The organism is Bradyrhizobium embrapense, from assembly GCF_001189235.2.
Lineage (GTDB): Bacteria > Pseudomonadota > Alphaproteobacteria > Rhizobiales > Xanthobacteraceae > Bradyrhizobium > Bradyrhizobium embrapense.
In genome coordinates, this window is record NZ_LFIP02000006.1 from 1 (window position 1) to 115,343 (window position 115,343).

Annotated in this window: 107 protein-coding genes and 4 pseudogenes (1 of these 111 running past the window's edge); 40 read left to right on the forward strand and 71 right to left on the reverse strand. The window is 58.4% G+C overall.

Going from position 1 to position 115,343, the window contains the following annotated elements:
- From AKN83_RS39875 to AKN83_RS25600, 3 genes are all read right to left on the reverse strand, one after another.
- On the reverse strand, positions 1-219 hold a 219-nt coding region (locus tag AKN83_RS39875; RefSeq protein ID WP_157113566.1), incomplete at its 3' end, for a transposase.
- 107 nt (positions 220-326) lie between these two features.
- Positions 327-758 (reverse strand): IS110 family transposase, encoded by a 432-nt coding sequence (locus tag AKN83_RS42065; protein WP_050403034.1) that lies wholly within the window; start codon positions 756-758, stop codon positions 327-329.
- Positions 759-884: 126 nt separating this feature from the next.
- Positions 885-1,091: a cold-shock protein gene (locus tag AKN83_RS25600; RefSeq protein WP_050403033.1), complete on the reverse strand. Its 207-nt coding sequence runs from the start codon at positions 1,089-1,091 to the stop codon at positions 885-887.
- On the opposite strand from AKN83_RS25600, the gene AKN83_RS40660 reads away from it, so the two are divergent.
- Positions 1,002-1,256 carry a hypothetical protein gene (locus tag AKN83_RS40660; protein WP_162240542.1) on the forward strand — a complete coding sequence of 85 codons (255 nt, stop codon included), beginning with the start codon at positions 1,002-1,004 and terminating at the stop codon, positions 1,254-1,256. The two genes, AKN83_RS25600 and AKN83_RS40660, sit on opposite strands and share 90 nt — an antisense overlap.
- A 783-nt stretch (positions 1,257-2,039) precedes the next feature.
- On the opposite strand, the gene AKN83_RS25605 is transcribed toward AKN83_RS40660, so the two are convergent.
- The 3 genes and pseudogenes from AKN83_RS25605 to AKN83_RS25615 form a co-directional block, all read right to left on the reverse strand.
- A complete protein-coding gene (locus AKN83_RS25605) occupies positions 2,040-2,423 on the reverse strand; it encodes a hypothetical protein (RefSeq protein ID WP_050403032.1) in 384 nt (127 codons plus the stop codon).
- A 222-nt stretch (positions 2,424-2,645) separates the two neighbouring features.
- On the reverse strand, positions 2,646-2,858 hold the full coding sequence (locus tag AKN83_RS25610) for a hypothetical protein (RefSeq protein ID WP_050403031.1): 213 nt from the start codon (positions 2,856-2,858) through the stop codon (positions 2,646-2,648).
- A 1,206-nt stretch (positions 2,859-4,064) separates the two neighbouring features.
- A pseudogene (locus tag AKN83_RS25615) lies at positions 4,065-4,277 on the reverse strand (IS3 family transposase); the annotation flags it as partial.
- Between the two features lie 1,188 nt (positions 4,278-5,465).
- On the opposite strand from AKN83_RS25615, the gene AKN83_RS38520 reads away from it, so the two are divergent.
- The 3 genes from AKN83_RS38520 to AKN83_RS25625 all read left to right on the forward strand — a co-directional run bounded on the left by AKN83_RS38520 (position 5,466) and on the right by AKN83_RS25625 (position 9,071).
- Complete coding sequence (locus AKN83_RS38520; RefSeq protein WP_083992225.1) at positions 5,466-6,224, forward strand: acetoacetate decarboxylase family protein; 759 nt, start codon at positions 5,466-5,468, stop codon at positions 6,222-6,224.
- Between the two features lie 295 nt (positions 6,225-6,519).
- On the forward strand, positions 6,520-7,281 hold the full coding sequence (locus tag AKN83_RS25620) for a glucose 1-dehydrogenase (RefSeq protein ID WP_050403065.1): 762 nt from the start codon (positions 6,520-6,522) through the stop codon (positions 7,279-7,281).
- 38 nt (positions 7,282-7,319) lie between these two features.
- Positions 7,320-9,071, forward strand: a complete 1,752-nt coding sequence (locus AKN83_RS25625; RefSeq protein ID WP_050403064.1) for an oleate hydratase — start codon at positions 7,320-7,322, stop codon at positions 9,069-9,071.
- Between the two features lie 226 nt (positions 9,072-9,297).
- Here AKN83_RS25625 and AKN83_RS25630 read toward each other — a convergent pair whose 3' ends face one another.
- The gene (locus AKN83_RS25630; RefSeq protein ID WP_063695539.1) at positions 9,298-10,059 is read right to left on the reverse strand and encodes an IS5 family transposase; all 762 of its coding nucleotides are present in this window, start codon (positions 10,057-10,059) and stop codon (positions 9,298-9,300) included.
- A gap of 323 nt (positions 10,060-10,382) precedes the next feature.
- On the opposite strand from AKN83_RS25630, the gene AKN83_RS25635 reads away from it, so the two are divergent.
- The 5 genes and pseudogenes from AKN83_RS25635 to AKN83_RS38530 all read left to right on the forward strand — a co-directional run.
- Positions 10,383-11,294 (forward strand): carotenoid biosynthesis protein, encoded by a 912-nt coding sequence (locus AKN83_RS25635; protein WP_050403030.1) that lies wholly within the window; start codon positions 10,383-10,385, stop codon positions 11,292-11,294.
- 2,521 nt (positions 11,295-13,815) lie between these two features.
- Positions 13,816-14,067: a transposase gene (locus tag AKN83_RS42070; protein ID WP_157860896.1), complete on the forward strand. Its 252-nt coding sequence runs from the start codon at positions 13,816-13,818 to the stop codon at positions 14,065-14,067.
- A gap of 174 nt (positions 14,068-14,241) precedes the next feature.
- Positions 14,242-14,388, forward strand: coding sequence for an IS66 family insertion sequence element accessory protein TnpB (tnpB, locus tag AKN83_RS42075; protein WP_157860898.1), 147 nt, complete (start codon positions 14,242-14,244; stop codon positions 14,386-14,388).
- Positions 14,389-14,580: 192 nt separating this feature from the next.
- A pseudogene (locus AKN83_RS25650) lies at positions 14,581-15,434 on the forward strand (IS66 family transposase); the annotation flags it as partial.
- A gap of 44 nt (positions 15,435-15,478) precedes the next feature.
- Positions 15,479-16,048: pseudogene (locus AKN83_RS38530) on the forward strand (IS110 family RNA-guided transposase); the annotation flags it as partial.
- On the opposite strand, the gene AKN83_RS25660 reads toward AKN83_RS38530, so the two are convergent.
- The 3 genes from AKN83_RS25660 to AKN83_RS25675 all read right to left on the reverse strand — a co-directional run bounded on the left by AKN83_RS25660 (position 16,034) and on the right by AKN83_RS25675 (position 20,793).
- Positions 16,034-16,615 carry a hypothetical protein gene (locus tag AKN83_RS25660; RefSeq protein WP_050403027.1) on the reverse strand — a complete coding sequence of 194 codons (582 nt, stop codon included), beginning with the start codon at positions 16,613-16,615 and terminating at the stop codon, positions 16,034-16,036. The pseudogene AKN83_RS38530 and the gene AKN83_RS25660 overlap by 15 nt on opposite strands.
- A 751-nt stretch (positions 16,616-17,366) precedes the next feature.
- Entirely contained in the window at positions 17,367-17,741 is a 375-nt protein-coding gene (locus AKN83_RS25665; protein ID WP_244486019.1) for a VirK family protein, read from the reverse strand.
- 2,890 nt (positions 17,742-20,631) lie between these two features.
- Positions 20,632-20,793 (reverse strand): hypothetical protein, encoded by a 162-nt coding sequence (locus AKN83_RS25675; RefSeq protein ID WP_157113567.1) that lies wholly within the window; start codon positions 20,791-20,793, stop codon positions 20,632-20,634.
- A gap of 165 nt (positions 20,794-20,958) precedes the next feature.
- Between AKN83_RS25675 and AKN83_RS25680 the strand changes: the two genes are divergently transcribed.
- Genes AKN83_RS25680 through AKN83_RS25690 form a run of 3 tightly spaced genes read left to right on the forward strand, consistent with a single transcriptional unit; the run spans position 20,959 to position 23,774 of the window.
- Positions 20,959-21,648 (forward strand): response regulator, encoded by a 690-nt coding sequence (locus AKN83_RS25680; protein WP_050403022.1) that lies wholly within the window; start codon positions 20,959-20,961, stop codon positions 21,646-21,648.
- Between the two features lie 26 nt (positions 21,649-21,674).
- Complete coding sequence (locus AKN83_RS25685) at positions 21,675-23,132, forward strand: type II and III secretion system protein family protein (protein ID WP_050403021.1); 1,458 nt, start codon at positions 21,675-21,677, stop codon at positions 23,130-23,132.
- Between the two features lie 9 nt (positions 23,133-23,141).
- The gene (locus AKN83_RS25690) at positions 23,142-23,774 is read left to right on the forward strand and encodes a CpaD family pilus assembly lipoprotein (protein WP_050403020.1); all 633 of its coding nucleotides are present in this window, start codon (positions 23,142-23,144) and stop codon (positions 23,772-23,774) included.
- Positions 23,775-23,957: 183 nt separating this feature from the next.
- On the opposite strand, the gene AKN83_RS25695 is transcribed toward AKN83_RS25690, so the two are convergent.
- The 11 genes from AKN83_RS25695 to AKN83_RS25745 all read right to left on the reverse strand — a co-directional run bounded on the left by AKN83_RS25695 (position 23,958) and on the right by AKN83_RS25745 (position 33,071).
- A complete protein-coding gene (locus tag AKN83_RS25695; protein ID WP_050403019.1) occupies positions 23,958-24,995 on the reverse strand; it encodes an EscU/YscU/HrcU family type III secretion system export apparatus switch protein in 1,038 nt (345 codons plus the stop codon).
- Complete coding sequence (gene sctT / locus AKN83_RS25700; protein ID WP_050403017.1) at positions 24,992-25,807, reverse strand: type III secretion system export apparatus subunit SctT; 816 nt, start codon at positions 25,805-25,807, stop codon at positions 24,992-24,994. The genes AKN83_RS25695 and sctT overlap by 4 nt, the downstream gene beginning before the upstream one ends.
- Positions 25,808-26,502: 695 nt before the next feature.
- Positions 26,503-26,778, reverse strand: coding sequence for an EscS/YscS/HrcS family type III secretion system export apparatus protein (locus tag AKN83_RS25705; protein ID WP_050403016.1), 276 nt, complete (start codon positions 26,776-26,778; stop codon positions 26,503-26,505).
- A 1-nt stretch (position 26,779) separates the two neighbouring features.
- Positions 26,780-27,445, reverse strand: a complete 666-nt coding sequence (sctR, locus tag AKN83_RS25710; RefSeq protein ID WP_050403015.1) for a type III secretion system export apparatus subunit SctR — start codon at positions 27,443-27,445, stop codon at positions 26,780-26,782.
- Entirely contained in the window at positions 27,438-28,493 is a 1,056-nt protein-coding gene (gene sctQ / locus AKN83_RS25715) for a type III secretion system cytoplasmic ring protein SctQ (RefSeq protein ID WP_050403013.1), read from the reverse strand. Before sctQ ends, sctR begins: the two co-directional genes overlap by 8 nt.
- 57 nt (positions 28,494-28,550) lie before the next feature.
- Complete coding sequence (locus AKN83_RS25720; RefSeq protein WP_050403012.1) at positions 28,551-29,087, reverse strand: hypothetical protein; 537 nt, start codon at positions 29,085-29,087, stop codon at positions 28,551-28,553.
- Complete coding sequence (gene sctN, locus AKN83_RS25725; RefSeq protein WP_050403011.1) at positions 29,063-30,418, reverse strand: type III secretion system ATPase SctN; 1,356 nt, start codon at positions 30,416-30,418, stop codon at positions 29,063-29,065. Before sctN ends, AKN83_RS25720 begins: the two co-directional genes overlap by 25 nt.
- Positions 30,415-31,038, reverse strand: a complete 624-nt coding sequence (gene sctL / locus AKN83_RS38540; protein ID WP_083992228.1) for a type III secretion system stator protein SctL — start codon at positions 31,036-31,038, stop codon at positions 30,415-30,417. The genes sctN and sctL overlap by 4 nt, the downstream gene beginning before the upstream one ends.
- On the reverse strand, positions 31,035-31,655 hold the full coding sequence (locus AKN83_RS25735; RefSeq protein ID WP_050403010.1) for a hypothetical protein: 621 nt from the start codon (positions 31,653-31,655) through the stop codon (positions 31,035-31,037). The genes sctL and AKN83_RS25735 overlap by 4 nt, the downstream gene beginning before the upstream one ends.
- 22 nt (positions 31,656-31,677) lie before the next feature.
- Complete coding sequence (gene sctJ, locus AKN83_RS25740; protein WP_172803623.1) at positions 31,678-32,454, reverse strand: type III secretion system inner membrane ring lipoprotein SctJ; 777 nt, start codon at positions 32,452-32,454, stop codon at positions 31,678-31,680.
- Positions 32,455-32,549: 95 nt separating this feature from the next.
- Positions 32,550-33,071: a nodulation protein NolB gene (locus tag AKN83_RS25745; RefSeq protein ID WP_244486031.1), complete on the reverse strand. Its 522-nt coding sequence runs from the start codon at positions 33,069-33,071 to the stop codon at positions 32,550-32,552.
- A 223-nt stretch (positions 33,072-33,294) separates the two neighbouring features.
- Between AKN83_RS25745 and AKN83_RS25750 the strand changes: the two genes are divergently transcribed.
- The 9 genes from AKN83_RS25750 (at position 33,295) to AKN83_RS25780 (ending at position 43,498) form a co-directional block, all read left to right on the forward strand.
- Positions 33,295-33,966 carry a secretin N-terminal domain-containing protein gene (locus tag AKN83_RS25750; RefSeq protein ID WP_050627256.1) on the forward strand — a complete coding sequence of 224 codons (672 nt, stop codon included), beginning with the start codon at positions 33,295-33,297 and terminating at the stop codon, positions 33,964-33,966.
- A 1,518-nt stretch (positions 33,967-35,484) separates the two neighbouring features.
- A complete protein-coding gene (locus AKN83_RS25755; protein ID WP_050403060.1) occupies positions 35,485-37,290 on the forward strand; it encodes an HrpF/NolX family T3SS translocon protein in 1,806 nt (601 codons plus the stop codon).
- A gap of 863 nt (positions 37,291-38,153) precedes the next feature.
- Positions 38,154-38,450: a hypothetical protein gene (locus AKN83_RS39880; RefSeq protein WP_128089486.1), complete on the forward strand. Its 297-nt coding sequence runs from the start codon at positions 38,154-38,156 to the stop codon at positions 38,448-38,450.
- 73 nt (positions 38,451-38,523) lie between these two features.
- Entirely contained in the window at positions 38,524-38,757 is a 234-nt protein-coding gene (locus AKN83_RS38545; RefSeq protein ID WP_050403006.1) for a hypothetical protein, read from the forward strand.
- Positions 38,758-38,872: 115 nt separating this feature from the next.
- Positions 38,873-39,760, forward strand: a complete 888-nt coding sequence (locus tag AKN83_RS25760) for a SctD/MshK family protein (RefSeq protein ID WP_050403005.1) — start codon at positions 38,873-38,875, stop codon at positions 39,758-39,760.
- A 33-nt stretch (positions 39,761-39,793) separates the two neighbouring features.
- Entirely contained in the window at positions 39,794-40,333 is a 540-nt protein-coding gene (locus AKN83_RS25765) for a hypothetical protein (RefSeq protein WP_050403004.1), read from the forward strand.
- Positions 40,334-40,335: 2 nt separating this feature from the next.
- On the forward strand, positions 40,336-40,764 hold the full coding sequence (sctY, locus tag AKN83_RS25770) for a type III secretion apparatus assembly chaperone SctY (RefSeq protein ID WP_050403003.1): 429 nt from the start codon (positions 40,336-40,338) through the stop codon (positions 40,762-40,764).
- 8 nt (positions 40,765-40,772) lie between these two features.
- Complete coding sequence (sctV, locus tag AKN83_RS25775) at positions 40,773-42,884, forward strand: type III secretion system export apparatus subunit SctV (protein WP_050403002.1); 2,112 nt, start codon at positions 40,773-40,775, stop codon at positions 42,882-42,884.
- Between the two features lie 17 nt (positions 42,885-42,901).
- A complete protein-coding gene (locus AKN83_RS25780) occupies positions 42,902-43,498 on the forward strand; it encodes a tetratricopeptide repeat protein (RefSeq protein ID WP_050403059.1) in 597 nt (198 codons plus the stop codon).
- Positions 43,499-43,831: 333 nt separating this feature from the next.
- Here the strand turns inward: AKN83_RS25780 and AKN83_RS41330 are convergent, their stop codons facing one another.
- Both AKN83_RS41330 and AKN83_RS40935 read right to left on the reverse strand, forming a co-directional pair.
- Complete coding sequence (locus AKN83_RS41330) at positions 43,832-44,017, reverse strand: hypothetical protein (protein ID WP_083992230.1); 186 nt, start codon at positions 44,015-44,017, stop codon at positions 43,832-43,834.
- Positions 44,018-44,959: 942 nt separating this feature from the next.
- Complete coding sequence (locus AKN83_RS40935) at positions 44,960-45,352, reverse strand: hypothetical protein (RefSeq protein WP_157113568.1); 393 nt, start codon at positions 45,350-45,352, stop codon at positions 44,960-44,962.
- Positions 45,353-46,237: 885 nt separating this feature from the next.
- Here AKN83_RS40935 and AKN83_RS25790 point away from each other — a divergent pair.
- On the forward strand, positions 46,238-46,987 hold the full coding sequence (locus tag AKN83_RS25790; RefSeq protein ID WP_050402998.1) for a P-loop NTPase family protein: 750 nt from the start codon (positions 46,238-46,240) through the stop codon (positions 46,985-46,987).
- A 60-nt stretch (positions 46,988-47,047) separates the two neighbouring features.
- Positions 47,048-47,767: a hypothetical protein gene (locus tag AKN83_RS25795; RefSeq protein ID WP_050402997.1), complete on the forward strand. Its 720-nt coding sequence runs from the start codon at positions 47,048-47,050 to the stop codon at positions 47,765-47,767.
- Positions 47,768-47,990: 223 nt separating this feature from the next.
- Here the strand turns inward: AKN83_RS25795 and AKN83_RS25800 are convergent, their stop codons facing one another.
- The 3 genes from AKN83_RS25800 to AKN83_RS25810 all read right to left on the reverse strand — a co-directional run bounded on the left by AKN83_RS25800 (position 47,991) and on the right by AKN83_RS25810 (position 52,650).
- Positions 47,991-49,811: an NEL-type E3 ubiquitin ligase domain-containing protein gene (locus AKN83_RS25800; RefSeq protein ID WP_050402996.1), complete on the reverse strand. Its 1,821-nt coding sequence runs from the start codon at positions 49,809-49,811 to the stop codon at positions 47,991-47,993.
- Between the two features lie 811 nt (positions 49,812-50,622).
- Positions 50,623-50,868 (reverse strand): hypothetical protein, encoded by a 246-nt coding sequence (locus tag AKN83_RS25805; protein WP_244486021.1) that lies wholly within the window; start codon positions 50,866-50,868, stop codon positions 50,623-50,625.
- 186 nt (positions 50,869-51,054) lie between these two features.
- Positions 51,055-52,650: a hypothetical protein gene (locus AKN83_RS25810; protein WP_050402995.1), complete on the reverse strand. Its 1,596-nt coding sequence runs from the start codon at positions 52,648-52,650 to the stop codon at positions 51,055-51,057.
- Positions 52,651-55,789: 3,139 nt separating this feature from the next.
- Between AKN83_RS25810 and AKN83_RS25820 the strand changes: the two genes are divergently transcribed.
- The 7 genes from AKN83_RS25820 to ahpD all read left to right on the forward strand — a co-directional run bounded on the left by AKN83_RS25820 (position 55,790) and on the right by ahpD (position 62,181).
- A complete protein-coding gene (locus AKN83_RS25820) occupies positions 55,790-56,860 on the forward strand; it encodes a cytochrome-c peroxidase (protein WP_083992231.1) in 1,071 nt (356 codons plus the stop codon).
- A gap of 450 nt (positions 56,861-57,310) precedes the next feature.
- A complete protein-coding gene (locus AKN83_RS41335; RefSeq protein WP_244522099.1) occupies positions 57,311-57,838 on the forward strand; it encodes a hypothetical protein in 528 nt (175 codons plus the stop codon).
- Positions 57,835-59,031: a molybdenum ABC transporter ATP-binding protein gene (gene modC / locus AKN83_RS25830; protein WP_172803613.1), complete on the forward strand. Its 1,197-nt coding sequence runs from the start codon at positions 57,835-57,837 to the stop codon at positions 59,029-59,031. Before AKN83_RS41335 ends, modC begins: the two co-directional genes overlap by 4 nt.
- Before the next feature lie 55 nt (positions 59,032-59,086).
- Positions 59,087-59,650 carry a DUF2478 domain-containing protein gene (locus tag AKN83_RS42080; RefSeq protein ID WP_083992232.1) on the forward strand — a complete coding sequence of 188 codons (564 nt, stop codon included), beginning with the start codon at positions 59,087-59,089 and terminating at the stop codon, positions 59,648-59,650.
- 1,135 nt (positions 59,651-60,785) lie between these two features.
- Entirely contained in the window at positions 60,786-61,064 is a 279-nt protein-coding gene (locus AKN83_RS39890) for a hypothetical protein (RefSeq protein ID WP_157113570.1), read from the forward strand.
- A 7-nt stretch (positions 61,065-61,071) separates the two neighbouring features.
- Complete coding sequence (locus AKN83_RS25835) at positions 61,072-61,626, forward strand: peroxiredoxin (protein ID WP_050402990.1); 555 nt, start codon at positions 61,072-61,074, stop codon at positions 61,624-61,626.
- Positions 61,627-61,632: 6 nt separating this feature from the next.
- On the forward strand, positions 61,633-62,181 hold the full coding sequence (gene ahpD / locus AKN83_RS25840) for an alkylhydroperoxidase, AhpD family (RefSeq protein ID WP_050402989.1): 549 nt from the start codon (positions 61,633-61,635) through the stop codon (positions 62,179-62,181).
- A 167-nt stretch (positions 62,182-62,348) separates the two neighbouring features.
- Here the strand turns inward: ahpD and AKN83_RS25845 are convergent, their stop codons facing one another.
- The 8 genes from AKN83_RS25845 to nifH all read right to left on the reverse strand — a co-directional run bounded on the left by AKN83_RS25845 (position 62,349) and on the right by nifH (position 70,210).
- Positions 62,349-62,645, reverse strand: a complete 297-nt coding sequence (locus AKN83_RS25845) for a ferredoxin family protein (RefSeq protein ID WP_050403054.1) — start codon at positions 62,643-62,645, stop codon at positions 62,349-62,351.
- A 39-nt stretch (positions 62,646-62,684) separates the two neighbouring features.
- Positions 62,685-63,992: an FAD-dependent oxidoreductase gene (locus AKN83_RS25850; RefSeq protein WP_050403053.1), complete on the reverse strand. Its 1,308-nt coding sequence runs from the start codon at positions 63,990-63,992 to the stop codon at positions 62,685-62,687.
- An 11-nt stretch (positions 63,993-64,003) separates the two neighbouring features.
- Complete coding sequence (locus AKN83_RS25855) at positions 64,004-65,113, reverse strand: electron transfer flavoprotein subunit alpha/FixB family protein (RefSeq protein WP_050402988.1); 1,110 nt, start codon at positions 65,111-65,113, stop codon at positions 64,004-64,006.
- A gap of 547 nt (positions 65,114-65,660) precedes the next feature.
- Positions 65,661-65,792 carry a hypothetical protein gene (locus tag AKN83_RS41775; protein WP_283806263.1) on the reverse strand — a complete coding sequence of 44 codons (132 nt, stop codon included), beginning with the start codon at positions 65,790-65,792 and terminating at the stop codon, positions 65,661-65,663.
- Between the two features lie 294 nt (positions 65,793-66,086).
- On the reverse strand, positions 66,087-66,428 hold the full coding sequence (gene nifW / locus AKN83_RS25860; RefSeq protein WP_050402987.1) for a nitrogenase stabilizing/protective protein NifW: 342 nt from the start codon (positions 66,426-66,428) through the stop codon (positions 66,087-66,089).
- Positions 66,429-66,922: 494 nt separating this feature from the next.
- On the reverse strand, positions 66,923-68,146 hold the full coding sequence (gene nifV / locus AKN83_RS25865; protein WP_083992233.1) for a homocitrate synthase: 1,224 nt from the start codon (positions 68,144-68,146) through the stop codon (positions 66,923-66,925).
- Positions 68,147-68,466: 320 nt separating this feature from the next.
- Entirely contained in the window at positions 68,467-69,177 is a 711-nt protein-coding gene (locus tag AKN83_RS25870) for a nitrogen fixation protein NifQ (RefSeq protein ID WP_083992234.1), read from the reverse strand.
- 148 nt (positions 69,178-69,325) lie between these two features.
- On the reverse strand, positions 69,326-70,210 hold the full coding sequence (nifH, locus tag AKN83_RS25875) for a nitrogenase iron protein (RefSeq protein WP_050403050.1): 885 nt from the start codon (positions 70,208-70,210) through the stop codon (positions 69,326-69,328).
- 561 nt (positions 70,211-70,771) lie between these two features.
- Between nifH and AKN83_RS25880 the strand changes: the two genes are divergently transcribed.
- Together AKN83_RS25880 and AKN83_RS25885 are read left to right on the forward strand one after the other, a co-directional pair.
- Positions 70,772-71,185, forward strand: coding sequence for an ArsC/Spx/MgsR family protein (locus AKN83_RS25880; RefSeq protein WP_050402985.1), 414 nt, complete (start codon positions 70,772-70,774; stop codon positions 71,183-71,185).
- Between the two features lie 450 nt (positions 71,186-71,635).
- Positions 71,636-72,379 carry an OmpW/AlkL family protein gene (locus AKN83_RS25885; protein WP_050402984.1) on the forward strand — a complete coding sequence of 248 codons (744 nt, stop codon included), beginning with the start codon at positions 71,636-71,638 and terminating at the stop codon, positions 72,377-72,379.
- 562 nt (positions 72,380-72,941) lie between these two features.
- On the opposite strand, the gene AKN83_RS25890 is transcribed toward AKN83_RS25885, so the two are convergent.
- From AKN83_RS25890 to AKN83_RS25955, 14 genes are all read right to left on the reverse strand, one after another.
- Positions 72,942-73,289, reverse strand: a complete 348-nt coding sequence (locus AKN83_RS25890) for a (2Fe-2S) ferredoxin domain-containing protein (RefSeq protein ID WP_050402983.1) — start codon at positions 73,287-73,289, stop codon at positions 72,942-72,944.
- 1,199 nt (positions 73,290-74,488) lie between these two features.
- Positions 74,489-74,962, reverse strand: a complete 474-nt coding sequence (locus AKN83_RS25895; RefSeq protein WP_244522101.1) for a Rieske (2Fe-2S) protein — start codon at positions 74,960-74,962, stop codon at positions 74,489-74,491.
- Positions 74,963-75,523: 561 nt separating this feature from the next.
- Positions 75,524-76,726 (reverse strand): DegT/DnrJ/EryC1/StrS family aminotransferase, encoded by a 1,203-nt coding sequence (locus AKN83_RS25900; RefSeq protein ID WP_050402980.1) that lies wholly within the window; start codon positions 76,724-76,726, stop codon positions 75,524-75,526.
- On the reverse strand, positions 76,723-76,992 hold the full coding sequence (locus tag AKN83_RS25905; RefSeq protein WP_050403049.1) for a DUF6129 family protein: 270 nt from the start codon (positions 76,990-76,992) through the stop codon (positions 76,723-76,725). The genes AKN83_RS25900 and AKN83_RS25905 overlap by 4 nt, the downstream gene beginning before the upstream one ends.
- A gap of 34 nt (positions 76,993-77,026) precedes the next feature.
- Positions 77,027-77,386 carry a DUF3024 domain-containing protein gene (locus AKN83_RS25910; protein ID WP_050402979.1) on the reverse strand — a complete coding sequence of 120 codons (360 nt, stop codon included), beginning with the start codon at positions 77,384-77,386 and terminating at the stop codon, positions 77,027-77,029.
- 15 nt (positions 77,387-77,401) lie between these two features.
- Positions 77,402-77,641: a nitrogen fixation protein NifZ gene (locus tag AKN83_RS25915; protein ID WP_050402976.1), complete on the reverse strand. Its 240-nt coding sequence runs from the start codon at positions 77,639-77,641 to the stop codon at positions 77,402-77,404.
- Positions 77,638-77,958: a nitrogen fixation protein NifZ gene (locus AKN83_RS25920; protein WP_050403048.1), complete on the reverse strand. Its 321-nt coding sequence runs from the start codon at positions 77,956-77,958 to the stop codon at positions 77,638-77,640. Before AKN83_RS25920 ends, AKN83_RS25915 begins: the two co-directional genes overlap by 4 nt.
- 1,352 nt (positions 77,959-79,310) lie before the next feature.
- A complete protein-coding gene (locus AKN83_RS38580; protein WP_083992236.1) occupies positions 79,311-79,535 on the reverse strand; it encodes a 4Fe-4S binding protein in 225 nt (74 codons plus the stop codon).
- A gap of 9 nt (positions 79,536-79,544) precedes the next feature.
- The gene (gene nifB, locus AKN83_RS25930; RefSeq protein WP_172803614.1) at positions 79,545-81,104 is read right to left on the reverse strand and encodes a nitrogenase cofactor biosynthesis protein NifB; all 1,560 of its coding nucleotides are present in this window, start codon (positions 81,102-81,104) and stop codon (positions 79,545-79,547) included.
- 341 nt (positions 81,105-81,445) lie between these two features.
- Positions 81,446-82,309 (reverse strand): SIR2 family NAD-dependent protein deacylase, encoded by an 864-nt coding sequence (locus AKN83_RS25935; protein WP_050402972.1) that lies wholly within the window; start codon positions 82,307-82,309, stop codon positions 81,446-81,448.
- A complete protein-coding gene (gene nifT / locus AKN83_RS25940) occupies positions 82,306-82,530 on the reverse strand; it encodes a putative nitrogen fixation protein NifT (protein ID WP_050402971.1) in 225 nt (74 codons plus the stop codon). The genes AKN83_RS25935 and nifT overlap by 4 nt, the downstream gene beginning before the upstream one ends.
- The gene (nifS, locus tag AKN83_RS25945) at positions 82,527-83,777 is read right to left on the reverse strand and encodes a cysteine desulfurase NifS (protein ID WP_050402970.1); all 1,251 of its coding nucleotides are present in this window, start codon (positions 83,775-83,777) and stop codon (positions 82,527-82,529) included. The genes nifT and nifS overlap by 4 nt, the downstream gene beginning before the upstream one ends.
- A complete protein-coding gene (locus tag AKN83_RS39895) occupies positions 83,729-84,001 on the reverse strand; it encodes a hypothetical protein (RefSeq protein WP_063695527.1) in 273 nt (90 codons plus the stop codon). The genes nifS and AKN83_RS39895 overlap by 49 nt, the downstream gene beginning before the upstream one ends.
- A gap of 20 nt (positions 84,002-84,021) precedes the next feature.
- On the reverse strand, positions 84,022-84,342 hold the full coding sequence (locus tag AKN83_RS25955; protein ID WP_050402968.1) for a HesB/IscA family protein: 321 nt from the start codon (positions 84,340-84,342) through the stop codon (positions 84,022-84,024).
- A 13-nt stretch (positions 84,343-84,355) separates the two neighbouring features.
- Between AKN83_RS25955 and AKN83_RS39900 the strand changes: the two genes are divergently transcribed.
- Both AKN83_RS39900 and AKN83_RS25960 read left to right on the forward strand, forming a co-directional pair.
- Positions 84,356-84,619, forward strand: coding sequence for a hypothetical protein (locus tag AKN83_RS39900; RefSeq protein WP_143278325.1), 264 nt, complete (start codon positions 84,356-84,358; stop codon positions 84,617-84,619).
- On the forward strand, positions 84,619-85,209 hold the full coding sequence (locus AKN83_RS25960) for a hypothetical protein (protein ID WP_050402967.1): 591 nt from the start codon (positions 84,619-84,621) through the stop codon (positions 85,207-85,209). Before AKN83_RS39900 ends, AKN83_RS25960 begins: the two co-directional genes overlap by 1 nt.
- 9 nt (positions 85,210-85,218) lie before the next feature.
- On the opposite strand, the gene AKN83_RS25965 is transcribed toward AKN83_RS25960, so the two are convergent.
- The 12 genes from AKN83_RS25965 to AKN83_RS26010 all read right to left on the reverse strand — a co-directional run bounded on the left by AKN83_RS25965 (position 85,219) and on the right by AKN83_RS26010 (position 96,468).
- Positions 85,219-85,554, reverse strand: coding sequence for a Rieske (2Fe-2S) protein (locus AKN83_RS25965; protein WP_050402966.1), 336 nt, complete (start codon positions 85,552-85,554; stop codon positions 85,219-85,221).
- Between the two features lie 739 nt (positions 85,555-86,293).
- Positions 86,294-86,749 carry a hypothetical protein gene (locus tag AKN83_RS41350; RefSeq protein WP_244522102.1) on the reverse strand — a complete coding sequence of 152 codons (456 nt, stop codon included), beginning with the start codon at positions 86,747-86,749 and terminating at the stop codon, positions 86,294-86,296.
- A gap of 2 nt (positions 86,750-86,751) precedes the next feature.
- Positions 86,752-87,075, reverse strand: coding sequence for a hypothetical protein (locus AKN83_RS41355; RefSeq protein ID WP_244522103.1), 324 nt, complete (start codon positions 87,073-87,075; stop codon positions 86,752-86,754).
- Between the two features lie 464 nt (positions 87,076-87,539).
- Positions 87,540-87,839 carry a ferredoxin III, nif-specific gene (gene fdxB, locus AKN83_RS25970; protein ID WP_050402964.1) on the reverse strand — a complete coding sequence of 100 codons (300 nt, stop codon included), beginning with the start codon at positions 87,837-87,839 and terminating at the stop codon, positions 87,540-87,542.
- Positions 87,840-87,842: 3 nt separating this feature from the next.
- On the reverse strand, positions 87,843-88,052 hold the full coding sequence (locus AKN83_RS25975; protein WP_050402963.1) for a CCE_0567 family metalloprotein: 210 nt from the start codon (positions 88,050-88,052) through the stop codon (positions 87,843-87,845).
- A gap of 8 nt (positions 88,053-88,060) precedes the next feature.
- Entirely contained in the window at positions 88,061-88,525 is a 465-nt protein-coding gene (locus AKN83_RS25980; protein WP_050402962.1) for a NifX-associated nitrogen fixation protein, read from the reverse strand.
- A 6-nt stretch (positions 88,526-88,531) separates the two neighbouring features.
- Positions 88,532-88,927 carry a nitrogen fixation protein NifX gene (gene nifX / locus AKN83_RS25985; protein ID WP_050402961.1) on the reverse strand — a complete coding sequence of 132 codons (396 nt, stop codon included), beginning with the start codon at positions 88,925-88,927 and terminating at the stop codon, positions 88,532-88,534.
- The gene (gene nifN, locus AKN83_RS25990; protein ID WP_050402959.1) at positions 88,924-90,330 is read right to left on the reverse strand and encodes a nitrogenase iron-molybdenum cofactor biosynthesis protein NifN; all 1,407 of its coding nucleotides are present in this window, start codon (positions 90,328-90,330) and stop codon (positions 88,924-88,926) included. Before nifN ends, nifX begins: the two co-directional genes overlap by 4 nt.
- A 9-nt stretch (positions 90,331-90,339) precedes the next feature.
- Positions 90,340-91,986, reverse strand: coding sequence for a nitrogenase iron-molybdenum cofactor biosynthesis protein NifE (nifE, locus tag AKN83_RS25995; RefSeq protein ID WP_050402958.1), 1,647 nt, complete (start codon positions 91,984-91,986; stop codon positions 90,340-90,342).
- 96 nt (positions 91,987-92,082) lie between these two features.
- Positions 92,083-93,639, reverse strand: a complete 1,557-nt coding sequence (gene nifK / locus AKN83_RS26000) for a nitrogenase molybdenum-iron protein subunit beta (RefSeq protein WP_050402957.1) — start codon at positions 93,637-93,639, stop codon at positions 92,083-92,085.
- Positions 93,640-93,705: 66 nt separating this feature from the next.
- Entirely contained in the window at positions 93,706-95,208 is a 1,503-nt protein-coding gene (nifD, locus tag AKN83_RS26005) for a nitrogenase molybdenum-iron protein alpha chain (protein ID WP_050402955.1), read from the reverse strand.
- A 378-nt stretch (positions 95,209-95,586) separates the two neighbouring features.
- Complete coding sequence (locus AKN83_RS26010) at positions 95,587-96,468, reverse strand: LysR substrate-binding domain-containing protein (RefSeq protein WP_050403047.1); 882 nt, start codon at positions 96,466-96,468, stop codon at positions 95,587-95,589.
- 137 nt (positions 96,469-96,605) lie between these two features.
- Between AKN83_RS26010 and AKN83_RS26015 the strand changes: the two genes are divergently transcribed.
- The 6 genes and pseudogenes from AKN83_RS26015 to AKN83_RS38590 form a co-directional block, all read left to right on the forward strand.
- Positions 96,606-97,355 (forward strand): SDR family NAD(P)-dependent oxidoreductase, encoded by a 750-nt coding sequence (locus AKN83_RS26015; RefSeq protein ID WP_050402954.1) that lies wholly within the window; start codon positions 96,606-96,608, stop codon positions 97,353-97,355.
- A 20-nt stretch (positions 97,356-97,375) separates the two neighbouring features.
- Positions 97,376-98,221 carry a transketolase gene (locus tag AKN83_RS26020; protein WP_050402953.1) on the forward strand — a complete coding sequence of 282 codons (846 nt, stop codon included), beginning with the start codon at positions 97,376-97,378 and terminating at the stop codon, positions 98,219-98,221.
- Entirely contained in the window at positions 98,218-99,228 is a 1,011-nt protein-coding gene (locus AKN83_RS26025; RefSeq protein ID WP_050402952.1) for a transketolase family protein, read from the forward strand. Before AKN83_RS26020 ends, AKN83_RS26025 begins: the two co-directional genes overlap by 4 nt.
- Positions 99,229-99,392: 164 nt before the next feature.
- Entirely contained in the window at positions 99,393-100,418 is a 1,026-nt protein-coding gene (locus tag AKN83_RS26030; protein ID WP_050403046.1) for a TRAP transporter substrate-binding protein, read from the forward strand.
- 3 nt (positions 100,419-100,421) lie between these two features.
- Positions 100,422-102,305, forward strand: coding sequence for a TRAP transporter large permease (locus tag AKN83_RS26035; RefSeq protein ID WP_050402951.1), 1,884 nt, complete (start codon positions 100,422-100,424; stop codon positions 102,303-102,305).
- A gap of 452 nt (positions 102,306-102,757) precedes the next feature.
- Positions 102,758-102,943, forward strand: a pseudogene (locus AKN83_RS38590) (transposase); the annotation flags it as partial.
- A 171-nt stretch (positions 102,944-103,114) separates the two neighbouring features.
- Here AKN83_RS38590 and AKN83_RS26040 read toward each other — a convergent pair.
- The 11 genes from AKN83_RS26040 to hypB all read right to left on the reverse strand — a co-directional run.
- Positions 103,115-104,362: a cysteine desulfurase gene (locus AKN83_RS26040; protein WP_157113571.1), complete on the reverse strand. Its 1,248-nt coding sequence runs from the start codon at positions 104,360-104,362 to the stop codon at positions 103,115-103,117.
- Positions 104,359-105,681, reverse strand: a complete 1,323-nt coding sequence (gene sufD, locus AKN83_RS26045) for a Fe-S cluster assembly protein SufD (RefSeq protein WP_050402949.1) — start codon at positions 105,679-105,681, stop codon at positions 104,359-104,361. Before sufD ends, AKN83_RS26040 begins: the two co-directional genes overlap by 4 nt.
- A gap of 19 nt (positions 105,682-105,700) precedes the next feature.
- The gene (gene sufC / locus AKN83_RS26050) at positions 105,701-106,453 is read right to left on the reverse strand and encodes a Fe-S cluster assembly ATPase SufC (protein ID WP_050402948.1); all 753 of its coding nucleotides are present in this window, start codon (positions 106,451-106,453) and stop codon (positions 105,701-105,703) included.
- A gap of 71 nt (positions 106,454-106,524) precedes the next feature.
- A complete protein-coding gene (gene sufB / locus AKN83_RS26055; RefSeq protein ID WP_050402947.1) occupies positions 106,525-108,021 on the reverse strand; it encodes a Fe-S cluster assembly protein SufB in 1,497 nt (498 codons plus the stop codon).
- 194 nt (positions 108,022-108,215) lie between these two features.
- Positions 108,216-108,410 carry a 4Fe-4S dicluster domain-containing protein gene (locus AKN83_RS38595; RefSeq protein ID WP_083992237.1) on the reverse strand — a complete coding sequence of 65 codons (195 nt, stop codon included), beginning with the start codon at positions 108,408-108,410 and terminating at the stop codon, positions 108,216-108,218.
- Between the two features lie 637 nt (positions 108,411-109,047).
- A complete protein-coding gene (ald, locus tag AKN83_RS26060; protein ID WP_050402946.1) occupies positions 109,048-110,160 on the reverse strand; it encodes an alanine dehydrogenase in 1,113 nt (370 codons plus the stop codon).
- A gap of 399 nt (positions 110,161-110,559) precedes the next feature.
- The gene (gene hypE / locus AKN83_RS26065) at positions 110,560-111,606 is read right to left on the reverse strand and encodes a hydrogenase expression/formation protein HypE (RefSeq protein WP_050402945.1); all 1,047 of its coding nucleotides are present in this window, start codon (positions 111,604-111,606) and stop codon (positions 110,560-110,562) included.
- The gene (gene hypD, locus AKN83_RS26070; RefSeq protein WP_050402944.1) at positions 111,603-112,745 is read right to left on the reverse strand and encodes a hydrogenase formation protein HypD; all 1,143 of its coding nucleotides are present in this window, start codon (positions 112,743-112,745) and stop codon (positions 111,603-111,605) included. The genes hypE and hypD overlap by 4 nt, the downstream gene beginning before the upstream one ends.
- Positions 112,742-112,978, reverse strand: a complete 237-nt coding sequence (locus AKN83_RS26075; protein ID WP_083992238.1) for a HypC/HybG/HupF family hydrogenase formation chaperone — start codon at positions 112,976-112,978, stop codon at positions 112,742-112,744. Before AKN83_RS26075 ends, hypD begins: the two co-directional genes overlap by 4 nt.
- 1 nt (position 112,979) lies before the next feature.
- Entirely contained in the window at positions 112,980-115,238 is a 2,259-nt protein-coding gene (gene hypF / locus AKN83_RS26080) for a carbamoyltransferase HypF (protein ID WP_050402942.1), read from the reverse strand.
- A protein-coding gene (hypB, locus tag AKN83_RS26085; RefSeq protein WP_050402941.1) for a hydrogenase nickel incorporation protein HypB crosses the window boundary here: on the reverse strand, positions 115,235-115,343 show its 3' end. 839 nt of this gene lie beyond the right edge of the window; 109 of the gene's 948 nt are visible here — the last part of the coding sequence; the start codon falls outside the window, past its right edge — the gene reads right to left on this strand; its stop codon occupies positions 115,235-115,237. Before hypB ends, hypF begins: the two co-directional genes overlap by 4 nt.

Consider the following 115,343-nt stretch of genomic DNA (forward strand, 5'->3'; position numbering starts at 1 on the left):
TTCGACCGGCACGAACGGAGCTATACTCGTCTCTCCCTGCTTGCAAAGCTCTTTGCGCCACCGGAACAGCTGGCTCACATGAAGGCCGGCCATGCGAGCCACCTCGGAAACAGTGGCTCCAGGCTCGAGCGATGCTGCAACTAGCCGTTCCTTCTCATCTCGCGACCACCGCCGCCGCCGCTCTACCGATGTGATCACCTCTGCCCGCGATATCGTCATAGCGCTTCTCCTAGGACTACCCCTAGGACCTGCAGCGCTCGCCTCCCTCAAACAAGGCGGCCGTCAGCGGAGGCGTACGGAATTACTCGATACGGAATTACAACACGTTATGACGGAAAGTGCAGGATGGCGCGCAGATCCTCGGCCGGGGCATGAGTGGCTGGCAACACCATGTTTACGTGCGCGAATCGTCGTGTACCGATGATCAGGAGGCGCCGTAGCGTGCGTTCGCCCATCTTGGATGTTCCGTCGAACTTTTGCTTGCCACCTGTCGATCTTTGACGAGGCGTGAAGCCGAGCCAAGCGGTGAAGTCACTGCCCCTGGCGATGGTCTCGTCCGGCGGTGCCAGAGCGGCGATCGCAGTGGCAGAGATTGGACCGATACCGGGAACGGTCATCAGCCTGCGCAATACCTCGTCCTCGAACGCGTCGCGCGATCTCCTTGTCGAGATCTGCGATTTTACCGTTGAGGCCGGCGAGCAGAATAGGGCGTAGGCCGATTCGGGAAGCGAGCTGGCGTCGATCAGGTCGGTAAGCATCGCTACATGCGATGGACCTTGCGGGCGAGCCTCGCGCGATCCGGCATGATTGTACTAAGAACCTGCGAGACTTCGTTGTTCAGCACGACCGAGATGCCGCTCTTATGATCGCTCATGAGTCACTCGTCACTCAGCGATCCGCACGTCGCGCGCTCGCATCCGGCCCGATCGCGGGTCGAGCTTGACCTCGAACGAGACGCGCGCACCCACCTCGGGCACCGTGCTCAGCGGCAGCGCAGATGCATGGAGGAATACGTCAGCACCGCCATCATCTGGCGCGATGAAGCCAAAGCCGCGATCGTCAATCCATTTCTTAATCGTACCCATTGCCATCGTCGTTCAGTTCCTGAGTTGAAGTGGCCGCGCGTGTTGCAGTTCATCCGCGCTGACATCATGACACCGCGCCCGAATCGCGAAATATTCGCCGCACGGCGCATGTCGCGTCATCAGCCACGATTGCTGTCTGCTGCGGCGGAAGCTCTCATTCCGCCGATTTGAAGTCGCTTCACGAGCTCGACGAGCGGCGGCACCATCATCTTGACATTGTTGCTAAACCAATAGCGCGCCCCAGTCGCATCAAGTGGCTCACGAAGCAGGTCGTCATGCAGCGAGCTTAGATACAGCACCTGAACAAACCACGGTCTGGCTGCGCGCCCCCGCCTCAATCCGACGATTGCTGCGATACGCCGTCTTCGGCGGCGCGGATTTTGCACGACAACCCTTGAGCTGCTGGTGTTTGTCAATCGCCACCGAACGGAGCTCGACCAAGGCGCAACCGCGAACGTACCATGACGCAAAAGCAGATCAACATAACGGCCATATTGGTAATGGCAGGCTGGACCGCATTCTGTCTCTATGTGGGCTGGTACTAACGTGAACTCCGTTATCATTCGCGATCCTAGAAGAGAATTCCGCTTCGCATGCCCGAGAGAGTGGCTGGTAACACCATGTTTACGTGTGCGACTCGTCTGATCTAGTCCCATATACGCCTTCAGGACCATCATGACTCCTTCTATTCTATCCGCCCCAACCCCTGAGTGCCCTGGGGTGTAAGCCTTGCACCAACCAGCTCTCTCGAAGACTTCCCCACTTTGATCCATTCGCTTTTGACCGGCCAAGTATCAAGCGTTTTGGGCAATTGGTTCGAGACGCACCGCTGCGGAATTCGGGTCGCACTCGGCCTCTTGTGGCTATAGCCAGTGGTCTGAAGGGCTCCAAGACGCTGGCGAATGGTCGTAAACCGGAAATCATCATGCGCGAAGGCTGGTAATGTTCATCGCTTCACCGTCCAAAGCTACCGACGTCGTAGCAGGCCCAAGCCCAAGCCGTCGTATTGGGAGCAATTTTGCTCGCAGCAGCAACTGCTGCCACTCCAGCAATCCTGCAGTCTGATAGCGTCGCCATGTGGCCCTCTAGGATCGTTACTCTGCCATCCTCTTTCTGCATGTAGGCAACGATGCCTAACGCGCCCGACAACCCTTGCTGGAGAGTAGTGTCGTGGCAGACATAGGCGGCAGAAAAGCCGGGCTTCAATGTCGCAGCCTTGATCGCTGACTCGCCCATCTTCCGGCACTCATCTATATTTTCTGAGGGCTGAGCAGTGATGTTGATCGTGGCTAAAACGCCAAGGTGCGTCGAAGCGATGATTACGACGAGCGGCGGCATGGCGGACCTCACCTCAGTCATTTCGGCACGTTGGCGCTGAGCGCATTAGGCCGTCGAAGACGGATGGGGGCGGCCATTGCGCAGGCTTTTCGCCTTGGTCGATGTCTTCGACCGATCTATTTGACCGCATGTACAGCCGCCATGCTCTGCAGACCACATGAACAACAGAGACAGCCGCCTCCGCGATGAGAATGGTGTAACTTCGAGAGGTTGGGTTGATGATCATGGCCGTTGCTTCTCATGTGCGGCGTCGGAGATGATCGTAAGCAGCCTAAAGAGCGTGAGCGGATGCTTGCGTATGAGTTCGGTGCTCGCCACCGTAAACTCGTCAGGGCCGCCGCGCTCGCGAATGGCCTCTCGAAGTACGGCCAGTTTGGCGGGATCGGCAGAGCGAATGGCGGCCTCGAAGGCGGGTATGAATTTGAGCCTGTCCATTTTCTGCAGACCTCCCTGAGTGATTGTCAGAGCCAACCGAGGGCGTCTGTTCTGGTGGCTCGCTTCTCGCCATAAGCTCCCCGATCGTGGCAAGCGCTACGCTCATTTCGGTTCGCCCCTCAGACCATTCTCGCAGCACCGCAACAGCGTTCTCGAAGGCCTGCTCATAGGTCATGGCATGATCTCCGCGAAGGGCGCATTCAGCCGCGCGGGCATGTAGTCCTGCGGGGGACGCACGGACGGCTTAAAAGGCTGTCCGTGCGAACTTACGCTGGGCTCGGCGTCCCATGGGATGCGCGAAAGAAGAGCAGCCAAGCCCACGGCTCCTCAGCAAGCGCCGTGCCATAAGGTTAGGTGCAGGTGCGCGGCCAACTACTCGCACTTTCAGAAAAGCGCACGGACGACGTGAGGGCCGCCCGTGCGTGAAGTTGCTGTCGAGACCTGGCCGTCTTGGCGAGGGCATCACTCAAGCAGCCAAGCCCACAGATGTCTCAGCAACCAGCGTGCCAAATCGAACTAGAATGCAATGAAGGAAAGCAAATAACGAGATTGCAAGACTTCTGACGCGGATATCGTTCAAGCCGGCGTGATTGCGTTGGTCTTCTGCTTTGAGGGCCGTCTAGGTAGCGAAATGGTCCTTTGAAGCTCTGCAAGTGTATCAAGCACGTCGGTCATCGAGATGTTCCCTTCGCACCATTCGTCGAGCGCCTTTTTGGCTTTCTTCAAGGCCTCTTTGCGGCTAATCACGGCAATTCCTCCGAGTTCGTACGGCTGAAGAAGATGCACGGGCGGCCGGGTCTAAAAACCGCCCGTGCGTGGCTGCGCTATGAAAGGCTTGGCTGTCCATGGGAGGTCAACGTATGAACATCCAGGCCCGTGCATGCCTCAGCAATCAGCGTGCCAAAGCCGTTGCAGGATGCATGCGGTAGGGATGGTGCACTTTCATCCCACGTCGGGCGCGGCTCACGGCCCATTCGTGACGGAATTCCGACATGGCCGTCATCAGTCGGACGCAACTGTATAAGATCGAACAACGAGACAGACAGAGAACTGTGCTCAGTGACGCCGAGGGCGCGGGATGATTGGATCAACCTCATCGCGGTTTAGAGCGATCAACTCACCAGGCTTTAAATCGAGCCGTTGCAACTGCCTCTCTTCGAGCGGGCAGTCTAGCATGGAGCTGCTGCCGGCTTCGTAGCCGCTCAGTTAAGCTAATCCCACCGTTCGCTCGAACTCAACCGGGCTGAGATTGCCGATCGCCGAGTGCCGTCGGGTGGCGTTGTAGAACCGCTCAATGTAGTCGAAGACATCGGCTCCGGCCTCATTCCTGGTTCGATAAGTTTTGCGTGCGGTGCGCTCCGTCTTGAGCGACGAGAAGAAGCTCTCCATCGCCGAGTTGTCCCAGACGTTGCCCGCTCGACCTCCTCGACCGAGCTTTCCCGCCTCCGGTAGCACTCGATAATCGCCGTTCTTGCAGGGCGACAACTAGAGTAGAAGCACTCTTTGTCGCGCCGACCAAGTCCCTCTTGGGAGTGCCAAGTCGCGCTGGCCCAGTCACCTGCTCAAGGACAGAACCGAATCGGCCCGTCGGATTCGGTGTGCGTGGCCGAAACTCATAAATGTTTGACCGCTCGAAGCAAGCCGGCAGATTTGCAGCGTGGTTAAAGTTAAAGCTAGTTCATGCGCCGGATCACTGCCTGGAATTTGATACCGTCGGTCCATATGGCATGAAGGATGACGGCCACTCTGCGAGCGAGAGCTTGGCCTTTTGGTACCGATGCGTTTGGCCAGCTTGCTGCCCCAGTGGTTCAACTAGCCATCTCTCCGTGCTTGCTGCGATATTGCCGTGATAGCGGCTCTCCCTGCACACTCGCTCCGAAGCATAACGCGATGGTTTTTGCGCTTACGTTGAACGTCACCACCTTCGGCCAGCTTAGCGCTATCTGCGCTGGCTTCAGTAACAGCAGTTCACCCCGCGCATCAGATCGCCCTCCAGGAGATGGTCGAGGCAGTTCGCTTCGAACGGGAGCGAGTCTAACATCTTGCGCAGAGTTGGTCGGCTGCCAGACTTCATGACGCAACAAGTCGGCCGGTAAGCGCCTCAATCGCGAGGCTGGCACGCAACTTGCTGCGCTACGCCATCACCGAATTCCGCTCAAACTACCACTCGCCCGGTGATGTAGGGCGAACTCGCGTCCGGCGAGTCCGCTTGTTCAAAGATGAATGCTGGTGTGTTCGCAATGAAACCACACGTTCGAGCTGCTGCGGCAGAAACCGCATTTGCGCACGGCCTCCGCCGGATATTATGAGCGTCTACGAGCATGAAACTCGTGGCTACAGTACGACGGGCGCCTCCGGACGCGGGATAGCGCGAACGTATTCGGCTACGATCCTTTTGTCGCATCGTTCTCCCAAAGGCGTGAAGCTCTAGCTTATCGACGAATCCATAGCTCGGTCTCGCAGAAGACGACCGCAAGGTCCGCGGTCGTGAACCAGGATCAGGATGGGGTCTCGCGAAGATCATAACGGATGACCACTATCGTGCGTCCTCCGCGATCTCGCGAACTCCACCAAGCGCCCGCGGGGCGCTCTACCGGAGGATAATTAATGACTGAAATCAGAGGTATTCCGTTCGACGCGCCCCTTTATCACGGCGATGAAGAGCATGACAGCGCGTTTCTTAACTGCCAAGCCGTTCAAGCCATCTTCACAATTGCAAGCGACGTGGAGCGGCTATTACCAAAGCAGTTAGTTCCTGCAGCGAATCCCCCACTGGGCGTCGTAGGTATAGCAAGTTACGGCTCAAGCATCGTCGGACCATATCTGGAGCAGTATTCTGGAATCGAGGTTCGTGATCCTGGTGGGCAGACCGGCTTCTATATTCCTTACATCTATGTGACCGCGAACGATGCTGCCCTCGCCTCCGGGCGAGAGGGGCTCGGAGCTCCCAAAAAGTTTGCACACATCGCATTGACTCGAGAGGGCGGCTTAATTCAAGGGACACTTGAGCGTCCGGCAGGCAAGCGTCTGCTGACCATAACTGCTCAGCCAGATTCGCGCCTGAGAACAGCAGCCCGACAGATGTGCTCGACACACACCAACTTCTATTCGATACGGCATTTGCCTCCAATAACGCCATCCGGAAAAGGAGCTGCAACACAGCTCGTCAAGTGGTGCACCGACCGAACATTCCGGCGAGATGAGTCGGGCGAAGAAGTACTATTCACGGGTCCTGTTTCTCTGACTTACGACTCTCCCTCCGTCATCGATCCCGTGCACAATTTGGCCGTTGGCCAGATCATGCTTGGCACTTACGAGGAGTATGATGCCAAGCTGCGATCTGTCGATCTCCTTTCGAACGCGTGAACCGCCCCCTCCCCTTCCGTTCAGAAGAAGCTCGCAAGATCTGGCGAACTGAGTTCCGCCCGAGCTGCCGCTCGCTTCTTGCCTCCGTCTCAACCAATGTCCGGCTGAGCCCATGATGTCGGAAGTGTAACACGACGGCCGAGTGGGTCGCTGCGATACGATCAATGTAGCGGCCCGATTCGTCTAACCAATCAGCCTGCTTTTGGCATGCGCATTGCTCTTGTTGATTTGTTGCACATCGTTGGCAGCGCCGTACCAAGCTAACTGATCGATGGCCCCGGGCGAGGACCCTATCATGGGACGTGTGAACGAGAAGGTCATTCTGGTGACTGGTGCGGCGCGAGGAATGGGAGCGGCCCATGCCCGTTTGTTGGTTTCAGAGGGCGCGCGAGTCGTAGTCACTGATATCCTTGATGAGGACGGAGAGGCTCTCGCTTCCGAACTGGGAAATGCCGCCATCTATGTGCACCAGGATGTTAGCGAGCCGAAATCGTGGGCAATGGCAGTTGCGGCCGCAGAGAGCAAATTTGGCGCCTTACAAGGGCTCGTCAACAATGCGGGTGTCGCCAGCATGGCTCCGATCGAACAATTTTCACTCGATCAATGGAATAGGACTCTGGCGGTTAATCTTACCGGCGTGTTCCTCGGCATCCGGGCCGCTCTACCAGCAATCCGGCGCGCGGGCGGAGGTTCTATCGTCAACGTCTCATCGATCGAGGGGCTACGAGGCAGCCCCGGCCTTCATGCTTATGTCGCCTCCAAGTTCGGCGTGCGTGGTGTCACCAAGTCTGCCGCGCTGGAGTGCGCGGCCTCCGGCGTGCGCGTTAACTCGGTTCATCCTGGGCTCGTCGCCACGACGATGACTGAGAGATTGGACCCGGCCCTTTTCCCCATTCCATTGGGACGAGCTGCCCAGCCGATCGAAGTGTCTCAGGCGATCGCATTCCTGCTTAGCGACGAGTCAAGCTATATGACTGGTGCTGAGATAGTCCTTGATGGTGGCTTGACAATCGGCGTCCCGCATCAACACGCGGCGCCGGAGCACATGTTTTCATGACCCCCATGGACGGGCTGACCAAGCGGAGGAAACAAGCTATGTATTGCAGCAGCGGAAACTACGAAGCCTTTGCCCGCCCTCGTAAGCCCGTTTCTGTGGACAAGAAGACTGCTTGGTTCATCGGTGCTGGTCTAGCGGCACTTGCCGGTGCGGCGTTCCTCATTCGCGATGGACATATGCCAGGCAACCGAATCACAATTCTCGAACGGCTGACGTTGCCGGGCGGTGCGCTCGACGGCGCCAAGCAGCGAGAGAGAGGATTCGTCATTCGGGGTGGTCGGGAGATGGAGGACCATTTCGAGTGTCTATGGGATCTGTTCAGGTCGATCCCATCGCTGGAACTGGAAGGCGCCAGCGTGCTCGATGAGTTCTATTGGCTGAACAAGGATGATCCGAACTACTCGTTACAACGAGCGACTGTGAATAGAGGGCAGGATGCCCATACAGATGGCCTCTTCAGCCTGACCGGCAACGCGCAAAAAGATTTGATCGCCATCTTTCTTGCGGACCCTCGGGACATGGAGAAGAAACGCATCGATGAAGTCTTTGGGCAGGATCTTCTGAACAGCAATTTCTGGCTTTACTGGCGCACAATGTTCGCCTTTGAAGAATGGCATTCCGCGCTGGAAATGAAGCTTTACCTCCATCGATTCATCCATCACATTGGCGGGCTCCCGGATTTCCGTACACTGAAGTTTACAAAGTATAATCAGTATGAATCCCTTGTCCTGCCACTGTGCAACTGGCTGGCCAAGCAGGGGGTCAACTTTCAATTCGGCGTCAAAGTCACCGACGTCGATTTCGCGATCCGGCCCGAATACAATCAGGCCACGCGCATCAACTACAAAAGAGACGGGGCCAGCAACGGAATCGATCTCTGCGCCGACGATCTCGTTTTTGTGACAATCGGGTCTTTGACGGAGAACTCCGATACCGGCGATCATCACACGCCCGCCACGCTCAATGAAGGTCCTGCTCCAGCATGGGACCTCTGGCGACGCATCTCGGAAAAAAGCACAGCGTTCGGGCGGCCTGACGTTTTCGGCGGCAACATCCATGCGACCAAGTGGGAGTCTGCGACCATCACGACCTTGGACACGCGCATCCCAGACTATATTCGTAAGATCGCCAAACGTGATCCATTCGGCGGCAAGGTCGTCACAGGCGGCATCGTTACGGTGAAGGATTCGAGTTGGCTGCTTAGTTGGACGGTGAACCGCCAGCCGCACTTCAAGCATCAGCCAAATGACCAAATCATCGTGTGGCTCTATTCTCTCTTTGTCAACAAGCTCGGTGATTTCGTGAAGAAGCCGATGCAAGACTGCACAGGCGCTGAAGTTACGCAGGAATGGCTATATCACCTTGGTGTGCCCATTGCCGAGATACCGCAACTCGCCGAGACCGGCGCAAAAACGGTTCCAGTCATGATGCCCTACATCACCTCCCTTTTTATGCCAAGGCGAGCGGGCGACCGGCCGGATGTCGTGCCAAAAGGAGCTGCCAATTTCGCGTTCATAGGACAATTTGCCGAGGCGGCCGAGCGAGATTGTGTATTCACAACCGAGTATTCGGTTCGCACCGCGATGGAGGCCGTCTACACCCTTCTCGACATCGAACGCGGGGTGCCACAGGTCTTCAACTCGACCTACGATGTTCGCACAATACTTGCCGCCATCGCTCGACTGCGTGACAGCAAGGAAATCCAAATTGAACCGGTGTCCTTCCGCAAGCTGTTGCAGGAGACGGTTGAGGCTCCCGTCCTGGGAGAATTGCTTAAGGGCATCAAGTGATCTCCAATTAGCGAGAGAAATAACGAAAGAAAAACAGTCGATTGTCTGGCTCAGGGCAGCGCTGCAGCTGGTAAAGCAAAGGTGAAGTTAGCCGCGGATCGAGCATCAGCTCGATGCGCCGGAGACAATCCGCCGCGGCAAGGACAGCGAACTCTGTCAGTGCCGTCATCCAAGACCTGCTTTTCGGTGAGTACCACGCCCCTATTCGGGTGGCGTCCATTGTCATCTAGGACGCGGACTCATTAAGGCGCAGCCATATCCTGATCGACGCGAGTTGAACGAAGGCAAGGTAGTTGGCGCCCAATCTGTCGTAGCGCGTCGCCACCCGGCGACATTGCTTGATCCTGTTGAAGAACCGCTCGACATGGTTGCGAGCGCGGTAGAGATACGGGCTGAAGCAGATCGGACCACTGCGGTTGCTTTTTGGTGGGATGTTGGCCCACGCACCCTTCTTCATGGCGAGCTCCCTGATCCAATCGGCGTCATAGCCACGGTCGGCAAGCAGCATTGACCCGGATTTCAGACGAGACAGCAGTTTTCCGGCAAGTCGGACGTCGTGGGCCTCGCCGGGACTCAACGCCGGCCGCACCGGGAGACCATTGCTATCGACGACCGCATGGATTTTGCTCGTCAAGCCGCCGCGTGACCTTCCCATCGATTGGCGCCGGTTCCTGGTGATGCAGGCTCCATGCTGATGCACGCGGACAATCGAAGTGTCGATCATCTGGATAGCGGAATCATGGGCAGCGGCAAGCGCGTCAATGATGCGGCCCCAGACACCGGCTCGCCGCCACCTAACGAAGCGGTTGTAGCAAGTGGTGTACGGACCAAACGCCTCGGGCAGATCACGCCAGGGAGCCCCGGATCGCAAGACCCAGAATATTCCATTGAGGACACGTCGGTCGTTTACCCAGGGAATGCCGCGCGGCTTGTTCGGAAGCATCGGCTTGATGGCAGTCCATTCATAGTCGGTGAGTTCGTAGCGCATGATTCGAGCCCCGAGTTTCGAAGCTTGAATCATGGGCGTCTGGCAAAACGCAAACGCTTCCAGCTCCCGCTCGATATGCCGGGCAGATCCACCATTTAGTCTTGGCGGCGTACTCACTGTCGAAAGTGGACAAGAGGATTGGATGGTGCCGCTCGTAGCGGTCCAGATCCCACGCGGATTGCAGTAGTTGAAAATGCATGATGCGTTGATGCCTGTTTTATCGACCAGATAATCTGATGGGACACGGCGGGCATCTATTTCAAACACTCAGGCCGTGTAGTAGCGTGGCCGTTCATTGCCCCGCTTAACCAACGGATCAACCAGTGACGCCGGATACAGCCACCCGCAGTCGGCTCAGCGCGCAGCAGGAAGCCATGCTTTGGCTGTCCATCGCGGCCATTCTTACAACCGCAATAGGTTTTTCCTGGAATCCAACTCCGTTCGCGCAAGCGCTCGCCGCAATATTTATCGCCTGTGCGGGGATCCACGCCGTCATCGCCTATGGCACACAACAGGCCTTGATCCTGTTCATTGCTTGCAGTGCCATAGCATTCGCGGTGGAGAACCTTGGTACCGCTACGGGCTTTCCGTTCGGCGTCTATCATTTTGAGGTCGGCGCGGACCTTCCGCATATCGGCCTCATTCCGGTCATCGTCGGGCCGCTGTGGTTTGGCGCGGGCTATTTTTCGTGGACGGTCGCGTCAGTACTACTTGATGGCGCCGATCGTCAGCTCAATCGCCCCTTCAACTTCGTTGCCCTGCCTGTGGTCGCGGCATTCGTGATGACCCAATGGGACCTTGTGATGGATGCCCCCAATGCGACTATCGCCAAGGTCTGGATATGGCACGACGGCGGCGGAATGTTCGGCGTTCCTCTCTCCAACTATCTTGGCTGGCTACTTACGTCTTGGCTGATTTTTCAAGCCTTCGCGCTCTGCCTGCGCCGCGGCGGCGTCCGGCCGGATTCAAGGATGAATCTCAAGCTGCCTGCGACCGGTATCGTTTTCTATGTGGGCGCTGGCCTCACTCACATAGTTCCTTGGATAATGGGACAGACAGGTAAGGCTGTTGACGCTAGGGGGTACGGCTGGCAGGTCCACGACATCCGCGAGGCCACTGTCGCGATCCTGCTATTTACAATGGTCTTCACGGCGTTGCTGGCAGCTCTGCGCCTCCTGCGCCAAGCGAGTTCGAATAACGGGCCAACTACATCAAGCCAGGACGAGACCGCCTGACGTGGGGAGTCGGATTCGGCGACCTCATCCCGGCCGCTGCGTTCGGGGTTATCCCACTTGTCCCATCGTCGGTAAATTGCTCTTCGCGACTTTTGCCGCGTCCGCACAAGAGTGTTCGACAACGAATCGGACCTAGTCGAGATTTTATGAGTACACACCCTAATCTCGCGGCTGGTCCAGCCCCCCTGACTTAGCGTCATTTCCCCCAGACGATCCAATCTCGTTGTTAACGTGATTCCGCGGTGCGCTCGCGATCTGGCTATCATCGCCTGTGGCAGGAGCAAGCGAGCCGTCTGCTCGGACGACCATCTTGCGAGAGAGAGGCACGTCACGCGGCGGAGCAACTGATCGCTCGACTTTCAGCGGGCAGCAGCGAGCAAACGCTGCGATCAGGCGTTGGCGCTGGCGAGCCTTCTCGACAGCCGCCTCTATAGCCGCCTCTTTGGCACGTAGCGCGGCCCGGTGTGCCCTTTGGCGCTTGCGATACCAGACCTGTACTTCGGTTATCGGCCAATGCGCATCGCCGTTCAAAGCCGTCGCACGGGGAAAATTCGGCATTTGCGCCCAACGGGCGATCGTCGCTGGCGTCCTCCTAAATTGCGCAGCGAGCTCGGTCGCTGTCATGTACCCCCCCTCCAGGTCAATTGGAGGCTGTGCAACGTTCGTAGTCTCGATCCCGTCGGTCATTATGTGGATGCCATCACGCTTAACACGATATAAGAAGATCCAAGCTTGCGACGGAATGCACCTGATCGAATGCCACTACAAAGCGAGAAATCATGCTTGCAAGCACCTGGCGTATTAATCCAGACGACGATGGGATCGCCGTGACGGCGCCAGGGCATGCGGTGCGTCTCCAGCGAAGCGATTGGCGGCGACGTCTCGCATCCGACGTCAGGCGCTTGCATTTGACAAGTTCCGTATGTTCCGGTTGATATCGTAACGAGCGTTAACGCCGCTGCTCATGCTGCCACTTCACCGCGCAACCAACGCAGACGGCCTCAAAAGCTTAAGTTGTAGCGATCCTTGAGGTAACTGCTTGTTCTGGTAGTAGGCAAGGCAGTCATCGCTTTGACCCGGCGCTTCGAACGTATGGTTGCGCGGTTGAGGGCTCAAGCAGCGATAGACGCGCCGAGTCTTACGGACATAGCGTCAGCCTTCACGACGCAACAGGGCGTGAACCCGCCGATCATCTTGAGCAGCCTAAGGAGCGTAAGCGTATTCTTGCGCACAAGATGCTCGCCACCGTAAATTTATCAGGACCCCGCGCTCGCGGATGGCCTCTCGAAGTTCGGCCAGCTTGGCGGGATCGGCAGATCGAATAGCGACCTCGAAAGCGGGTATAAATTTGAGCCTGTCCATTGGCTGCAGGCCTCCCTGAGTGATCGTCGGAGCCAACCGATGAAGAGAGCGTCCGTTCTGGACGCCCTTCTCGCCATAAGCTCCGCAATCGTGGTAAGTGCGATGTTCATTGCGGTCTGCCCTCAGACCATTCTCGGAGCACCGCAATGGCATTCTCGAAAGCGTGCTCACAGGTCATAGCATGATCTCCACGAAGGGGAGCTTTCGCCGTGCGGCTGACTACTCGCGCTTTCAGAAAAGCGCACGGACGATGGGGAGGTGCCGTCCGTGCGAAGTCTCCGGTAGTGACTTGGCCGCCTCGGCGACGACCTCACTCAGGAAGCCAAGCCACAGATGTCCCAGCAACCCACGTGCCATTCGAACTAGAATGCAATGGAGAAAGAGAACAGCGGCTACTAATCGCAGAACTTCCGACGTGGCTATCGTTAAGCCGGCGCGGTTGAGCTGGCTTTCTGTTTTCAAGACGGGCTAGGTAGCGATATGGTGCTTTGAAGCTCTGCAAGTTTGTCAAGCGCGTCGGTCATCAAGATGTGCCATTCGTCGAGCGTCTCTTTGGCTTTCGTAGAGGCTTCATTACGACTAATCACGGCAATTCCTCCGAGGACGTACCGCTGAAAAAATGCACGGGCGGCCGCGTCGAAGAACCGCCCGTGCGAGGCTGCTCACAGAAGAGCTTGGCTGTCTCATGGGAGGTCAACGTATGAGCATTTAAACAATGCATGCCTCAGCAATAATCATGCTAAGCCATTGCAGGATGCATGCGGTAGGATGGTGCACCCAATCTCGCGTCGGGCGCTGCTCACAGCCATTCTTTGGCGGCTCCGGACAGGCTGCCCGTCATCAGTCAGACGACTGAATGAGATCGCACGAAGGGATCGGCACTAAGCCGTCCCTCCTGGGCAGCCACGCAAGTTTGTCGAGGATGTTCTGCGGTGCTCCTTCTTTGATCTCTACGCCGTACCCGTAGACCAGCCCATCCTCGTTGGCGATCTCGTGTATAGTATACTCGATTTCATTTTGCTCATCGGGCTTGAGGTCGTAAGCGGCAAAGAGACCCCGTCGGGCGCAGGGGGTTGAGCAATCGGCTATCGGCTGCTGAGTTTGTGAGCCGATGAGCGCTTCTATGTTTACGCCTAGTTCTGGAACTAGAACCCTCCGTATGATCGAAGCGGTTGCCGACTGTCTTGAGGGAGCGCCGCGGCAGCTTCGCCGACGCTGGTCGTACGAGTTTAAGGCCCAAGTCGTGATTGAGGCGCTGGAGCCAAGCGCTAGCGTCTCGGCGATCGCCCGGCGGATCGGCATTCACCCGTGCAGCTGTTCGCCCGGCGTCGCGATGCTCGGCCCGAACGACATTATCGCTCGCGGCACTCGAGTTGCGAGGGTGTGGTGGTGTCTGCGACAGGCGCAGTGATCGAAATTGCTATTAGCGAGGTGATCGTGCGCGCCGGCGCGGACGTCGACGAGACGCAGTTGCATCGGGTGATCCGGGCGGCCCGTTCGGCATGATCCCCTCCGGCGTGAAGGTGTACCTGCCCAGCCATCCAGTCGCCTTCCGCAAGGGAATCGACGGCCTTGTTGCGCGCTGGTGCGCGATGCGGGCTCAGATCCGTTCGACGGTGCGCTTTATGTGTTCCGGGCCAAAAAAAGGGCCGACAGAATCAAGATCGTATGGTGGGATGGCTCTGGCGTGTGCCTCTATTTAAAACGGCTTGAGAAGGCGAGGTTCTGCTGACCGCGGATCGGACATCATCGGGTGCAGCTGAATGCTGCGCGGTTGATGGCACTGGTGGATGGGATGGACTGGAAGCGGGTCCGGACCGCGGCGTCGAGCCGCCGGAGATTGTTGGGTAAAAGCACTGCGGCGAAGTGACCAGCGGCCTGAAAGGGCAAGAGAAGCGGAGCAAGATGTGCTCTGGTCGGGTTAATGACGCCGCCCGATCTCAGCCTCCCGAATGACCTAGAGACGCGCTGAAGGCCATGGTACTTGCCATGGCCGAGAAAGCGGCCCACGCCGCTGCTCTGGAGAACGAAGTCGCCGATCTCAAGGCCCGCAATGCCGATGTCGATACGCGCGAGCGACTGATGCAGATCCTGAAGGCCTTCGACCGCGCCCGGTTCGGCCGACGATCGGAAAAGCTCGGCGGCCACCGACGACGATGAACAACAGGCCTTCGTCTTCGAGGAGATCGAGACCGGCATCGCTGCGATCAAGGCCCAGGTCAGCAAAGGCCGTGCGCAAGCGGATAGCAAGCGTGCACCGCGTTGGCGCAAGGGCTTTGCGCTCCATCAGGAGCGGATCGAAACTGTCATTGAGCCGCAAGAGCTGGCGGAGCATGCCGGCAAGCAGAAGGTGCTGATCCTCGAGGACGTGTCGGAGCGCCTGGATGTGGTGCCGGCGAAGTGCCGGGTGATCGTCACGCGCCGTCCCAGGTATGCCTTCAAGAACGCGGACGGTGTGATCCAGGCGCCGGCCCCGGCCCACATCATCGAAGGAGGCATTCCGACGGAAGCGGTTCTGGCCCAGATCGCGGTCGCCAAACATGCCGATGGCCTGCCGCTCTATCGGCAGGAGGCTATCTACGCCCGCGACAAGATCGAGCTCGACCGCTAGCTGATGGCGCAATGGATGGGCAAGCTCGGCTTCATGGCCGACTACATCTCCAGCGAGGTCAAGAAGGCCGAAAGGTCTCTGCCGACGAAACCACCTTGCCGACGCTCGCTCCGGATCGACCAAGACGGCCTACTTATGTGGGGTGGACGCCCCGCCGACGGCATCGATGTGCCAAAGTGGAGTTGTTGAGAACCACTTAAGGGAGGCGTCCGTGTCAAAGGTTATCACAATCGGTCTGGATATCGCCAAGCATGTTTTTCACGCTCACGGGGCGGATGGGCGGGGTTGCGCGATATTCAGCAAGCGGATCAGCCGGGGAAAGCTGCTGGATTTCTTCGCGGCGCAGCCGAGTTGCACGGTAGCGCTGGAGGCGTGTGGTGGAGCGCATCACTGGGCCCGTCAGCTTACCCAGCTTGGTCATAAAGTTCGGCCGATCCCACCCGCCTATGTAAAACCGTTCGTGAAGCGGCAAAAGAACGACGCGATCGATGCCGAGGCAATCTGCGAAGCTGCCCAGCGGCCGAGCATGCGGTTCGTGGCCGTTAAGAGCGAAGAGCAGCAGGCGGCCGGTCTCGTGTTTAGAACCCGAGACCTGTTGGTACGGCAGCGAACCCAGCTCATCAATGCGATCCGGGGGCATCTCACAGAACATGGCTGGATTGCGCCCAAAGGACCGTCGCATGTGGTGAAGCTTGCCGATTTGATCGAGGGGAAAGAGATGGCCAGTTCGCTTCCCGAAGCGGCCCTCGCCATGTTCCGATTGATGCTAGACCTGCTCGCGGGACTCATCTGCAAGGATTTTCACGGCTGCTTCTTTGGATCGCATCCACGCCGCTTCGGTGAACCTGCTCTCCGAGAAATACTCGAAACAGGTGCGAAACGTCAGAGCACGGCCGATGACCTTATGGTTTGGTAATCCCGTCTCACCGAGCCATCGGCGCAAATGGTCGCACCATTCCTTGTTGCTGAAGTCGAGAAGATTGCAACCTTCGAAAATCAAAAGCGCCGCCATGCCAGCGATTGCAGATTGTACGTCCTCATCTTGTTTTTCGAACCATTCGCGGATTGCTTGCAAGGGCGTCCTCGGCATCTCGGCCGCGCCGGCCCGTTTGAACGGGACGACGTTTTCCAGTGGGGGCATGCGCGGCCAAGGCTTCCCCTTTGCGTCCCATAAGACCCAACGCTCTGCGATCGCTTTTGCTTCTTCCGGTGATCTGGTCCGCCAAAGCTCCTTGAGCGCCTCGTCGACGTAGTATGAAACATCCGTCTTCAGGCCACGTGTACGCGCGATTGCTGCTAGGCGTCCGGCGTCAAGGAGCCGGGCCGCGAAGTTGTTCTCTGCGTTCATTTTCCGAGGTCTTTCGCGCCCTCTCCAGCGCGTCCCCTTCATTCTGCTCTAACCGTACAAGCCTGCTATTCACCCCGTTGAAAGTTAGCGGCGACGTGACAAGACGCCCGCCGGTATCGGCCGAGCAGACGCCGTCTGCCTTATGTTACGCACTGCTAACTTCAGTGGCCAGCCACGGCCGCAACTTGCGATAGTAGCCAGAAAGCCCCTAGGCATGGCTAGGGGTGTGCATTCTTCGTGCCAAGCAATAGTCGACAGTTTGGATGACGTTTGAGTTGGGTTTGTCTGCTTCCCGACATACTAACGTCTCGATGCTAGCAGTAGAGCTTGTCCGCAGCGGGCTCATCTTGATGCTGCCGTCTTTGCAACCACGCGAGCGACGTCGCTGGTGGATCAAAAAGCCTTCTGTTTTCGCTTTTGGCGCTTTAAATCGGCACCCCTGCAACAGCGCTGGGTTCCTCATGGTTAGTTTAGTCCGCCCAGTTCGTAAAAATTCCTGCTCCAAGCTGGTTGCGGTCACTCTTAGCCGGAACCGCCGATCTTCCGATAACCGAGGTTTAATGAGGATCGATGGCCGTCATACGATACCTTGAGACAGCAAGTTCGTGCATTCGATGCGCTTCAGGAAAAGACGGCCAGAAACAATCTGGCCGCCTCTCACGATCGAAACCATCCGCCATGACCTGCGAAGGTGTTTGCACGGTTAAAGGATCAAGTTTCGAAGCGCGTCCCCCTGCGCTGTTCTCTTCGTTTACCAGATGAACTTAGCGCCATCCGGCAGTTCGCAGATGAATTCGCCCTGGTTCACGAGTTCGGTGGTCCCGACGACAAGCTTCGAAGCCCGCACCGTGAGCCTGCCTTCGCGGCTCAGGCTATGGCGGATGTACTCGGTCACGGCATGCCCGGAGCTGTCCACCGTTTGGTGGGCGTTGGCGAAGCTAATGCCGTTCTGGGGGGTCACCCTGAAGGCATTGATGACCAGACCAGCCTGTGTTGCCGACGCAGCTTTGCCACCCTCCGCGGCTGTACAGTGGCTCATGTCCAGTACGAGCTTCACATTCTTGCCGGTCTGCAGGGCATGGAGCACCTCGGTGTATTTCGGCGAGGGCTCATCGGCTCTCGTCATCGTGCTCACGCCTACGGTCGAAAGCAAGGACAATACGATCGCCAGTCCTTTGCCACTACACTTCATACGCTCATCTCCCTCGATAAGTACCACAGATCGCACGCTGCAAGACGTCGTGTAAGCCGATTGGCGGATTTAAGACATCAAGCGTGCCTGCGACAAAGACAATTTGCCGCAACTAGGCGCAAGTGGTTGTAACGGCTATTCCGACGTCACAACCTCGTAGGTCAGGTTTGCTAAAGCGGCTCGCCCTCGTGCAAAATCGACTAGCTAGAACGATTCGATCGAGCGTCGGCCGCTTGGAAACTACAAAACGGTAACCGGTCGCGCTCGTCCATTGCAGGTCCGACGGCTCCGAGAGGATGCCGTTCTTGCTCTTTGTAAGCAAACGACTTGAAAAGAACACGGCGGCCCGTCGCATCCGCCAGCTTGTCCATGTGATAGCCGGGCAAGGACTGCTGCCCCAGAGGGCGTACCCGCAAAGAGGTGGTGGTGGAGCGAACCTGGCGCGGCGGTCCGAACGAGCTCAGTCAAGGGACACGATCTCGGCCCACTCGAAACAGCAACGACAGAGAGCACGAGACAGCGCCGACTTGTGATCCCTGGCTTTGCGCGTCTTCCTTCTGGCTGACGATCGCCTCACTGACCAAATCCATCCGGCTCCCCTCAAAGGCCAAGGCAAATGGCTTCCTTCCTGGTCCGTCAGCTTCTCGAAAGCTGCGCCTGCGATAGTTTGCGCCAATAGCCGGCACTCGAATGGAGACTGAAATGAATGTTGATCCCCGGAATGCCGCCGACACTCCATTCGGGGTTCACGACGTGCTGCAGCAGCCGAGCCGGATCGACAGGCAGGCTGGCATATGCGCGGCCAGACGACCACATCTGCCTTGGTATCGTTGGTCGAGGATCCGGAAACATTCGCCGTTTCGTGCGATACTTGGGCGAGAGCGATCGCCAACAATGCGGACGCGCTGCACACCTATACGGTACCGACGTCCGCGGTCTGAACGCCTGACGACGTGCTGAGCAGCATCGGTCTTGGAATGAATGCCGACGATCCGGACCACATCGACGGGGACGTCTATTTGATGTGCTCACTCGGCAGAACTCCAACCCGAGAGACTGAGCGCCTGTTCCTGGGCGGCAACTTGGAGAGCTACCGGGCCGCCAGCGAAGCAAATCCCTACAAGCGCGGGAGTAATGCATCGATACTCTGTCGACCGCGCCATTTAGTATGGTTCGTTTTGGTTCATGCACCAAGACAACCACCTCATGGTAGACCTGGAGCACGGCACACCTCACGCGTAACAGTTTGAGCATAGGGCGTGGCGCGACCGATGTCTGATCAACTCGCCGATCGAACGGGGCAGCCCCCTACGCAATGCGCTACGGGCGGTGAGGGCTCCGAGAGAGAAAGTCGCACTACGACGGAGGAGCTGGCCGTTCGGGGCATCTTGGTATCTTGGCTACGTTCCCACATCGCACTGCATCAATTTGTTAGTGGCCATCACGCGTGGCCGGAGGCGTGACGAAGTAAACCTCTGAACGCGAAGTATCGCCCCTTTTAGCTAGCACGACCTGACATTGAAGCGCGATCAACGCTTTGGCCGCGACCGCTTCAGCTATTCACTCGTCTGCGACAGGCGATACTGTTGCAGCAGGGCCGATCCGTCACCTGGATGTGTTCCATCAAAACAATCGATTTTGCTGATCGCACCAAAGCCCCTCATAGTCGACCGCGATCTATGGAGGCAGCATTCAAAATGACGTCTGGCAATCGATTCTCTCCTCAGTTCCTTGATGATCAAATTGGCTCGCGCGATCGCTCGTCCGCATCTCGGCTGTTAGCCCATGCCCGTCACGCGAACGCATACCCGCCCCGGTCTTCCCGCAATATTGCCGCGCATGAGGCGGATCCGTCGATCGTCCGATTGTGATGCCATGGCTTTGCCCAAAGCCTGGCACGAACGACTGGCTCTTCGTGCACATCCATGGCTCTGGCGCTAAGCTTGATCGGACGGCGAAATGCTCACGACCTGGATAGCGCAAGACCGCCATGCGCAGGTCGATGGTCTGGTCTAAACTGTATCGCCGCTATCTCACGAGGCTTTCGAGCCTGATGGCGCCGCTACAAGAAGTCGTCAAAGCGCTTGAATCTCACCTAGCGTCAGATTGTAGGATTTACGACAGTCTCGCGACAGAGCCCGCTCGCGTGAACTCTTCCTGACAGGTAGCAAGAATTGCGAACGTCTCAAAAACTCAATGCACGGCCGCTCCGCCTCGTTACACTCGATGGCTTCTCTTCAGAGCGTACATCGTGCATCGCTTCTGCGCACAGCGTAGGACGACTCGCCCCACGCGTAGCCAGGCCAGGATCCAGCGGGCGAGAAGAACGCGAGCAGTCACAATTTTGTCTGCCGGTCATACGCCGAGTTTCGGATCAGATCATTGTCTCGTGGTTTAGCCGTGTGACGACACGGAGCCTGGGCAACCACCTCAGGCGATGCGCGCTCGCAACGCCGGACTCGATTCCTCCTTCGTTCGCTGCATTCGCTCCGCGGCGGCATGGGAGGACTCCGGCGCGACCGCACTTTGGACGATTGGCACCTCGCGCGGCAATCACCGGCCAACGAGAGGATGTCTATCCAGCCAACAGGCGTATTGATCTTTCGTCGTGCATCTCGGCTTCTTCCAACACATCGGCCAGATGCACAGCGCGTGAACTGTCTTAAAAAACGCGAAAAACCTTGCATTGCCGTGGCTTGACGACACTACAGGCTCAACAGCCTAGCAGGACCGACCGCGGATTAAGACGAATTGAGGGAGTTTCAAAATGTCAGCTTCGCTAGTTTGTTCGGCCAATTCAGCCGCTCTCACTTGCGATTTCGTTTCACTCGCGCGGTTTGGCGTAATCGCTCCTGCCGGCGGCGGCCTCGGCCCACAGATGCATCAGCGCGCAGCCAAGGCTTTCAACCTTGTTGGAAATAGCGGAGCTCTTGCTGACATGCATGGTCTTTTGAACGGTGTCGCCGGCGGACGCGATGCGCGGCAAGCCGCCTATCCGATGACGATAGACCGGCAAACATTGATCGCCTGCCACTATGCTCCATCCTGGCATTTCCGACTTTTCGAATTCACGTCAAAGCGGCCGCCCACCGAGCCACATGGTCAACCGTGACACGCTCAAGTCCTGCCGAGGATGGACGAGAGGCAATGAATGCGAATTCTCCTGGTTGATCATCATGCGGACTTTGGCCGCGCCGTGAAGGAAGCGCTCTTGAATTGCGGCTTCGCCGTCGATGTGACGCGCACACTGGATGAGGCGTCGGCCGCGCTGGAATGCGCGAACTACCACATGGTCCTGCTGGAATCTGTCTTGCCCGACGGAGACGGACTGGATTGGCTGAAGCAGTTGCGGCGCGAGCGACGATCAATGCCGGCGATGATGATGAGCAGTCTCAATGATCTCAGCCGCCGAATTGCAACTTTCAATGCAGGTGCGGATGATTTCCTGCCCAAGCCCGTGTCTATCGACGAACTCATCGCCCGCATGCGGGCCATCCTGCGACGATCGACGCAAATGACGGCGCCGGTGGTGACATTCGGCAATCTGCATTTCGACCCTATCGCAAGGCAAGTCTCGGTTGGCGGCCGGATACTGAGAATTGCGCGGCGCGAAGTGTGCATTCTCGAACATCTGCTCAACCGCGCCGGCCGCACCGTGCCGCGCACATCGCTGGAAGATAGCTTGTATGCGTTTGACGACGAGGTCTCGACCAACGCGCTGGAAGTCGGGATCTATCGCTTACGCGCGCATTTGAACCAGGCCGGTGCGACGCTCAGGATCAAGACCGCGCGCGGGGTCGGCTACACCCTTGAACTCGTCGGCGCGGCATCGGCTGCCTAGCAATCTAACTTGAAAGCAACAATCCCTTGAAGGTCGTCAAGAATGCTGCCGGCGCCAATCTGCCGCTCATGGTCATGATAGCGCAACGCTCTGCCGCTCTGCCGCGCTTGTGCTATGTCCTGTGCGGACTTGCTCTGCTATTTCCGCTTGCAGGCGCAGCCGAGACAAAACGGGACAGCAAAGGAGAGCCGCCACATTCGGCGCCTGGCAGCACCACCGGCACGCTCAATCTCACCTCCTCACAGGGCAAGACGGTTCATCTGAACGCGCCGGCAGCGAGCATTTTTGTTGCCGACCCGGCGATCGCCGACTATCAGGCGCCATCGAGCAGCACGATATTCGTATTTGGCAAAAAATCCGGACGAACCAGCCTGTTCGCGTTGAACGAAAACGGCGAGGCTCTCGCCGAGCTGCGCGTCGTCGTCACCCAGCCGATCGAGGACCTGCGTGCCACGCTGAAGGCTGAGATCGGCGATTATCCGATCCAGGTCAGCTATACCCCACGCGGCGCAATCCTTGGCGGCACGGCTCCCAACGCCGATATCGTCGAGACGGCCAGGAAGGTGACCGAGCAGTTTCTCGGTCCGGGTGCGCTGGTCGTCAATAAGATTCAGGTGGCAGGTTCGCTGCAGGTGAATCTGAGTGTGCGGGTGGCGGAAGTCTCCCGCAGTGCCGTCAAGGACCTCAATATCAACTTCACGGCTTCCGGTCCGAACGGCGCTTTCCTTGCCACGGGAAAAAGTGGCGGTTCCGGATCGGCCAGCGGCGGCGGCACGATCGGCATCGGGTACAGCGCTGGCAATATCAACCTGAGCGCTGTTCTCGACGCACTCGCCAGCGAGCACCTCGCCTCGATCCTGGCTGAACCGAACCTGACCGCCATGTCCGGGGAATCCGCAAGTTTTCTGGCAGGTGGCGAATTTCCGATTCCGGTGATGCAGGACAACCGGCAAGTCTCGGTCCAATTCCGACAATTCGGAATCAGCCTGGAGTTCATCCCAACCGTCCTCAGCAATAATCAGATCAATATCCATGTGAAGCCTGAAGTCAGCGAACTGTCGAAAGAAGGCGAGGTCAGCGTCAACGGAATATCGGTGCCCGGCCTCTCCACGCGTCGTGCCAGTACTGTCGTTGAGCTTGCCAGCGGTCAAAGCTTCGCCATTGGGGGGCTTATCAGGCGCAATTTCAGTACCGACATCGGCACTTTTCCTTGGTTAGGCGATGTTCCGATCCTTGGTGTGCTGTTTCGCTCCTCTTCATTTCAGAAGCAGGAGACCGAACTGGTCATCATTGTCACTCCCTACATCGTCCGACCGGGATCTAGCCCGGCCAAGATGAGCGCTCCAACTGATCGCATCGGGCCGCCTTCGGACGCAGGGCGCACCCTGACGAATACGCTGGCTGGTTCGTCGAAGGGCCATGAGGCGGCGCCCGCCACGGCCAGATCGGGTGCAACCGTCGGTGCCGGCTTTATCATAGAATGAGGACTGCCAATGACCTTGCGACACCTATGTCTTTTGATCCCAGTTGCGGCGGCCCTTGGCGGATGTGCAAATAGTGCTGCGATTTCTTCCGGACCGGCTGGACAAGCGGCTCGGGTGGAGCAGAAGACCAGTGTCCTGCTGCTTCAAAATCTTCGTCGCAACGAAAAGTACGGCCTGCGGGATTTCATTGCGAATGCCAGCCGCGGCCGGCGCGATGCACTCCAACTCGACGTCGCCGGCTCACCGCGGCTCGTAGCGCAGGTTGCCCATGAGGCGCGCGCGATGGGCGTTGCCCCCTACAATATCCGCCTGTCCGCCTCTCCCGTCGATCTACCCGCACATTTCGGGGTCCGGATCGAGGCAATTACCTACGAGGCACATCCTGCCGTCTGTCCGCCGCTCGCTGTCACGGGCCCTTCTCTAGGCGACAATTCGTTTGATCCAACGCTTGGCTGCTCAGTCCGCAATAACCTCGCCGTCATGGTCAACGATCCTGGCGACCTGCTAGGCAATGGCGCCGTCATGCCGACCAGTGGTGATCGTGCAGTGCTTCCCATCACAGCTCGTGGGCCCGCGGCGACCGGCAATCGCAGCAATTTGGAGGATGGAACCCAAAACAGGGGGGCGCCAGAAACCCAATAAGCGGCTCGCAACATCCGGGCAGGACGAACGACGCTGGACACTCTGGTTTCCATATCAGTCTTGCGATGGGCCGACGAGGCTCCTGGAGTCCTGTCTTTGCTCAGCCGTCGTTTTTGGATCGCGCAGCTTGTACCAGGTTCTGCGACAATAGGGTCTTTGCGCGAAGGTCTGAGCGTATCGACACTATACAAAGCCGGCGGCAAACACCGCCTTTGCGACTCTCTCAAAACAATCCATCGGAACGGCCTTACCCATCCCACCTTTGCGGATCAGCTGCCGCGCCAACACATGATCCTCGACAATGCTCAGACGCTGGGCGCGCGCCTGCGCCAGTAACTGTGCCGCCACCGCGCCTTCACCGCGGCACACCAGAACCGGGACGCCTGTCTCGCCCCGAACGTAGCGCAGGCCAATCACCGTCGCCGGTCCACTCAATATCAATGTTGCCCGGTGGATGCCGAGCGGAGACTCGTTCGCCGACTCGCGACGGATCCTGCGGTGTTGACCCTTGATGTGCGGATTACCATCCTGTTCCTTGGACTCGCGCTTGGCCTCGCTCTGCGTCATGCGCATGTCGCGCAGGAACAACCAACGCTGAATGAGCAGATCGGCCAGCCCACCAATCAAAAAGGCGCCGGCAGCAATCGTTATCAGTACTTTCAGCTCGTTAAAGACAACACCAAGGCAGCTCAAATCGCACACCGGCAAATAGACCAGTGCCCTCCAACCTGCGAGCACAGTGAAGAGGAACGTGGCACCAAGAACCAATACTTTGACGAGGGACTTTCCAAGCTCGACAAGCGAGCGCTGGGAGACAATCCGCTTCAGCCCTTTCACCGGATCCAATTTCTCAAAACTGGGTTTCAACGGCTCGACGGAAATCGTCAACCCGCCGTTGGCCAAGACGCCGGCCAAGACGGCCGCAACCAACGCCGCACCCAGGATGGGAGCTACGGCTGCCATAGAAAGGTCCACCAATCCGACCAACGCCTGCCCGACCGCGCTGTTGAACGGCTGGCCCTGCAGCTTGTCGGTGAGCTGCACGGCTTCGCGCCATGCGTCTACGATCGGGCCCCCCCTGAGGCAAAGGCAGCCGAAACCAGCGCAAAGGCTTGCCGCGGTCACAAAATCGGCGCTGCGCGGGCTCTGCCCTTTCTTACGCGCGTCCCTCAGCTTCTTGTGGCTTGGTGGAAGCTTTTTCTCTTCACTCGTGTCGTTCATTTCAAGAACTTCTCGAGCCACTCCAGCACACCGTCGAACTGAACGATCTCGGCTCCCATATATTCGATCAGGAAGACGGCGTAGCTCACCATGATGATGCCAAAGGCGGCATTCTTGATAGTCGGAGAAAGATCGTTCAGCTTGATTTGCGGCGCAAAGCGCCCGAGCAGCATGAGGGATACGTCAATCAGAAGCAGCAGAGCCAGCACGGGCCCGGCGACCACGAGGGTCGTGTGCATGATATGGTCGAGAAGCTTGATAAACTCCATTGCCCCCTGCTCGGTCAGGGGCGGTAGCAGTCGATACACGGGCCAGATCAGATAACTTCCGTAGAGGCACCTGATCATTGTGTTCAGGCCCCCCGATACAACGAAGATCGTAACCGCCGCAGTTCCGAGAAAGAGCCCCATTGCGGAGGTTTGACTGCGCGTCGCAGGATCGTCTACGTGGCTTGAGATGCCGCGCTGGGTATCAATGATGTCACCAACTGCTTGGATGCTCCAAAGTGGTATGCTGAGCAGAAAGCCGAATAATAGGCCGATAAATATCTCCTTCACGCCGAGGAGCGCGACCGCAATCATACGGGTGCCGGGATCCAGCGTCTGCAAGCCGCTCTTGATTTGCATCAAGCAAGGCAATCCAATCACAACCGTCGCGCTTGCACGGATCATCCCGCTAATGTGCGGCCGGGTGAATACCGGATGAACCAGCATAATGCCAAGCGCCCGGGCCGCGCCAAGTCCGGCCGCAACGACGAATTCGACGGCAGTCTGAACCAGACTTTGCGTCTCGGTGGGTGACAACGCATCCATTTGAGTCCAGCTCGCCGCTCGCTTCAAGCCAATCTAATCGCCCGTGCCTCGCCATGATGCAAGGCGTCAAGCACTCTGCTGGTCATCTACCTCGTGTCCTAGCGGTTGCAGAGCGACATACCTAGCGCCAGGCCAGGTCGTGCGCTTCAACTCTCAGCATCCACGGCTGTCGCCAATAAGGTATGACCATTTCAAGATAGGACCCGCCGAATAGCGCCGCTGCAAGGCCAGCAACCCAAGCTCCTTCGGGTCTCACTGGCCGCAGGGCGGTGCTGATGATCTGGCGCTTCGGAGCTTCCATCAATTCAACAGTTTGTGGCGATCAGTCTCGGGCGGCACCTTCATCGCGGCATGATCCATCAGAACGTCAAAGCCGTGCGGCCGCTTGAGATCAAAGCGGTTCGCCTGTCTCCTAGTTGATAACTCGCCAGGTTAGACATCGAGGGCCAGGCCTTACCGCAGGTCATTCCATCGTGAGCAAGATTTGAATCGAGTGGATGTCAATTTCAGATGAGATCATTCTTCCTCCGAAGGCCCATCGAGCCGAACAGGACAGTTCGGATTCATCTGTCCCATGCTAGTGAGGCGAGCTTTCGGTAAGCTGACGAAACTCCCCTCTTCTGGTCACGGTTCACAATGAGGACAGACAAACGCGACGCCATAGCTTTAGGCTTGGTCAGCCTTGCGTTCCCGCACTAATACCTCGCTGTGAGCGCGGGGAACTCAGTGAAGATATGCTGGGCTTGTTCGATTAGCGGCGCGCTCAGCACCGGGGCAAACAGAACGAGCACCGCGACGACAACGAGGAGCTTGACTGTCAGTGGCAAGGTTTGATCCTGCAGCTGGGTTGCTGCCTGCACGATGCCGATACCCAATCCCGCCACGAGAGCTGCCAGGAGCGGCGGCAGAACCCAGATCATGAACAGGACAAGTGATCGGCTCACGTGGGTGAGGATGCTGGCTTCGTCCATCTCAACCTCCGGGCGTTGCGTAGCTTAACACCAATCCGTGCATGAGCCGCGACCAGCCGTCGATTGTGACGAACAGAAAGAGCTTGAAAGGAACGGATATCATTGTTGGTGACACCATCGACATGCCCATGGCCATCAGAATTGTCGTCACGATCAGGTCGATCGTGATGAACGGAAGATAGAGAAGGAAGCCAATCTCAAATGCACGCTTAAGTTCCGAGATCAAAAAGGACGGCACGAGAATTGCTAAATCATCGGCTGATGCGTTGCCGCGCATCTCATCCGACCAGATATGTTCCGTCGATGACAGGAAGAACGTGCGCTGTTCCTCAGTGGTGAACTTTTTGAGGTGGGCGCGCAGCGGCTCGCTGCCCTCCTTGGCGGCGATCACCCAGTCGTCGGCGGTCTGATAGCGAAGTTGCGGATCGGTCACGCGATTGTAAGTCTGCTCGAACACTGGAGCGCTTATAAACACGGTAAGAATCAATGCAGCGCCATACAGGACGATATTCGGCGGTATGGACTGAGTTCCGAGCGCGTTGCGAACCAGGAAGAGAACGACAGAAACCTTTATGAAGGCGGTCGTTGTGACGACTGCGAATGCCAGCAGGCCAAGGCCGACCGTCGCCGCGAGAAGCGCAAGGACGCTCGGTTGAATGTCAACCATTGACTGCCAACCTGCTACGTAGCCGGATCCCAAGCGCCTCACCGATGCGCACGATGTCGCCCCGGCCGATCAATTGACCGTTGGCTACAATATCGACTGGACCGTCCAGCGGCCGCCCAAGTTCGAACACGTATCCCTCGTTGATGCTTCTCAACGTACCCAGCGGGATAGGCAAGCGGCCGCATTCAAAGACAAGCGTGATCTCAACACTGTCGATGTCGGCTTCCGAGGGCAGGATTGCTTGTTCCGTTTGGGAGCGTATCGTCATATCTACATACCTTAGAGGATGGGGCTGCAGGCGGAATGGTCCGCGAAGGACAAGTCTGTCGTCTGCGGCCTGCGCCGGCGCCCACAACTTGTCCGCCGTGAGGATCAGCTGGCTATGGGCAAACGGAATGACGTCGGGCAGCAGTGCGTCGCCGGGCTGTGCTTGGCGAAGGAGCATGACAGGCGCCCGCAGCGAGCCGATCTCTCTCGCAATCACGACCGGCAATTCCGACGAAATCTTGCCTTGCTCTCGCGGTAATTGGCCAATCAACTCGCCCAACAAGCGGAACGCAGAAGGAATCAGACCGTCGAGAGGCGCGAACAAGAACAGGCGGGCTTTTCCTGCCAGCGCTCCGATGGCAACATCGAGCTCCAGATAGGGGCCTTTCGCCGTTGCGTCTTCGATGCGGATCAGCTGCACATTCGATGCGAGCACGTTCTCTAATCCAACGATCCAGGGTGCCAGCGCAAGCTCTAGAACGAGCGAGCAGGTTGGGTCGGAGGGTAAAGTAAGGCCCTGCTGGACTGTTGAAATCAGTGTCTCGACGAGAAGGCGAGGCAAGGACAAAACAGCTGTCTCACCTCCGGCCCGAAATACGCAGTCGACCATCGACATGGCATATGGCTCGGCCTGCCAAACAAGCCGGCTCACGCGGATGGATAGCGGCTTGTCGCCAAGGCGGCTCTGCAGGACGCTGCGCCGTGCGGAGATCTCGTTGACCCACGAGACCACTTCATGTGCCAGCTTCACCGCTGGCTGAAAGAGTGCGGGTTCAGCCACGGCACTTACCGACAGGTTGCACGGGCGCAGTTCGCGACGTCATAACTGAACCAACCATTAGAATGCCCCGCCGATCGTCTGGCTGCGCGAACCACCCTGATATCGGAGCAAAACTTCATCGTCGGCGTCGATTTCGGCCGCAGACTCCGAACGGACGGCGGTCGCGCGCTGGATATTTCCCTCAATCTCTTGCCATTTCTGGCTCGCCGCCGAACGCCCGGCCCATAGTGCCCGCGCTTCATTCACCGCCCGCTGGGTCTCCTCGTGCGCGATGCGTGCCTGCACAAGCGCCTGACGCGCCGATTCGACCTTTGCTGCCAGTCGCCCAAGGACGAGATGACATCGTCGATCGAGTTCGGTCACGGACGTTGTCTCGAGCTGCGCCAGTTCCCAATAAAGTTCAGCTTCGACCTTGGCGCGATGCTTCTGCGTGGCTTCAAGATCCTCAGACGCCCGCTGCAGCGCGTCGGCTGCAATTCGGCGCTTGTCTTCCAAGCTCGACAATTCACGAAGCGCGCTTCGTTCCCTCATGTCTTTCACCAGCCGCAATTTCGACGCTTGCACGGGATTCAGGCCGTGAGACGCGACATCCATGAAACGGTCTCCTCAAAGCTGGATGGCTCGTCCTGGCCCTGACGCAAGAATGCGCGCAGTTCCTCGATTGACTCGATTGCCCGATCAGTCAGTGGGTCGCTGCCGGGCTTGTATTCACCGACCTTGATCAGGAACTCAGCTTCATTGTAGCGCGAGAGCAGATCGCGGAAGACGGAGGCCGCCTTGCGATGTGGCGCGGAGGCGACCGCATCCATGACACGACTCCGGCTCGACAGCACGTCGATAGCGGGAAAATGCTCGCGCGAAGCCAGTGCGCGCGAAAGAATGATATGACCATCGAGAATGCCGCGCGACTCTTCGGCGATCGGATCGCCCGTACCGTCACCTTCGACAAGCACTGTATAGAATGCCGTGATGGAGCCCCGCTCCCCCATACCGGCACGTTCCAACAGACCGGGCAGCAGCGCAAAGACGGAAGGAGGAAAGCCGCGCCGGGTCGGAGGTTCTCCCGCGGCGAGGCCGATTTCGCGCATGGCACGGCTAAAGCGCGTCAGCGAGTCCATCATTAGGACGACCTGCAGTCCTTGATCACGAAAATACTCCGCGAGTGCGGTCGCCATATGAGCGCACTGCGCCCGCTCCATTGCGGATCGATCGGATGTCTCAACGACAACGATCGTGCGCGCAATAGCATCTCCAAGATGACGCTCAATGAATTCACGCACCTCACGGCCGCGCTCTCCTATGAGTGCAACTACGGTGACATCAGCGGCCGCCCCTTTTACAATTTGCGACATCAGCGTCGACTTACCGCACCCAGCATCTCCATAGATTCCGATCCGCTGACCTTCGCCACACGTCAGAAGCCCATCCAACACGCGAACGCCGAGAGGAAATGGTTGCTCGATGCTACGCCGCTTCATCGGGTTGGGTGCCCTGCCGCGGAGCGGACAAGCATGGACCGTCTTTATGGGCCCCTTGCCATCGAGTGGACGGCCGAAGCTGTCGATCACGCGACCGAGCAGGCCGGGCCCGACTGACACTTCCTGCATGCGCCCGGTTGGGACCACTTCCGCGCGGTGTGACAGGCCCACCATATCGCCGATAGGCGTCAGCAGAACCCCATCCGGCAACAAACCGATGACTTCGGCCTCAAGCGCCCATCCGGATGCGTGATCCTGCAACAGGCAAAGTTCTCCGACACGGGCCCCTGGTAATACGGCATGAAGTAACGTGCCGATCGCCCGCGTGATCCGTCCCCGCACAGCACGCGTATCGACGTCCTTTGCTGCGGACCTTACCGATGCCAGCGCCGCATGCAAATCTGCTTCTCCGGCCGCTTGATCATGGTCTGATCGTTGCATCGTCACGATTCGCCTTCCTGAGAGGACGGATCAAGCCTGAGACGTAATTTGCGGAGCTGTGCGGCAAGCCCTAAATCCACATTGCCGAACTCGCTCCACAGAACGCACTGGTCAGGCCCCATAGCCGGGTCCGGATCAATTCTGACTCTCGGCCGACCATCCGTCCCGTCGAACGCCTGGAATTCATGTCTTAGTGCATCAGCGTTCACAGGAGACACGTGAAGGCATACTTCTGCGCTGCCATATCTTTGCTCGACGGCGTGACGAACGGTTCTTACCAGCATCTCGCCGGGATCAAAGGAGCCCAGCAGGTCGGTCAATATCTCAAGGACGAGCTGTGGCAACTCCTGCTGCAGAACGGCTTTTCGCCGAGCCACATCGGAAGCAGCTCGGGCGATCAGCTGTGCCATTTCGTCCGATCCTGACCTAAGACCCTCGCTGTGGCCGCGCTCCCGCTCTTGCTGATAGGCTTTCCTTGCCCAACTGCGGACCTGCCGCAGATAGCGGTCGGCCAGCGCACGCGTCTGCACCGCATCGTACCAGATGCCCAGTTCCGCGGCTGGTATGAGTGGACCAAGCGGCCGTATCCGTGGGCTATTTGGCCGGGCTATTTCATCGGCCGTCATACCGCTGGCGCCTCGCTGGCCAAGTGGGCTACCACCGAAGACAGCAAACGACTCGCTGCGTTGTGGTGTTCGGCTCCTGGGGATTCGGCGGCGGTCCCCACAGGTAAACGGAAAAGGACCCGCACACGGTCAAGCTCTGATGCGTCCTTGAGCCAGGCACCAAGGCACGCATGTCCGTCATGTTCAATCTGGCTCGATAGTTTATGCGGATCGACAATCGATGTGGTCGCGACCGCGCCAGATAAGTGTCGGATTGAGAACGCATGCGCTTCCGCACCAATATTTTCGATCAGAATCGCCACATCATGCTTTGACACAAGCTTCAGCACCGAGCGGGCGTGCCAGATACTGCCAGCGAGCAGGGCCGCCCGACGCGGATCATGCCCGAGCAGAACGTCCCTGCCCCAGTCAGTTCCGTTCGAGGCCTCCTCACTTTTCAGCAGCAATTCGGCCAGTCTTTGCTGCAGCCTCGGAGTCTTCTGCAACTGCTGTACTGTGGCCTCCGACAGGAGCCCATCAAGATGGCCGGCCAAACGGCTGGGATGGATCACGGCGGCAAGCTCACGCAGGCGATCGGAATGCGCGTTGAGCAAATGATTTTGGTCGGGGGATACCATCGATACGGACCTGAATGCCTACCTACTTCGCATCGGAGGGGAGCTTTTTGCCAACGGACTGGACCGATGGCTTGCTTGCACCACTGCCGCGATTCATCAGCTTGCGCCAGGATTGGCGAAGTCGGCCACCACGTACGCTCAGCAGTACGCAAGATAGGATGCCCAATACACCGAGCGCACCTCCTGCGCCGATCGCAATGGGAGCCGAGACGAACCTGGTTGACTCTTGCGAAGCTGCCGCCGGCGCAACCGAGACCTCATGCTGAGTCCGCTCAACGGGCACGAACACGACCGCCACCTTGTCGTATGATAGACCTTCGATGCTGTTGGCGACGAGCATCTTTATCTGCGGCAGCAAGGCTGACAGCTTCGCGTTGGAAGCATGCCGAATGAAAACCGACGCCGAGGACGGGGTTGCATCCTGCCGCAAAAGATCATTCTTCGGCAGAACGACATGAACACGGGCGGAGAGAACCCCATCAATATCGTTGATCGTGCGCGACAATTCTTCGCTGAGAGCATAGACGTAGCGGGCCCGCTCCTCGACCGGAGAGGCAACAAGCCCCGACCCCTTGAACACCTCGCCAAGGCTCTTGAAGGGCTGGCGCGGCAAGCCCTGGTCATTTAGCAACTCGATGGAATAGGCGAGCTGCTTTTCTTCCACCTGAATGGTGCTCGTCCCATCCTTGCCGATAACCCGGATGGCATCGACACCCCTGCTCAGCAGCAGCCCAAGCATCTCGTTGGCGTCACGCTCCTGAACTTTGGTATACAGATCGGTTTTGCAACCGGTGAGCATCGGTAAAAGCAGCAGCAGAACAAGAGCATGAAGCCGCTTGCTCGCGGGCCGACCGTTACCGATCTTGCCTTTCGTCAAGACAGCCAACGGCTCGCTCAGCCTGCCGATAGAAGCTTATTCAGAGATGAACTGACGGCACCTGTCCCTTTGGAGATGAGCGAAACCTGGACAACACCGTTGTAAACATCGCGCAAATTCGTCAGCGCCGAATCGAAATGATCCGCGCCTTCCGGCTTGCCCGCCGAATGCACCTCGACTTGCTGCGGCCACAGGAGCGGTTGCGCGGCCGGCCCAAGCTGGACACTCTTTGCGGGCTCAGGGTCGCCGACGAGCGTCGGCGAAACTGCACCTCCAGGAAATGGTTTGCCCTGGTGGATAGCAGAAATGCCCTGAAGGACGCGATCGCCAAGCGGGCTCGCCGGCGTGACTGCGCGCTGCACTTCCGGCACCAATGACACCGGCGCGCGCTCGGTCACTGAAGAGATCCCCCCCTGTTTCAAGGCGGCCTGCGCGAGACTCTCGTGAAACTGAGCGTGTGCCAGCGAACAGCCGCTGGAGGCACACTCGACGGGGTTGGCGGAGACCGTCGCAATTCCAAGCCACATGGGAGAAATCATTTCTGTCACGTTGTGAGATTAGCCATTCGCTCGCATGAATGGGCTGGCACCCTAGAGAGGCAAGCTGACCAAAAGCTGACGAGCACCTGTCATCGAATGATCACGGTTGGCCTCCAATTTCCGGCGAAGCGTCGGCCTCCAAATTTTGGGACGAATTCCAGTGCTTAGTCTCAAGTAGAAGAAAATCGCAGAACTGCTCATCTCGTCTACAAGGCTGCATATCTTGAAGAAAGTTCTCTATGTTGGTGTTTTCATTTGCTTGGGCGCCATCAAGGCGCTCGGCGCCCCGCTGGCGTTGCCGTCGACGCCGTATAGTTACACAGTGCTGGATCAGGACCTCGCGGCCGCGCTGCAGGAGTTCGGCAACAACCTCAATATCAGAGTCGATATCAGCACCGGGGTGAAGGGACGAATTCGCGGGCGAATGCCGGATCTCCCACCGCGCGAGTTCCTCGAACGGTTGACCAATCTCTACAATCTTCAGTGGTACTACGATGGGCTGGTGCTCTACGTATCTGACGCGCATGAGGTGCAAAGCCGCCTTCTGGTCTTGAGTCCGATCAGCTTTGACGCATTCAAGGCAGCGCTCGACGCACTCAACATCTCGGACGACCGCTACCTCGTGAGAGCCGTACCGGGAGATGGCCTCGTCTTCGCGTCCGGTCCGCCTCGCTTTATCGCGCTTGTGGAGCAGACACTCAAAGGACTGGTGGCGGAGGCACAAGCGCGACGAAACCCGCATGGAGCCGAACAGCCACCGCATGAGTCGGTTTTGATGCTATTTCGCGGATCTTCCAGCGTGGTCGTTCGCGAAGGACGCCCCAATGACGTTCCTTCGCCCGCACTATCACATCAAGACGGCGCGGTTCACGCACCTGATACCGGTAAGAAATGAACGGATGATAACAGACAGGTTGGGAAGAGGTCTAATTTCTACTTATGCCCTCTGTCAGCTTTTCGAAAGCCGGTGCTGTTATGATTAGAGGGCGGCCGTCCAGCGGCGATGCCGCAGGCCAGGCAATAAACGTCCGGGCCCGCACCACGGGACGCGCGAGCCGGATCCGGGCAAGCAGTATCCGTGACCTGCTTTGCAGCCTTAGCGCTTCATGCGAAGCCTTTGAGATGCTCTACGAAGTCCGTCATGGACTTCGTCGCGTCGGTTGAGAGCCGTTTTGTTGTGCAAAAGGAGAAACAGGATGGACTTCAATGCGCTAAGCGGAGCAGACAAGAGCCCACCACCCCCACTCGGCCTCATCGCCCGCCGATCGAAGTGAGTTTGAGCGTGAGCTGATGGCGTTGCATGAGATGCCGAATACAACCAGGACCTGATTTGGCAGGAGCTGGGAGGCCAATCATCGCGCTGCGAGCCGTCATTGATCGACCGCGAGCGGTCCAATTCCCAACAAGCGGCCGCTCAAGATCGCGCGGAAGCCTCCGATTTCGGCAACGACCCTGTTTGGTAAGATCTTGCGCCTGGACTCCTACGAGTGGGGTCGCCTCACCCAGGACCGGTCCAAGCGGGACCCGCGTTGCCTGCACGCGGCGCGCCGCCGGAACTTGGCGATTTCGTCATGGCGAACGGATATTTCGCCAGGGACAACCCGTCTTCATCGGCCAAACAGCTACGCCTGCTCAGATCGAGATGCTGAGAGGCCGTGACGTCATGCCGAGCAGAAATGTCCGGAGTACAACGTTCACCATCCTGGTGTGTGCCTCACACCGCGCAATGGCGAGCAGAAGGGCTCATTCGTCTCGAACCGTCGCTGGACGCCGCCTTTGAGCCTGCTGGTTCGGACGAACACTCGCCAGGTGACCAAGCATCCGAGATCCGAGGCGTCCGCAGTACCATGCGCCGCTCAACTTTTGGGCGATGGATCAATTCGTGCGTCCACCCCGGCAATCTGATCCGATCATGCTGCATCGTCCCGATCGGGCAGATGCCAACACATTTTTTTGACACACAGGCGCGAGCTGGCTGAGCGCTGGTGAGTTGCCGAGCGATGCTGCGGAAGCGGGGATGTGTTGCATCAATCAGCACACGCGAGTCCTGCGAAGAGCGGCAGACTCGTTGACCTGGCTGTCGCAGAGGCGAGCGACCGAGCACCCATGCAAGCTGATGCTGAATTGAGGACACGTCGTCGCCTTGAGCGACGCCATTTCGCAACTCATTGTGAAATCATTTGAGCGCCGTCAGCTTCTCGAAAGCTAATCGCTCCTACCATACGGCGTGAATATCTAGACGGCGATATGCCTATAGATTGTAGCCAAACTGAGCGCTGGGAGCGCTGTGCAATCGGAAGCAAGCGGTAGGAGCCGTTGAGCGCTATTGACATTGCTTGCTCGTTGTTCGCCGCGATCTCAGGCTGCGCCACATGGCCAGCTTGTGGTGCGATCTCAAATCAGAGGACGTATGATGTCAGTCAACAATCTGCCGCTAACCACCAGCTCGAATTTGGCTTTGTCGGGGCTAGCTTCCGGGCCCTCGCCGGCGCGTGACTTTTCAAGCTTCGAGGCGGTGCTGGTCAGTTTGTCGTTGAAGGGCACGACTGACGAGCATTCCCCACCACAGGGTCCGGCGACCGAGGACTCGGCCAAGCAACTGACGGAGGAACTCACGCAAGAGGTGCGGAACATCATCCCGCCGGAGATTAAGGCCGCACTGGACGCATGTCAGGAGACCCCCGAGCCGTCCTCTGAGGAAGCCTCCTCCGCTGCGAGCGCCCCAAAGATTGCAGAAGCCCCCGTACAAAGCTCCAGACTCACGTGGAACAGCGGCACCCCGACTGAGGCCGAGCTGCAGATTGTGTCGGTGCTGATCCGACACAAGGACAAATGCCCGCTGGATTGGAAATCTCTGGGAGATTTGGCCAACGATCCCTCCACACCGCCGGATCTAAAGGCGGCGATCGAGGCACTGCAGCGAGACCCCGAGCTCTTCTACGCGATAGGTTCGCAAGGCGACGGCCGCTGCGGCGGTAAGATCAAAGCGGGTGATCTCTCCGGCTTCTCCGATCACCACCCGCAAGTTGCTGAGTTCCAGGAGCAGCGGGCAAAGAACTATACGCAAAACTATATCCCCTCCGACGGCAGCGGCAATGGCGAGCCATCGGTTATGATGCTGACCGATGCATTGCGCGAGCTCTATCGCTATTCCGACAACCTGCCCAAGAACCTAAGCCTTTCGGATTTCAAGCAGATCGTCGACGGCGTAGCCAAGACGGGCAAATGCCCGCCGCAGGTTCTCGCGGCTGCTCAATACTTCCTCGACCATCCGAATGAATGGAAGCAGTTGTATGGCGGCTCGATAGACAAGGTCCACAAAGAGGACTTCCTGCAGGTTGCTTCATCATCGGTGAATCTCACAAAAGCCGAGCTCGATACGCTCGACACGATCAGCAAGAACCAAAGCGCCTTTTTCGGGAAGGGCGACCTGACGCGGGAAAAGCTGGCGAGCATGGCCGACGACAAGAGCCTCGCGCCCGAGGTGCGAAAGGCCGCATCCCAGCTGCTGTCCGACCCTGTGCTGTTCGGGTTGATGAACAACGCGATTACGGGCTACAAAACCCACCACAAGTTCTTCGACTTCGGCGGCGGCCATACGGTCGATTCCGGTAATATCAGCAAGAGCGACTTCAACCAGTTCTTCAACAACATGTCCTGTGCGAACCGCACCGTTCAACATGTGAAGACGCATACCGCCCAAACGGCCGCCGACAAGGACGCGGTCGCGGACATGACGATGGGCGTGGCAGACCAACCCGACGTCAAGTCTCCCAAAAAGAACGGTGGCGCCTTCATGCACGCAATCAATGACGTGCTCAAGGTTGGCTCTAAGGTACTCGACTGGGCTGCGACAGCGGTCGGTGTGCTTAGCTTCATTCCAGGCTTGGGCGAATTGGCCGATCTGGCGTCAATGGTGCTCGAAGCCGAAGCGCAAGCTGCAAATCTTCTTCACACCGCCATCAGCGGTGGCAACATAAAGCAAGCGCTCGAAGAAGCCGGCCTGGGCCTTGCGGCACAGGCGGTAGGCTGCATCGGCGGCCCTGAGGTCAAATTGGCAATGCGAGAAGGCTTGGTGAAGCAGGCAATTCAAGAAGCGGCCACGGCGGGGGTCAACCTCCCGGTTTCGGTAGCCCAGTCCTACGCGGAGGACTACCTGAACAACTTGAAGGCTCGCATCGAGTCCGAGCGCATGCAAGCTGCGGGCGCTAACGCCTAGTCGGATCACACTATCCGTCAAAATAAGGCTGAAAACGCTGGTCGAGCTTGTGCGGCTTACGCGCGGTCGGGTCTCCCTGTCGAGCAGTCGGTCGCGCAAGCTCTACCATCCTCGATGCCGCGCGCCGGATCCGAGGAACTTGCTCGCTCTTCACTGCTCACAATTTATGTAGGCCGCGCCCGATCGCGCGAGGGCCGACCTCAAATCCAGTCTGCCGCTGCGAAGGTCAATCGGCTGCAAATGCAGCCCAGCAAGAAGGTCGATGCATTAAAGCGGCGCGACAGAACCGGTCAGAAGTGCGGAGCCTGCCGGCTTGCGCAAGGATCAGGAGCATGCTGATCGCAGAGCGCCAGGGCGAAGGACCCCTTTTCGAGCGGCAGGCTGCTGTTCGCTCTCGTGAAGGCGGACCCCGATTGACGGATCCTTCATGAGCCCTCCAGGACCGGGGGATCATCCTTGACCGCTGACTCGCCGTCAATCTCGCTTTCTACCCCGCTCCAAACCAGGTCAAGCTCCGTCCCGCTGCGCCCGGCCGCAAGAAAATTGTCGAAAGGCCCCGCGGGCATCGAAAGCGACGTCAGCCCGGGACTGCAGCGCAGTCGACTTCAAAACGCGATCTATTAATAGTCGCGTTAACATCCGCCTGCTGAAGCTTTCGACTTGATGAGCAGCGATCCGACGCGATCGAGCTCTACAAACGAAGGTTTGTCCTGGTACATACCATCTGATCTGCAGCTTTCGCAGATCCAGCATCGGCCCATTGCATTTTATAGACCTCGTCAGCTTCTCGAAAGCTAACGTTTGCACATTGGTGGGCGGAGACTGCCTCCATTGGCACAATTGAATTGACATAGGAGAACCCGATGCGCGTTACAAGCTCCAGCCCCACTGGGCACGTTGATGCCGACCTCCATGCGGCTGGCGGCAAAAGCAGCGGCAAAAACGGATCTCATAAACCTGACGAGCGCGATGATCATGGCCGATCGCCAGACGCGAACATTCCCGTAAACGGCGGCGCGTCCACTCCAAGCGGAACCTCACGAGAAGCCGCTATGCAGCAAGCATTCAACGTCGCTCTCGGAGCTGCTGCTCTACAGATTGCAAATAGTGCAATGAGTCGTTTCCACGACGTCATGGCCGAAACAGAAGAGGATTCCTGACGTCGCATGTTGCGGCATCAGGAAAATAAGAGCCGCACGTTGCGGCGAAATTCGAGCACACAGGAGAACTATTATGAGTAATGGCGTTGGTGCGTCTCATACCTCGACGGCAGGTGGTGCAATTGGCACCGCTACTGCTGCCGCTGGCTCCACGGCGGCTGAAGTTGCCGGCGAGGCGGCATTCAACCGGCAAATGGCCGCTCTGACTGCCCAAAGCACTAAGGCTACTGAGAGGGATGTGGAACTTCGCGTCGTCTCGACCGAGCTCTCGACCGTCAAGAAAGTAGCCGACGAGCGGGTGCAGTAAGGGATGAGGCGGGGCGATGTACGTCGCCCAGTTTCCCGGGCTGCCTAGTCCGTGAAGTCGCAACGGGCCGTACGGTTCTGCCGTACGGTTCCGTTCGCTGTTCAGGAGAGCGACCGTGAATGAACCACATTGCCAGCGCTTCGAAGTGCTGCTGGGGTGCTATTCTGGGCTGACAGGCACAGTGGGGGTCGGATCGTGTCTGATCGGCAGCAGCTTCGATGCTGATTTAATCTTTGTCGAGCAAGGCCTCGAGCCGCACCATCTTCGTGTCACGCCGCATTTCAACTCGATCGAGATCGAGGCATTGGCGAGCGACGTTCGTGTCGAGGGGCGTGAGACTGTTTTGCCAAACACGCCCATCATTGTCCCTCTTCCTGCCGTCCTTCATGCCGGAGAAATGTCGATCCGGTGGTCTATCGAGGGTCTCGAAAAAGCTGGCTCTATCGATCGTCGGCGTGTATCGCTCGCCGGACTCGCCATGGTCGTTATCAGCTTTGCCGCGGTTGGCACATTCTCGACCAGTTTTGTCCAGACCGACACGGCTGCAGTGCCAAGTTCGCCTCCTGCCGCGGACGTTTCACCCAAGCTGGCGCTCAGCGCTCCTGATGCTCCGGCCACCGATACAACTGCGGAGCTGCTACAAGAGGAAGTTGACAGAGCAGGCCTTGTCGGCATCAAAGTTGGCTCCGCGCCCGGCGTTGTCACCGCCGACGGCAGCGTTACGCCCGCTGGACTTGCCACTTGGCAGAACATCCAGCAACGGTTGGATCGCGATAGCAACGGCGCTTATACGCTCGTCAATGCAGTCGTCGTCAAGGATGAGAAGACACCCTCTGCGATTGGGATCCAGGCTGTGTGGCGCGGCAGCGACCCTTATATCGTCATTGCTGGTCAAAAATACTTTGTGGGCGCGCTTTTGAGCAATGGATGGACCGTCAACGGAATTGAGGAAGGGCGTGTGTTGCTGAGCCGGAATGGCCGGCTTGCCGCTCTGTCCTATTAGCCTTTCAGGACGCAGGTAAGGAAGCAAACTGCCATGACTAGGCTGCCCCCGAATCCCGTCGAGTCTGGCACCTCTTTTCAGGGACCAAACGTTGATCATCATGCATCTGGCATCACGCCGGGCAGTTCTCGAGCAAGGTCCATCGGGATTGACCGGACGCGTGGCAATGATGACAAGAGCCGCAGCGCACTTCGCCGGCATAGTGAGGCGCCGGATCACTTGGTTGAAGCCACGATCGATAGCGCGCTCGAACTCAGCTCGATCAATGCGATTTCGCGCGTCAATCTCGACGAGGCTCGCGCCAAGCCAGGTCAGATTGAGCCAGGCTCGGAACTCGCTTGGCTTAACGGGCCTAATCTCGCGCATAGCCTGCTCTCGTTCGTGACGCCGCGCCTACGTCATTCGCACGTTCTGCGTCCCGAACAACACGGCCCTCTTTTGGAGCGTTTAGCCAATACGCTATCTGCTGCCCCGGAGGACTTGGTGGCACGTGAAGGAGCCGCCCTTCTGCAGCTGGAGCTGCAGCGGCTAATCTTGCTCCGGCAGAGCCACAACGGCTTGATCAAAGGCTAGCGATGGCCGATCCAGACAAATTGCAATACGCCGCATCTACACAGCCGTCAAACGTTTCCGAAGCCGATGCTCTCGAGCTGGTCACTGGTCCGGAGCGAGATTTGCTCTGCGTGCTTTCTTATATTTATCTATCGTGCGGGCAAAGCGCAAAGAGCCTGGCTCTGTTGCGGCTGGTTGCTCACGAACAGTCTCGAGACATCGGCCTGCTGCGGATCCTGGCCTATGCTCTCATCTCGGAGCGTCGCGGTGACGAAGCACTGTCGGTATTGGATCGGCTTGACCAACTAGATGACGAGCCATCCTCATCTATGCCCTTGATGCTAATGCGCAGCCACGCCCTACGCCACGCCGGCCGCATGACCGAAGCGCAGGCCACCTTCAAGCGTTATGTCTCATTGCGGGGCAACACTGCTGCAGCTAGGCAACAATAAGGCTTTTCATGGCCAACGTTTTACGAAATCTCATCACGCGCGCGCCCGCGCACCCGGATTTGATGGTCGCGCTGATGCTTCTTCTAGCGATCGGAATGATGATCATGCCGATCCCGATCGTCGTGATCGATATGCTGATCGGCTTCAATCTGGGCTTTGCCATATTGCTGCTGATGGTCGCCCTGTATCTCAACACGCCACTCGACTTTTCGTCGCTGCCGGGCGTCATCCTGATATCCACAGTTTTTCGCCTCGCCCTTACCGTTGCAACGACGCGGCTGATCCTGTCCGAGGGTGACGCCGGCAGCATCATCCATACGTTCGGCGATTTCGTCATATCCGGCAACATCGCCGTCGGCATTGTCATATTCCTGATCGTAACCATGGTGCAATTCATGGTTCTCGCCAAGGGCGCCGAACGAGTGGCAGAGGTGTCGGCGCGCTTCACGCTTGATGCGCTCCCGGGCAAGCAAATGGCGATCGACGCGGAACTGCGCAACGGCCATATCGACCAGCATGAAGCCCGCAGCCGGCGCGGCGTGCTGGAGCGGGAAAGCCAGCTTCACGGCGCAATGGACGGCGCCATGAAATTCGTGAAGGGCGATGCCATCGCCGGACTCGTAGTCATTTGTATCAACATGCTAGGTGGCATCACGATCGGCTCGCTCTCCAGGGGCATGTCCCTTGAGGAGGCGATGCATCAATACACTATCCTGACAATCGGTGATGCGCTCATTTCGCAGATCCCAGCGCTGCTGCTGTCAATTACAGCCGCAACCATTGTCACTCGTGTCAACGGCCCTTCCAGACTCAATCTCGGCGCTGATATCGTCAACCAGCTTACGGCCAGCACCCAAGCGCTCCGGCTGGCTGCCTGCGTCCTGCTTGTGATGGGACTCGTTCCTGGCTTCCCTTTGCCCCCCTTTGTCATACTGGCCGCGCTCTTTTCCGCCGCCAGCTTTGTCAAGGTTGGCGTGCCAGAGAGCAAGACCGCTCCCGAGGCCGGCGTCAGTCCCACCGGTTCGGCTCCCGCGGCCACGCAGAGTCAGAAGCAAACCGTGCCGGCCGAAGCACTCCCGATTACGCTGTTGCTGGCGCCGAACCTCATGCAGGCAATGGACGTGGGGGAGCTCGGGCGGTGCGTCGCACGGGTTTCGGCACTGGTCTCAGCTGATCTGGGCATCACAATTCCACGAATTCCCGCTCAAAGCGCCAACCACCTGGCCCGATCGCAATTCAGTGTGGCCGTCGAGGGCGTGCCCGTAGAAGAGGGCGCTATTGATCCGACAAAGCTCTTGCTTGATGACGATGTGGCGAACATCGAATTGAGCGGCATCCCTTTCTGGCCCGATCCAGACACGAATCGGATCTGGATCGAACAGGGCCATGCGGCTGCTCTCAAGGCGGCCGGCATAGGGCATCACGGACCGAGCGAAATCATCGCCTTGCGCGTCCGGTCTACGCTGACGCGCTATGCACAGCGCTTGGTTGGCATTCAGGAAACGCGCCAGTTGCTTGGCCGGATGGAGCAGGAATATGCCGATCTGGTGAAGGAGGTGCTGCGCACGACACCGATTCCTCGGATCGCGGATGTCCTGCGTCGTCTGCTAGACGAGGGCATCCCCATCCGGAACACCCGCTTGGTTCTGGAAGCGCTTGCGGAATGGAGCGAACGGGAGCAAAACGCTGTACTGCTCACCGAATATGTGCGCTCTGTTCTGAAGCGGCAGATCTGTCACCGCTATGCCAACGCACATCGCGTTGTGGCTGCCTTTATCGTTGAGCGCGAGACTGAGGATATCGTGCGGGGTGCCGTGCGCGAGACCGCCGTCGGCCCGTACCTCGTTTTGGAGGACCGGCAAAGCGAAATGCTGCTCTCCCAATTTCGCCAGATCCATTCGAGCATCGCGCGCAGCAAAAACCAGCCAGTTATTCTGGGTTCGATGGATATCCGACGTTTCGTTCGCGGCTTTCTCACCCGCAACGGAATCGACCTACCTGTCCTTTCTTATCAAGACCTCGCCGCAGATTTCACGGTCCAGCCGATCGGATCCGTGAAGCTAGCACCTGCCAAGGACAAGAGCCCTTCGCCGGGCGGTCTCCTGAGCGCTGCGAGTTGAGACAGCACGAGCAGGCCATGAATTCAAGTGGAACCAAACGTCGGCGGCGCTTGTGCTTCGCTAGTCCAGGCCCATGGTCGATTCTGCCTGCGATCATCACTATTATGATGCTCACCGGTTGCGCGAGCCTGTCCGATCGTCGCCAGCAGTGGTCCACGTCAGACCTAGCAGACGCCAGAGAGTTTGATCCGGCCATGCGCGACCGCATCTCGCGCGCTCTCACTGATGCTGATGAGCAGAATCTACGCGCGGCCCTGGACCAACGACCGGACAACGTCAATGCGGCAATTTCTCTTGCGCGGGCCTTGTTGGCGCGAAACTCCTCAGATCAGGCACTTCAGGTGCTCAATGAGGTACTATTGGCAGCCCCCGGCGACCTGCGCGCATTGAATGCAAAGGGCGTCGTGCTCGACCAACAGGGGCGCCACGAGGAGGCGCAAGTGCTATACCGTCAAGGCCTCGCGATCGAGCCCACAAGTTCAATGTTGCGCAACAATCTCAAGCTGTCGGCTGCACTTGAAGGCAAGACGGGCAGCCGAAACTCCAATCAAGAGTTGCAAACTGGCGACCAGCACGCGTTAGCCAGATCGAGATCTCACAGCCAACAGCGGTAAATCGCAATGCCTACCATGTCGGTCGTCTGACCGACAGACAGCTGGATAATGATCTCGTGCAGAGATTACAGGGCACATTTGATTTCGAACGATGTTGTCGCGAGGAGCCCAACCTTATCGTGTACAATCGCGAGAGCCGAGTGCCCTCTCTTGGCTGGATGGCGTGAGCCCGACACGCGCTCGCTTCGATGGAGCAGGCCTCTACCCTCAATTAGAAGCCAATAGGTTCAAACCGATCTTTCACACGACTGCCTAACCAAGTCATCCAGCCACTATTCCATATCTTGAATTTACCCATTCTCGGGCAGCGGATCCTTGAATCGTCCGACCACTTCAACGAGGACACGCAGTCGAACAATTAAAATATCTCTCAAGCTCCGCAACTGCACGATCTTCCCAATCTGCAGCTTGCGCGAGCAATGAGCCCCCTTGGATTGGCCGAAATGCGGCAGCCTGCCGGCACAGAGACGCAATCGCGCGATAGCGGCGCACATTTTCCATAACGGCCAGTCCGATCATGTGAAGATATTTCCCCTGCGGTCCCAGGCGAGAACTTGCTGCATAACAGTTTTTGATCCGTTAGCGGCAAGGCCGAAAGGCGTGAATGGTTGGCAGATTCTTGCCGCCTTGACAGCCGAAGAACTTTTTTGAGGAGGACGTCTTCCATCAAGCGCGCCTCGGCGATGCCGGCCAAGGTCGCCATTGCTCCGCGTTTGCTCGGCAACAAACTCAGCCAGGCAAGAGCATAGATGACGAACAGGATCGAGCGCGCTTCTCGGCTTACACATCAATCAAGCGGCCTGCAATGCTGGTTGGCTTCTAATGTGAAGTCACAAGCGGCCAACGCGTTGTCAACCCCTTGATGAGGCCAAGGATTGGGATCGCCCCCGACGCAGTTTGACATCCCTTGGTGCCAGTCCGAGCCTCGGTCCCATGCCACGCGACAGGGCTAATTCTGCGCAGTCCAGGCTGACCGATCCCTAGCCCGAACCAGCGGCTCGCTGGAGCTCGGGACACTAAGCGTACCTGTCAGCATGACAGCCCCGCGGGGGCTGCACTCTCGACGTCAGCGCATCATCTTTCCCCTCCAATTGAGAGTCTGGTTTTCGATTTGCAGCCCTAGGCCACAAGTACCTGCTGCCTTTCCGGGCGGCGCTTCGGCCAAGGCAGACGTCTCCGATCTAGAATCAACTCGCCAAAGCATACAGGTGACGGTACGTGTAGTTTGCAGCAGACTGCTGTACGAGCGCACGATTTACGATGGCACGCTGGAGCGCTCGCACCGCGATTTGGGGCACTCAGATGATCACGCCTGTTCGGCGGCACTGGAGTCCAAAAGAACTATTCAATTCTCTTACGTCAAGGATGTTCAATGCTGAGCCGTCCGCTATTTGTGCGCGCTGGAACAAATTGTGGCCTGACCTATGCACGGTATATGACGCTCGGCACCTTAAATAAGAGTTAGCCGATCGAAACCTCATCGTTAGCGATGAAGCTGCGGCATTCTTCAATGCCTGGGCGATCGACGAGGAACGCCACACCGATCGCCTCATCGGCATCATTGAACTCGTCGCTAATGGGTCCGAAAAAGATCTTCGGAAGAAATTGGACGCTCGGTCGCACGATTTTGGTCCAATCGTTGAGCACCTGAAGGACGACTTCTTCCTCATGGTTATGATTGCATTTGATGAGATGTTCACTTGCCGTGCCTATGCGACAGATAAACCCTTCTATGACGCCCTCGGTAACAACACGTTTCATCACTGACTGAAGGAGGTGCCTGCTGCCGAGGCGGTTCACTCGATGAACGCCGTCGACGCTATCCGTGCGCGATACCCCCACCGCATTGGCCAAGTGGACTCAATCATCAACAATCCAATCCGCGCGACCGAACGTCTACGCTATTCCGGCATCTTCGTCCTCGACTACTTCGCCGGCAGCGTACTCTAGAGAACGCTCGCCGACTCTCGCATCCTGACCATGAGAAATATCGCCAGGCAATGTGTAGAGCAGAATGTTGACAGCGAGCCTATCGAAACTTGCGTCGACGCCACGTCGCCGCCCTTCCCCGTCAATTTCCGTTGCGCCAATCGACTCCAGCTTTTCGTTTGCGTTCGAGCGTTTCGCATTTCGGCGATCGCATCAGGAACGCCCGATCTTCTACAAGTCTGCCCAAGCTCTATAGATGCAGTTGCCGTCACGCATCGGACCGGCGCCCGGGCGATTTGCGTCGTCGCGGATTTACGAACTGACGAGACGCATCGAGCGAAAACGTCGTCACGCGTTTGGAGATGCTTGATCGGGCCAACCTATGTCGAACGAGCTAGATCCGCGACTGCTCTCCAGGCCGTGCAGCACCACCTGAATCGTGTTTACATCGATGCTACAAGCTGACGCTACGTAAGGTTCACGTCCTTCATGACGATCCAGCGATCGGTAGATAGAACGCTATCGCAACGATCATCAGGCTCACGGTTGATCCTTCGACGCCCGGCCTTCCGGTTACTCACGAACCTTACGTAAATCACGAGCAGGAGCGATTACTTACTACTCCCAGCGTGCGCCGCCGTCTCAGTCAGACCGCGCAACTCTGCTCGATGTTGAAAACGTTCATCAACCTGAGGAGCTCTCGCGTCAAAAATTCAATTACTCTTCTTTCTGCCATGTTCTCACCCAAAGCAGTGACGCGCCGATTGCGCACTTCGCGCGCGGCAAGAGCGAGTGCCTCAGGAGAATTCAATGGTGAAGCCAGTTGTGATTGTGGTGGGTGCAGACAAGGGAGGAGTCGGCAAGACGACCGTATCACGAACGCTGCTGGACTACTTCAGCGTCAACAACGTGCAAACACGCGCTTTCGATACGGAGTCTCCGCGGGGAACGCTGAAGCGCTTTTATCCCGAGATCACCGAGATCGTCGACATGACGACGACCGCGGACCAGATGAAGATTTTCGATACCCTGAACTCCGGGCTATCCGTCACCGTCATCGACGCTCGCGCCGGATTGCTGTCCTCAGCGCTAGCCTCCTTGCGCGACATCGGATTTCTGGATTCGGCGCGGTCCGGCCAGGTTACGTTTGCCGTATTCCACATTCTAGGATCGTCTATCGCTTCGCTCGACGAGATCGAGGAGACCGCTAACTTCATGAGCGGAGCAAAGTACTATCTGGTCAAGAACTTCATCAATGACACTCAGTTCTTCCAGTGGGACCAGTCGACCTATAACTCCTATTTTCACCGCATCAAACAGGCGACCGAGTTGACCATCCCGAAACTTAACGAGATGGCCTTTGAGCAGGTCGAAGTCGCATCCGTCCCGTTCGTAGATTTCGTCGCAAACAAGGGCCGCAACGATGAGCCCGCGAACAACTCCTTCGTGCTACGCGGTTATGTCCGGCACTGGCTTGCAAATGTCTGGAGCGAGTTTGATCGCATCAACTTGACGGAATTGGCCGGCGCCAAGTCTGCGACGCGGAGTGGCGAGAAGTAGTCGCATATTCTTGCGGGCCAAGAGAAGGCCGACATACGAAACGAGATTGATCTGCTGGCTATGTTAGCAACCCCTATCTACATCATCTGCTCTCCTAGCCCGCAGGTCGGAAAAACCCTCATCGCTCGCGTCCTGAGCGAGTTCTTGCTGCTCAAAGACGGCACCGCCCTGTCGTTCGATGTCAATCTAAAAGAGCCATCACTGCTTGATTATCTCCCTAAGATAACCGAGACCGCGGATGTGACGGACACTTACGGCAAGATGCAGCTGATGGACCCGCTTATCTTCCACGATCGGGTACCCAAGGTGATCGATCTCGGCTTCCATGCCTTCGACGAGTTCTTCAAGATGTGCGAGGAGATCGGCTTCTTAAAGGAGACGGCGCGCCGCTATGTCGCTCCTATCATTCTCTTCATCGCAGGCGCTGACCGCATTTCCTTTCGCGGTTATGACATGCTGCGGCGTCAGATTCCGCCAGCATCGCTGGTCACCGTCCACAATGAATTTGCGCTGCGCGGCGGATTACCTGAAGTCATGGATGGCGAGCGGGTGCTCCGGATTTCCGCGCTGCCGCCGTTTCTCAAGAGATACATAGACCGACTTGGCTTTTCCTTCACCGGATATCTGCGGGACGAAAAGGACTGGTCCACCGAGCTGCATCAGTGGATACGACGGAACTACACAATGTTCCGCGATCTAGAATCGAGTTTGATGCTGCGAAGATCCTATCGATCGCGGGGGACGAACATCGAGAGCCTGCGTTGCACAAAGGCTACTTGAGGCTGAGACTACTCGCCATCCATTCGTTAAGCTTATGAGCAGTCGTTTGACCGGCCGCCAATGGCTTTGGCCATAATGAAATGCACCGTGCGAATCCCCGCCTGGATTGGGTGCAATCAAGCGTATTTTTAGTTGAGCTCACCCGCACCCAATCGCGCGACCGGCAACTGCCCTCTTGGGCTTTGCGGGCGACGAGACGCATCGATGATGCCAGCGGAGGAGCTCATAGCTCGAAGCCGAGCTCCCCGAGCACCCGGTCCATGACCGCGCCTTTGATCTCGCGGGCGATCTCGTTGCGTATCTGGGCGCCGAGCACCCGCTCGGCATCGGCGTCGCGCGTCAACCCATCCTCCGCCAGCCGCCGATCCAAGCGGGCTTGAAACGGCTCGCCCATCGCATCGACGAGCCGTTCCTGCATCTCAGCATAGTCTTCGGGCGCGATGCGTCTTAGCACACTTTCCCATGGCTGCCATCGGGTCGCCAGAAACTGCGCAAATTCGGTCGCTTCCTGGTTCCGCACTGCCGTCTCGGCCCTGGCGACATCGTCCCCGGTAACGTGAGAGACGCTCATGAAGCGCATATCGGGAGCGATGTGCCGCAGCTCCAGCGCATCACGCAGTTGGGTTTGGTAGGCAAGGTAGACCTCGATCTCATCGACGTCCGTGTCCGGATCGGTTCGACGAAGCGAGTTGACGGTCTCGCGCGCGATTCGGTCCAGGGCCTCCAAGCGAAACATGACGTGGCCGTGCTGGAGCAGTTCGCCAAGGCGTCCGTCATAGGCGCCGTCCTCGACATCCGCGTTCAGGCGTGTGCTCTGCGTGCCGTTCCAGGTCAAAGTGATGCGATCTTCGCAGCTCGCACTCGCTCCGGAGGCCAGCTCGAAATGCAGCTCGCGTAAATTCGGCCTGATGACTGCCTGCCGCAGATCTTCGACGACCGCGTGCCGGAACGCGTCGTTACCATAGTTCACGGTGCCGCGGAGCCTGTCGAGAAAGCGTGCATAATCTAAGGCACCCGGCTCTTCGGCGAAGGCCCGCCAAGCGGTTATTGCTGCCGGCTCGCCCTCGAGCCAGTGCGCGACAACCTCCTGCAGCGACCGCGGCTCAACTTGCACCGCACCTGATGTGTTCGAGAAGAAAACCTGCGGGCCGGCATAGTCTCCGGCATGCATGGCAGTCGCCAGGCCGGCCTGCACCGCGTCGGACAGAGGATTGTTCTCCAGATCAACACTCGCGTCTCGGCTTAGCTGTGTCAGCATAGTCTCGGGCACGCTGGTTAGCTGGTTGTTGCTGGCGCCAAGCCACAGCAGCTCGGCCGGAAACGTTTCGGGCAGACTGGTTAGCCGATTATGGCTGGCACTAAGCCATTCAAGCCCGGCCGGAAGAGGCTCGGGCAAATCGGTCAGCTGGTTATAGTCGACATTCAGGTGCTCGAGCCCGGCTGGAAGCTCGGGCAGACGAGTCAGCTGATTACCCGAGACGTCCAGCTCCTGAAGCGTCGCTGGAAGGCGATCGGGGAGACTGGATAACTGATTGTTGTCGACATTCAGGCGCCGCAATCCAGGCGGTAGCTCTGCGGGCAGGCTGGACAGCCCGTTGCTAATGGCATAGAGCCGTCGCAGACCGGGCGGAAGCTCGGGCAGGGCGGTCAGCCGATTATTGTTCGCGCAGAGCCGCTGCAGACTGGCCGGAGGAGTTTCGGGAAGGCTGCTCAGTTGATTGTCGTCGATATTCAGGCGGCGCAATCCGGCCGGGATCGGGGCCGCCAAGTTGGTCAGTGACAGGGACGACAGATCTATTGGCTCATTGAGATCGCCTGTGCCCCTCCAGGCTCTCATTCGACTTACCACCCGCTGCCGATCCTCATGCTGCCCCTGCCCGTCTTCGGCAGCCCAATCCGTCAAGACCTGGTCCGGCAAGTCAGCAGACGCCTGCGCTTCCGTCGAGGCTTCGTCCCAGTGCGATGAGGCCGGTGACCCTGGTTCGCAGCTTTCCCAATCGGAAGCTTCGGAAGGAGTCCCAGCGCCAAGCTGTTCGGTATTCACAGATGTCGTCTCTTCGGTAGCTAAAGGAAGCGAATGCACCGAGGCGGCGTATCATGAAGCCGGTAGAGCCCCGCTATGGATGCGCTTCATCGCCTGACGAGAGCACATCACGAAGCGGTCGCCACGCAGGGCTTGGTGCGATTACTCTGCGATCGATGGCGACCGAGGACCAATCTCAAGGGGCCTCGCTCGCGGATCGGGTTGATACTGGAATCCATCTCCCCTTTCCTGCCATGCCTGAGCACATCGAGCCGGCCTTGCAGCAATTCGGGACATTCAGCCTACGGGATATAGCTGACGACAAGCTGATAGCCTCGAAGCGATGATCAATGCGCCGCCCAACATTCCTTCGATGTCTCTCGACGCTTTGGCGCAGCGCTCCGCAAAACGTCCGACGGGAACGAAACAGTTTCCTGCTCGGTAAATTTGGTGTCCGAGCGGCGGCACGCCGGCAGCGTGATGCTGACAGGACGGCGACGTTGCCGCTCCTGTGCGGTCGAAGTCGGCTACCCCTTCCTGGGAGACGCTACCCCTTCCTGGGAGACGTTGTGTTGATCGACGAGCCGAACACTAGTAGATTTTTGCGCGTAATGCGCTCGCTCGTCACCGAGTGGCCAAGGCGCGTACCCAATCAGCAAAGCCGACCTGAATGATTGGCCTCCAGCTATCAACGACCGCGGACATGATCCTCAAGCTCAACTGGCGCTTTCGCGGCTTGCGGCAAGCAAGCGGTGATTCCGCTCGCGGGTCCCTCCCGAGTCCGAACAGACACTGCCCATCACTGTCGGCATCGAGTTTCTTTACGTTGCGCTCAGTGTAGCCAACCCTCGCCGCGACCAACGAACTCGAGCACCGACTGCGCTTGGTTGATCTCGCACGACACGCGCTTCAATATCCGTATTGCGACCTCTTCCGTCGCGATCAACCCCGCTCTTTCGCAGGCCAGCCCGAAATGATACATCACCTGTTCGTCGGATGGCGCGATACGATTCTGAAACAAGCTGATCGTCAATGATGAGAGCATATGCTCGACGACGTCGTTTTCAGCCTGACTCACGAATCCACGTCCTTCTGATTAGTCGCTCAATATTGTACAATATGGGCGTTGCCGATAGAGCTATGACACCTCTCATTGTTCCGGGTTGTCGTGCCATGGCATCGCCCCATGAGTATCAAACACCGCTAGCTTGTGCTTTCTTTCTTCGATCGCCTCATCTGCTAACGTCGCTTCTCCTCTCAGGGCCTACGCAGTCTCAGCCGCGAGTTGCAGCTGCCTGATGATCTCAGTCACCCTCCCTTGCCCGGCGGCGTCGTGCGGCCACTTGCTAAAGCCGCACAGCAAATTGTCTGCCTCCAGCTTGGTAAAATTAAAGAGCCTGATACCGCGCCCGAGGATCTCATTGGCGATCGTGATCGTGGCCTGGCGAGCGACACTTTCTTGTGGCGATTTGTTGAAGCCGATCAGCAGGCCCCTGAGATCCTGGGTAGTGAAATCCGAGAGCTCCGTCCTCCGATCCGCGCGGCGAAGGACCTCGCCTGCGAGCACGACGGTCGCTTGACCGCACGGCAGTTCGTCCGGCCAGTTACTGAAGCCGCTGACCAGGTTCGCAAGTCCCTGCTGTGAGAACTCGCAAAGCTGAGCGGCGCGGCGCAGGACCTCGCGAGCGAGTGCGACCGCGGCTCGGCGAGACGCGGCCTCTTCTGGCCACTTACTAAAACCGTTCACCAGGTTTGACAGCCCCTGCTGAGTCAAATCGGGGAGCTGGGCAGCACGGCAAAATACTTCACCGGCGATCGCGACCGCAGCCCTACGACAAGTCGCATCTTCAGGCCATTTGCAGAACCCGTTCACCAGGTTCACCAATCCTTGCTGGGTATAATCCGGAAGCTGGACGGCACGGCGTAGGAGCTCACTTGCGATCGCAAATGTTGCCTGACGAGATGCATTCTCCTCTGGCCATTTGCTGAAGCCATTCACCAAATTCGCCAGATCCTGCTCGCTAAACTCGTGGAACCGCGTCGCACGTCCCAGCACTTCGGTTGCAACCGCGACGGTGACTTGACCACAGGGCAACTCCTCAGGCCACTTGCTAAAACCGTTCACAAGGATGGCCAACCCCTGCTGAGCGAAATCGGCGACCCGGCGGGGGCGCCGCAAGATTTCCAATGCAAGCGTGGCCGCGGCTTGGCGCGAGGCCGCCTCTTCTGGCCATTTGCTAAATCCGTTTACCAGGCTCACCAACCCTTGCTGTCTAAATTCAGAGAGCTGATGGTGGCGGCCCGCTCGGCGGATGACCTCGCCCGCGATTGCAACCGCGGCCTGTCGAAAGTCACTCCCTTCCGGCCACTTGCTGAAGCCGTTTATCAGCCCTGCCAGGCTGAGATTGTTCAATTCTTGAAGCGATCTGCTTTCCTCGCGACAAAATTTGGCTATTCGGACAGCCGCTTGGCGACATTCCGCTCTCCTGGCGTGCCTGCCGAAGGATGCCGCAAATATGGAAAGCGCCCTGATACCGATCTTCTTCATCAGAACATGGTCCAGCTGCGACACGCGAGAGGCTATTCTCTCGCAAGTATCCCGACCCGCCTGACCTCCAGCCCTTCGGCTCACCGCATTGCATGTCGTCGCATAGCCCCACGATTTCTCTGCACGGATGCTTTCCTCGAAACTCGGTAGAAATCTGGATTGAAACTCAACGGCTGCTTGTTGCAGAAACACTGGCAGGTCCGCCTTGCACAGTTGCTTGTCGCGCCTCACGACTGCAGTCGAGAATTCAACAATGCCGACAGCGCGATCGATTTCGCTTAACGCCGTCGTGAGACTAGTTTGAACGGACATAAGACCTTCCGAGCTTTCATCGAAGCACCCTGCGGCTATATGCAAGCAGTCATCGCCTCTGGCTGGATAATAACCGTCCATGCTCTTTGGAGCATCTGCCTGCGAGCGCCGGGCTGTTCACTCTGCGCATTTGCCCTGCGCGACTAAAAACGTGATTACAGTTGTGGCCAACCACATTTTGCTGCCCGTTTCATTTCATTGCCAGCCCTTGATACAATGGTTGGCCCAGCGCTCCCGTGGCGATGGTGCAACTGCCCTTCCCGGCCATCGCCCGAACAAGGTTGGCAATCAGCAAGCCATTCCCCTCCTCATCTCGATTTGCCAATGAGCCGTCGACGCGTGCCCCATCCTGAGCTTTGTGTTGATGCATCCTGAGCTTTGTGTTGATGCATCCTGAGCTTTGTGTTGATGCATCGGCGAGTCTACAACCTGTCGCAGCGTAAGATTCAAGCTGTAAATCGTCCTCCTGATGCGCAGGCGGATTGTATAAGGCGGATATCGATTGCAACGATTCCGGCGAAGTGGTTATTCAGCTCGACACCGCGTCCAGCCACATTTGCCGTCGATTGCTGAGATTCCACCCCTGGGCTCATGCGCTTTGTTTGATCGGTTCGCGAGCGCCGTCGTTCGCGGTCAAGCCCGCACCACCCTTCCCCATAGGGAGAACATCTCCGCCATGCCATTTCCCATGCTGTGGATGAGGGCCCTCAGGTCGCGCCCAGCCTGAACAATCAACAAAGGCACCGGACGCTTGTAGGTTTCGGTGCCATAAAGACCTTCGCGACATGCGCCATGCTTTACCAGCTCACGCTAAAGCCACCTAATGCCGGACGTGATTTAACATCTCACCATCCTTGGTATCTGATACGCACAAATACACTGTAGAGCGCAGGAATTGTGCAAGATACGCCATCAGGGCGCAGTGAAAACCCATGGAACTGCCACGATTTTTTGTCAGACGCGGGCCGCAAGGTGATATCGATTAACAGGAGCCTTGTACCAATCGAACTGCTCGTCACTATCTGCGCAGAAACGGGTGGGAAGTCGCAAGTCCTCAGACGGAATTATTCGACATGAATGCGGCGGCACCGGTGCTCATGACGATCCGCGTGCGTAATGCTCCGAATGGCAAAGTGAACTACATCTGCAATGACTTCGATCGACGATAGATTGAGTGAGATCAGGTGGCTGCGGAACGAGATCTGGCGCTGCCGTCGGTTGCTTAAAACGGACCTATCTGACGCAGAGCGCAAGAGCATTGAGAAGCGCCTGCTCGAACAGCTGTCTGCCTTTGAGCGGCTTTTGTCGACGACGTTTCCTTTGGCCTTGAACCCTAAAGTCAGTTCGACCAAGAGCACCACGCCCCCGCCAAGCGGCCCCTCTGAAGCGCCCATCGAAAACGCCGCAATGGCATCGAGCAGTTCCTTCTCGAATTCGACTGGGAGCTAACCTCAGCAGTTTCTCGGCTCGATTCGCACTCTCCAGCCCAACCATAATCCAAAGGCGACAATATCTGGAAGAGCGCGATCGAATGTGCCCAACGCGGGCATTCCGGCGATCTTTTGCCAAGCATAGTCGATCTAGTCGCCTGCTGGAAATGCTAGGTCGGCGACAACAACGCCATATTAATGGACAACACGGATTCCTGAACGATGTGCGGCCTGACGACTTCCGTCGTTGAACCGGATTCGTTCGTCGGACCATTTCCAGCCAGACGGCGGTAACTTCGCGGTTGCCTTGTCCCACGAACGGACTGCAGCGCCGGCAACCACCGTAGTAGCGCATCGAACCTCAGAGCGCACCATGACCTCGTAACACGCGTGGTGGCCCAGTCGATCGCCCAACGAGGTCATTCGAAGTCCAGTGCCGCAGTTGGATGAGCTCCGACTCGGCAGCGTGACGTTCCAGCACGATAGACTTTCGAACAGCAAGCTGGTCAAAGTCCGGCGCCAATCAGCCTGGAACACGGCACCGTGCGTCAACCTCTGTAACCTCTGCTCGGACGGCTCACTCTCGATGAAGGACGATCGGAACCCTATTGAGGCGTCGTTTCGGTCCGCCGTTTCTGTCCGCCGCAGTTGGCAACGCGCGGCGACATTCGACGCCCAAGCTTTTGAAATTGTCTCTAAGACAAAACATGGCTGCGTCTACATCCCTCCGTCCTGTGAAGCGCTCACAGAAGCGCATCACGTCTGGTCTGCACGACGTGAGGACCTCTTCGGCCCGCCGATCTCGCGCGCAAGCGTATCCTGTGCACCACATGACTGCGATCGTGATCGCAGCAAGGGTAGTTGCGCAGCGGTGCGCATTGTAAGTCCACCCCATTCGTCGCTCTTGATTCACCAAACCCTTCTTAAGCCGCATATCCTTCACTATTGTTATTTTCCCAACGAGCATCATCCGTTTACCAGGAACCAGGCGGCAGCAGCCGTCGTGGCGCCGCCGCAATCATTACGGTCTCACGAATCATCGTCTCACTACGCGCAACACGTTCACTGCGAAGACCGAGAGGTCGGCTGCGCTTTGCTGCGCGCGCAATGCGCTCCAGCCTTTGTGACATTCGCGAAGCTGGTTCCCAATGTGGCGTTCCCTGGTGCGAGAGTTCTACTTCGCAATGCCTACAACCTGACGCTACGATCGATTCAAGCATTTTGAGCGTCCAGCGAGCAAAAATACGCCCTAAGACAGGCACATCCGCATTGTGGACGAACTCCCGCCAGCTGCACGCTTCACCGGTGCAGTGTACGATACGTCACTGGTGTTGGTCGGTGATCGCTCGGCTTGGTGTTGAGATTGAAGGCGCAGCAAAGGACACCCGCCGGGACGATCGGCAAGAAGTTGTCGCCGAGTCGGCTGGCTTATTCGTCGTCCGAGCCAATGATCTTACCGTGGATTCCGCAGGCTTGGATTGCTTGCTGCTATTCCAGGTTTGCAACTGCTCGACCACAGCTCAGCGGCTTCGACCTTGAGCCCCGTTGGCACGGCCGTTGCTACTCGGCGCGTGAGCTGGGCGCAGCCTAGCCGCAACGCTGAAGATATCATTCGTCGTTGATTGCTGCGAGTCGTTCTTCGGACGGACTGACTCGCGCGCACCGCTCTATGTTCGCGATTGCATGATCTACGACGAACGAGGCTTAATATGAGGAAAACAGCGGCAGACCGGCTTGACATCGTAGGCAAGCTATTTGTCGTGGCTATTGCCATTCTGGTTTCGTCAGCGGCAGGTGCCAATGATGATCTAATGAGCGCCGCCAGGCGACTATTCAAGCCGATCCCCTCAATGGTTCCAGCGGTGAAGGACAACCCGATCACTCACGAAAAGGTCATCCTTGGCAAATTCTTGTTCTTCGATCCGAGGCTTTCGGCGAGCGAGGTCATTAGCTGCAACACGTGTCATAACGTTGGGATGGGCGGGGTAGATGCCGGTCCGACTTCGATCGGTCATCGCTGGCAACAGGGTACACGTCGCGCGCCAACCGTCTTCAACGCGGTCTTCAACGTGGCACAGTTCTGGGACGGGCGCGCGGCAGACCTCAAGGCGCAGGCCGGGGGACCTATCCAGGCCGGAGTCGAAATGAATGCGACGCCCGATCGCGTGCTCAGCACGTTGAACTCAATGACGGAATATGTCGTTATGTTCAGTAAGGCGTTCCCCAACGATGCGGCGCCCGTTACCTTTGCAAATTTTGCCAAGGCCATCGAGGCCTTCGAGGCGACCTTGATCACACCCGCCGCCCCCTTCGATCAGTACCTTGAGGGCGATGGATATGCTCTCAGTGACCACCAGAAAGCCGGGCTAAAGCTATTCATCGAAAAGGGATGCTCCTCTTGCCACAACGGAATTAATGTCGGTGGACAGGATTACTTCCCGTTCGGCGTGATTGAAAGGCCCGCCGCAAACTTGCTTCCGAGAGACGATAGGGGACGTTTTGCCGTCACTAAGAATCTTAGCGATGAGTATGTTTTCCGCTCCGCGCCATTGCGTAACGTTGCATTGCGGTCTCCCTACTTCCATTCCGGTCAGGTCTGGAGCCTCAAACAAGCGGTTGGCGTAATGAGTGAGGTTCAACTCGGTATAAAGCTGAGCGACAAAGAAACTGACGAAATTGTCGCCTTTCTAAACTCGCTTACCGGGCAGTTTCCGAAGATCGACTATCCGATACTGCCCACGCGCACCAACGTCACCCCAAGGCCCTCTTTAGACAAATAGGCTGTCACGATCGCGACACTCCGTGTGATTAGCGAGAACGCAGGAGCTCGAGCACGAAAGCTTCTAGACAGCCAAGTCAAGCCCCCCAGGTTGCGAATGAGCCGACCTTCTCCTCCGGGGGATCAGGTCTGACAAACTGGATCATATCGCTTTATGCGTTATTAACGAGTTTGACGGTCGCCCGTTCGCCAACGCACCATCTCCAAAGCGCAAGCGACGATGGTACCCCGCCCAGCTTCCATCTCATCGCCCTGCATGTGCGGTTGATGACGCGAGCGTCCAAATCCCTACCATAAGATACCACCATCTTTGACGTCGGGCGGAGACCGATGCGAAGCCCCTTTGTCACGCCAGCCGCGCACCATATTCCCAGCAACGGCACGCGGATTGCTGGGCAAGGGTTAACGTGCTGGCGCGAAGAAGGCGGCCGCAGCGGACGCGGAGTCAAAGATGAGGCTTATCCGGTTGATCTTGATCGATCTGACGTTGATGCTGCTCGCACCCGGGAGCGCAGAAGCCACGATTTGGGGCGCCGGCGTAGCCTTCACATCTGCTACCAAAACTATGGCGTCATGGGAGGGGATTTCGGCCGCAGAGCCAATCTTGAGCTCTGGCGCGAGCCGACAGCCTTCCCGTCAAACATCACAAGCGGCGCCAATTCAGCTTGCAACGAACACCCTCGGCCACCCGGCCAAGCCGGCTGAGCATTCCACGATGCTGGAATTGGGCTCTCCCTGCGTGATCGGCAAGCGCGCAGGGCAGCGTCCGATTGCCTCGATCATCGACGGCTCGGAGATACTCAACAAGCCGCTTATCGTGACACCATCGATCTGTAATGCCGCAGCCACGCGTTATGGCCCCCTTGGGGAGGAGACACCGCGTTGGAACGCAACAGACTGGACTCTCGGTGGCATGGTGATCGCGGCGATTCTGCTCGTGATCTTGGTAGAAAGATACATCACAGGCGCGGGCACGTGAGAGAAGCAAAACCTGGCTTTATCGAATTTTCCTTCAACGGCTCTATCGCAAACATCCCGTTAGTGGCCCAATTTAGCGTACCTGCGAAAGGCGTCACGGCAATTTTCGGCCCGCCTGGCTGCGGCAAGACCGCGGTCGCACGCTGCATCGCCGGCGTGCAATGTCTACCGGGTGGATTTTGCGCAATCGATGGCGAGATTTGGCAAGATCAAACGACGTTTCGGCCGCCTCATCTGCGTCCGGTCGCTTATGTATTCCAGCGCCCAATTCTTTTTTCTCATTTTTCCGTCAAGCGTACCCTTCTGTTCAACGCATCGAAATCGAAACCGACACTGATCGATTTTGACGGGGTGGTCGAATTGCTCGCCCTTACCCCACTGCTCGAGCGTTCGCCATCGCATCTTTCTGGCGCCGAGCGACAGCGCCTTGCCCTGGGCAGTGCGCTACTAGCACAACCTCGACTACTTTTGCTTGACGACCCGCTCACTTTGCTCGACCGCTCCGCCAAATGCGAAATTTTGACATTTCTCGATCTCATGCGGGAAAAGCTCCCATTGCCCATGATCTATGTCAGCCATGACATGGCTGACATCGAGCGCTTTGCCGATCATCTCGTCATGATGAAAGATGGCATTGTGACTGCGGCCGGGCCACTCAATGTCGTTCAGAGCGCCCCGGCGCTTGCCGCGCGCGGCGATGCGGCGGTCTGCCTTGATACCGTGGTCGGCGGCTATGACGGGCGCTATGGGCTCGTCATCCTCCGCCTCAAAGGAGCGCGCCTGTTGATCCCTGGAGCGCCTCTTAGGCCGGGCGCGCAGCTGCGGCTGCGCGTCGCAGCCGACGATGTCAGCATCGCTTGCGAGCCGCCGCGCGCCAGCTCTATGCTCAATGTTTTTCCGGCACGCATCAAGGCTTCTCTGCCGTTCGACGATGCCGAGGTCACCTTGGTCCTGGCTCTCGAAACTGGCCGTTCGGGCGTACCGCTTCTGGCCCGCATCCCGCGTCGCTCCTTTGATGCGCTACGGCTCAGCAATGGCACTGACGTATTCGCCGAGGTCGCGCGCGCCTTGCCGGTCGTAGTCCCAGAGCGGTTGCTCGCAAGGCCTTCCACATTAGCAGGAGGCGTTCGACAAACGAGCGCCGATACGAGAAACGAACAGCAATCGGAGTACGACAGTGAGCGGCAATCTTGATGAGATAGATCCGCAGCATTTTACGGCCGTGTTCGACTGGCCAGACAATGTAGATATGCAGCAGGCCAATTTGACCCAGGATCTCACGCGGCGAGGCGTACGCGTCGGCGGCATCATCCGGCGACGTTTGACGGGCGCACACGGTACGCCCTGCTTGGTCGCAGGGGACATTACGTCAGGGCAACAAATCTCAATTTGCGAGCAAGTCGGCAGCGCAGTCTTGTCTTATAAGCTCGATACAAGTGGACTTGCGAAGGCCGCAGCTATCGTTCCCCGAGCGCTTCGCCACCTGGTCAATCTCCTCGCGACGAGCACATTTTGCCGGCAGCAAGCAGCTGGCGGCAGCCTGCGCGCCGAATTCGCTAACCCAATTGGCCGTGGCGTACCACCTATGATGGCCGTTCTAGTTACATGCCTTGCCGCCCGGCGAACTTGCACAGGTGATGTTGGCACGTTGCTACTTTGCGATCGCCAAATCGTTCAGCGATGGTGGCGCGATTTCCGCTCGCCCCTAGGGCACAGCTGGGCCTTCATCCCCAGCCGCGGCTATTTAGGCACTATGATACCGGAGCGTTTGATGACGACTATACGACCAGCGGATACGTCCGCTCCGAAATAGCCCGTCGGGTTCCTTCGCCGTCTCTGAAAACAGCCTTAGCTTCGGGCCTCCGCTCCTCGTTACGAAACACCATGATGCATTATGCTTTGCGAACGCTCCGATTGCGGACGTTTAATCGGCGGGGAGTCGCAGTTCAAGCAGCTGCGCGCGCTATTCGGTTGAAGCCGACATCAGCCCCTCAGTCTGTTCTGCAGTGCGTGCCGATCGGCGACGAGGTCGCTAAGGTTCAGATGTGGCTGCCGTCTTCCCGCCAACCGCCTGACCAGCGCCCGCATCCCGTCGACCACAAAGACACCGCATCATAGCCGTTCCTCTGCTGGCGTACGGATGCGTCTTCAGCCATCCGCGCTACGAGCATTGCTGCAGGTCTGTCGTTGTATCCCTGCGCGGAGTCGTAGTGGTAGGCAACCGGCCTGGCGCGATCGCGGCGGTCCACCGGCAACAACGACCAATGGGAGCCGCGGTGATCGAGGTCCGTGGCGCTGGCTCATTGACCGGCAAGAACAGGAAGTCGACCGACCTCTGCTTCTTGTTGCGCGCGCTGCAACTCCCGCTGCTCAGCGTCCCAACATCCAATAGTTCGGATCGTTATAGACCGGTTCCACACCATTCTCCTTTGAGATGACTCTTCACAGCTGCACCAGCTCGCGCTCCGGTGCACTAATCACGGAGCCTCCGGCCTAAGGAAGCCGGACGCCAAGCTCGCCAAATTGAACAAAAGCGACTGTCCTCGCGCTCCTCTCTGGGTACATGCATCACTCTTATCTGCCCGGCCCTGGCTGCCGCAGAGGGCACTCCGGCTTCCAAGGCAATAGGTGCTTGCTGGATACCCCCAAAACAACCAAGAGAAACGAAAGCCAGACACTTGTCATTCGAAAGGCAAGGCGTTCGGCCACCCACCCGGCTAGGGCCGCATGCGGCACATCGCGACAGGAAGCGGGCCGCGCCATTGCCGCTGGCCCCCCCCCCGGATCTGCTATTGGCACTGCAGATTCTGCTTTGTCTCGACCCTTCAGTTTACGTCTCACATTAGCTACAACCAACCGGGTCGTACCTGCACAGAACATACTCCCGCGCACCATAAAAGGACCTGACATACTGAAGCCTCTCCGCGTGCTCACGAAGCCTCAGAGCCATGCCCTATGTACGATTGAAACTCTACAACCTGACGCTACGTAGACGTCATGCCTTCATTGCCGCCGCCGCGAGCCTGGTCGGTTATCATTCCCGTTTCAGGTGCGGCAAATCCTTGCAGCTTGGTGAGCTCATGCCGTTTCGAGCGGGCTTAATGCGCGAGGGGAACTCTGCAGCCAAGCCGCTGCGCGGCGTAACTAGGGACAATCGGCTCTTGAAACTGATGGCATATCGTTTGCTTCAGCAGCGTGGTCACCATGTCCGGAAAACAAAAGTGTGAGGACCGCATGCTTGGAATTGGAAGTCAATTGCCGCCGTTCGAGATCACAGGCGTGAAGCCTGGCTTTCACGCGCACGAAGAAGATGGGCAGAGTGCATTCGAGACATTGACCCAAGCTAGCTTTCCAGAAAAATGGAAGATCATCTTCTTCTATCCTAAGGACTTTACCTTCGTCTGTCCGACCGAAATCGCCGAGTTTGCCCGGCTTTCCAAGGAATTCGTTGACCGCGATGCAGTGATACTGGGGGGCTCGACTGACAACGAGTTCTGCAAGCTTGCGTGGCGACGCTCACATGTCGACTTGCAAAATCTGCCAATCTGGCAGTTTGCCGACACGAAGGGGACCTTGGTCGATGGCCTTGGTGTGCGCTCCCCCGAAGGGGTCGCGTATCGCTACACCTATATTGTTGACCCCGCCAACACGATCCAGCACGTCTACGCGACCAATCTCAACGTCGGACGCAGCCCCAAGGACACACTGCGCGTGCTGGACGCTCTCCAAACCGACGAGCTCTGTCCCTGCAATCGCGAAATCGGCGGCGAAGTCCTGAAGGTCGCTTGAGGCAGCATGTCGTCGATTGAACAGTTGAACGAAAAGATCCCCGATTTCGCCAAGGACGTCCGGCTCAATCTGACTTCCCTGATAGCCGATGAGACACTCTCGCCGCAGCGGCAATACGGGCTTCTGCTGGCGAGCGCAATTGCCACCCGCAATGCAGACGTAATTGCCGCAATGGAATCCGCCGCGGCCGCCGTCATGACGCCCGTGGCGATCGCCGCAGCGAAATCCGCCGCCGCTGTGATGGCGATGAACAATGTCTACTACCGCTTCCTTCACCTCGCCTCCAATCCGGAATACAAGACGATGCCGCCACGGCTGCGCATGAACGTGATTGGCAGTCCAGGTGTTGACAAGTCTGATTTCGAGCTATGGTCGCTTGCTGTGTCCGCCATAAACGGCTGCGGTGCTTGTATCGATGCCCACGAGAAGACACTTCGAGCTGCGGGCGTCAGCTCCGGAGTGATCCTCTCCGCCGTGCGATCTGCTGCGATCGTCCAGTCAGTGGCGACTGCAATCGAGGCCGCTCGGCCGAGCTCATCCGAGGCAACGGGCTGATTTCTCCTCTGCCATCCGATCGAAAGGGTGGGGCGCCGTTCCGCATCGCCACACCTGTTACCTTGAAACGTGCCTAGCTCGAATTGCTCCGTGACGCGCGAATATGCAAATATTCCGACGCTAAGGGGCGGTTCGTACCACGGCTTCGTTCCATCCTCACCTTACCCTCAGCCAAACTTGAACAGCACCCCATATCCGCCGCGCGGATAACTCCACTGGATATCGCCGGTGGGCTCAGCGATCACCCGACAGGTACCGCACTCGATACAGCCGTCGACAGTCACCTCGACCCGCCCCTCATCGTTCAGCTCATAGCATCGCGCGGGGCACGCTTTCAAAAGCGCGACTAGCTGCGGCGATGGGGACGTGTGTGCGCGAACCTTGACGTGCGGACGACCAACGTCGACAAGGTAGCGGTTGTAATACAGCTTGTCTTCCACGCGCACCGAGGGCTCGGCATCCATGCTTTGTCCTTCCATACTTGGAACTCACACTGTTGACAATTAGCGCCAGGCTCGCGCAAAACGACATGCATCGCCGAACAGACCGGTCCATGAGCGCGCCTTGACAAAGGATTTCAAGGTCGCATTCTCCTTCTCAACCTTGGGCGTACCATCGACCCGCACAAAGTTTTGCATTGCCTTAGAGATGAGCTGCGGATAAGTGAGAAAGAAGTTTTGTGAGTGAGTATGCATCAGGGGCGGCAAATCCTTGTACTTCTTGAGGTCCTTGATGACGAAGGACTCATCCAACATCTTCTTGTAGAGCGACAGATTTGTCGCTGTCATCGGCTCGCCGCGCGATTTAACCAGGCCGATCGCGTCGGCCGCTATGCGACCTGAGGTCATCGCGAGATTGGACCCCTCGCGATGAACGGCATTGTTGAGTTGCGCCGCATCGCCAACGACCACCCAGCCTTCCCCGTAGAGCTGCGGGATCGATTTGTAGCCTCCTTCAGGGATGAGATGCGCCGAATATTCCTTGACTTCGGAACCTGCTAGCAGAGGCAACACAGAGGGATGCCTTTTGAATTGATCGAGCAAGCCGTAGGGCGTCAGGCCGGTGCGCTGGAAGTCCGCGACGAGACAACCGATGCCGAGCGAAATACACTCCTTGTTTGCATAGATGAAACCCATTCCGGTCATACCGCGGGAAATGGTGCCCGCCGCCTCGATTACAACGCCTTCGTCGCCCTTAAGATTGAAGCGCGCTTCGATAGTCTCGCGAGGCAAGAAGTGCATTTCCTTGACGGCGAGCGCAACGTTATCGGGTGTCGGCCGCGCGCGCAGGCCCGCGCGCGTCCCAAGCAGACCATTGACCCCTTCAGCGAGCACGACGACATCGGCATGTATTTCGCCGTCGCGGCGATCTGTACGAACGCCGACAATTCTTTCACGCTCGTCGCGTACGAGCTCCGTCACAGTCGTCTCGCAGAGCAAGGTCACGCCGGCTTCGCGCACCTTTGACGAGAACCATTTGTCAAACTGCGCGCGTATGATCGTGTAACGGTTCGGCCGCTCCTCGTTGAAGTCGTCCGAGCGGTAATGCATCCCGACATGCGAGCGGTCATCCATCATCCAGAACCGTTGTTCAACCAGATGACGTTCGAGCGGCGCCTCTTCGCGAAACTCGGGAATTAGCTTTTCCATCATGTCAGCGTAGAGGATTGCGCCCTGCACATTTTTCGATCCAGGATATTCGCCCCGCTCGAGCTGCAGCACCTTTATGCCTTGCCTGGCCATGGACAGCGCCGCCGCGTTACCAGCCATACCGGCTCCTACCACGATGGCATCGAACCTCTCTTCAATCATCATCATCTCCTTTAGACCGCGATCCGGGCGCGCGAATTCGGCAAGAGCCGAGCGCGAAATGCCGCCGTCAGCGCCGGCAGCAATTGCATGGCATCACTGACGATCGCAACATGGGCGAAGTCGAAGATCGGAGCACGTTTGTCAGTATTGATGGCGACGATCAAATCCGCCCCCTCGACACCCACCCGGTGCTGGATCGCGCCGGAAATACCGGCCGCAATATAGAGCTTTGGCCGGATCGTCTTGCCGGTCTGACCGATCTGCCGATCAGACGTAACCCACCCCTTCTGCACCAGAGGACGCGAGCAGCCATATTCAGCGCCAAGAAGAGTTGCGAGCTCGCGCACCAGCCGGAAGTTCTCAGGCGATCCCAGTCCCAAGCCACCCGCAACCACGACGTCGGCATAGGCTAGATTTGATGTCTCGGAATCACGATCTGGGAGGAACGACAGAACTTTCGTGACAATATCGTCTTCGACAAGGCCGAGTGGATGGACGATGATACGGGCAGCATCACGTTCGACGCGCTCCGGCATCGGCATGACCCGCGGGCGCACTGTTGCCATCTGCGGACGATAATTCAAGGTATAGATCGTGCAGAGTAACGAGCCGCCAAAGGTCGGACGCGTCGCCGCAAGAGAACCATCGGCGTCGACATCGAGCGCGGTGCAGTCGGCAGTGAGTCCCGTTGACAGAGTCGTCGCCACGGAACCCGCGAGATCGCGCCCCAGCGTTGTCGCGCCCAACAGCAGGATCTCTGGCTTGTAGATATTGACGAGTTCGGTGAGCGCCTTGGTATAGGATTCATTACGGTAATCCGCCAAAACGTTGTCGCTCACGAAATAGGCCAGATCGGCCCCATAGCAAAAGGATTCAACCGCGGCGTTACGGGTGGACTGCCCCTCCGGGCCGACAACGACCGCGGCGAGATTCACTTTCAGCTTGTCGGCAAGCCTGCGCCCCGCTCCCATGAGCTCCCAGGAAACCGGATGCACCTGGCCGCGCTCCAGCTCGACGAAAACCCAGACATGCTTGTAGGCCTTAAAGTGCTCGGGCAGCTCCTTCTTGGCTGCTGCCCGGCCGGCCGCCGCAGGCGCTGCCGTTTTGGTGACATTGCTCATGGTTTTAAGTCCCCTCAAGAATACGCGCGCCCGCGCCACAGGTTTGTATGTAGATTCAGTTGACTGAGGATCAGTTCTGATTAGCAAGTGGCCGGCCGCTCGGCTGCCGGGCCCGCTTAGTACAAACCGACCAGGCAGTAACACTCGTCATCGACGTAGACGCTTCGGGCGGGCCAGAGCCAGATATGTCCTCGACGGTAGTGCCTCGCGCGCTCGGTTCGACAAGCGCCACGGTGCCGACGACGCCGCTACGGCAGCTGTGCCCGGAAAAGTTGTTGCGTCCGCCTGCTCTGCAGTATCGGCGCCTCGCTTTCGGCCCAGCGCTCTGCATCGGGTGCGCCCACCAAAGCGATCGGAGCTGCGCACCTGTCAAGCACTGCGTGTTCAGCCTCCAGCCCCGGCACCTTGCATCGGCCGAGCTTGGCGCCTCCGCCGGACGCATGTTGCTATCCGCATTGCGACGAATGCCACTTTGCGCGCATCCGCGGACTCGCTCGACGCTGACGACTATGTACATGCCCTCTCCAGATGTTGCGCAACGGACGACTTAGCCACTGACCACCATCTCACGGTCGCTGTCGGCCTCGTTCGCATCAAAGGCGATATCGAACGGACCGGGCGCGAGCGTGAGCCGTGAGATCACGCCGCATTGCTCGGCAGGCGGTAGAAGCAGCGTCATAGGTGTTCCTTTTTCGTCTCGGACGACCGCCATCTGTCAGCATCGATGACGGGATAGGCACGACAACAGCAAGTGTCGTACCACTTGCAAGAACCATCGAAAGTCAGCCGGAAGCAATGATTTGACAGAAACTTAAATGCTCGCTCAGCGCATTGGACACGATCAGTCCGGACATGGGTCGGGAATGCGACAGCGTCGCTCGGGTCATCGCTGGCGGAGAGATGATCCGGATGAAGGAGCGTTCAGACCGCACGGCATTCGCTAGAGAACACCTCATTACGGCGGAACGCGAAGTCACTTCAGCTCGCTCAACGGAACAAAAGCTGTCGGTTTTCCTGGGCCTGCAACCGCATCCTTCAAAACCTTGAATACTCGCTGATCAATCGGCGGCGATGCCACGAAATCAGCATAAGCCTGCTCCAACATCGCTTTGCACCGAGCTCTGATTTCCGGCTCTGTGGCGCCAGAAAATTGCTCTTTGGCGAAATATTGTCCCATGCGCTTTAGGATGTGTAGGCGCGCGACATTTACAATCTTCGGATCATAATCGACGCCAAGCAACGAAAAGAACTCCTCTGCCGACGAGGCGTTGCTAAGCCGGTCCAGGATAGGGGCTGCCGGGGATGAGTTGATCATCGAAAGGTCTCCTTTGAATCAGCTCTCGGACGCCAAACAACATACTCTTAGCGCCTGATGATATTGCCGCGGTTCTACCTCGCACGGCTGGTGCGCATCGCCAACGCCCGCCCCTGGAACGCCGATGCGCTCAACTTCGCTCTCCAGATCTGCAGGTTCGGCGGGCCCCGACCTCAGCCCGGATGAGGAAGGGGCATGAACGGCCAAACCGCAATCGGTGCCGATGCTCGTCCGACCGGTGGTCTGGCGGGACGGCAGCCTCAAGAGAAGACGTCGCTTGGCAGTCCGCGGACCGTTCGCTGCTGGATTGCAGATCACAGCATGTATGCTGGAGTGGTCCGCAATAGATGGAGCGGAGATTTGCGGCCGGCGAACCGGCCTGAGGAGGTGGGGCATTTTCGCGCCAGTCAGTGGCATCGGATAGCCTCCTTGCGACACACTTGGTCTCTCGAATAGTCGGCGCAAACGTTGCTAAGCACGGCTCTTCACTCGCTTTAGGTGGCTGGGCATCCGCATACGTCGCGCCAGATCGCCGCCACCGTTTTGCGCTCAACTGGCAGCTTGTGCTCGATCGCATGCTTGCGAACTTGCGACAGGATCTGTCTGGCTTGATCGGCGCTGGCGGCCAGCTTGAGTTCATCGAGCAACGCCGTAATCGCCGCAAGTCCGGAATGCTTGCCGATCACAAAGCGGTTGCGGCGGCCAAGCAAAGCCGGATCAAGCGACTGATAGGTGCGCTGATCCTTCAAAAGGCCATCGACATGAATGCCGGATTCGTGCGTAAATACGTACTCTCCAACGATGGCCTTATCCAGAGGAATGGCACGCGCGGCCGCCGCAGCCACCAGTGCGGCGACGTTCTCGAGCTCCGGAAGTATGATGCCGGTCTCGCGCCCGTAGAGCTGCTTGAGTGCGACCGCGACTTCCTCAAGCGGCGCATTTCCGGCCCGCTCGCCTAACCCGATGACGGTCACCGAAGCGTGGCTCGCGCCAGCTTTGATGGCTGAGAGTGTATTGGCGGTTGCGAGTCCGAGATCGTCGTGGCCGTGAAATTCGAGTTCCAAATCGGTAGTCAGACGCAGTTTCCTGACCAGCGCGTAGGTTGCGTCGGGATCGAGCACACCGAGCGTATCTGCAACACGAAAACGACACGCGCCCGCGGCTTTTGCGACTGCAATCAGCCGGATCAGAAACTCGACGTTGGCGCGCGAAGCGTCCTCGCCGCCAACAGAAACTTGAAGCCCCTTCTCACGAGCATAGCCGACCAATTGCCTCACCTGTTCCAGTGCCAGGCTGCGATGACCACCGAGCTTGGCCGCGATCTGCACATCGGAAGTCGGGATCGACATGTTGACCATGGACACCCGGGCTTCAATCGCCGCATCGACGTCCGCTTTCCTCATCCGGCACCAGCCTATCGTCGTCAGCGGAAGATCTGCTTCGACAATGGCGCGGATTGCTGTGATTTCCTCATTGCCCATCGCAGGCGTTCCCGCCTCGATCTCCGTGACCCCGGCCCGCGCAAGCGCCCGCGCGATCGCCAGCTTTTCCTTGGTGGTGAACGCAACACCGGGCGCCTGCTCCCCGTCCCTTAGCGTCGTATCGTTAAGCACGATCGGCTTCGCGCGTTCTTGATCGAACCATGAGGGTTCTTCGCTAGAGGCGATCACGCAGGCTGGCTCCTTATCTTTGACCACATCCCCTTCAGCAACCCGCATGCCACTGCGCTATCCCTGCCAACGGATTGAAAATCTACGCTTCCTTCCTTAACCTCCTCCCGCCAATGGATTGCCGCAAGCGCGACGGACTCATGAAACGGGCGCTTTTGCCATTCCCAAGTCGAGTTCGAAAGCCAAGGCGATTGCAGCGCGCCGCGATGTTGGCGATTGGTCCCGGAGCAATTCAGGCCGGCATGTCTTAGATCCATGGTCACTTGCTCGCATTAAAGCGGCGTTTATCTGCACGATGACATGCCGCGGGGATCGCCATATCCTAGAAGCGTTGTCGCGCTGCAACGCACGAGAACATTTGTGGCAAGTCAGATGGGCCAATCAGCGGTGACCTGCTGGCGAGCCGCCTCCAGCAACTGGTCGCGCCGGCGCTCGGCCATCCGGCTCTCACCGCTTTCTTCGCCGAAACAAAGGTTGAAGTCGTTACATTGCGTGCACACCGGTGTTGTGCACATCGCGAGGCCTTCATCCTCGCAAAGCATGCGATAGAAGAAGCGCTTCCAACGCATATTGTTGACATTGCGCGCGGCGAGCGGCGCGTAGTGACGGCTGAGCAGCCGAGAGAGCTCGCCACGATTGCGCAATCCGAGATCTTCCCATAAATGGTCTGGTTCGATGGCCCGTCGAGCGATCATGGCAGCCAGCCAGCGACCGAGATCTCCTTGCGTCGAGCGGTGCTTCAGGAGAAGATCGCGCACCATTGCGATTTCGTCGTTCTCGTTGCATTTGTACCTCAGGAGGTCATCGCGAAGTTCGACCTCAAGTGAGGGAAAGTACTGCGCGAGCAAAGCCGCGAGTTCATCGCCCGATAGGCCAGTCTTCGCCGGAAGAGCGCCACCATCCATCGTGGCAGCCGCCAGAATAGATGCCAAAGCATGGCGGTCGAAATGACTGTCACTGGCAATGTCGGCATCCGCAGGAAGTACGCCGGTGAGGAGGCGGTAGGCTACAATTCCGTTGGAACTGCTCGCATCAGGCTCACAAGCAGCCATAGACGGAAGGAAGTGCACTTCGGACATGATTTTGTGGGTCACTGTAGCGGCCAGGTTTGCCTCGCCGCGTCCTGGTCCCGGCCGGGAGCGCTGATCAGAATGCCGGCCTCCCCGGATGGGGGGTGAGGAGGCCGGCATCCGTCGCGCGCCTTCACAAGGCCGCGACTCACGGCCTTTACGAGGCAGCGAGTTCGGCGGCAGTTTTGCCGATGATGGATTCGTCGACCGGCTTCATAATGCCATGCTCCATCAGCATGTCCTCAAGCTCGTCCATGGAGATCGGTGTCGGAATGATACCCTTGCCGCCATTGTTGTGAACCTTGGTAGCGAGATTGCGATAGTGATCGGCCTGCTTCGAATCCGGCGCATACTCGAGCACCGTCATGCGGCGGAGTTCGGCATGCTGCACCACATTGTCGCGCGGCACGAAGTAGATCAGCTGAGTGCCTAGCTTCTTGGCCAGCGCCTCCGCCAGTTCCAACTCCTTGTCCGTCTGTCGTTCATTGCAGACCAGGCCGCCCAGCCGCACACCGCCCGAGTTGGCATATTTCAGGATACCCTTCGAAATGTTGTTGGCGGCATACATGGCCATCATTTCACCGGACATCACGATGTAGATCTCCTGCGCCTTGTTTTCACGGATTGGCATCGCAAAGCCTCCGCAAACGACGTCGCCGAGCACGTCATAGGATACGTAATCAATGTTCTCATAGGCGCCGTTCTCCTCGAGGAAGTTGATCGAAGTGATGACGCCACGACCGGCGCAGCCGACGCCCGGCTCAGGACCACCGGACTCCACGCAACGGATGTCCTTGTAGCCGACCTTCATTACGTCCTCGAGTTCAAGATCCTCCACGCTGCCGGCGCTCGCCGCCAAGCTCAGAATCGTGTCCTGCGCCTTGGCGTGCAAGATCAAGCGGGTCGAGTCCGCCTTAGGATCGCACCCGACAATCAGGATTTTCTGGCCCATCTCGGCCAGCGCCGCCAACGTGTTCTGGGACGTCGTCGACTTGCCGATGCCACCTTTTCCGTAGAACGCGATTTGCCTTAGTGAAGACATGTTGCTCTCCATCAACCGATTTGCCAAAAGTTGCGCGCTTCTGACGCGCGAGCTTGTTTCTCTCTCTCAGAAACGGGGCACACGGGTTCAAGGGAAGGAGCACATCGCTCGTCTTACGCGTCGGCGTGCACTCAGCCCTCACTCAGTGTTGCTGCCCGATACTAGCAACCGCCGTGCCAATGCTCGCAAGCGCTGCCCAAGTCTTTGATTACATTTGAAAAGCCACCTGCCCGCCAGTGCGCCTGGCTGTTTTGGAATCTATCTGTCAGCGCGGCTGTCAGAAAACGAACAAGAGCGGCAACCGCTGACGCGAGGCCCATTGGCATCGGCTGTCCCATATCTTTAGCCATGGAATGGGACTTGCTACTCCTCTGGTGAACCGGCTCTCTGGGACTTGAGCGGTGCGACAATGTCGGTTGCGATCCAGACTGGCCGGACAGCGGATGCCAGCGGGGCTTAGCCAACTGGCATTGAAGATAATCGGCAAGACCATCGAATGGGCGTCGAACGCAGCAGCGACATGGCTATTGTTCACCTCAGCGCTGCCAACATAGGTATGACATGGCGACAATCACTTTTTATCAAAAGCCCGGCTGCGCGACCAATGTGCGTCAGATTCAAGCGTTCAACGCTGCCGGTCACGACATCATAGCCAAGGATATTTTGATGGAGCCGTGGACTTCAGAAGAACTGCGCCGCTTCTTCGGCAATATCCCGGTTGCCTCCTGGTTCAACCAAGCGGCCCCCCGTATCAAATCAGGCGAAGTCAATCCCGCCATAATTGACGACCAGCGCGCACTGGCGTTGATGTTAGACGATCCGCTCCTGATACGCAGACCTCTGATCGACGTCGATGGATCACGATGCGCCGGATTCGATCATGAGCTCGTGCTGTCGCTGCTTGGCCGCAAGACCCCAGATGATCTCGAGGGATGTGTGCATGACGCAAACGAGACGCGCTGTCCGCAAACGTGAGGCTAGGACAGACGGCTTTGATGCGAAGAACCATATTTTTCTGCTTCCGGCTTGGTTCGTGACCGCCAACTCGGACCCTCGCTGAGAAGGCCAACCCGGCTATTCCGTAATACGGATCTGCCGATATTGCGCCTCGGGTGAATGCTGCCTCTACCGGCCCTGCAATGTGCGGGGTTGCTGCATTGCCACTTTGATTTTGCATGGCCCAACGGGCATGGATTGGATCGGGGCATCAAGCCAACAAACAATCTCCTGAAGAGATTGGAATCAGCACGGACTATGAATCGAATAGCTATCAAGCAAAGACAACGACGCTTCGATAGCCGTGCTTCTTGTGCAACTCACCCGCATAATTCCGGTGAGCCCGCCACTATTTTGATCCGCATCAAATCCTCCGCCGCTTGTCATGTGTGACAGAGATCTCGCGCGCCTTATCGCGCGACTTTTGGAATGGAGAATTCGATGAGAACAAGAACAATTCTGACGACGACGTCGCTCCTCACGCTCGCGATCTCGCTGGCCAGCATCTCGACACAGGCTGCAGATCTCGGTCCAGCGCCGGTTTATTACATAGCACCCCCGATCGAACCGTTTAATCCATGGATGATCCGCCTGCGAGTGCTCGGCGTTTTGCCCGATACCGCAGGCAGTTCAGTCCACGTCTCCGGGGTACCCTCGCTGTCTTCTCCCAACTCCGGTCTGTTGATCAGCGATCAAGCCATACCGGAGCTCGACATCACCTATTTCTTTACAAAGAACATCGCGGCCGAACTCATTCTCGGCGTGACCCGCCATCACATCAGCGGCACTGGCACGCTTAATGGACTCGATATCGGCAAAGCGTGGCTATTGCCACCGACGTTGACCCTGCAATATCACTTCGACGATTTCGGTCCACTCAAGCCATATATCGGCGCAGGCATCAACTACACCGCATTCTTCAATCAGTCGGCGGCCAATACGTCGCTCGCCGGCCTTACCGTGACGGATCTGCACATCAGCAACCAGTTCGGCGCGGCGGTCCAATTTGGCTTCGATTACATGCTTGACCGTCATTGGGGCCTCAACTTCGACGTGAAGAAGCTGTGGCTGCGGCCAGACTATTCTGCGACCGTAAACAATGCAATTCCCGTCTCCGGGCGCGCCAATATCGACCCATGGCTCATCAGCGGCGGCATCGCTTACAAGTTCTAACGTCGGAGCAGGATCCAGAGAAGACAAGGTTGATGACTCCGGACGCGGCGAGCCACCGAGCGCGTCCTTCAACCACACCGCAGTTCATCCCGCGAGCGAGATGGCGTGTCAAAGACGCGTCGTCTCGCGAAGAACGTGAGCGCCATGCGCACCTTGCGCTTGCGGCGTGCTGCGTAGGGACAGTATTAAGTGACGCGAACAGATTGATCGAACAGCCATCGAAAGAAAAACGTTCTTGCTTTGTCAGGCGTTGCGACCATGCAAGGTGCCGATCGGGTCTGAAAATTCAAGGCGCCGCGCTGCGCCGTGAAAATGATAGTCTGACAAGGAAGTTGACGCTCAAGGTTCAGGGCCCGGGCACGAGCAGCGCTCTAATCTGGGCCCGTCTCACCGAACATCTCAAAGAGCGCCATAACGACAAGCTCTCTGACGCGCTGTTCGCACGTCCTGACGCCTGAGGGCCACCCGGTCATCCTGATCCGACCGACGTACCGAGGGAACAGCTCATCGACGGAGAAGCTGTCCATGCTTGATTGCCCGGCCAAGCGGCGCGAAGAGGCGTTTAGCTGCGCTTTAGCACCATCACGAGGCGGTCGACGCGTTTACCCCGCTTGAGATGGGATTCCAGGATTTCGTCGACGTCTTCCGGCGTAGTCGCGCGGTACCAGATTCCGTCAGGATAGACGACCATCAAGGGACCGGAGTTACAATAGCCGAGGCAGCCAGCCATCGTGAAACCGATATCGTTAAGGCCTTGCGCTTCGATCGCCTTGCCCATTCGATCCCACAATGCTTGCGCGCCAGAGGCGCCGCAACTGCCGTGCGGATGAGTGGGCGGACGCTGCGTGTTGCAGGCAAAGACATGATGCCTATAAATTTGGGGGAGCTCGAATTCGGTTTCTGAGTCCATGCGTTTATCCTGTGATCAATGCGAGCGATCCGAAAGAGACATGGCCTGGGCCCGCATCGGCCTCACAGGGTCTCTTGCTGTCGAACACCGCATCGATAGATTGATGCTACTGATTTCGATGCGTGCCTGCGGACGCAGGCGAAATAAGCGAACGCAACACTAATTGTAAACGTTGAAGATCACCCACAGATCACTCACGTCTGGCACAACCTTCCTGATTCGTTTCAACGTCTTCTCCTACCATCGCAATCCCTTCGCTCCTACATTGCTCAGCCATCCGATTGCTGAAAAGCAAGTTCCACACCAAATGCAGAATCCTCGCATTTTTATGACTATCTCTTGTTCTGCCGAGACGCTCCTCATCGTTGATGCTGGAGTTCCGACAATGTCGTTTCTCTTCTGTTTTGGACAGGACAATCGTTGGCATCGCGTTTGACGCCCCCCATTCTGCTTCGGCCGTTCGCACGCATGATGTGCGCTCCGCTGTTTCCAATCTATTGTTTACCTCAACAGGATAGTGCCTGGCGCAAACGCCCCGACAGTCAGAGTGAACGCAGACCCGCGTTCAAGGCTATAGGTTAAGCTGCCCGGAGTTGATCGGCCGTCACGAAACCGGCAACACAGCGGTCCTGAATCGCGCCCACAGCCCTCCACGATAGCGTCAAGGCGCACTTGCCGCCTCAATGCCGAGCACCGAATGCGTGTTCATTCATGCATGCGTCCGTAAACCGGTGGCTCCCAAAGATCGCGGCGCCACTCGCTGAGAGGTCGCATTGAGGCGTTTGGCATCGCAATTGCAGCCTAGAAAATAAGCCAACTGTCGCTGACGGCCTAGCTTCTGACACAGGATCGTCATTGTTCCTCCCAAACGATCCTGTCAGTCTGGGTCTCCCCATTCTCGCAGCCCAGACGGTGTCCTCGGCGGACTTCCAGCCGCCGAGGACATTTCTTGAACTGTTCTATCGGCCGGCAGCAAGAAGCAGGTCCCGCCTGCGAGATCCATTTGGCGAATTGACGTAAGAGCACCTTTTGTTGGTACGGCAGAGCTCGCTGGTGCCCGGCAGCAAAGCGTTGGACTGCCGTTTGCTCTGACAAGCTAAGAGAGCATAATACCCATCTGCACCAACGCTTAGGAGCGACGATTTCGTCCTCCGATAAAATCCCTCGGCCAACTTGAACAGCAGCCAAATGATACGCCGTCAATCCGGATGTATCGTGATATCCATTGTTTCTTCGCTGTCCTCGAAGCGCTCGGAAGCCCGATCTTCCTCCAGCAGCTCGACGCCGCATAGGCAAACGTCACCTTCGATCACGGCGAGCGCTACCGGCTCAAGCGCTTGTCCATTGCAGGGACCCTCGATGCACACTCCGGTCTCGATCTCGAACCTTGCACCATGCCGGCCGCATCTGAGAAAGAAGTGGTCTGCCGAGAAAAACTCGCCGGAGCCGATGTTCAGCCAGACGCCGTCATGCGGACAACGGTTCACATAGCCAAAATAGTCGTCACCGAAGGTGCGCACCACAATAATGGAAAACAACCGGCTTTCGCCGCTATCATCGATACGCGACAAGCTAAAGCCCCTGGCGCCATTCCGCTCGATGGCATCGGCCGGACAGACGGTAAAAACCTCGATCTGATCGCCCATTGGGTTCCCAATCATCGCTTGGCTCATCCAGGCCTCGCAGTTTCCCGCTTGAAGGCTTCGACCGTAGTACGGCTCAATCGGAAGATGCCGCGGCCACGTGCGAGCGGTCGATATGCCGAGCTAGCGCGGGCGTTGAGAACTTCAAACCATTGGTTCGGCGTGAGCTTTGCCAGGCGCTCGCTGATCTGGATCACCTTTCCATTCGGAGCGAAGCGGAGGTGAATGATGACTCCTTGTATGCTCATAGTAATCTCTGCTTGACTAACTCGAGACACCCGAGCCGAAGCCCAGGATGGCGTCCTCGGGTTCGAGCATCTTGGCGCGTCGGCCTTAAACCACGGCGTGAGCACGACAGTTTGCGACGATCGAGCAGGCTTTCTGCGAGCGCGAGGCTGGAGCATTTCTCCCGCAGCTTCCCGAACAGTACATGATAGAGCGGCATGCGACGTGTTTCGCATTTATGCGGATATCTATCCGCCCGCGGCGGCATCGCATGACATGCGCCCGATCGATTTCTCATCTCGCGGACGCCCAGAGCTATGATTGTGCTCAACCAATCCTCCTTTCATTTGGGGCACAAAGATCATCTCAGTAGATCGCCGCACCCGCGCCCACATTGATCGAGGCATCTTTCATGGTCTCCACGATAAACGCGATCTGCTTGTTCGTGAGATGGGTGTGAAACGGCAGCGCTAGAGCGCGATCGGCGACCTTTTCGGTAACCAGGAAATCGCCACGGCGATAGCCGAGGTCAAAATAGTGGCGTTGCAGATGCAGCGGCTGGCTGTAGGCAGCGGACTGAATCTGCGCGGCGCGCAGATCATCGATGATGGCGTCCCGACCGGATCGCGAGAAGCGTGTCCCCAATTGAACGAGATAAAGCATCCAGTTCACATCCGTCACAGCGGGACCGACATAAGGCGGCTTGATGCCTTCAAATGACTGGATATGCGCGTTATAGAGCTGCTCGATGAGCCGACGCCGCTCCAGGATTTCATTGAGACGCTTCAGCTGCGTCAGCCCCAAGGCAGCCGTGAGATCGCTGATGCCAGCCTGGTAAGGTGCTGTGCTCGCGACGACGACTGAGAATCGCTCGTCTAGGCGGTGGGCGCGATGGCGGCGCAACCCAAGCGCAATATCCATGTCATCCGTCACCACCATTGCGCCTTCACCGCAGCTTAGGGCTACCGGCTGGGCAAAGTCGAACACGGCCAGGTCGCCAAATCGGCCGACGAGCTCCCCCTTGTAGCTCGACCCGATCGCCTCGGTAGAATCCTCCAACAGCAGTAGCCGGTGGCGCTGTGCGACCGTCCGCAGTTCTGCCCATGGCGCAGGATGACCGTTGGGATTGCCGGCGACAATCGCCCGCGTGCGGGCCGTAATGCTCTCTTCGACCTTCGCTGGAACCAATGTTCCCGACCAATAGTCGACGTCGGCAAATACCACCCGTGCGCCTGCGAGACTGATGGCATGCGCCGTTTCGCGAAAAGCGTAGGGCGAGGCGATGACCTCATGTCCTGCTCCGATCCCGAGCGCCTTGAGTGCAAGCAGGAGCCCAATCGTACCACTCGAAACCGCAACGGCATGTTTGCGGCCCAGATAGACCGCGAAAGCCTGCTCGAACGCCTCAGTGATCCGCCCGCTGGAGATCTGCGACGAACACAGCAGGGTTTCAACTGCAGAGAGCTCAGCGACGGTAATATCCGGGTCCGACAGTGGGATAAAGGATGCATTGTTCTCCGCATTGTGCGCGCTATCGCACGGATGCTCTGCGAGCTCAGTGCCGCTCACTGCGCAGCGCTCCTTTTGGCCAATATGATACCGGTCGCCCGTGCCGGGTCGGCCGTAATCTGCACGCAGTGATCCGATCCATCGATCAGATGGAGATCGAAACGCACAAACTGCCGGAATGGCTGATCCGGCATATCCGACGCGTCACAGCGCACACAAGCAAGCTGCGGAAAGCGGCGCCGCAGCTCGACAAACGGCCCCTCCTCGGCCCTGTCGGTCGCAAGCAGCTGCTCAATTTCAATCAATTCCTGCGTAGTGAGCGTCATCGTGGCTCCTCTGTGCCCCCTCAAAAGCCGCCCCTCATTGCCAGAACAGACGCTCCGGATCCGCGTTCAATTCGTCGATCGCTGAAGTCAGGCGGTGATACAGGCTATAAAATTCCCAGATTCCTTGGGCGTGGTTCTTGCAAAACACCTTCCAAATTCCGCTCACGCGATCAAAAAGAATTAGCGCGACGTCGATTAGCGCGCCGTCCTTTTCAATATTGCGCGAGCAACAGGGGCTCTCGACGAGGTAGCCGCCTTTCACCGGTGTCACCTTCGGCGAGACGTAGATATAGCGCGTACGGGAGCTCAAGCTGCGCTCGATCCGCTTGCGATCAAGCTCGTTGGGGTGCGCCAGCAGCCCGGTCTTGACCTTCCTCATCAGCCCGGCATTCATCGCGAAAGCCTCCCTTCAAAGACCTGTGATTTCTTCTTCAAGACAGCCGATGAGCAACCGTTCTCCAAAATCGACAGTATAGATCGGAACGTTCGCATCGGTATGGATGGCAACCCTGATGATCTCTCCGGCCACTCCGGCGCCGAGCAAGACGCCGTCAGGCTCTGCATTGGGAAAAGAGCCGTCGTTGATGATATCGACTGTGGTTTTAACCCGCTGGCCCCGCCGATATTTCAGAAAGCCGGGTTCACTCACGACACGGCCTCCACCGGCAATGGAAGATCATCAATCTCCTCGCAGGCATCCACGGGCACGAGTTCCTTGCGCTTCATGCCAACGCGGTAGCCGCTTTCCAGAAACTCGACACCATATATGTAGAACTGCTGCAGGAATGTCCCGATCGAGATGACGTAACCGACCTCTCCCTTCTTGACCAAGATGTCGCCGATCTCCTTGCCACGAAAGGTGCCATCGTTCCGGATGGTGCGATTGGCTCGTACCTTTTGGCTAAAACTGAAGACAGGCGGCTCGTCGAGCTCGACGACGTCGCTGTCGCGAACAATACCGCTCATGTAGCGCTCCTCATGCATCGTTGCTGGTAGACATCAATGGTGTTGCTGCCGGCCCGACCAGGAGACACCCTCCACAATTGTGTGCTCATCCCTCGCCGCACTCAGCCGATTCACTCACCGCAATGCGGTTCGCCAGTTCGTGTCGACGTGCTGACCAGGATGTCGCTTTAGGGCAGTTCGTGCTCTCGAGTGACAGCCGTTCTGCGATATCTAGCCGCGCTCTAGCGTATTGGCCCGTAGCTTCACCAAGTAGCCCCGCAACGGCAGCGAGACGTGGTACGATGTGACGGAACTGGACTTCCTCAGCGCAGATCGATTGATTGCGGAGCTGCGGGCCAAAGTGGCGCGTGAGCACGTCGCCAGTTCCTTGTCGGACAGCATCGGCATCATTTCCCCGTACGAAACGATGTTGCGGCTGAGGCGACGAGGTTTCTAGGGCCATCAAGCATCGACGATAAGACGACGGCATTAGCCTGCGTGGACACGATCGCTCAGACCTCAACGTCTGCGCGCCAAGTGCCGCCATTGCTGAGCGCGGGATTCCGCCGGGAGACGTGCTGGAGACGTAGCCGGCCCAATCATTTGGGCAAATAGCCGAACGCCGGCAGTCGCAGCCCCTCTTGCGCGACCGACGAGCGCAGGCCCTGTAATTGGAGTGATGCCTCAGGGCGGCGTTGCCAATATGGTCGATCTTCGGATTGGCTCCTCCGCTCCAGGACGTCCGCGCGCGATTCGGTACCGATCTTGTCAGCCGGTTCGAGTTCGAGCAGCTTGGTCGCGGCCTCGTCCCCTCTTTCCGATTGCCTGCCCATATCTGCAGGCCGGCCAGGTCCATCAACACGGCGGGATGCAACCGCGGCATGATGATATCGGCGTGATCAAGTGCAGCATCAGTCGCGTTAACCATCCGCCGGCCTTGGCCCGGGACTTCGCCGAACGAAGTGCGCGCGATCAGCGCTCCCTGACCGGCAAATGGCGACCTGGCTGCGGCCTCGAAGGTCATCGGCAGCTTCGTTCGCCCGGCGCATTCCGCGATGTTGCGGCTCGGTAAGACTGATCCCGCCGCGCATGCGCCGATCAGCGTGACCTCGTCAGTCACATAAACGATAATGGCGCGGCCCAGAAGCCTACGCTCGGAGCTGAGAGGCGCTTTTGGCCTGCCGCGCCAAATGAAATGCCTGCCAACGCTCCGCTGCCGGCGACCAGCAGCACGATCGCAGGAACATCCGGAGCAGCCGCCTTCGCGAGGGGAGGCACGAAGGTCGAGACCTGCGGTGTTGACAACGCGCCACACGAAGTTTGCAAATTTTTTAGCCCCAGCTCTTGGCATGCCGTTCATGGAAGCTCGCATCCTAAGCTGGCGCCTGATAGCGGGGTAAGGACGTGTCGATCACGCAGGTATTGTCGACCGGACAGGCCGCAACGCATTGCGGCTCGTCGAAATGGCCAATACATTCGGTGCATTTCGTCGCTTCGATGACAAAGCTTCCTCCCTTTTCCGAGATGGCAACGTTCGGGCATAAGGGTTCGCAAGCTGAGCAGCTGGTACACTGAGAGGCGATGATCTTGAATGGCATATACCCCCCTTACGCCGCGGAGATCAGAGCTCCCTGGCGGATCGCGGCGTCGCCGCGCTCCTCGTGCTGGACATCGCCGCTCTTCACCTTGTCGAGATAGGACCTGAACCAGACGATCGTCGACTTCTCGATGAACTCATGCGCGTATTGATCAACCGGCTCGATCCCGGCCTTGATCAGGTTGCTTTTTGGGCAGCCGCCGATCTTGGCCACGAACACCGCATGGCAGTCATGAATGCCACGAATGATGGTCGAAAGCCTGTCCTCCTCGCCATAACCGTCCTGGCAGTAGACGTCGACGCGACGGTGACCGATGAACTTTGCGCCGGATGTAGAAAGTTCATATACTTGGAATTCCTTTGCATGCCCAAAGTGCTCGTTGATGAGTCCCGCGCCCTTGGTTGCGACCGCCACCAGAACCTTGATCGCGCTCGTCTCGGCGGCGAACTGTGTAAGCTCTTGTTGGAGGGCCACGACGCTGACGGCCCGCTCGTCCTCCACCCTGTCTTGATAAGCCTTGCGCGTAGCAAGGTCATATTTGACGCCCATTTTCATGATCTGATCCGTACTGAACTCTGCGCTGCGATCCTCTCCGATCAGTCCGACAGCATCAGCGCGGCACTGGCGACAATGCCGCATCATGTTCATCTTCCCTTCACAAGCATCCTGCAGCGTCTTCAATTCCTGCGCCGACGGCCCGCGTTGACCGTTTAGGCCAAACACCGTGCCGTGCTCAGGCGCGGAGATCAGCGGCATGATATTGTGAAGGAAGGCACCGCGCGCCTTCACCGCCTTGTTGACCTCGACCAGGTGCTGATCGTTGATGTGGGGGATCATTACCGAGTTAACCTTGCACAGGATCCCCCGTTCGCTAAGCATCTCCAGTCCTTGCAGCTGACGGTCGGTGAGTATCCTCGCCGCATCGATGCCGGTGTAACGTTTATGGCTGAAGAAGATCCAGGGATAGATCTTGGCGCCGATTTCGGGATCGATCGCGTTGATAGTGATGGTGACGTGGTCGATTCTGGACCTGACGATCGTGTCAATATGGTCCGGCAGAGCCAGTCCGTTCGTCGACAGACACAGCTTGATGTCGGGCGCCGCCTTGGCGACCAGTTCGAACGTCTTGAACGTCTTTGCTGGATTGGCGAGAGCATCGCCGGGACCAGCGATTCCGAGCACGGTCATCTGCGGAATGGCGGTCGCGACCACGAGCACTTTTCTCACCGCCTGCTCAGGGGTGAGCTTCTCGCTCACCACGCCCGGGCGAGATTCATTGGCGCAGTCATATTTGCGATTGCAGTAATTGCACTGGATGTTACAGGCTGGCGCGACCGCCACATGCATGCGGGCGTAATGATGATGCGCCTCTTCGCTGTAGCAGGGATGTTTCTTCACCTTTTCCCAGATTTCGCTCGGCAGATCGCCTTGGCTTGTCCGTGACCCGCAGCCTGCCTGGGCGGTCTTGGCTGCGGTGCGACAGCCCTTATGCTCGGCGGCAGACTGCATCATCGTGCCGTTATCCGGCGCAGCTTTGGCGTACCCTCCGCTCCCCACCATCGCACTCATTCTCTATCTTCCCCGCGGGCACATTGGCTTCCCAGGACCATCCGTGAGCGAGCCTCAAGATGAGGCGTAGCAACTCACATGCCACGGCGCAGAAGACGATATTTGGTCAGCATGTCATAGCGTTATCGGGTCCGACCGACGTTGAGACATGTAAGAGCGGCAATGATACGCTTGTTAAGAATGCGACAGATACGTCTCATTCTCACTCAGAACTATGCGGGCTGACGCATCAATGATGGTGCCAACGCGCGCGCCACACCCGGCTTCATCCGAACGGGCGTTTCGTGCATCGCGCCATCTCACAACTGGCGATACCAGTTGGGCTATCGAGCTTCACACATCTAACGGGTGAGCAGTATCTCAACCGCGCAAGGGAGCCAAATCGCAAGCGGCGCCAGACCTTGTTCGAGTAGAAAACGGAGCTCGTTGCGCGACAGCGTATCCGGATTGACGATCGCATAGTGGGGGCCACCCGAGCGCTTGATAATCTGCCGCGCATAGCTGCGCAACAGCTGGTCGTTAAAGCGACAGCCGATGAAGAGAAAGGTCCGTCCGCTCCGCCTTTCCTTGATGATGTCCGGAATTGGCGTCTGAATGTCGATCTCGGTCAAGGCCTCGACATAGTCAGAATCGGAGATCAGGAAGTTGTTGGCCGGGTGCACGCTGCCATGCGGCTTATAGAGCACCGTCGCCCAGCTGCCGGCCACGGCACTTTCGACCTCTTGGCCAGAGGAATCATAGAAGCGATACCAACGATTCTCGCCAATGCCGGCACGGGTAATGCCCTGCACTTCACCCCATCCCTTGCGCTTGCCCAGCGCGGCGCGCATTGCGCCGTCGTACCATGCATCGACGATGACGGGCGGCGACAGGGACGCGAAATGATGATGTAACGGCGTCGGCTCCGCTGATCGAGCGAAGGCTTGCACCATCAATGTCGTCAGCGTAGAGCGATGTTTGCTGACCTCGATATGCTGCGCCGACGCCCACGCATTGCCTTTGGTCCGCCGAGGCAGCGCAATCTTGCTGGCGAAGAAGTCGGCCAGCGCCTCGGGCGTGGCCGGCGCATCGGATCTGGACAGTCCGGTGAGGCCAGGACCGAGATAGGGCACCACGCGCGCAGCCCTTAACCCGGCAGCGACGTCCGCGAGAATGGTCTTGGCATCGGCTGCATCGACAAAGTCGATCCGCCGAGGCCCCTTCACGGACCCTCTCCGTCCGCGCTCCGCTTTTTAGCGTCGATTGTGATCGGTAATTTTGTATCGCTCGCCATCTTGGGCAAATCGAGTACCCACCCATTGGCTATTTTGATCCACCCGCCCCAGAGGGTCTCATATTCGGACTCGACGATCGACTCTTCGAGGTCTTTCTTTGGTACGTAGATCGACAGGCCCGCGTCCGGAGACCGGCGGATCATGATTTTCACGTTGAACTCCTTGACTGTGAATCATGGCTGGCCAAGCGGGCCGACTCCCGCGAAGTGGCGCGCAGGCGAGCCACGATGTCAGACACGGCGCACACGACCTCGTCGACCTCCGCGAATGAGGTTTCTCGCGATAGCGAGAAGCGCACCGCACCGTGCATGCTCCACGCCGGCACCCGCATGGCCCGCAAGACATGCGATGGCTCCATTGAGCCCGCGTTGCAGGCTGATCCGAGCGACACAGCAATGCCGGCCCGATTGAGATGGTGGGCGATCGCTTCGCCTTCGAGATGGTCGAAGGCAATATTGGTCGTGTTCGCTAGCCGGTTGCTGATATCGCCGAGCGCAATACACTCGCCAATGTGCAGTATTCCCTGCTCGAGGCGATCGCGCAACGCAGCAATGCGAACGCGCTCAGGTTCGAGCCGCTCCGCCGCAAGCTCTGCAGCCTTTCCAAGGCCGACGATTGCAGGAATATTCTCCGTTCCGCCGCGGCGCCGTCGTTCCTGTGATCCGCCCCAGATCAGGGGTCGGAAACTTGTCCCCTTGCGCAGATATAGCGCGCCGATGCCTTTGGGTCCGTGCAGTTTGTGCGCGGATAGCGACAGCATGTCGATCGCACTGTGCTTAAGGTCTACGCGCATCTTGCCGACGGCCTGGACAGCATCGGTGTGAAACAGCGCGCCCGCCTCATGGGTCAACCCTGCAAGGAACTCTACAGGAAATATCGTGCCGGTCTCGTTATTGGCCCACATAACGGAAGCAACCGCTGTCCGTGGCCCGAGAGCGCTGCGAAACGCCTCGATATCGAGCCGGCCGCGGGAATCTACCGATACGACATGCGTCTTGACTCCGCTTGCCCCCAATTGCTCCGTCACGGCAAGAATGGCAGAATGCTCGACCGCTGTGGTGACGATCTCGTCGCGGCCCTCTTGGGTCGCAAGCGCAGAGAGAATCGCGGCATTGTTGGCCTCGGTCCCTCCTGAGGTGAACACGATCTCATGATCGTATGCGCAGCCTAGCAACCGCCGTAAGCTACCCCGGGCCTGCTTCAAGGCGACTGCGACCTCGCCGCCAAAGACATGCGTGGATGAAGCGTTGCCGAATTGCTCGGTGAAGAACGGCAACATAGCTTGCACGACGGATGGATCGGTCCGGGTCGTTGCATTATTGTCGAGGTAAATCGGCACTTGGGTCCCACTCAATCCAGGGCCTCGCCGACAGCCGCAATCGGGACGAGACGAACGCATTCGCATATTTTGTCGATCAGCCTCGTCTGAATGCGGTCCAGCGTCAGTCTAGGACGCTTACAGAACGCGGATGCGCCGTTCAGACTGGCGATGGTCCTGTGGCTATTGGTCCGGATGAGCCGACGGTCGCCATGCAGATCCGCTCGCATCTGTCCGATTGCGTCGCGAATGCGAAGCGCTCTCGCAGCCGACGATTGCCATACTTCTTCCGGTTCGGCCAGCATGCTGCGATGTTTCCTCTTTATCAGCTGAACGATTTGCCGCAGGAGCAGCTCGCGGCGGCGTTCGGGTTTTGAAAGATGAATCCGGGACTATCCGGCGCCAGGACGAAATCAATGGTCGTGCCGATCAGATGCTCATGGCTCTTGCTGTCGACAAATACCTTCAGACCCCCGCATTCGATCACGGTGTCACCAAGCGTCGGCACCTCGGCCAAGCCCATCTTGTATTTGAACCCATTGCAGCCGCCTGCTTCGACCAAAATGCGCAAGCCACCGGTCGGGTGCATTGATGATGCCATCGCGCCTTTGATGGCACTCACTGCGCTATCTGTCAGGCTGATCATGGCTTACCCTCTCATGAGCTTAGGTCTGCCCGACAATGGCAAGTCATGTGCCAGCGTGCAAAGCTTGATCCCGCTTACTTTTTTGGTCGCATCTGTCGGCTTCATCAACGCCGGTGTCGAGTTTGTGACAACGCTGCCTGGGACGATCGCCTCTCGCACAGGCGTTTTGTTTCGCGGCACGGCTGGAGGTCGTTACAGAGGCGGCGGCAAGCAATTTGCATCGCATCTGGCATCGGCCAGCGCGCCGGTGAAAAGCTCAAATCGAGGACGAATTTAATGACTGCAATCGAGAACACCGCACTCGGTCGACTTGAGAAGGAGGGCCGCCTGCTCAATGCTGTACTCAAGGGCGGGACGACCAAGCCCGGCCGGTTTGGCTTTCGCGGCGACATAGCACTAAAATTTCAGACGCAAGTCGCGGACGAGAAGCGGCCGCCGGACTATTCGATCGAACAGGTTCTGACGATCGCGCAGGACGGAGAACGTACTATCCCGGTGCTGGCCGGCTACCTGCACTCCTTGGCCTACCTTGCTGACGTCGCGGCCGTGCTTGACGGTGCGTTAAGCCAAAAGGGCAGTTATTTCTTGTTCTGTAACAACGTCGATTTGCTGGCGAAGTACCACATCAGGCTCGGTGGCATTACCTTCCACGTCCTGCCGTGCGATGAATCCACTGTTTGGAAGGAGATGATGGACCTGGTCGGGCTCAACAAGGACGACCTCAAGAAGCTGGATGCGGGCGGCAAGCTTGATTACCTCCTCGATGCGGCAAAGGCTCTCGATCTACCCTACGACGAGATCTCCTATGAAGACGGGCTGGAGAGGATGGAGCCGGTAAAAAACCGCAACGAGAACCGGCCGGTCTGAGCGCGGACGTCATTCGTTCCGGGACGCATCATCTTCGACAAGACGCATGCCGACGACACAGATATCGCCATCCAGCACTGTCAAGGCGATTGGCGTGAGCGTTCTGCCCTTACACGGACCATCGACGCACAGCCCGGTTCCGAGCTCGAAGGTGGATCCGTGTTTGCCGCACATCAGCCGGACGCCGCTTGGATCGAGGAACTCGTTTTGTTCCCGGTCCAAAGCAACGCCATTGTGAGGGCATCTATTGAGATAGCCAAGCACCTTCCTACCCCAGCGTACCACAACGATGGGCCACGGCCGGTGATTGCCGTCGTGATCGAGGACCATAAGGTGGAATCCCATGGCCTTGCGGCTCGGAATGTCGTTAAAACCACAAATCGCGAAATAGCATCTACTTGCATTCGTTGCTCGCCTATCGCAAGGGCTCTGCAGTGTTGCTGTGCCTTGTGCTGCAAAAACCGTCGGAGCGCTGCTCGGCGTTCGCGCAGCCTTAGCGGTACCGTACAGCTTGTCCGGCTAGCAGAACCGCAAGCGCGTGCGCAACTCGTTGCTCCTGGTGTACCGGTCCATTCCGCCTCCCAGCGTACGCGCATTGGCGCTGCCGCGCGTCTCTATAGAACTGATGTTCTATTGTACCGATAATTTCGTCCATGCGCTGGAGAGCCCGACAAGACGCTCGATCGTACGCTGGAACGCCCGTTTGGTCGCACACCCGATGGCACACCTCGCGCTAGCCGTCGCAGAACGATTTTCAAGATCGCCAATTTCGCAATCCGTTCAGTGATACCAGATTCAACGGAAGTACTGACATCGTGAGCACAATCGGTTCCCGCATTTGCCTCAGATTGCCGCTCGAAAGCCGGATTAAAACAGGCCCTCTCCCAAACCGCGCACCAAGGCACTACTGGCTCGGCGAAGCAGGCCCCCGGCACGTATGACACAAGGCCGGCCAACTCCACCAACCAACTCGCGAACCGGCATCTGGCAAGGGAGCGCGACGTGGCGCGCGCTCCCTTCAAGGCTACGCCTCCTGCTCATACGCGAGCCAGGGCGAAAACCCATCAGTTCCGCCGCACTCCCATTATTCCGGATCGTCTTCAACAGCCATTCGTCGAAGTTCACCCTCCAAATAAAACGAAGGATCATCGTCAGATGAGTCCGACTCAATGCTCTCTCGATGACCGCTGCGGGCTTCTTCGACCTTGGAAAGATATTTTGCAGGCTTGCCTACTCGCTGCCACTCGCTGTTCTCGTTCTTCGTCCACACTTCGGGTTTCTGATGAGGGTCGAGCACCCAGTGATTGCGACCCACGTGAACAAAACCCGTTTCAGCTAGAAGGGGCTCCATCCCCGGTCGGGCAGGACGCGACAATACCAATGGATGATCGCCGCCCAATCGCAATTGATGCTCGAGCAGGATATCGCCTGCGTTTTCGACAAACGGCTGAGTAACGCGTAGATCTACTACGGACGTGATATCGTTACGCCCGAACTGTTCTCGAAACCGGTCTCCCTTGATCCGGACCGGGCCACCCACTGCTAGCAGGCCGACACTTTCGTCACCCAGCTGACAGCTGAAGAACTTCCGGGGTTATTCGGGTCGTGGTAAGTGTTGGCATGGGCTCCAGCAACAGTTGCAGCCCACTCAGCTTTCCTCGAAACAAACTCTGAATACTCTTGTGGATTGTCGGCGATGTCCCTGATATCGCGACGCAAGTATATCTCCACGAGATTCATGAAGTCTTCTTGTTCGTCGATTTTGACAATGGTTGGATCGGAACTCAGAGAGTATGGCGCCGCTGCCCCCCGACGATGCCCCACCTCGCTCCATGCGCGCAACTGTTTGCGCAAAACGGGGGCCATCTCCCGCCTCGCTCGAATCATCAGCCTGATAAGCGCTTGTGGACGGGCTGGATGAGCCAACGATTCTGCCATACATCCGGATCGCTATCCTATCGGCGAATTGCACGCAGTCGGGCTCGTGCCGCGCAAGCTCCGCAATGAGGATATACAATCTCTAGCTGATCACAAGCTTACCGCGCCACCGGCCCACTACGGAGTCGGCAAGGCATCCACCGGAAGACAGACAACGACTCGGCCGCCTTAAGGCTCCGCTGGATAGGTGAACCGCGTGTCCCTTCTCGCTGACGGGCGGTCAACGACGTGCCGCTCGACGTTGTTGCTCTCAACCAGTACTAAAATCCCCGATGAGGTTTGAGCACGATGGCCTGATCAAAGATACGAGCTCACTGATCACGAGCGCGTCACCCGCCCAGGTAGCACATGTGATTGCACTATCCTCTGCTGCTGGACGAGGGGGTCTTCGCTTATGTGACCTCAGCTCCGACTGAGGTGTGGACCTGGCAATTGGCCGGGCACACCCTTGCGCAGGCGCCGCAGCCGATGCAGGCGCCCTGATCATTTAGAACCATGATCTTCTTTTCGATCTCATCGTCCGCGTCATCGTCTAAATCGACAAGCTCGCCCTCTTCGCTGATTCCCTTCAAAGTCATGACATCTCGACCGCACACCTTGAAACAGCGCCCACAACCGATGCACTTCTTGTCATCGATCGACGTCAAGTATTCCGGTATCCACTCGCGGCCATCGCGCGCTGTAAATGACATAAGTCAGCCCCTTTGGTTATTTTCCAGCGCCTTCAAATCATGGCTCTTGCGCTCGAGTTCGGCATAGGCATCGTACGCCTTCTCCGCCACTGTCATGATCGAGCCCCAGTTGACAGGCAATTCCTCCGACAGATCGTGCAAATCCATTTTCGCTTGCAGCGCTTTTCCTGACAGCTTCTTCAGTTCTGCTTTCAATACTTCACGATCACTCATGAGCGCCCTCAATAGTTCGCCACGTCCGGAAATCTGCGAACCATGTCGATTCCGTCGTTGACATATTTGTCGCCTTCCTGTGCAAGCTTTACGAGATTAACGAAGCCAAAACGATGCACATCGCGTAGCTGCTTGTTCACGGCGATCAGGCGCCCTGCGACCAACACCACGCGGCCGAAGCCTTCATGATGCAGCTTCATAATGGGCTGGACCATCACGCCGGTGGCCCTCTCGATCGAGAGCGCGACCGCGTCGAAGAACAACTCAAGCCGCCACAGCGTGTCGGGATCGGGATCGCCGACAATCGGCAGGGCGCGCCGCTTCTCCTTGTTCAAGACATAAGGTTCGAGTAGGTCGAGATCGCTCTTGTTCGTCCAGGCGCCGTTGGCATCCTGAGCGCGCCACATCCGGATTAGCTCGATGAGGAACGGCGCGTCGATGCTGCTACCCTGCCGCACTATTTCTTCGGTCATCTCACCTCATTCGTCGAACTCAAACGCGCGGCGCTGGTCCTTGGCCATGGCCTTGCGCAGCCAAGGAGGTGGCGTTCCCTTCAGTACTTCCTGAAGCTTTTCAAGCAGCATCAGGATGCTTTCCGGCTTGCTCACCTTGATAGGATGGATCTTGTTGGCCACCACCCTCGCGGCACCAGCACCGCCGATTGCGGCGACATAGAGAATTACACAATCCTTAATTGCATCGATCTTTGGCGCCAACTTATCGTCGTTGCCATCTTCCTTGAGATCGCCCTCAAACTCAATTGCTTTAATAAAGACGTGCCCACCCGGCGCGACATCATAGATTGCGATATTCTTCGCCCAACCAAAATGTGCATCGACCCGTCTAAGATCTTGCGTAGCGAATGCGACCTTCATGCCGTCAACCTCCCAGCTGCGCCACTCGAGCCGTGGCCGGCTCGTCGTGGCAGTGCGGCCGGAGCCCGCCAGCTATCCGGCGTAGGCTGGTGGTTCTCCTCTCGGTCAGCAATTACGAGATTGGCGATATCGAAAATCATATCGCGCGTACCACGATAGCCGACGGATAGCTGGTGTCCTGCACCAAGCCGATCGAACATCGGAAAACCCGCGCGATAGAACGGAATTTTCAAACGAGCCGCCGCTTGCCTGCCATGCGAATGCGTGACCAGCAGGTCGCATTGTTTGGTTCTGGCGAGCTCCTCGAGATCCTCGAGATCACCGATGAAGACTTCCTCGGCCTTGACTCGCTCAATAACCACCGACTGCGTGGTTGTCACTGCTGCGGTCACCTGCGCGCCCATGTCATGCAGCGTACTGGACAGGTCGAACAGGAGGTCGGGCTCGGCGGCGATCGCAACTCTGCGACCACCAATATGGAAGTGCGCGTCCAGCATTGCATCGGTGAGCTGGCCACGCTGCCGCCGATATTTCACCGGTACGGGCCGGCCGCTGATCTCGCTCAAAAAGGTGATAAATTCGTCGTTGGGATCGAGACCACAAAGCCGTTCGAACAGGCGAAATGGCACGTCGGCCTTGGCCTGCAGGACCTCCGCCGCGCGTCGCATCTGTGCGCCAATTGCGATCGTCCATTGAGCGCGTCCCATGCTCGCAATTTCGTCGACGCCGATGCCGCCTATGGTTGTCGGCGTAAACTCATCGGGGATATGCCCATCAAGCGAGCCTGCCAGATCAGGCAAAAAGGACGGCCGCAAACCGAAATCCTCCAAGATGGCCCGGAGTTCGTCTAGATCACCGGGGGTGAGGTGGCATCCTGGAAGAACATTCACCCTGGACGGGTCGCGCAGTCCACTCACGCCCGGCCCCTCGACCAACGCCTCCACAATACGCGCCACAGCCTTCTCCCAGCCATCCTGGAACGCTCCCTTGAAATCTGGTGTCGAGACATAGACCATCGGCAATTTTGCAAGTTGCGGATGCTTGTCCCGGATCAGCTTGAGGTAGGCATCGACATCGTCGCCATTGGTCTCTGTAACCCCGGTTGAGCAGATCCCCACGATCTTTGGCTTGGCTCGGCTGTGGATATTGAGTATCGCCTGCTCGAGATTCTCGTAGCCACCGAGCACGGTTGCGACCTCGCTCATAGCGGTGGTTTGCAGCGGTACTGCTTCCTTGAAATGGCGCACGAAAAGCGTGAGCCCGAAGGATGTACAGCCTTGCGAGCCGTGCAGAAGCGGCATAGCCCCACGCAACCCCATAAAGGCGAAGGCTCCGCCGATCGGCTGGCTCATCTTCAGCGGATTGACCGCACAAGATTTAGTAGACGCTTTGACGAGGGCCATAACAGGTCCTTATTCTGCGGCCTGTGGCAGGGCAGATGGTGAGGCCGCCAAGATTTCCTCGATGCGTCTGTTGCAGCAGCCGCCGACCGCATTGGTGTGCTCTCTGACAGCTTCCACGCTGATCAAGCCATGGGCGGTAATCGCATCCTCGATTGTTCCGAGATCTACCTTGTTGCAAAGGCAGATCTCCTTGGCTCGGCGCGCCGTTTCGCCGAGCGCAGGATCGCAAGCGATCTCGGCCAGCGGTGATCGCATCTGCACCATCTCCTTCGCCAAGACCTGCCATGGCGCAGGTCGACGCAGCTGCTCCCACATCGGATTGGAGAGCGACTTGTCGATCTCCTCCACCAGTTTGACCATTCCAAGATAGCCCAGATAGGCATGGCACCGCTCTTGGTTGATATCGATCCAGGGCATCGCCGCCTTCAGTGCGACAAACTGCGATTTGCCGCCCGACAGCATGATGTCTGCTTCCGCTTCTTTCAACATTCTGTACATTTCGCGCGGCGTCATCTCCTCGATCATGTGGGCATCCTGCCCCATCAGCTCCTTGATGCGTTCCTTGTCCTCCCCGGTCGATTTCTTCACGCTGGTTCCGACCAATTCGAGACCGGCTTCCTGCAGTGCCGCCACGACCGACCATGACTTGACGCCGCCGGTAATCAACAAGGCCTTCTTGCCTTTGAAACGTGGCTTGTACGGTTCGATGGCAGCCCAGGCGCGCGTTTCCTCGCGCGCGATCACCGCATCAGTGCGCCCGAGCAACTCTTGGGGGGCGCCGCGCTCGACTAATAAGCGGGCGATCTGGCGAAGCGAATCACTCGAATCCTGAATACCGTAGAACGCCCCCTCGAAGAACGGGATCCCGTAGCGTTCCTTCATTTTGCGTGCGACGTTGATCATAGATTTTGAGCAGACCAACATCGCCGCCCGCGCACGATGAGAAGAAGCGACCTCGCGATACTTTCCGTCGCCAGAGATGCATGAGAGAATCCGGACTCCGAGTTCGTCCAGCAATGGCTTCACTTGCCAGAACTCTCCTGAAAGGTTGTATTCTCCGATCAGGTTGATGTCGTACGGCGTTGTGTAGTCCGGCTCCTGCGTTCCGATGACATGTTCGAGCAGGGCCTCGCCGGCGAGCTTGTTACCCAGGTTTTTGGAGCCAACGAACCCTGGGGAATTGATCGGTATAACTGGTTTGCCGAACCTTTGAGATGCAGCCTTGCAAACCGCATCGATATCGTCGCCGATCATCGCCGGGATGCAAGTCTGATAGACGAAGATCGCGGGAGGGTCCCGCTTACTGATGATTTCTGTGATTGCCTTGCACAGCCGCTGCTCGCCTCCGAATACGATATCGGTTTCGTTCAGGTCGGTTGTGAATGCGGTTCGCCACAGATTTGAGCCAGACGACGCCGAGCCGCGATTGTCCCAGGAGTTGCCTTCGCACGCAATCGGACCGTGCACCAAGTGAGCGACATCGGTAAACGGCTGCAGCGCGATCTTGGCACCGTCGAAAGCGCAGCCGCCCGCAGCACTGCCCGGCTGCAGTTGCCTGGTGCAGCCCTTCCTGCGAGCAGCCTTCGACTTACTGCCATTCTTGGCGCAGCCCGGCTCGTCGAAGATATTCTGGACCGTGGCCGCTAGCGAACTCATCCGTTTTCCCCTCAGCAAACTAATTGAGAGATTAACCGCCGTGCATTGGTGCCGTGCCACCGCCGGGTTTGGCGATGGCACGCGCACCGTTCGTCATCAGCGAATGATGTCGAAGCTGTAGTCGGTTTTGCCAAGAAGGTTGGTCTTCTTGTCGATTTCGTCGAAGATCTTGTCGAGGATCTTGACCAGCACATTCAGGCCACCCTGATAACCCCAAACGGGCGAGCGGTGATGGTGATGCCGATCAAAGACTGGAAAGCCAATTCGGATCAGTGGCGTTCCAGTGTCACGCTCGAGGTACTTGCCGTATGTGTTGCCAATCAGAAAATCGACCGGCTCGGTAAATAGGAGCGAGCGCAAGTGCCAGAGGTCCCGGCCAGGGTAGACTTGGCAGCTCTGCCCAAACGGCGAGCCTGCAAGCAGCGCCGCCATTTTTGTCTGCCATGCCTTGTTGCCGTTGGTGGAAAGCACATGGGTTGGCTCGGCGCCCAGTTCGAGCAGAAAGGAAGCTACCCCGTAGCAGAGATCCGGATCACCATAGACCGCGAACTTCTTGCCATGGATATGCGCACTGGAATCGGCGATGGCATCGACCAAGCGGCCACGCTCTCGTGCGAGTTGCTCCGGAATGTCCTTGCCGCCGATCCGCGATAACGCCACCAGCAAGTCATCCGTTGCGGATATGCCAATCGGGTAGTTGAAGGACACGACATCCTGCCCATGCCCGGCCACGAATTGCAACGTTTTCTCCGTACACCACTCCTGCATGGAGATTGTCGCCTTGGCGTGAACGGCGTTGGCTGCGTCTTCCAGCGTGGTGCCGCCGTCATACATCCGGAACTCGCCATCTGTCGGGGTGTCGAAGACTTCGGAGTTGTCGGCGAGTATGGTGTGCTGGATTCCCATCAGTTCCAGGATGCGCCTGATCTCGCGAAGGTTTCCGACGGCATAGCCATCGAAACCGCCGATGATGTTGATGGCCTGGTTCGGCCTGCGCTCCAGCTTCGGCACCGTTCCGGCCTTGCCGTCCCAAAAATGCTCCAAGATCCCCTTGAGCGCGTTGTCGTAGCCGGTGACGTGGCTGCCGACGAAGGCCGGCGTGTGGGCGAATGGCACGTCGAACTCCGCCGGAACCGAGCCCTTCTCTTTGGACGTTTTGATGAAGGCATTCAGGTCATCGCCGATCACCTCAGCCATGCAGGTCGTGGAGACCGCAATCATCTTGGGTTTGTACATGTTGTAGCTGTTTGCGAGCCCGTCGATCATGTTGTTCAGGCCACCGAATACAGCAGCGTCCTCGGTCATCGACGAAGAGACGCAGGAACACGGCTCCTTGAAGTGTCGCGACAGATGGCTGCGATAATAGGCCACGCAGCCTTGCGAGCCGTGAACGAAAGGCAGCGTGCCTTCAAAGCCGACGGAGGCGAATACGGCGCCAAGCGGCTGGCAGGCCTTGGCCGGGTTTATCGTTAGCGCCTCCCGCGCAAAATTTTTCTCGCGGTACTCCGGCGTTTTCGTCCATTCCTTGATACGCTCGACTTCGGCGGGCTCGCGGGGATCCTCGAACATCTTCTTCTTGTCCAGCATCTGCTGGTATTCTGGACCGCGGAACAGTTCGAGATGATCGAGCACGTGCTCGGCACTTTGCGCCATTATTGAGATCCTTTTTATTATCGAAATTGACTGCCCCGCTCTCCGCTGAGAGCGAGACTTGTTGCCCTATTCTGCAGCCAAGAGCTTGGCCCTCGGTGTTTCCTTCCAGGGCGCCTTCGTCTTTTTCCAGACAGGCGAGTTGACAGCCATGTCCATGTCGCGCGCAAAGATCGCAAAGCCGTCATAGCCGTGATATGGACCCGAATAGTCCCAGGAATGCATCTGCCTGAACGGCACACCCATCTTCTGGAACACGTATTTTTCCTTGATACCCGAGCCGATGAGGTCAGGCTGGAGCTTTTCGACGAAGCGCTCGAACTCGTAGCCATTGACGTCGTCATAGATCAGCGTGCTGTCCTTTACGTAGTTCTGAGCTGTGCGCTGATAATCGTCGTTGTGGCCAAACTCGTATCCGGTGCCCACGACTTCCATCCCGAGGTCTTCGTAGGCGCCAATCACATGACGCGGACGAAGCCCGCCGACATACAGCATGACCGTTCGGCCCTCCAGGCGCGGGCGATACTTCGCAACCACCGCGTTGACCAGCGGCTGGTACTTTTCAATCACCCGCTCAGCCCCTTCCTTGATCTTGTCGTCGAAATAGGCCGCAATCTTCCGCAACGATTCTGCAATCTTTGAAGGTCCGAAGAAGTTGTATTCGCACCAGGGGATGCCGAATTTCTCTTCCATGTGGCGGGAGATGTAGTTCATTGAACGGTAGCAATGCAGAAGGTTGAGCTTGGCTTTCGGAGTTGCCTCGAGTTCAGCGAGTGAACCGTCCCCGGACCACTGCGCGATCACCCGCAGGCCCATTTCCTCCAGCAGAATTCGCGATGACCAGGCATCGCCGCCGATATTGTAGTCGCCGATGATTGCAACATCGTAAGGCGTCGGCTCGAACTTTGGTGTGCCGTTGGGCTCGAGCTTGTCGAAGATCCAGTCACGCACCGCGTCGTTGGCAATGTGGTGACCTAGTGACTGCGACACGCCACGAAAACCCTCGCAGCGGACCGGCACGATGGTCTTGCCTCCATACTCCTTGGATTTAGTTCTTGAGACAGCCTCGATATCGTCGCCGATCAGTCCGATCGGGCATTCCGATTGGATGGTGATGCCGTTGTTGAGGGGAAACAGCTCCTGGATCTCGTCAAGAACTTTGACCAGCTTCTTGTCGCCACCGAATACGATATCCTTTTCCTGGAAGTCGGAGGTGAATTGCAGGGTCACGAAGCTATCGATCCCCGTCGTACCAACGTAATAGTTGCGGCGCGATCCCCACGAATACTGCCCGCAGCCAACAGGACCATGGCTGATATGGACCATGTCCTTGATAGGTCCCCAAACCACGCCCTTGGATCCCGCATAGGCGCAGCCCCGGATCGTCATCACGCCGGGTATGGATTTGATGTTGGACTTCACCCCGCAGTCCGACTTGCCGGCCTGGTGAACGTTGAGGTGCTTGGCACGTCTTTTCGCGGTTTTCTCCGGATAGACCTTCAGCACCTCCTCGATCAGCTGTTTGTTGCGAGCCCTGATATCTGCGATACTCTGGGTCGTGGCGAGACTCATCTGATGTCCTCAAGGTTTGCTGTTGCAAGAGCGGCTTCTGACCAGAACTTTTGCAACCAGCATGCCAGCGCTTCGCGAACACAAAACCCATAACGATTAACGGCAGTTAGCGCGTCTCGCGCGGGGGCAACACCGTTGTTGCGAACGCGACATCGCGCTTTGCTCGGAGGCTTCTTGGTTTGACCTGTTCGAAACGGAACAAGGGGAACTATGTGCGAAATGGCTCCGCTCAGCTATTCGCGCGTGTTTTCGTTCTAGACGTGAACCTATAAATCTGCCGGGCGGACGGCTTGCCAGAATCCGCTATGGCCCGATAGCGACCAAATTCCGCAGCGCGACGAAATAACGCGAAGGACGTCAGCTCCAGTTCACGCTAATTTATAAACTTGGCGCAATCTCAGACCTGATCCATTCCACGAAAGTCTGCAATGCGCGGCGCTGACGGCCGGCGCGCGGGAACACCAGATGATGACCAACGTAGCGGATGTCGGTGGAGCGGCCAGCCAGGGGCGCTATCAGGCGCCCCGATGCTATCTCACTTTCAGCCAACCGAGTTGATTCCAACGTCACGCCAACCCCGCCGCAAGCCATAGCTATTGCGAGAAAGCTGCGGTCGAATCGCATTCCATGGATCGCTGGAGGTTCGAGCCCGTTCGCGACGAACCATTGATACCATTGAACCTGCTTCACATCGGAGCGAATAAGAACTTGGCTCAACAAATCCTTTGGCTGGCGGATTCTCTTCGCGATCTGAGGAGCACACAGAGGGGTGACGGTTTCTTCGCCAAGCGGGATCACTTCGAGGCCCTCACCGCGAGGTGAACCGTAGACGATGTCCAGATCGAAATCGTCGTTCGTGAAGCGGGCGTACTCCGTGTTGGCGGCGAGCCGAACCTCCAGTTTCGGTTCGGCCGCGAGAAATTTGGTCAGGCGCGGGGCCAGCCATTGCGCTGCGAAACTTGGGGCACAATGCACCCTCAGGAGCTGCGGCCCGCGACCTGCGACTTCTTCGATCCCGCGCCGCAAATTGTCGAAGGCCGCACCGGCGTGACGCATCAGGTTCTCGCCAGCGGGCGTTAAACGGACGGAACGAGCACTCCGCTCGAACAGAACGGTGCTCATGGTGCTTTCCAGCTTGCGGATCGCGTGGCTGACGGCGCTCGGCGTCAAATGCAATTCTTCGGCTGCGTCGCTGAAGGAGCCACTGCGCGCAGCCGCTTCGAAGGCCCGGATGGCGGAGATCGGAATGCTCGACAGCAGCATACCCATAAGTGAACCAGATTCACACATCCAAGACAACTGCGCGTTTGTCCCGGCCGGCCCCTCGGCTCAAGCAATGGGGCAAGAGGACCGGCTGCCTGCGCGGCGTCCAAAACGACAGGGACAGGAGGATTCGAATGCTGCTTCGCGGCAAAACGGCGATTATCACAGGGGCGGCCTCGCCCCGCGGGATTGGCCTCGCAACTGCCAGACGATTTGCCGAAGAGGGCGCGCGGGTTGCCATCCTCGACATCGACGGGACCGCCGCACAAGCCGCCGCGCAAGGCCTCGGCGACGCTCATATCGGAATTGCTTGCAACGTCGCCGACCAGGCTTCGTGCCAGAAGGCAGTCGAAGCTGTCGTCGACCGTTTCGGCCAAATCGACATCCTGATCAACAATGCCGGCATCACACAGCCGGTCAAATTCCTCGACATCACGCCGGCCGACTGGGACCGTATCCAGGACGTCAACCTCAAGGGCATTCTGTTCCTGTCCCAGGCAGTGATCCCGCATATGCGGATGCGCAAGTCGGGATCGATTGCATGCATGTCGTCGGTATCGGCCCAGCGCGGCGGCGGCATTTTCGGTGGTCCGCACTACTCGGCGGCGAAGGCGGGGGTCCTTGGGCTTGCCAAGGCGATGGCTCGGGAATTTGGCGCCGATGGTATCCGCGTCAACTGCGTCACGCCGGGATTGATAGGCACCGACATCACTTCCGGCAAGCTCAACGACGAGATGAAAGCGAAGATCTTGGAAGGCATTCCGCTCGGACGGCTCGGGGAGGCCAAGGACGTTGCCGGCATCTACACATTTCTCGCATCGGACCTCTCGGCATACGTCACCGGCACCGTGATCGACGTCAACGGCGGGATGCTCATTCACTAAGAGCAGCAATGGAGAGACGGATGTCCACGAGTTCACTTGTCAACGCGCCTAGCCTTTCGCAGCGTGCGCGCAATATTCGCCGCAACGCCCTACGCATGGGCGAAGTTCAAGGCCAGGGCTATATCGCGCAGGCGCTCGATATTTCCGACGTGTTGGCGGTCGCATATTTTCACGCGATGCGCTACCGGCCCGAAGAGCCTACCTGGGAAGATCGCGATCGTTTCCTCCTTTCCAACGGTCACTACGCGATCGCCCTTTATGCCGCACTGATCGAGGCCGGCATTATCCCCGAAGTCGAACTCGAGACGTATGGCTTCGACGAAAGCCGCCTGCCGATGTCGGGCATGGCGTCCTACACGCCCGGCATGGAAATGTCCGGCGGGTCCCTGGGGCTCGGACTGAGCATCGCGGTCGGCATGGGCCTCGGGTTGAAGCGCAAGGGCTCCAAGAGCCGTGTCTTCACGCTGTTCTCGGACGGAGAACTCGACGAGGGATCGAAGTGGGAAGCGATGATGTCGGCTGCACACCACAAGCTCGACAATTTGATCGCGATCATTGACGTCAACAACCAGCAGGCCGACGGCCCTTCGAAACAGATGATGGGGTTCGAGCCGTTGGTCGACAAGCTCGAGGCCTTCGGCTGGTTCGTACGTCGAGTCGACGGCAATGACCTGGACGCCGTCGTGGTAGCATTCGACGCAACGATTTCGCACCCCGAACCGCAACCGAGGATCATCGTCGCCGACACTGTCATGGGCAAGGGAGTTCCGTTCCTCGAACACCGCGAAAAGAACCACTTCATTCGGGTCGAAGCGCACGAATGGAAGTTGGCGCTGGCAGAACTTGATGCGGGAGACAGGTCATGAAGTCGGTTACCTCAGCTACGCCCGGGAAACCGCGGCTCACCACCTCCGCGATGATCGCGTCGATCGCCGCCGAGGGACAAAAGACGAAACCGGCGCCGTTCGGTCACGCGCTCGTCGAATTGGCCCGGAGCCGCCCCGAGGTGGTCGGCCTCACCGCCGATCTGGGCAAGTACACGGACCTGCACATTTTCGCGAAGGAGTTTCCAGACCGCTACTATCAAATGGGTATGGCGGAGCAGCTCCTCTACGGTGCGGCTTCGGGCATGGCGGGTGAAGGATTCATGCCCTTCGCTACGACTTATGCGGTGTTCGCCTCGCGGCGCGCCTACGATTTCATCCACCAGACGATTGCAGAGGAAGACCGCAACGTAAAGATCGTCTGCGCCTTGCCAGGTCTCACCTCCGGCTACGGCCCAAGCCACCAGGCGGCGGAAGACCTCGCGCTGTTCCGCGCAATGCCGAACATGACCGTGATCGATCCCTGCGACGCTCATGAGATCGAGCAGATCGTTCCGGCCATCGCGGCGCATCACGGACCCGTATATATGCGGCTCTTGCGTGGTCAGGTGCCCCTCGTCCTGGACGAGTACAACTATCAATTCAGGCTCGGCAAGGCATCCTTGATTCGAAACGGTCGGGACGTCCTGATCATCTCCTCTGGAATCATGACCATGCGGGCGCTGGAAGCCGCAAAGGAACTCGCCGGTGATAGCGTGGACGTGGCCGTGCTGCATGTACCGACAATCAAGCCGCTCGACCACGAAGCGATACTGCGCGAAGCACGGAAACCTGGCCGTCTCGTCGTGGTCGCCGAGAACCATACCATCATCGGCGGCCTCGGAGAGGCAGTTGCAGCGTTGTTGATGCGCTCCGATGTCCATCCAGTCTTCCGCCAAATCGCGTTGCCCGATGAGTTCCTTGCCGCTGGGGCACTTCCCACGCTGCACGATCGCTACGGCATTTCGACTGCCGAAGTTGCAAGGCAGATCAAGGGGTGGCTGCGCTAAGCGCGCACCTCGATACGTCAAGTTCGACTGAGGGAAGAATCGCTTACGCGGCGTCGCCGCGGAGAACGATGGCCGCTGCCTGACGGCCGGTGCCCGAGAACCGGCCGGAGCTGCAGAAGCGTACTGCTGCCGACAACATACCGATACTCAACAAGGAGGAAGCAATGACCCAACGTAAGTCGACTGCCATCACCCGTCGCAAGTTGCTCCTGGCTGGCGCGGCCGTCCCGTTGTGCGCCATCCTCAGCCGCCCGGCCGCCGCCGCGGAGTTCACTTACAAGCTTGCGACCGGGCAGGACCCCGCGCATCCGGTGAACGCTCGAGCCAAGGAGGCCGCCGATCGCATTAAGGAAGCGACTAGCGGACGCCTGGAAATCAATCTCTTCCCGGCCAACCAGCTTGGCTCGGATACGGATCTGCTGACGCAGGTTCGCAACGGTAGCGTCGAGCTTTTCAACCTCTCCTCTCTGATTCTCGCCACCCTTGTACCCGCCGCTGGCATCGTGAATCTCGGCTTCCTCTTTCCCAACTACGATGCCGTCTGGAAGGCCATGGACGGCGAACTCGGCGCCTACATCCGCGCGCAGATCGCCAAGACGCCCGTCATGGCGGTGTCCAAACCTTGGGACAATGGCTTCCGCCACATCACGTCGTCGGGCCGTGAGATCAAGACACCGGACGACCTCAAGGGCTTCAGGCTCAGGGTACCTGCCGCACCCAATCTGACGTCGCTCTTTCTTGCGCTCGGGGCAGGACCAGCGCCGATCAACTTCAACGAGGTCTATTCCGCGCTCCAGACCAAAGTCGTGGACGGTCAGGAAAATCCCCTTCCGATCATAGCAACGGCGCGCCTGTATGAGGTGCAGAAGACCTGCAGCCTGACGGGTCACGTCTGGGACAATTACTGGATCCTCGGCAACAAGCGCGCGTTCCAGAAACTTCCGCAGCACGCGCAAGAGATCGTGACGCGCGAACTCGATCGCTCGGCCAACGATGAACGAGCCGACATCGCAAAGCTCAGTGAATCCCTCCGCACCGATTTGTCAGCCAAGGGGATGCAATTCCTCGACGTCGACCGATCCGCCTTCCGGCAGGCGCTGGCAAAGACGAGCTTCTATGCCGACTGGAAATCCAAATTCGGCGAGGAGACCTGGGTTCAACTTGAGAAAGCCGCGGGCAAGTTGGGGTGAGTCATGGAACATGCGCACATGGACGGGGCGACACTCGCTCTTCCTGAGCCTGCCTCCGGATGGCGCAAGGCTGTGGTGAACCTGAACAAAGCACTGAAGCCCGTCGTCGCCATTCCTGCCGCGGTGCTGGTCGTTGCGGAGGCGATCGTCCTTTTCGTCGGCATCGTCTCTCGCTACGTGCTCCACACCCCGATTGTCTGGTCGGATGAGCTCGCCGGTATCCTGTTTCTATGGCTGGCGATGCTGGGATCGGTCGTCGCCTTCCAGCGGGCCGAGCATATGCGGATGACGGCCATCATTGGCATGATCCGACCGGAAGCCAGGTTGTTCCTTGACGTCTTTGCGACAGCTGCCGCGTTTGCGTTCCTGCTTCTGGTAGTTCGCCCCGCCTACGAGTTTGCGGCCGACGAAGTCTTCGTCACAACTCCGGCTCTGGGAATAGTCAACACTTGGCGCGCGGCCGCCCTGCCGGTCGGCGTCGGCTTGATGCTGGTCGTAGCCACCCTGAGGCTGGCAGCCACAGCCAATGTGAAGCACCTTGCTGCTGCAATCGCTGCGGTAGGAACGCTGATCGGGGTTCTCGCGCTGCTCGCACCAATCCTTAGACCCCTCGGTAATCTGAACCTGCTGATCTTCTTCGTGTTTATCGTTGGCGCCATGGTGTTCGCAGCGGTGCCGATCGCCTTCGCGTTCGGCCTGGCGACCATCGGCTACATAACACTGACGACCAGCACACCCGACGTGGTCGTTATCGGTCGCATGGACGAAGGCATGAGCCATCTCATCCTGCTCGCGGTGCCGATGTTCGTGTTCCTCGGCTTGTTGATCGAAATGACCGGCATGGCCCGCGCTATGGTCGGTTTCCTCGCCAGCCTGCTCGGCCACGTTCGGGGCGGCCTCCAATATGTGCTGGTCGGTGCGATGTATCTGGTCTCGGGTATTTCGGGATCCAAGGCGGCCGATATGGCAGCAATAGCGCCTGTGCTCTTCCCCGAAATGACCAGACGCGGCGCGAAGCGTGGTGACCTCGTCGCGCTCCTGGCGGCGACCGGTGCTCAGACCGAGACGATCCCCCCATCATTGGTGTTGATCACGATCGGATCGGTGACGGGTGTGTCGATCGCGGCCCTGTTCACGGGCGGGTTGTTGCCGGCGATCGTGCTCGCGGTCGGACTGTGCGCGGTGGTGTGGTGGCGGTACCGTCGAGAGGATTTGTCGCACGTTCAGCGGGCGACCAAGCGTGAAATCGGCCGTTCCTTTCTGATCGCGATTCCCGCCATTGCCCTTCCATTTGTGATCCGCGCCGCAGTGGTCGAGGGGGTAGCAACAGCCACCGAGGTCTCGACGATCGGCATCGTCTATTCCGTATTGGCCGGGCTTTTTATCTATCGCCGGTTCGACTGGCGTCGCCTCTATTCGATTTTGGTTGAGACCGCGGCTCTTTCCGGCGCGATCCTCTTCATCATCGGCGCGGCGACGGGGATGGCCTGGGCTTTGACCCAATCGGGCTTCTCGGCATCTCTTGCAAAGTTCATGACTTCCCTGCCGGGTGGTGCGCCGATATTTCTGATCGTCACAATCCTTGCGTTCGTCGTCCTGGGAAGCGTGCTCGAAGGCATCCCTGCCATCGTGCTCTTCGGTCCGCTGCTTTTCCCCATTGCCCGTCAGGTGGGAGTGCATGAGGTCCACTATGCCATGGTCGTCGTTCTGGCGATGGGGATTGGACTTTTCGCGCCGCCATTCGGCGTCGGCTACTATGCGGCGTGCGCCATCAGCCGGATTCATCCCGACGAAGGCATGGGTCCGATCCTGGCGTACATGCTGGCCCTGCTCCTCGGCACGGTCATAGTGGCTGCAGTGCCGTGGATTTCCATAGGTTTCCTTTAAAATCCGCGAAACGTCTCAGCTGCGGGGATCGTCCGCAAGGTGAGCTTCTGGCGAGCTAGACAGGTTGTTCGCACAGTTCTTTGCCCCTCGTGGAGGCAACGATCCGGGCGCGAAGCGACACACGGCGTTCAGGGGCATACCCGACTGTGGATCGCGCATCGACCAGATCACCATGCGAGTTTTCGAAAAGGCCTGACGTGAATGCGGGTCGCCCTTCGCTCGAAGCTCCGATTACTTTCACGACAGCGCGACTAGCCTCTGGAAGGCCGCTCCTACGTCACGTCCACTTAGATCATGGGCGGCCGGGTCGAGCCACTAGCAAGCCCGGCCAAGTCCGCATGTCGCCGAAAGCGGAAGCGTATGCAAAGCGTTACCGGTAAGGCCGCGGGGCGTTGCCGGTTGATGGCGCGACCCGAGACATGATTCAAGCTCCGAAACCGGAGCCTCGAATCATGCGCTACGAACTCAGCGATTACGAATGGATCGCCATCAAACCGATGCTGCCGAACAAGCCGCGTGGCGTTCAGCGCGTAAATGTTCGTCGCGTGCTTAATGGCATCTTTTGGGTCCTGCGCTCAGGTGCGCCATGGCACGACCTGCCGTTAGAACTACGGACCCCGCGCTCGACGAAGGCGAACGAAGGAAAAACGGCTGCAAGGTGCCCTGGCCGACCAGGCTTGCCAATGCGAACTTTGCTTTCCGAGACCTCGGGCGTTGACCTTTTGCGATGACGATCATCAGGCACGACGTTATTCTACTTCGTAGCTCAATGCAGCCTCCCTCTCACCTTGACGCAGCACGCCCGCCAATCACGCCAATAGCTGGCGTGCCTTGATAAGTGCGCGCGCGAGCACATCAATTTCTTCACGGGCGTTGTAAAGTCCAAGGGACGCACGGCATGTTGCCAGTGTGCCGAAGCGCTTGAGCAGCGGCATCGCGCAGTGCGCCCCCGCCCGCACCGCTACGCCGGCGCGATCGACGACGGTGGCAATATCGTGCGCATGCGCACCTTTCACATCAAACGAGATGATCGGCCCCTTCTCGGCCGGCGTCCCGATCATGCGCACGAAGTTGATGTCCCCGAGCTTCTCCTGCGTGTAAGCGAGCAGTGCGCTCTCGTGCTTGCGGATCTGCACCTTGCCTATCGAATTGATGTAATCCACGGCTGCGCCCAACCCGATCGCCTCAACGATCGGCGGCGTACCCGCTTCGAACCGGTGCGGCGGATCCCCATAAATGACGCCGGAACGCGAGACCTCGCGAATCATCTCACCGCCGCCATTGTAGGGCGTCATCGATGCCAGATGCTCGGATTTTCCGTAAAGCACGCCGATCCCGGTCGGACCATAGAGTTTGTGGCCGGTCATGACGTAGAAATCGCAATCAATGTCGCAGACGTCGACGCTCAGATGGACGCATCCCTGTGAACCGTCGACCAGCACCGGGATACCACGAGCATGTGCGACCCTCACCAGGTCTTTCACCGGCAAGACCGTGCCGAGCACATTTGACATCTGTGTGATCGCAACCATCTTGGTGCGCGAGGTCAGCAGTCGTTCAAAGTCATCGAGCAAGAAGTTACCGTCATCATCCACTGGTGCCCATTTGATCACTGCACCGAGCCGTTCCCGAAGAAAATGCCACGGCACAATATTGGAGTGGTGTTCCAAGATTGACAGAACGATCTCATCACCCGGGCTGATGCGCTCACGACCAAACGTCTGCGCGACCAGATTGATTGCCTCGGTGGCGCTGCGGGTGAAGATGATCTCTTCATTCAAATGCGCGTTCACAAACCGCGCCACCTTGGCACGGGCACCTTCATACGCCTCGGTCGCCGCATTGGCCAGATAGTGCAAGCCGCGATGAACGTTGGCATATTCGCTGGAGTACACCTGCATCATGCGGTCAAGTACCGCATTTGGCTTTTGCGCGGACGCAGCGTTATCGAGGTAGACAAGCGGCTTGCCGTAAACGGTCATGGCCAGCGCCGGAAAGTCACTACGTAGACGGTCGACCTCGTAACGACCATCGCTGACCGCGGGATGTTCGCTCACAGCCGCTCCTGCAGCCAGTGTTCAGCTTGCGCGGTCACAAAATCGCGCAGGTTATCGGCGAAGATCTCTTCAATCGACTCTCCAATGAACGCTTTAATGAGCAACATCTGCGCATCCTTTTCGGATAGCCCCCGCGCGCGCAGATAGAATACGAGATTATTATCCAGCGCTCCTGAGGTCGCTCCGTGGCTGCAGGTCACGTCGTCGGCCGAGATTTCAAGTTCCGGCTTATTGTCCGCCGCGGCCTGATCGGATAAGAGCAACGCTCGGGTCGACAGGCTGGCGACGGTCTTTTGGGCGACGGGACGAACAACGATTCGGCCCTGAAACACCGAGCGGCCACAATCATCAACGACCGCGCGGAACTTCTGCCGACTGGTGCAATGCGGCACGGCGTGGTCGACCACGATTGTTGTGTCGGCGTGCAGTTTATCTTTGACGAGATTAACCCCGTTCGCAGAGAGCTTGGATCCCTCACCACCCAGCGTCACGAATCCCTGATAGCGATTGATGGAGCCGCTGCACGTCATGCTGAAGAGATCGAGCTTAGCTCTGGTGCCGACCGCGATGATCCCCGACGAGATGTTCACCGCATCAGCGGCGTCAGCCGCTATGCGGAGATGCGAAAGGCTTGCCTCGTCCCCAGCCAGGGCGATTAAGACATCGTTGGCCTGATAGCCGCTCGCGCCTTCGGCCGAGATGAAACTTTGCACCACGGTCGCATGCGCCCCTTTATCGAGCTGCAGATATGAGCGTGTAAAAGCGGACACCGACGATCCCGTTGCGACCTGAACGATTTGAATAGGGCGTCTAATCGTGTTGCCTTCGGCAATCGAAATTACCAGACCATCTGAGGCCATTGCCGCGTTGAGCGCGATCACCGCATCGTCCGTCGTCGAAAGCACCAACCCAGCCATTGCGCCAGTGGCCGAGTTCTCCAACACCTCTCGCAGTGACTGCACATGGAGCTCGTTCTTCAGCTCGCCGAGATCCGATAGCTCAGGCGCGAATATGCCGTCCACCAAGACCAATTTGACCGCCTGATCGACAGCCACTCGCCTGGCCGACGCCTTTGCGCGCGCCAACGCCGCTGCATCCGGTCGCGGAGCGAGTGGCAACACCTCGCCGATCAAGGCACGCAGATCCGTGTATCTCCAGGCCTCCATGCGCCGATGCGGCAGGCCGGCGCGCGCATAGGCTTCGAATGCCCTCGCACGGATATGGGGGACGAGGCCCGCGCCAGGCAACCGTTCGAGCGCGGCGGCGAGAAAATTGCTCGTTGCGCACCCGGCATCGGCCTTAGCCAATACTTGCTTCATGGGGAAATCCCTTGAGCCGTCAGGCCGCGGTTTCGAACTGGGCGTAGCCACAGGCCTCGAGTTCCAGCGCGAGTTCCTTGCCGCCACTCTTCACGACGCGGCCTTTCGACATCACATGCACATAATCGGGCACGATGTAATGAAGGAGCCGCTGGTAGTGGGTGATCACGATCATCGCCCTTTCCGGCGAACGCAGGCCGTTGATACCGCTCGCGACAATACGCAGAGCGTCGATATCCAGCCCGGAATCGATCTCGTCCAGTATGCATAGACTCGGCTCGAACAACGCCATCTGCAGTACCTCGTTGCGCTTCTTCTCGCCGCCCGAGAAGCCGACATTGACGCCGCGCTTGAGCATATCCCGGGTAATGTTCAGTGACCCGGCCACCTCACGGACCTTTTTCAGAAATTCGGGCGTGGATAATTCCCCTCGGCCGCGCGCCTTGCGCAGGGCGTTCAGCGCCGTGCGCAGGAAGTTCATGGTGGTGACGCCGGGAATCTCGACCGGGTACTGGAACGCCAGGAACACGCCCTTGGCGGCGCGCTCATTGGGCTCCATCTCCAGGAGGTCCTCGCCCCTGAACAGGATGTGGCCGCCCGTGACTTCATAGCCCGACTTGCCGGCGATGACGTGCGACAGCGTCGACTTGCCGGAGCCGTTCGGCCCCATGATCGCGTGCACTTCTCCCGCATTGACCATAAGATCGAGGCCACGGATTATTTCACGACTGTCGACACCAACATTCAGATCTTGGATTTCGAGCAGCGTCATTTTTGATCTGATCCCTCAAAATGCGTCGTCCGCAACGGCAAGCCGCGTTCGGGGGCTCGCGGGACGTTTGGTTATCCGACAGATCCCTCGAGAGAGATCGAGATCAGCTTCTGCGCCTCCACTGCGAACTCCATCGGAAGCTTTTGCAGGACATCTTTCGCGAAACCGTTGACGACAAGGCCGATGGCCTGTTGCTCGCTCAAGCCTCTTTGCAAGCAGTAGAACAGCACGTCCTCGGAAATCTTCGACGTCGTCGCTTCATGCTCGAACGTCGCCGAGGAATTCTTGGCCTCGACATAGGGCACGGTGTGCGCGCCGCACTTGTCGCCGATCAGGAGCGAGTCGCAGGCGGTGTAGTTGCGCGCGCCGGTCGCCTTGCGATGTGCGCTGACGAGGCCGCGATAGGTGTTCTGCGACTTGCCGGCAGCGATGCCCTTGGAGATGATCCGGCTCGACGTGTTCTTGCCGAGATGAATCATCTTGGTGCCGCTATCGACCTGCTGGAAACCGTTCGAGATCGCGATCGAGTAGAACTCGCCGCTCGAATTGTCGCCGCGCAAGATGCAGCTCGGATACTTCCAGGTGATCGCCGAACCGGTCTCGACCTGGGTCCAGGAGATCTTGGAGTTCTTGCCGCGGCAGTCGCCACGCTTGGTGACGAAATTGTAGATGCCGCCCTTGCCCTCGGAATTGCCGGGGTACCAGTTCTGGACCGTCGAATACTTGATCTCGGCGTCATCGAACGTGACGAGTTCGACCACGGCGGCGTGCAGCTGATTCTCGTCGCGCTGCGGCGCGGTGCAACCTTCGAGATAGGAGACGTAGGAGCCCTTGTCGGCGATGATCAGCGTGCGCTCGAACTGACCGGTGTTGCGCTCGTTGATGCGGAAGTAGGTCGACAGCTCCATCGGGCAGCGCACGCCCGGCGGCACGTAGACGAACGAACCGTCCGAAAACACCGCCGAGTTCAACGTCGCGAAGTAGTTGTCCGAGGTCGGCACCACGGTTCCGAGATATTTCTGCACCAGCTCGGGATGCTCGCGGATCGCCTCGGAGATCGGCATGAAGATCACGCCGGCCGCCTTCAGCTCCTTCTGGAAGGTGGTCGCAACCGAGACCGAATCGAACACGGCATCGACCGCGATCTTGCGGTTCGCCGACGGCGGGCCGCCCGGCGGGGGCTCGACGCCCTCGAGGATCGCGACCTCGCGCAGGGGAATGCCGAGCTTCTCGTAGGTCTTGAGGATTTCCGGATCGATCTCGTCGATCGAGGACAGCGTCTTCTTCGGCTTCGGCGCCGCGTAGTAATAGATGTCCTGGTAGTCGATCTTCGGATAGTCGACGCGGGCCCAGGTCGGCTCGGTCATGGTCAGCCAGCGGCGATACGCCTCCAGGCGCCATTCCAGCATCCAGGCCGGTTCATTCTTCTTTGCTGAGATGAAGCGGACGGTGTCTTCCGACAGCCCCTTCGGGGCCTTGTCGGACTCGATCTGCGTCTCAAACCCATATCGATACTGGTCGACGTCGATGCGCCGGACGCGCTCGACCGTCTCTTGTACAGCTACCATTGCCCACTCCGTTCACGCATGGACGATTCCCGGCGGCAATGATCGCGTCGCCTCTCCTCCGGGCGGACCGCGCAAGTCACGGCCGACTCGAGGCCAGTTTGGGAAAGAACCAGGAGACGAACCCAAAAGGGAGCCGCCCTAGATAGGGTTTCGATCATGTTTTGCGCCGGAGTGCCACCCGTAGGCTCCTCGATCTATGCTGGCACACAGGTATCAGGCACTGGACAAACGACGGCGCATTGCGGCGCATCAAAATGCCCTTCACATTGAGTGCACTGGGCCGGATTGATCACATATATGTCGTTCTTCAGGCTGATCGCGGCGTTAGGGCATTCGTACTCACACGCACCACAGACCGTGCATTGTGACGCGATTATTTTGTAGGCCATCACTACGATTCCATAAGCAAAGGTGCGAGACTACGCCTTGCCTTCAAGTCTCATGCCAAGGAGTCATGTGCTTGATTTATCTTGGCTACTTTCGATAGCGCAAGGGCCGCCTCGACCACGTGTCGTAAACCCGACAATCGGCATCGCAGCTGCTTGATCTCGTAGCTTGCGCATCGTCGAGATTTCGCGATAGCCAGCGATCATGTGAAGGGGTTCGCCAATGAGAAGCAGCTCGGCTCGACTTGACGTGGCGGCGGAGCGCTTTTGAAGTGGTATCGATTGTAACCGTGCCACCGTCTCGGGGATCGCAGATCGCCTCTGGTGATGGTTCTGCTCACCCGGACAGCGGCAGCGAAGGCACCACGATGGCAATCGGGCGACGTCGTCATCGGCTCAAGCAACGTCTCCATATCGCAACCAGAAAAATCGTCGCGATGGCGCTAAATGGAGCCGCTCCGGTGATCGAGGGTCCCCTGGCCGAGCCGGCGCACGCAAATGTTCAAAATCTCGCAGATTACGGCCGCGCTCGGCGTCGCAAATAAATCTCCGCGGACCCCAGCAGATTGATATGCCGAAAAAAAGCCACCCCGTAGGGTGGCCCAAGTCAGGGAGGAAACGCCCGTAGGGGCCTCTGGGATCAGGCTGCAGCCTGCTCGATCGGTGAGAACGGGAGCCCGAGACTGTCGGCCACCGCCTTGTAAGTCAGCCGGCCTCGATGGACGTTGAGGCCTGCACGCAAATGCGGATTTTCCAACACGGCGGAAAAACCCTTATTGGCCAGAGCCAAGCCAAACGGCAGCGTGGCGTTATTTAGTGCCTGGCTCGAGGTCAGCGGCACGGCGCCGGGCATATTGGCCACGCAATAATGAATGATGCCATCCACTTCATAGGTTGGATCGGCGTGAGTGGTTGGGTGCGAAGTCTCAAAACAGCCGCCCTGATCGATAGCGACATCCACGAGCACGGCCCTCTTACGCATCAAGCTCAGCATGCTCCGCCGGATCAGCTTGGGCGCACTCGCACCTGGAACGAGCACGGCACCAATCACAACATCGGCCGCAAATACCTCTTCCTCCACAGCTTCGATGGTCGAAAACCTGGTTCGAACGCGCCCTTCGAATAGCTCATCCAACTCGCGCAACCGAGGTATCGAGCGGTCGATGATGCTCACCTCTGCACCCAGACCGGCCGCCATCCGTGCCGCGTGCGTACCAACGACGCCACCACCGATCACCACGATTCGGGCCGGCTGAACACCGGGCACGCCGCCGATCAACAGCCCTCGTCCGCCTGCACTGCGCTTTAGCGCGCTACCCGCCGCTTCGACCGCGAGCCTGCCTGCGACCTCGCTCATCGGAGCCAGCAGCGGAAGGCCACCATGCCCATCAGTCACTGTCTCATAGGCGATTGCCGTGCATCCCGATTTTAGAAGCCCCTTGGCCTGCTCCGGGTCCGGCGCCAGATGCAGATATGTGAACAGGATCTGGCCCTCCCGCAGCTGGCTCCATTCGGACGGCTGAGGCTCCTTGACCTTCACAATCATCTCGCTCGAAGCGAATACCTCAGCTGCAGAATCCAGAATCGCTGCGCCGGCGCTGCGATAATCGTCATCGGTCGCGCCAATGCCAGCGCCGGCATTGGTCTCGATCATTACGCGGTGTCCTGCTGCCGCGTATTCGCGGACGGCTCCAGGGGTCAGGCCCACGCGATATTCGTGTGCCTTGATTTCCTTGGGAACTCCGACCTTCATTTGCAAACTCCTTGCCTAGTGCGCCTTTCTAATTGAAAGGCGCAGCGATATTGCGACGCAGCAGCCCAAATTGCGCAGGAATTCAGCGATCTTTGACCAGCCGTGCAGGTTTTCGATGCCGAATGGATTGAGCGACCGTGCTCGCTAAGCTTAACCGTCGTACTCCGCGATCGCGATGACGCGCTTAATCGGATCTCGGCTCGCAGAACAGTCAACAACGATTCCAGTCTTGCCGACCTTGTTGAAGAAGGAGCAACGTAGTCTGCCAGTGAGGCAGGATTTGCCCAGCGGCTGGATTGCTTGCCACCGCTGATGGCCGAATGACCATTGATCATCAGTCTGATTTCTGGATGCGCACGTTTAACGCCTTCACGCTCGTCGCAAATGGGCGTGGATTGTTCAACAAATCCGAGGCAACTGTTCGCCTGACAACCAATCGACGATCCGTCCGCCGCCGAAACTGGTCGCCATCTGCACAAATTTGTGATCGTCAGCTACCGTCTCGCCAATATCAGCAGCATCGCGTCCGAGCGGATGCGCCTTCATAGCTGCAAGCACTGCATCGGCCAAATGGGGCGCGACGATCGCAACGAGCTTGCCCTCATTGGCGACATGGATCGGATCAAGCCCGAAGAGTTCGCAGGTTGCCGCGACCGCTGCCTTCACCGGAATGGCTGCTTCCTGTAGACGGAAGCCAAGGCCCGATTGATGCGCAATTTCGTTGAGGGTTGCGGCAAGACCGCCGCGCGTGGGGTCGCGCATCACCCGGATGCCGGCCCCGCCCGCCGCAATCATAACGGCGACAAGGTCATGTAGCGCTGCGGAATCCGACACGATCTCGGTTTGAAACGCGACGTTGTGGCGTTTTGACATGATCGCCACGCCATGGTCGCCAAGGCTGCCGGACACCAACACACGGTCCCCGACCATAGCTTTGTCGGCGGAGAGATCGAACCCATGGGCCAGAGCCCCGATTCCGGTCGTGGAGATAAACAGACCATCAGCCTTGCCGCGCTCGACGACCTTAGTGTCCCCCGCAATGATGTAGACGCCCGCGCCGCGTGCTGCCTCGCCCATCGAATCCGCAATCGTCTTCAGATCAGACAGCGGGAACCCCTCCTCAATGATGAAGCTCGCCGACAGATAGAGAGGGCGCGCGCCGGACATCACGACGTCGTTGATCGTCCCGTGCACAGCGAGTGAGCCGATATTGCCGCCAGGAAAGAACAGCGGCGAAACCACGTAACCGTCGGTCGTCATCACCATTTTACCCGTTGCAACGTCGAAGGTTGATTGATCATTGCAGCGGGCAAGCCATTCATTGCCGAAGGCTCGGTGAAAAAGGCTGGAGATCAGCTGTGCCATGGCTCGTCCCCCGGCCCCATGGGAAAGATCAACGCGTCCGTTCTCGAGATCGAGCTTGCGTTGATAGCCCTGTACGCTCATGACGTTCGCCTCACCTGATCATCGCGAACCCGGCCATATGTCCAATACGCCGCACAGGCGCCTTCCGATGAGACCATGCAGGATCCTATGGGAGTTTCCGGCGTGCAGAGGGTTCCAAACAGCTTGCAATCGACTGGCCGCTTGGCGCCGCGCAGGATGGCGCAGCACTCGCACGCCGGATTGTCGGCGACCTGCAGTTCGTGCATCGCGAAACGCGCCTCCGCGTCGAACCGCGCGTAGGCCCGCCTCAGCTTCAGTCCACTATTTGGTACGAAACCGAGCCCGCGCCATTCGAACTGCTCACGCGGTTCGAATGCCTGCGAGACCTCGTCTTTGGCGCGCCGATTGCCTTCACGCTTCACTGCACGGCTGTATTGGTTCTCCACGTCGTAGCGGTTTTCGTTCACCTGTCGCACCAGCATCAGGATCGCCTGCATCACGTCGAGCGGTTCAAATCCCGCGATCACGATCGGCTTGCCGAATTGTTCCGCCAGGAGCTCGTAAGGCTTCGTCCCGATGATCGTGCTGACATGTGCAGGCCCGACGAAACCGTCGATTGCAGCCCCGCCGATGTTGCGGATCTTCGGGTTCTCGAGAATGCTCTGCATCGCAGAGGGTGTAAGCACGTGATTGCAGAACACGCTAAGGCTCTTCAGCCGCTTCTTCTCGGCTATCCGGATCATCACGGCCGTCGGCGGTGTCGTGGTCTCAAATCCGATGGCAAAGAACACGACCTCGCGGCTCGGCGCCTGTTCGGCGATCCGGATAACGTCGAGCGTCGAGTACACCATCCGGATGTCTGCGCCGAGCGCCTTGGCTCGCAACAGGGACTGTCCTTGCGAGCCAGGCGCCCGTATCAGATCGCCGTAGACGCAAAGGGTGACCTCCGGCCGCTCGACGAGACGAATCGCCATGTCGATCCGGCTCGCAGGTAGAACACAGACCGGACAACCGGGCCCATGGATCATGCGCACATTCGCGGGCAGCAGATCCTCAAGGCCATAGCGTGATATGGCATGAGTGTGTCCACCGCAGAATTCCATGAACCGATAGGCTTTTTGCCGATCGGCTTCGGCGCTAATCGCAGCGGCGAGCCCCTGCGCAAGGGTCTTGTCGCGAAATTCGTCGGTATATCTCATGGCCGGAGTTCCTGCCCTGTGCTGCCTAACTCCTGCAGCAGCTCCAGCGTCCGCTTGGCTTCTATCGGATCGATCTTGGCCAGCGCATACCCAACATGGACGAGGACGTGATCACCGACGTCGAGCTCATCGATAAGAGAAATCGATATCTCCAGGCTAACACCATCGATGCACACGGCGGCCATGTGGTCAGGAAGAATTTTCACGATCTTTGCTGGAACCGAAAGGCACATATCAGCCTCTCCCTTCGCTGGCGGACGACTGTTCAGCAATCTGCAAAGCGGCAATCCAGGCTTGGCCAAAGCTCAAACCACCGTCGTTGGGCGGCACCCGCTGTGGCACCAGCGGGGTCAGGCCGGCAGCGCAGCACCCGCGCCAGATCTCATCCATCAGTATCGCGTTCTGAAAGCAGCCTCCGCTCAGAACGACGGTATTGACGCCGGTTGTCCGCGCGGAGCGCATGACCAAGTCAACGCAGGCAGCGGCGAAGGTGCCATGAAACAGGCCGGCTCCGCCCGCAGCGTCAATGTCGTCCGCAATCAACCGCGCAAACAGCGGCCGAAGCGACAGCACGCCACCATCGATCGTCCACCCGGCCTCTAGAATCGCAGTCCGCCGCACTAGCGCCTCGAGCTTGATCGCGGCTTCTCCTTCATAGCTCTGCCAACTCACAATCCCCAGCAGCGCCGCCACCGCGTCGAATAGCCGGCCCGCGCTGGTCGTGGTGGCCCCGCCCGACTGATCGAGCAAGGCCGAGATATATTGAGCTTGCTGTTGCGCTGCAAAGCGCCGCGCGATTTCGTTACCTCGTCCGAGCCAGTGTAGTATCGCGCTCGCCATGCGCCACGGCTCACGGGCTGCGCGATCACCACCAGGCATTTGCAGCGGCGCGAGATGCCCGATGCGTCTGCACATCGCTCCTTCGCACAACAATAGCTCGCCACCCCAGTTACCAGCATCCGAGCCAACGCCATGGCCGTCGAGCACCAGAGCTAGCGCCGGTCCCGCATGGCCATGTTCAGCGATCACGGCGGCGGCGTGTGCGTGGTGGTGCTGGATTGCAATCAGCGCGCGGCCGCCTGCTTGCGCAAAGCGGGTGGATGCCATGTCAGGATGCAGATCATGAGCGATGACGACAGGCTCTACGTCAAGGATCGATGTAAGGTGTTGGATCGTCCCCTCGAACACACGGATGCCTTCGGGCGTATTGAGATCGCCAATATGTTGCGAAACGAACGCTTGGTTGTCGCGCGTGATGGTGACGGTCGATTTCAGCGCGCCGCCGACAGCGAGCACGGGCGGCACAGATTGCGCAAGCTGGATCGGTTCGGGAGCATAGCCACGAGCGCGCCGAATGAATTGGGAGCGGCCAGCCACCACCGCGACTACGGAGTCATCAGCACGCGTTACAATATCCCGATCATGGGTCACGACAAGGTCGGCGATCGCCTCAAGCCGTCGCAGCGCCTGCGTGTTGTCGATCAGGAGCGGCTCGCCGCAAGGATTGGCACTGGTGACGACGATGACCGGGCTTGGTTCCGCAATCCACGCTCCTGTCGAGCGAAGCGCATGAAAGATTAGATGATGCAGCGGGGCCACAGGCAACATGACACCAACGCGAGACAAGCCGGGCGCTATGGCGGGCGCCAGACATTTGCGCGAAGTTAAAAGCACAATGGGCCGCGCTGCGGATTCGAGTAGCGCGAGCTCGAGAGCGTTCGCTTCCGCGATCTCGTTGACGCACTCTATGGAACCGAGCATAACTGCAAACGGCTTTTGACGGCGCTGCTTTCTGCTGCGCAGGCGCTGCACAGCGTCCTGATTACGGGCATCGCAGAGGAGCTGGTAGCCGCCGAGACCCTTTATGGCTACGACTTGACCGCCTGCGATTGCAGCGACAATGGCGTTGATCCCATGGCTAAGCCGAGGGCCGCATTCTGGACACGCGATCGCCTCCGCATGAAACCTGCGGCTCGCCGGATCCGCGTATTCGGCCGTGCAGGCGGCGCACAGCCTAAACGCCTTCATAACCGTGTTGTGGCGATCGTATGGGAGCCGCCCGGCAATGGTGTAGCGTGGACCACAATGGGAGCAACTAATGAAGGGATAAAGGTAATGGCGATTCTCTGGATCGAATAGCTCGCTGAGGCATTGCCCGCAGGTCGCGGCGTCGGCGATGATGTGCGTTGACAATTTTCCGCCTTCGCTCGCGCCGATCGAAAAGCTTTCTGTCGCGAGCGCCGCTGTCTCCTGAACGCAGATGTGGTCGATGCGCGCCAACGGAGGCGCCTCTAGCGGCAATGTGGCAAGAAATTCTGACGCACGGCCACCTTCGACTTCGATTGTGACGCCCTCCGGGCCGTTGGCGACAAATCCCGCCAATCCGTACCGCGTAGCGAGGCCATAGACGTAAGGACGAAAGCCGACCCCTTGCACCGCTCCGCTCACGCGCACGCGCAGTCGTGTTCGGTCGCAAATGGTTGCGGCGCTCATCGCCTGGCGTCCTCTACGGCCTGCCTTTGGTGGGCCACCTGTCTATCGATCCAAGCGTAGAGCGCGCCAAAACCCTCGCCGGTACGGGCCGAGACCGTAAGCACT

Coding starts and splice junctions, on each gene's coding strand:
- AKN83_RS42065 (WP_050403034.1), bottom strand. CDS start 758: ATGCTTACCGACCTGATCGACGCCAGCTCGCTTCCCGAATCGGCCTAC.
- AKN83_RS40660 (WP_162240542.1), top strand. CDS start 1,002: ATGGAGGAATACGTCAGCACCGCCATCATCTGGCGCGATGAAGCCAAA.
- AKN83_RS25600 (WP_050403033.1), bottom strand. CDS start 1,091: ATGGCAATGGGTACGATTAAGAAATGGATTGACGATCGCGGCTTTGGC.
- AKN83_RS25605 (WP_050403032.1), bottom strand. CDS start 2,423: ATGCCGCCGCTCGTCGTAATCATCGCTTCGACGCACCTTGGCGTTTTA.
- AKN83_RS25610 (WP_050403031.1), bottom strand. CDS start 2,858: ATGGACAGGCTCAAATTCATACCCGCCTTCGAGGCCGCCATTCGCTCT.
- AKN83_RS38520 (WP_083992225.1), top strand. CDS start 5,466: ATGACTGAAATCAGAGGTATTCCGTTCGACGCGCCCCTTTATCACGGC.
- AKN83_RS25620 (WP_050403065.1), top strand. CDS start 6,520: ATGGGACGTGTGAACGAGAAGGTCATTCTGGTGACTGGTGCGGCGCGA.
- AKN83_RS25625 (WP_050403064.1), top strand. CDS start 7,320: ATGTATTGCAGCAGCGGAAACTACGAAGCCTTTGCCCGCCCTCGTAAG.
- AKN83_RS25630 (WP_063695539.1), bottom strand. CDS start 10,059: ATGCGCTACGAACTCACCGACTATGAATGGACTGCCATCAAGCCGATG.
- AKN83_RS42070 (WP_157860896.1), top strand. CDS start 13,816: ATGATCGAAGCGGTTGCCGACTGTCTTGAGGGAGCGCCGCGGCAGCTT.
- AKN83_RS25660 (WP_050403027.1), bottom strand. CDS start 16,615: ATGAACGCAGAGAACAACTTCGCGGCCCGGCTCCTTGACGCCGGACGC.
- AKN83_RS25665 (WP_244486019.1), bottom strand. CDS start 17,741: ATGACGAGAGCCGATGAGCCCTCGCCGAAATACACCGAGGTGCTCCAT.
- AKN83_RS25680 (WP_050403022.1), top strand. CDS start 20,959: ATGCGAATTCTCCTGGTTGATCATCATGCGGACTTTGGCCGCGCCGTG.
- AKN83_RS25690 (WP_050403020.1), top strand. CDS start 23,142: ATGACCTTGCGACACCTATGTCTTTTGATCCCAGTTGCGGCGGCCCTT.
- AKN83_RS25695 (WP_050403019.1), bottom strand. CDS start 24,995: ATGAACGACACGAGTGAAGAGAAAAAGCTTCCACCAAGCCACAAGAAG.
- sctT (WP_050403017.1), bottom strand. CDS start 25,807: ATGGATGCGTTGTCACCCACCGAGACGCAAAGTCTGGTTCAGACTGCC.
- AKN83_RS25705 (WP_050403016.1), bottom strand. CDS start 26,778: ATGGACGAAGCCAGCATCCTCACCCACGTGAGCCGATCACTTGTCCTG.
- sctR (WP_050403015.1), bottom strand. CDS start 27,445: ATGGTTGACATTCAACCGAGCGTCCTTGCGCTTCTCGCGGCGACGGTC.
- AKN83_RS25720 (WP_050403012.1), bottom strand. CDS start 29,087: ATGGATGTCGCGTCTCACGGCCTGAATCCCGTGCAAGCGTCGAAATTG.
- sctL (WP_083992228.1), bottom strand. CDS start 31,038: ATGACGGCCGATGAAATAGCCCGGCCAAATAGCCCACGGATACGGCCG.
- AKN83_RS25735 (WP_050403010.1), bottom strand. CDS start 31,655: ATGGTATCCCCCGACCAAAATCATTTGCTCAACGCGCATTCCGATCGC.
- sctJ (WP_172803623.1), bottom strand. CDS start 32,454: ATGCTCACCGGTTGCAAAACCGATCTGTATACCAAAGTTCAGGAGCGT.
- AKN83_RS25745 (WP_244486031.1), bottom strand. CDS start 33,071: ATGATTTCTCCCATGTGGCTTGGAATTGCGACGGTCTCCGCCAACCCC.
- AKN83_RS25755 (WP_050403060.1), top strand. CDS start 35,485: ATGTCAGTCAACAATCTGCCGCTAACCACCAGCTCGAATTTGGCTTTG.
- AKN83_RS39880 (WP_128089486.1), top strand. CDS start 38,154: ATGCGCGTTACAAGCTCCAGCCCCACTGGGCACGTTGATGCCGACCTC.
- AKN83_RS38545 (WP_050403006.1), top strand. CDS start 38,524: ATGAGTAATGGCGTTGGTGCGTCTCATACCTCGACGGCAGGTGGTGCA.
- AKN83_RS25765 (WP_050403004.1), top strand. CDS start 39,794: ATGACTAGGCTGCCCCCGAATCCCGTCGAGTCTGGCACCTCTTTTCAG.
- sctY (WP_050403003.1), top strand. CDS start 40,336: ATGGCCGATCCAGACAAATTGCAATACGCCGCATCTACACAGCCGTCA.
- sctV (WP_050403002.1), top strand. CDS start 40,773: ATGGCCAACGTTTTACGAAATCTCATCACGCGCGCGCCCGCGCACCCG.
- AKN83_RS25780 (WP_050403059.1), top strand. CDS start 42,902: ATGAATTCAAGTGGAACCAAACGTCGGCGGCGCTTGTGCTTCGCTAGT.
- AKN83_RS41330 (WP_083992230.1), bottom strand. CDS start 44,017: ATGATCGGACTGGCCGTTATGGAAAATGTGCGCCGCTATCGCGCGATT.
- AKN83_RS25790 (WP_050402998.1), top strand. CDS start 46,238: ATGGTGAAGCCAGTTGTGATTGTGGTGGGTGCAGACAAGGGAGGAGTC.
- AKN83_RS25795 (WP_050402997.1), top strand. CDS start 47,048: ATGTTAGCAACCCCTATCTACATCATCTGCTCTCCTAGCCCGCAGGTC.
- AKN83_RS25810 (WP_050402995.1), bottom strand. CDS start 52,650: ATGTCCGTTCAAACTAGTCTCACGACGGCGTTAAGCGAAATCGATCGC.
- AKN83_RS25820 (WP_083992231.1), top strand. CDS start 55,790: ATGAGGAAAACAGCGGCAGACCGGCTTGACATCGTAGGCAAGCTATTT.
- AKN83_RS41335 (WP_244522099.1), top strand. CDS start 57,311: ATGAGGCTTATCCGGTTGATCTTGATCGATCTGACGTTGATGCTGCTC.
- AKN83_RS42080 (WP_083992232.1), top strand. CDS start 59,087: ATGCAGCAGGCCAATTTGACCCAGGATCTCACGCGGCGAGGCGTACGC.
- AKN83_RS39890 (WP_157113570.1), top strand. CDS start 60,786: ATGCCCTATGTACGATTGAAACTCTACAACCTGACGCTACGTAGACGT.
- AKN83_RS25835 (WP_050402990.1), top strand. CDS start 61,072: ATGCTTGGAATTGGAAGTCAATTGCCGCCGTTCGAGATCACAGGCGTG.
- ahpD (WP_050402989.1), top strand. CDS start 61,633: ATGTCGTCGATTGAACAGTTGAACGAAAAGATCCCCGATTTCGCCAAG.
- AKN83_RS25845 (WP_050403054.1), bottom strand. CDS start 62,645: ATGGATGCCGAGCCCTCGGTGCGCGTGGAAGACAAGCTGTATTACAAC.
- AKN83_RS25850 (WP_050403053.1), bottom strand. CDS start 63,992: ATGATTGAAGAGAGGTTCGATGCCATCGTGGTAGGAGCCGGTATGGCT.
- AKN83_RS25855 (WP_050402988.1), bottom strand. CDS start 65,113: ATGAGCAATGTCACCAAAACGGCAGCGCCTGCGGCGGCCGGCCGGGCA.
- AKN83_RS41775 (WP_283806263.1), bottom strand. CDS start 65,792: ATGACGCTGCTTCTACCGCCTGCCGAGCAATGCGGCGTGATCTCACGG.
- nifW (WP_050402987.1), bottom strand. CDS start 66,428: ATGATCAACTCATCCCCGGCAGCCCCTATCCTGGACCGGCTTAGCAAC.
- nifV (WP_083992233.1), bottom strand. CDS start 68,146: ATGCGGGTTGCTGAAGGGGATGTGGTCAAAGATAAGGAGCCAGCCTGC.
- AKN83_RS25870 (WP_083992234.1), bottom strand. CDS start 69,177: ATGTCCGAAGTGCACTTCCTTCCGTCTATGGCTGCTTGTGAGCCTGAT.
- nifH (WP_050403050.1), bottom strand. CDS start 70,210: ATGTCTTCACTAAGGCAAATCGCGTTCTACGGAAAAGGTGGCATCGGC.
- AKN83_RS25880 (WP_050402985.1), top strand. CDS start 70,772: ATGGCGACAATCACTTTTTATCAAAAGCCCGGCTGCGCGACCAATGTG.
- AKN83_RS25885 (WP_050402984.1), top strand. CDS start 71,636: ATGGAGAATTCGATGAGAACAAGAACAATTCTGACGACGACGTCGCTC.
- AKN83_RS25890 (WP_050402983.1), bottom strand. CDS start 73,289: ATGGACTCAGAAACCGAATTCGAGCTCCCCCAAATTTATAGGCATCAT.
- AKN83_RS25895 (WP_244522101.1), bottom strand. CDS start 74,962: ATGAGCCAAGCGATGATTGGGAACCCAATGGGCGATCAGATCGAGGTT.
- AKN83_RS25905 (WP_050403049.1), bottom strand. CDS start 76,992: ATGACGCTCACTACGCAGGAATTGATTGAAATTGAGCAGCTGCTTGCG.
- AKN83_RS25910 (WP_050402979.1), bottom strand. CDS start 77,386: ATGAATGCCGGGCTGATGAGGAAGGTCAAGACCGGGCTGCTGGCGCAC.
- AKN83_RS25920 (WP_050403048.1), bottom strand. CDS start 77,958: ATGAGCGGTATTGTTCGCGACAGCGACGTCGTCGAGCTCGACGAGCCG.
- AKN83_RS38580 (WP_083992236.1), bottom strand. CDS start 79,535: ATGCCATTCAAGATCATCGCCTCTCAGTGTACCAGCTGCTCAGCTTGC.
- nifB (WP_172803614.1), bottom strand. CDS start 81,104: ATGAGTGCGATGGTGGGGAGCGGAGGGTACGCCAAAGCTGCGCCGGAT.
- nifS (WP_050402970.1), bottom strand. CDS start 83,777: ATGCGTTCGTCTCGTCCCGATTGCGGCTGTCGGCGAGGCCCTGGATTG.
- AKN83_RS39895 (WP_063695527.1), bottom strand. CDS start 84,001: ATGCTGGCCGAACCGGAAGAAGTATGGCAATCGTCGGCTGCGAGAGCG.
- AKN83_RS25955 (WP_050402968.1), bottom strand. CDS start 84,342: ATGATCAGCCTGACAGATAGCGCAGTGAGTGCCATCAAAGGCGCGATG.
- AKN83_RS39900 (WP_143278325.1), top strand. CDS start 84,356: ATGAGCTTAGGTCTGCCCGACAATGGCAAGTCATGTGCCAGCGTGCAA.
- AKN83_RS25960 (WP_050402967.1), top strand. CDS start 84,619: ATGACTGCAATCGAGAACACCGCACTCGGTCGACTTGAGAAGGAGGGC.
- AKN83_RS25965 (WP_050402966.1), bottom strand. CDS start 85,554: ATGGGATTCCACCTTATGGTCCTCGATCACGACGGCAATCACCGGCCG.
- AKN83_RS41355 (WP_244522103.1), bottom strand. CDS start 87,075: ATGGCCCCCGTTTTGCGCAAACAGTTGCGCGCATGGAGCGAGGTGGGG.
- fdxB (WP_050402964.1), bottom strand. CDS start 87,839: ATGTCATTTACAGCGCGCGATGGCCGCGAGTGGATACCGGAATACTTG.
- AKN83_RS25975 (WP_050402963.1), bottom strand. CDS start 88,052: ATGAGTGATCGTGAAGTATTGAAAGCAGAACTGAAGAAGCTGTCAGGA.
- AKN83_RS25980 (WP_050402962.1), bottom strand. CDS start 88,525: ATGACCGAAGAAATAGTGCGGCAGGGTAGCAGCATCGACGCGCCGTTC.
- nifX (WP_050402961.1), bottom strand. CDS start 88,927: ATGAAGGTCGCATTCGCTACGCAAGATCTTAGACGGGTCGATGCACAT.
- nifN (WP_050402959.1), bottom strand. CDS start 90,330: ATGGCCCTCGTCAAAGCGTCTACTAAATCTTGTGCGGTCAATCCGCTG.
- nifE (WP_050402958.1), bottom strand. CDS start 91,986: ATGAGTTCGCTAGCGGCCACGGTCCAGAATATCTTCGACGAGCCGGGC.
- nifK (WP_050402957.1), bottom strand. CDS start 93,639: ATGGCGCAAAGTGCCGAGCACGTGCTCGATCATCTCGAACTGTTCCGC.
- nifD (WP_050402955.1), bottom strand. CDS start 95,208: ATGAGTCTCGCCACGACCCAGAGTATCGCAGATATCAGGGCTCGCAAC.
- AKN83_RS26015 (WP_050402954.1), top strand. CDS start 96,606: ATGCTGCTTCGCGGCAAAACGGCGATTATCACAGGGGCGGCCTCGCCC.
- AKN83_RS26020 (WP_050402953.1), top strand. CDS start 97,376: ATGTCCACGAGTTCACTTGTCAACGCGCCTAGCCTTTCGCAGCGTGCG.
- AKN83_RS26025 (WP_050402952.1), top strand. CDS start 98,218: ATGAAGTCGGTTACCTCAGCTACGCCCGGGAAACCGCGGCTCACCACC.
- AKN83_RS26030 (WP_050403046.1), top strand. CDS start 99,393: ATGACCCAACGTAAGTCGACTGCCATCACCCGTCGCAAGTTGCTCCTG.
- AKN83_RS26035 (WP_050402951.1), top strand. CDS start 100,422: ATGGAACATGCGCACATGGACGGGGCGACACTCGCTCTTCCTGAGCCT.
- sufD (WP_050402949.1), bottom strand. CDS start 105,681: ATGAAGCAAGTATTGGCTAAGGCCGATGCCGGGTGCGCAACGAGCAAT.
- sufC (WP_050402948.1), bottom strand. CDS start 106,453: ATGACGCTGCTCGAAATCCAAGATCTGAATGTTGGTGTCGACAGTCGT.
- sufB (WP_050402947.1), bottom strand. CDS start 108,021: ATGGTAGCTGTACAAGAGACGGTCGAGCGCGTCCGGCGCATCGACGTC.
- AKN83_RS38595 (WP_083992237.1), bottom strand. CDS start 108,410: ATGGCCTACAAAATAATCGCGTCACAATGCACGGTCTGTGGTGCGTGT.
- ald (WP_050402946.1), bottom strand. CDS start 110,160: ATGAAGGTCGGAGTTCCCAAGGAAATCAAGGCACACGAATATCGCGTG.
- hypE (WP_050402945.1), bottom strand. CDS start 111,606: ATGAGCGTACAGGGCTATCAACGCAAGCTCGATCTCGAGAACGGACGC.
- hypD (WP_050402944.1), bottom strand. CDS start 112,745: ATGAGATATACCGACGAATTTCGCGACAAGACCCTTGCGCAGGGGCTC.
- AKN83_RS26075 (WP_083992238.1), bottom strand. CDS start 112,978: ATGTGCCTTTCGGTTCCAGCAAAGATCGTGAAAATTCTTCCTGACCAC.
- hypF (WP_050402942.1), bottom strand. CDS start 115,238: ATGAGCGCCGCAACCATTTGCGACCGAACACGACTGCGCGTGCGCGTG.